This is a genomic window from Lentzea sp. CC55, assembly GCF_021056325.1.
In the GTDB taxonomy this organism is placed as follows: domain Bacteria; phylum Actinomycetota; class Actinomycetes; order Mycobacteriales; family Pseudonocardiaceae; genus Lentzea; species Lentzea jiangxiensis.
The window spans coordinates 9,566-124,908 of record NZ_JAJCXE010000045.1; the positions used below are offsets into that span (position 1 = coordinate 9,566).

A 115,343-nucleotide genomic window follows, 5' to 3' on the forward strand; every position below is an offset into this window, starting at 1 on the left:
GGCACACCTCGTCCGGCGAGCCGCTCAGACCCTCCCCGCCAGCACCGAGATCGCCGAAGGCCCGGTCCGGCAACACCCACCCACCAAACGCGCCCCGGCCTCGGCCCACTCCCCCGCCGACGCGGCGAACCCCGTCCCGTCCCCGGTCCACGCCCGCGCGTCCGCGTCCCACTCCTCGCCGCTGTTGGGGTAGACCACGACGGGCAGCCCCGTCACCCTCCGCGCCACGGCCACCGCCTCGGCCACGTCCGCGGGCGCGCAGCAGTTCACGCCGACCGCGATCACCTCGTCCACGCCGGACACCACCGAGAACGCCTCCTCGAGCGACTGCCCCGCGCAGGTCCGGCCGTCTCGCACGCTGTAGGAGAGCCACAGCGGCACGCCGCTGCCGCGCACGACGTCCAGCACGGCGACGGCCTCGTCCACGTCGGGCACGGTCTCGACCGCGAGCACGTCCGGATCGGCGGCGCACAGCTCCTCGATGCGCGGCCGGTGGAACTCGGCCAGCTGCCGCCGGCTCAGGCCGTACCGCCCGCGGTACTCCGACCCGTCCGCCAGGACCGCGCCGTACGGGCCGACCGATGCGGCGACCCACCGCCGGCCGTCCACATCGGAGGCGGCCGAGCGGGCCAGCTCCACACTGGACCGCAGCAGGCGGCCGGTCTCCTGCGAGCCGATGCCCCGGCGGGCGAAACCGGCGAAGCTCGCCTGGTAGCTCGCGGTGATGGCCACCTCGGCACCCGCCCGGAAGAAGGCGAGGTGGGCGGCGCGCACGGCGTCCGGGGTGCTCAGCAGCAGCCGTGCCGACCACAGCTCGTCGGACAGGTCGTGCCCGGCGAGCTCCAGGGCGGTCGACATGCCGCCGTCGAGCACGACCACGCGCTGCGCCAGCGCTGCTGCCAGTTCCACCCGCGGAAGTCTACGGAACGAGTGGTGAGGAGGAGTGCGCGACAGCCGCTCCGCCGAGAACATCGCGCACTCCCCCAGAACGACCGCCGGAGCCGGCGCCGCCCCGTGCGCGCCGCATTTTCGCACGGGGCAACGTCATCCCGGCGGCCGTCCGTCGTCAACCGGTTCCCCGGATCGGGAACCGGTCAGCCGGTGGCGCCGCGGTGGGCGGCGGGATCCGGTGTGCTCGCCCGGCGGGAGAGCCGGGGAGGCAACAGCATCAGCGGGGGCGGCTGCTTGCCGGACAGCTTGGCCACGAGCAGGTCCACGGCGTGCCTGCCGAGCTCTTCTGCGGGCAGCCGGACGGAGGTGAGCAGGGGTGAGGTCTGCTCGGCGACCTCGTCCGGGCAGATGGCCACCACGGCCACGTCGCCGGGGACCTGACGGCCCGCCGCGCGCAGGCACGTCGTGATCCAGCCCAGGGCCGCCTCGTTGTGCACCACCAGCGCCGTCATCGACGGGTGGGCCCGGATCAGGGCCTTGGTCGCCCTGAGCACGGAGTCGTGGTCGCCCTCGACGGACAACGCCGTCGCGGCGACCCCCCTGCGCATGGCGGCGGCGCTGAAGCCGTTCATCGTGCGGTGCGCGAAGCCGGTGCTGCGCCGGTAGACCGCGCTGGGGGCGCCGAGGAAGCCGATCGAGCGGTGGCCGAGGTCCGCGAGGTGGTCGACGCACTTGGCGCCCGCCGCCTCGAAGTCCAGGTCCACGCAGGTGAGGCCGCGCGCGGCGGCCGGGTGTCCGATGAGGACGGACGGTTTGGACAGCTGACGCAGCAGGGGCACGCGCTCGTCGTCCATCTCCACGTCCATCACGAGGAAGCCGTCGACCTGGGCGCTGTTCGCGGCCCGGCGCAGGCCGGCCGCGCCGTCGTCCGCGGTCATCAGCAGCAGGTCCATGTCGTAGCGGCGCGCGGTGGTGACGGCGGCGGTGACGAAGCGCATCACGGCGGGCAGGTGCGTGCCCGCGCGCAGGGGCAGCACGAGGCCGATCACGTTCGTCCTGCCGGCCGAGGCCGCGCGGTCGGTCGCGTGCGGCTGGTAGCCGAGCTGCCTGATGCTCTCCCGGACTCTCGACTTCGTGTCCGCGGAGATCGACCGCTTGCCCGTCAGCACGTAGGAGACCGTGCTCGGAGCGACCCCGGCGTGCCTCGCGACATCGGCGATGGTGACCACACAGCCCCCTTTCCCGCTCGCTGTCAGTGACGGTGTCGACACCATAGGGAGCACCTTCTGATGACATCAAGAGTTATGTGTGCGTTAACATTGCGCTTTTCGGGTGGTCCAGACGAATTCGCCTCTGTCTGGAAACTTGCTGGACGGAAAACCAGTGCGGGGTGGAAGAGCGCACCCACGCGGCGCGACACCGTGATCCGGCGCCGGCCGCATGGGCACGCTCACATCCCGCAGCTCAGAGCGCCGGGTAGGCGTTGCGCATGAGCTCCTGGAACTGCGCGGAGAACCACTTGCCGGACAACGGTGCCTTCGGCAGCGCGCCCGACAGGTTGTTGCCGTTGCGCACGTTGCCGGTGTAGGCCGGGTCGCACATCTTGTCCGCGCCCTTGCCCTCGTTGTTCGGGATCTCCTCGCTCGCGCCGTCGGACTCGCCCGGGGGCTTCATCCACACGTAGGCGTCGATACCGGGCTCCGGAGCCGCCTTCGGGCGCTCACCCAGACCGGCACCCGACTGGTTGCACCAGTTGCCGAGGTGGATGCGCCGGTCGATCCTGCCGCCGTTGACGTAGGCGTCCACACCCGTCGTCGGGCCGGGGCCCGTCGGACGGGCGCTGCCGCCCCAGCCGTTGCGGCTGGTGTCGATCAGCATGCCGACGTTCGCGTCGAAGCCCGCCAGCACGGCGCGCTGCCGGAACGCCTGCGCGTAGGACAGCTCGTCGACGTAGCGGTTCCAGTCCACCCACTTCGACTGGCGGACCGAGGTGCCGCCCACCGAGTCCTCGATCTTGAAGTACAGCTCGCGCAGCGCGCCGTAGTTCGCGGTGTTGGCGATGAAGCCGTGGACGTTCGCCTTCGTGCTGCCGGAGGCGTTCGCGGCCTGGTACAGCAGCTCGGCCGTCGGGCCGAAGTTGTCGTCCCAGCCGATCCAGCCGTGGTGGCCGATGTCCAGGTAGTTGTAGACGTTCGGAACCGCACCCAGCTTCGCGAGCGCGTAGCCGACACCGGTGACGTAGTTGCCGTTCGCCTTCATGACGTCGCACGCCGGCACAGCGGTCGGCCGCGGCGACACGTTGGTGATCAGGTTCGGCAGCGAGTCGATCTCCACCGTCGTGACGATGCGCAGGTTCGCGTACTCGGGCCTGGCGAAGATCGCCGCGATCGGGTCGATGTAGTCGGTCTTGTACTTGTCGATCTCCGTCGGCTTGAGCTCACCGTTCGAGGCGAGGGCCGAGCAGTCACGACCGGGCAGGTTGTAGATGACCACCTGGATGACGAGTGGTGAGCCCGCCGCCTGGCGCACCGCCTCGTCCAGGTGTCCGACCAGGCCGCGCGAGTCGACCGTGCCGTTGATCGCCGCGATGCGGTCCATCCACACACCGGTGGGCTGGTTCGCGATCCGGCTGCCGCCGGGCTCCGCGGCGGCCTTGGCCGACCAGTCCGGGTTGACGTACTGCTTCGCGCCCACGTACGGGTTGTCCACGCGACCGGGGCCAGGACCGTTCGAGGTGGTCGTGGTGGTGGTCGTCGTGGTCGTCGTGGTGGTGGGCACCGTGTCGCCGGTGCACAGCGTGCCGTTCAGCGTGAAAGCCGACGGGTTGGCGTCGTTGGCGCCCGCGTTGGACCCGTTGAAGCCGATGTCGATGGACGCGCCGGTACCGAGGTTCCCGTTCCACGACAGGCTCGTCGCGGTCACGTCGGCGCCGGACTGCGACCAGGTCGCGTTCCACCCCTGGGCCACGCGCTGGCTGCCCGGGAAGGTGAACTTGAGCGTCCAGCCGCCCGACACGGCGTCACCGAGGTTGGTGATCTTCACCGAGGCGCCGAACCCTCCGCCGCCCCAGCTGTTCGCCTTGTAGTCGACGCGGCAGCCGGGTGCGGCGCCCGCGGGTGCGCTCATCGCCACCCCGAAGGTCGCCACGGCGGTGGCGACCACGACACCCGCCGCGGCCCACCGCCTCTGTCCGTTGAGCTTCATTGATCTCCTGACTTCCTAATGGTGTTGGATCTGGACCAGGGAGCACGCGGAGGGCGTGCATTCGAGCCGTTTCAGGCCGAGGTACTCCATCCCGATCGAGCCGGTGAGCGCGAAGCCGTCCCCGAAGGCGAGGTCCGGGTCGCCCCGGACCTCGCCGTTCGCGAGCGCCGTCCGCCAGGCCTGGTCCAAGCCAGGCCGCAGGACCAGCAGCCCGAGCCGCCCGTACGGCTCCTTGGCGCAGGTCCCCCATTCGGCGACGAACGGCGCGTAGACCTTGGACCGCACCGGTCCGGCGAAGTCCGTGAAGTCGTCACCCCGCCGGACGGTGGCGCACTCGTCGGTCAGCTCGTTCAGCCAGGCGGCGATGCCGTCGACGCCCCTGCTCAGGTCGGGGGTGGGTTCGGCGCGTCCTACGAGGAGGGCGAACGTCACCGAACCCACCACCAGAAGGGCGATCAACGCCCTCGTCACCGGATGGCGCACGGAGAACCGCTGAGCGTGAACGACGTCGGATCAGCCGGCGTGGACGCCGTCGTGGCGTTGAAGCCGAACGACGCCGTGCCACCGGGCGCGAGGTTCGCGTTGTACGACACGCCCTTCGCTGTGGCCCGTCCGTTCGCGACGGTCACGGTCGACGACCACGCCTGCGAGAGCTGCTGTCCCGCGGGGAAGTCCCACACGAGCTCCCAGGCGTTGAGCGCACTGGTGCCGGTGTTCGTCACCGTCACGTTGGCCGTGAACCCGCCGCTCCACGTGCTCGGCCGCGAGTAGGCGACCGTGCAGGAACCGGTGGGACCGCCGCCACCCGCCGACGTCCTGACCGTGACGCCCGACGAGGCCGCCGAGGCGTTGCCGGCCGAGTCCGTCGCGACCACGGTGAACGAGTACGACGTGTCCGCGCTGAGCCCGGTGACCGTCACCGAGTTCGTGGCGGAGGTCGCGACCACCTGGCCACCGCTGTAGACGCGGTACCCGGTCACCCCGACGTCGTCCGTCGACGCCAGCCAGTCGAGCTTCACCGAGCTGCCGGTGACGCCGGAGGCGACGGGAGTGCCCGGTGCCGACGGCGCGGTGGTGTCCGGCGTGCCGGTGCCCCCGCCGAAGACGACGTCCGAGCAGCTGTAGAACGCCTCCGGGCTGTCCGAGCGCTGCCACAGCGAGTAGATGATGTGGCGGCCGGTCTTGTTGGGCAGCCTGGCCTGCCAGGCGTACTCACCGTTCGCCAGCGGCGGGTTCGTCACCTTGTCGAACGGCACGGACTCGAGGTCCGACCACTTGAGCGGCTTCGTGACGTCGAAGCCGTCCTTGGTGACGTACTGCTCCCACGTGCCGGGGTGCGGTGCCCAGGCGTTGTACCGGAAGGTGACGGTGCTGTTCGCCGTGACCTGCGTGGCGGGCCAGTCGGCCCGCGGCAGGTTGTAGGCGGCGAACTTCGTGGTGGGACCGCACAGGCTGCCGTCGGGAACGATCTCCCGGTGGCGTCCGGCGGCGTTGCTGATCAGGTTGCCGAACCAGTCCCACAGCGGCTGCTTCCCGCCCTGGGCCACCGCCGCGACGCACGCCGGGTTGGTGGGCTGCAGGTCGCCGCCGCCCGTGCGGCCGTCCTCGTAGCAGAGGTAGGTGCGGCTGCCGGGCCAGACCATCGAGCCGTGCGCGACGGCCGTGCCACCGGTGTGCACCAGGACGGCGCCGACCGCGGCCGCCACGGCCAGGAGTGCTATGCGTTTTCTCATCTGCGGACTCCTCACCCGTAGATCTCGGCGTGCAGGGAGAAGGCGGTCGCGATCTCCGCCTGGGCCCAGAACCGGTGGTAGGTGAACGTCGGTGCCGGTCCGCCGTCCAGGTAGGCCTGGACCTTGGGCCACTGCGGGTCGTTGCGGAACATCGACCGCATCGACAGGAACGACGAGCCCTGCCCGATCTGGTCGCCGTTGGGCATCCGGCCGGTCCAGCCGCTCGGCACGTACGGGCCTTCCGCGGTGGAGGTGTTGTAGACGTCGTCGAACCGGTTGTAGTCCGCGCGCGTCTCCGGCGTCGCGATGCCGAGGCTGTCCTGGTGCGCGAGCAGCCCGGTCAGCAGCGCCTCACCCGTGGTCTTGGCCGAGGCGTTGCCCGACCGCGCCGCGTAGTTCAGCAGCACCTTCGCGTACGACGCGGCGATGCCGACGTCCTGGTTGTGGTTCACCACGCGCACCCGCAGGTTCGCGTTCGAACCGGGGTTGGTCGCGTTCCACGTGTCCGGCGCTCCCGACCACTCCAGGTCCGCGGGGATCTGGAAGTTCGTGCCGGTCGTGGTGTTCGCGATCGCCCACGGCACCCACTTGTCGAGGATCTTCTTGGCGCGCGCGTCACCGGTCAGCCGGTACAGCGCGGCCGTGCGCTCGATCCCCCACACCTGGAAGCCGAACCACCGGTTGCTCGGGGGGTCGCGCCACACCGGGTGGGCGTCGTAGTGCATGCCGTAGAACGTCGGCGTGCCGGCGGGAGGCGAGGCGTACTGGCCCTCCCAGCTGTTCGTCACGCCACCGGCGAGACCGCCGTCGGCCGACTGCAGCCACTGCAGCATCTCGAGCTGCCGGTTCAGCGACGTCGCCCAGTCCTGCTGCCCGGTGGCGGACAACGGCTTGAGCGCGGGCACGTTCGCGAGAGCGTGCGCTGCCAGCGGGTTCTGGTAGCCCTGGTGCGAGGCACCGTCACCGATGCGCCACGCCCAGCCGGCGGACGTGTCGGTCGCGCCACCCCACGCGTAGTACCAGGACATCAGGTAGTGCGCGCTGTTCTTGCCGGTCGCGCCGGGGCACGACGCCGGGCTGTTGCAGTTGCCGATGCGCTTGAAGTACTTGTCGAACATGGCGTACCGCAGGTAGTCGCCCATCTTCGCGGACTTGCCGATCTCCGCCGAGATGTCGCCGGCCTTGCCCTGCGCCGTCGCCCACTGCTGGGCGAGCAGTGCCACCTGCACCACGCGGGCGTCCGCGTCCGGCGCGTTGGTGTACTTCCACTGCTTGGCGTAGGACGAGTCCTTGGTGAAGAGGTCCAGGAACCCGTTGGGGCCACCGTGCTTGAACGTGTCGCACGAGGGCTGCGGGATGGTCTCCCACACCGACTCCGACGAGCCGCGCTGGTAGGTGTTGATGTACGCGGGCGCCGTCGTGCCGTCACCGCACCGGCCGAAGCCGTAGGTGTTGTCGACGTCGATGAGCCAGTGCATGCCGTAGACGTCCGAGTTGCCGTACGCGGTCTTCAGCTCCGCCGCGATCGGGTCCTGGCCGACCGGGACGGTGCCGTCCAGCGTCGACGGGTACTGGTCCATCCTCGGGTGTTCGGGCGCGTAGGTCGCCGGCTTCGACGGGTCGTACTTGTCGTTGGTCGGCTGGTCCGCCTTCGCCGGGATGATGAACTTCTCCATCGACGCGAAGGCCGACTTGAACGGCGCCCAGTCGCCCGTGACGCGGCCGTAGCTCGCTTCCAGCCACAGGTAGTAGCTGAAGGCCTCGGACGTCGTCTGGTGACCGTGGTCCGGTGCCTCCACCATCAGCGTCTCGACCGAGTGGTACGGCACGAGCAGGTCGCCGAACTTGCGGAAGTAGCCGCTCGCCGGGTCCTTGATCTTGTTGTACTGGTCGAGGAACGCCTTGTTGAAGTCCGAGGTGGACGGGTCGAGCTCCTTGACCGTGACGCTCGCCGGGCTGTAGCCGGTGGCCGACGCCGTGAAGGTCGCCGTGCCGAGCTCACCGCCGTTGTTCGCCGACGTCACCGTCACCGTCTGCTTCGCGGTGCCGGTGAACGTGAGCGTCGCCGGGGTCGCCGTCAGGTCCGTGCTGCCGCTGCGGGCGATCGTGACCGTGACGGGCTGGCTCGGTGCCGTGGCCAGCGAGACGTCGAACGTGGCCGTCTGGCCCTGCTTGACCGAGATCGCGCTCGGTGACGCGAGGACCGCCGGTCCCGACAGCACCTTGACCGCCGCCGGTGCGGAGGTCGTCACGGCGCCGCGGTTGTCCGTGGCCCGCGCGGTGATGCTGTGGTCACCGGCCGGCGCCGACGTCCACGTGCCGCTGAACGGCGCGCTGGTGTCGGTCGCGACCAGGGTGTCGCCGGCGTAGAAGTCGACCTTGGCCACCGTGCCGTCGGTGTCCGTCGCGGTCGCCGCCAGCGGGATCTCCGCGGGGAGGGTGTAGCTGCTGCCGCTCGTGGGCGCCGTCAGCGCCACGGAGGGCGCCTTGTTCGGTCCCGTGCAGGACACGCCGTTCACGGCGAAGTCCGTCGGTGGCCGGTTGGTCGAGCCCTTGCTGCCGTTGAAGCCCACCTGCGCGGTGCCGCCCGCGGCCAGCGTCGGGGACCAGGGCGGGTTGGTCACGCTCACGGCAGCGCCGTTCTGCGTGAAGGTGCCGCTCCAGCCCTGCGTGACGCGTTGCCCGTCGGGGAACGTCCACGTGAGGTTCCAGCCGTTCAGCGCCTCCCCGTCGTTCCGGATCGACACGGCCGCGCCGAATCCGGTGTTCCACTCGTTGGTGATCTGGTAGGTGACGGTGCAGGCCACCGCGGCTGGTGCCGCGACGGCGGGAACCCCGCCGGCCAGCACCACCGCCGCAACCGTCAACGCCAATGTTCGCCGAGTCATGCCGCCGCCCTCTCGACAACTGGGAGCGCTCCCAGAGTTCACGGCACTGTAACGTGGGCCACATCAGCCAACCGGCCGCCGTTGCAACGGAAGTTGCACCAAAGGGCGCTCGCGAATAGTGCTTGCGGCGCAACGGGGATACGTCCGCCGGTTCCTCTTACTGCTCTCTTCGAGTGGAATCCTGGGAGCGGTCCCAGACGAAGACGGGGACGCCCTCGGCCAGACGGGGCGTCCCCTTCCCTCATCAGCCGCGGCCGGCTCCGGCCCCGGCCGTGACCACGCTCTTCACGCTGCTCGCACTGTCGAGCGGGTACGAGTAGGGCACGCTCTTGACCGAGCCGCCCTGGTCACCCGTTCCCGAGTTGACGAAGTGGTTGTCGCGCGCCACGAGCGAGCCACCGGGCGAGCTGCCCTCACCGCGGTGGAACGGGTCCTTCGTGTTCTCGAAGTAGTTGCCCTCGACGAGGACACCGCCCTCGACGGTCGACGCGACGCCGTAATCGGTCACACCGCCGTAATAGTTGTTGTAGACGTGCACCGGGTTGCCGAACCGCACGCGCGGGTGGCGCTGCTGCGTTCCGTCGAACCAGTTGTGGTGGTAGGTCACCCGGAGCTTGCCGCGGTCCTCGGAGCCGTTGCCGTCGCTGTGGCCCAGCAGCATCGTCTTGTTGTGGCTCGTGAACTTGTTCCACGACACCGTGACGTAGTCCGAGGCCCGCTTGACGTCGACCGCACCGTCGTAGCCGTTGGAGAAGGTGTTGTGGTCGATCCACACGCGGGTGGAGTACTGCACGTTGATCGCGTCGTCACCCCAGCTGCGGAAGTTGAGGTTGCGCACGATCACGTTCGAGGCGTTGGCGATGTTGAGGCCCTGCCCGGTGATCGCCGCGCTGGAGCCGACGCCCTCGATGGTCTTGTTCGAGGCGACCTTGGTCATGCTCGGCAGCGAGATCGTGCCGGAGACCCGGATCACCGCGGCGCTCGACGACTTCGCGGCCTCGACGAACGCCGACGCCGTGGTGACGGTGATCGGCGACGCGCTGCCGCCTCCCGTCGTGCCTCCTCCCTGGGTGGCCCAGCCGACCAGCCCGAAGGGGGCGGCGGTCGCCTGGGGGACGAAGACCGCACCGAGGACCAGCGCGGTGGCGGAAACTAGTGCTGCACGCTTTGGAATCATTCCACGCTCCCAATTCGTGAGCGGCGGTGCAAACCACACAACCAGCCACAAAGGCGACGGTCAACCAATTCGACGATATTCGACTCGAACAATCGAAATCGGTTGACTCGACCGGGGCCCGCTCTAGGATTGAATTACCGCCGCGCATCCCCCTGCAAGCGGAGCGCACATGAAGAAAGTTCTGACAGCGGTTCTGACCACGGCGTTGGCCGCGTTTCTCGCCCCTGTGGCACAGGCGGCGGGCAGCACGTTCCCGACGCCGGCCGGACCGAAGCCCGTCGGCGCGACCATCAAGGTCGGGGCCGGTACGTACGACGGAGGCATGCAGCGGTTCTACGGCACCGGCAACCTCGGTTCCGGCGGCCAGAACGAGGGCCAGGACCCGATCTTCCAGCTGGCCGACGGCGCGACGCTGAAGAACGTCGTGCTCGGCGCGCCGGCCGCGGACGGCGTCCACTGCCTCGGCACGTGCACGCTCACCAACGTGTGGTGGGAGGACGTCGGCGAGGACGCTGCCACGTTCAAGGGCACGTCGTCCTCGCAGACCATGACCATCAGCGGTGGTGGCGCGCGCAAGGCCTCCGACAAGGTGTTCCAGCACAACGGGCCGGGCACGATGATCATCCGCAACTTCCAGGTGGACGACTTCGGCAAGCTCTACCGGTCCTGCGGCAACTGCAAGACCCAGCACAAGCGGCACGTCGTGATGGAGAACGTCACGGCGTTCTCCCCCGGCAAGAACCTCGCCGGCATCAACACCAACTACGGCGACACCGCACGGTTCTCGCGGATCACCGTCGTCGGTGACAGCAGCAGGAAGATCGCTGTCTGCGACAAGTACCAGGGTGTCACGAGCGGCGAGCCGAAGAAAATCGGAACCGGTTCCGACAGCACCCACTGCCTGTTCAAGTCCTCGGACATCACCTATCGGTAGAGGAAAAGCCCCGGCGCTCCGCCGGGGCTTTTCTCACCATTCTTCAAGAGTGTGAACTCCGATGTGTTCGAAATTCCAGTCGTCCCCGATTCCCGGACGAACCGGAAGGGTCACGTTCCCGTTCCCGTCCAGCGGGTCGACGATCGAGCCGCGGTGCGGCGGAACCCGGTCGAAGTCGACGTGCGGGTGCAGCAGTCCCCGTTCGTACCACCGTCCCGCATCGGTCGCGCCGAGCACGGTCAGGCTGGCCGACCCGTTGCCGTGGATCTCGCAGTCGACGTTGAACGCCTCGGCGAGGTGCACGGTCTTGAGCACCGGCGTGATCCCGCCGCTCCCCGCCGGACCCGCGCGCAGGACGTCGCAGGCCCCCGAGCTGATCCACTCGGCGCGCGTGTGGTGCTTGCCCCACGCCACCTCCGGGCCGATCACCGGGATGTCCAGCTGGTCGGCGAGCCACCGGTAGGAGCTGACCGACGCCTCCTCCATCGGTTCCTCGAACCAGTAGTAGTCGAGCTCCTGCAACGCCCTGCCGAGCCGCAGCGCCTCCGTGCGGGAGTACCAGTGGCTCGCGTCGAGCATCAGCGCGACGTCCGGTCCGACCGCCTCCCGCACTGCCCGGCACGCCTCGACGTCCCGCGAGACGCTCGGCGCGCCGGGGACCGGCGGCATCCAGGTGTGCAGCTTGATCGCCCGGTAACCCACCGACACGAGGTGCTTCGCGAAGTCCGCGTAGTCCCCCGGCGTCGCCAGGCCGTCCGTGTCGCCGCACATCGTGCTGGCGTAGGCCGGGATCCGGTCGCGCGCGCCACCGGCGAGCTTCCACGCGGGCAGTCCCGCCTTGCGCGCCACCAGGTCCCACAGCGCCGTGTCGACGAACCCGAGCGCGCGGTCGGTGAAACCGCCGTGCGAGCCGCGCTGACGCCTCGCGAGCAGCCGCCAGAGCCGTTCGCGGTCCCACGGGTCCTGTCCCAGCAGCACCGGCCGCACGTGCTTGTCCAGCACCGCCGGGCGGACCTGGTCGGGCTGCACGGCGCAGTAGCCGGTGGCGCCGTCGGTGTCGGTGATCTCCAGCAGCGCCTCGGTGATCTCGTGTTCGGGTGCCGGGTGCCGGTGGCCCTCCGCGTCGACCGAGGTGCACGCCGTCGTGGTGAACGTGCGCACCGCTACCCGTTCGATCACTTGCGCTTCTCCCAGTCCTGCTGGGCGGTCGTGAGCTTGGCCGCGAGCTGGTCGAGGAAGTCCTGCGCGGACATCTGCCCGAGCAGCACCTTCTGGTACAGCGGCTCGGTGTCGGTCTTGGTGATCGACGAGTACTCGGGCAGGTAGACCGGCGCGGGCACGAGCACGGTCGCCGGGTCCTCCAGCACACCGAGCGCCATCTTCACGGCCGCGTTCTTCTGGATCCACTCCGCGCCGCGCACGTCGGTGTTGGCGGGGATCTGGCCGACCTTCTCGTTCCAGTAGCCGTTGCTCTCGGCAGAGGTCAGGAACTCGACGAACTTCCAGGCCGCGTCCGGGTTCCGGCTGCCCTTGAACACCGCGAAGCCGTCGGTCGGGTTCGGCACGACGGTCCGCTTGCCCGAAGGTCCCTTCGGCAACGGCATGGCGGCGACCCGCTCCGGGCCGAGAGCCTTCATGACGTCGGCGGTGGAACCGAGGTTGTGGTGCATCATCGCCACCGTGCCGCCGGTGAACTGGGCGACCATCTGGGTGTAGTTGTTGTTCACGTCCGCCTCGGGCGTGGCCTTCTTGTACAGCTCGGCCACCTTCCGCACGAGCTCGGCGTTGCGCGGGTCGGCGACGGTGCTCCTGCCGCCCTCGTAGAACTTCTCGACACCCGAGTAGGAGTACGCCTCGGACAGCAGCTGGAAGACCGAGCCGGCGCCACCGCGGATCGTGAAGCCGTACTGGTTGGCCGCCGGGTTGGTCAGCCGCACGGCCGCGTTCGCCAGCTCGTCCCAGGTGGACGGCTCGGCGATCTTGGCTTCCTCGAAGCGGTCGGAGCGGTACCAGATCACGTCCATGTTGCCGGACGCGGGGACGGCGTAGAGCTTGCCGTCCGGCGCGGTCTGCCGCACGGTCTCCAGCAGGCCGTTCAGCAGCTTGCCCTTGAGCGGGCCGTTCTCGATCCGCTCGTCGGCCGGCTCGAGCGCGTCCTGGCCGACCAGGTGCGCGAGGTAGGACGTCGTGACACCGCCGACGTCCGGGGTGGAGCCGCCGGCGATGGCCGTGTCGTACTTCTGCTGCACCGACGAGCTGGGGATGCCGACGTACTCGACCTTGACGTCCGGGTTCGCTGCCTCGAACCTCTTGATCAGCTCCTGGTAGATCGGCGTGCGGCCGGGGCCGCCGTTGTTGTCCCAGAACGTGATCGTCGTGGGTCCGTCCCCTCCCGCGGAGCAGGCGCTCAGCACGAGCGCCAGCGCGAGCAGCAGTCTTCTCATGCTTCTCTCCCTCATCCCTTGACCGCGCCGGCGCTCAGTCCCTGCACCAGGAACCGCTGCACCACGGCGAAAACCAGCACGACGGGCACCGCGGCGACGACGCCGCCGGCCGCGAGCGCCCCGAAGTCGGTGTTGAACTCGCCGAGGGCGTAGCTCAGCCCGACCGGCAACGTGAACTTGTCCTGCTTGCTCGCGAACATCAGCGCGAACAGGAAGTTGTTCCAGGCACCGATGAACGCGAACGACCCGACCGCCACCAGCGCCGGGCGCAGCTGCGGCAGCGTGACCGCGAAGAACGCCCGCAGCCTCGTGCAGCCGTCGACCATCGCCGCTTCTTCCAGCTCCACCGGCACGTTCCGCACGAACCCGCTCATCAGGATCAGCGCGAGCGGCAGCTGGAACGCGGTGTCCGCGATGATGAGCCCCGTCAGGCTGTTGAGCAGCCCGGCGGACTTGAAGATCACGAACAACGGGATCAGCATCATCGCGCCGGGGATGAACTGCGTGCACAGCAACGCGAGCAGGAACACCCGCTGGCCCCGGAACTTGAACCGCGCCAGCGCGTAGCCGCCCATCAGCGCGAACACCGTGACCGTGACGAGGGTGCCGACGCCGATGATCAGGCTGTTCTGGAAGAACAACCCGAAGCCGACGCCGTTCCACACCGTGTCGAAGTGCTCGAACGTGATCGGCCACGGCACGAGTGAGGTCTCCCCCGCCGGCCGCACCGCGAACACCAGCATCCAGTAGAACGGGATGAGCGTGAACAACAGGTAGAGCACCAGTGGCAGGTGCAGCCGGAAGAACCGGCTCGGGTCGCGGTGCTTGCTGCGCCTCGGCGGTGACGGCGGTGGCACGACCGGCGTTTCCGGGCGGATCAGCGTCTGGGTCATGCCCGGCTCCCGAACTTGGACAGCCTCAGGTAGAGGATCGAGAAGAACAGCAGGATCACGAAGCCCGCCATGGTGAGCGCCGAGCCGTAGCCGAAGTCGTGCGAGTCGACGGCCTTGCGCGCCACGTAGAGCGGCAGCGTGGTGGTCTGGTTCGCCGGGCCACCACCGGTGAGTGTGTAGATGAGGTCGACGTTGTTGAACTCCCACACCGCTCTGAGCAACGTGGACAGCACGATCGCGTCGCGCAGGTGCGGCAGCGTGACGCTCACGAACCGGCGCCACCTCCCGGCACCGTCGACGCTCGCGGCCTCGTACAGGTCTTTCGGGATGGTCTGCAGGTCGGCGAGCAGCAGGATCGCGAAGAACGGCACACCGCGCCACAGCTCGGTGACGACGGTCGCGGGGAACACGGTCGCCGGGTCGCCGAGCACCGACGTGCCCGGATCACCGATGCCCCACTGCGCGAGCTGCTGGAAGACGCCCGTCGACGGGTTGTAGAGCAGGATCCAGATGCCGGTCGTGAGCACGCCCGACACCGCCCACGGCGAGAACACCAGCGCTCGCGCCAGCGCCCTGCCCACGAACGTCTCGTTGACGATCAGGGCGAGGACCAGGCCCAGCACCAGCTGCAGGCCGACCTCGACCACGACCCACTTGGCGCTGAACACGAGGCTCTGCCAGAACAGCTGGTCCTCGAACAGCATCCGCCGGAAGTTCTCGAAGCCGATGAAGCCGTTCTTCCACGGCTGCGTGACGGTGTGCTGCCGCAGGCTGAACCAGGCGACGCTCGCGATCGGGTAGACCAGGAAGACCGCCATCAGCACGAGCGTCGGGGCGATCAGGGCGTAGGGCGCCCAGGTGCGGGTCCTCACGCCGGGTTCCACCCGCTCAGGTAGGCCGCCCTGGTGTGCTGCCTCGCCTGCTCATCGGTGAGCTGGGGGCGGTCGGCGTTCGTGCCCGCGCCGGGCCCGGTGTTGCGGTACTCCGCGAACCTGGCGCCCCGCCACGGGAAGCCGGACATGTCCGTCCACGGGCCGGCCTTGATCGCCGCGGGCAGCTCGGTGTCGCGGATGACCACCTGGGCGATCGCGTCCGGGTCACCGCCGGGGTGCCACGGCCTGCCGAGGAAGTACGTCCCGGCCGGGGCGTCGCTGCGGATCTTGGAGTTGACGATCAGGAAGCCGTGCGGGTTGTCCCTGCGGGTGCTCGCCGCGGTCACGTACCCGTTGGGGTCCTGGCCCCGGCTCAGCGCCGTGATGGTCGCCCGTTCGAAGACCGCCGTCGCCCGTCCGAAGAGGAAGTCGACGTCACCGGTGATCGCGCAGTCCCGGTAGTACTGGCGCGACCGGGCCGTCGTGGACGGCGTGTCCGCGTACAGGGTGTCCTGGTGGCCCTCGAAGCGGACCCGGTCGAACAACACCCGGTCACCGGTGGTCTTGACCGCCACGGCCTGGGTGGCCGTGATCTCCGGGTGCTTCGCGCGGTCGAACGAGTTGCGGAAGGTGATGTCCTTCGCGGTGAACCCGTCCGCGGCGATGGTCGCCGTCGCGCTGCCCGTGGTGCCGTACGTCGTGCCGTCGGGCTTCTTCGTCCCGCTGGCGTTGTCGTAGTCGATCACGACGTCGCGGGCGTTGCCGGTGGCACCGCGCAGCGTGAGGTCCCGCTTGCTGCTCGGGATCTTGACGACCTCGCGGTGCACGCCCGCGGGCACCGTGATCACGGCTCCGGCCGGCGCCGCGTCGATCGCGGCCTGGACGGACGGGAAGCCCTTGCCGACGACGAGGTGACGTCCCGCCGGCTGTGCGCCCGCCTTCAGGTGCTTGACGCGGTGCGCGGGTTCGAGGCCGCGGTCCAGCGTCGGCGTCCAGCCCGCGTCCGTGCCGAGCGCCTTGTCGAGGAACGCGGCGTTGTGAGCGCTCACGAAGCTGAACGGCCGGCCGTCGAGGAGGTTGCCGGTGTCGGTGATCGCCGTACCGCCCCAGTTGTAGACGACCTTCTCCGGCGCGATGCCCCTGACGAAGTTGTTCTGCGCGACGATCTGCGACTTGACGCCGACGCCCCAGCTGTAGGTCTGCGCACCCTCGTAGAGGTTGTTGTAGACGTGCACCTGCCCGAACCGCACCCGCGGCGCGCGCTCCAGCACGTTGCGGAAGACGTTGTGGTGCACGGAGACCCTGAGCTTGCCCGGGTCGACCGCGGACGAGTTCGACGACCCGATCAGCATCGTCTTGCCGTGCTCGGCGAAGACGTTGCGCGACACGGTGACCAGGTCGCTGCCGTTGGTGATGTCGAGCTGCCCGTCGTGCACCTGGTAGGGCCGTCCGAAGTGGAGCGGCTGGGTGCTGTCGGCGTTCGGCTCGTCGGTGAACGTGCTGTGGTCCACCCACACGTTCTCGGAGCGCTGGACCGACACCGAGTCGTAGAGCGAGTTCCAGTTGCCGGGAGGCGCCCCGGGGCTGTTGTCCGCGGGATCCCACTGCGGGAAGCAGTCGCGGGTGTCGCGGAAGGTCAGGTTGCGCACGATCACGTTGCGCGCGTTGTGGATCCGCAGGCTCCCGCCGGTGATCCCGGCCCCGCCGCCGACACCGATGATCGTGGTGTCCGACGGCACGTCGAGCGCGATGACGGCTTCCTGCTTCTTCGCAGAAGCCTTCCGCGCCTCCTCCAGCACCCCCTCGGGCTCGCGCTCCCACCCCCACACGGCGGGGTCGTAGGCCGCGAGGTACCCGGCCAGCGTGTACCCGTCCGCCGCGTAGTCCTCACACCGCAAGGGTTTCCCGTCATCGCCGCTGTTCGCGTCGATCACACCCCTGACCTTGACGATGCGCGGCGCCGGAGCCGCGAGCGCCGCGACGAGCTCGGCCCGCGTGCGCACCTCGTGCACGTTCTCCCTGGGCGCCGCCGCACCGCCGGTGGTCCCCGTGCCGGCCGACCCCCACCCGTCGCCCGCGGGCAGCACCTGCCGGGCGGGGTCGTGGCCGGCGTGCGCGGGAACGCTCACCACCCCGGTGCACGCGCAGGCCACGGCCAGCGCGCCAACGAAAAGCCGCATGACGGAATACCCTTCGCAAAGGATTCACATTCTTGAACAGCGTCCACGATCGTGAAACGAGTATTACGAATGCGTCCGGCGTGCGTCAACGAAGTGAATTCATTCGACAATTCGCCACCGCGTTCGACGATTGTTCGAATCGAACGCGGTCGAATGCGCGGTGAGGTGGATCAGCGACTGATCAATTCATGTTCGTGAACTGGTGTCCAGTTCGCTCCAGCGCCACGAAACAAAACCGTCCGTGAGCAACGGGAGGTCCCGTGACTCACGGACGGCAGGAGCGGTGGTGAGGCCGCGCGGTGCTCAGCTCTTGACCGGCCTCAACATCGGCACCAACGCCAGAGCGGGCAGCAACAGCAACGGCACGATGAGCAAAGCCTTCAACACCCCCACGCCGTTCCCGAGCAACCCGACCAACGGAGGCCCGGCCAGGAACGCGGTGTACCCGATCACCGCGACCACGCTGACCCGGGCCGCGGCCCGCTCGGGATCATCCGCCGCCGCACTCATCCCGACGGGGAACCCGAGGGCGGTTCCCAGCCCCCAGACGGCCACCCCGGCGACCGCGAGCCACACGGATCCGGCGAACACCGCCAGAGCCACGCCGGAGGCCGCCAGCAGCATCGACACGACGATCGCCGGCACCCGTCCCCAGCGGTCCAGCGCGATCGTGCCGAAGATCCGGCCGAACGTCATCGTCGTGACGAACACGCCGAACACCACGGCGCCCAGTGCCGGGTCGAGCGCGTAGCCGTCGATGAACGCGACCGCCACCCAGTCGTTCGCGGTGCCCTCGGTGAACGCCAGCACCAGCACGAGGAGCCCGATGAGCAAGGTGCGGGGTTCGCGCCACGCGGCCATGACCCCGCTGCCGCCGCCGTGCTCGGCTTCGACCGCCAGCCGGTAGGTGCGCGACGCCACGAGGGTGCCCGCGGCGACGATGAAGGCCACCACGGCCAAGTGGGCCGTCACGGGAAGGACGGCCCAGGCGGCGAAGGAGGCCAGGCCCGCGGCGACGACGGTGCCGAGGCTCCACATCGCGTGGAAGCGGGGCATGACCGTCTTGCCGAGCGCGCGTTCCACCTCGGCGGCCTCGACGTTCATCGCGACGTCGCACAGGCCCGAGCCGTAGCCGAGCGTGAAGATGCCGATGGCGGTCAGCACGGCGGACGGGTGCGCGCCGATGCCGACGCCTGCCACCGCGAGGCCCACGGCGACGGTCACGGCGGACACCGCCACCGTGCGGCGTGGGCGGAGGCGGTGGGTGACCTCACCCGCGGTGAGCATCGCCAGGCAGGCTCCCACGGACATCGACAGGAGCAGCAGGCCCAGCGCGCCGGGGGTGAGGCCCAGTGCGTCGCGGGCGGCGGGGACGCGGGCGAACCAGGTCGCCACGGCCACGCCGTTCAACCCGAAGGTGACCGCCACGCCCGCCGCGGCTGCTCGGACCTGGCTGCGTGGCACCGTGACCGACATCCCGGTCCCTCCCTTTCTCGATACACGAAGTACTCACCCCACACATGGAAGCGCTTCCACAGCAATACTGCAGGTATGACGGCAGAACGCACCGCGACGCTGGACGACGTGGCACGGGCCGCAGGCGTGTCCCGGGCTACCGCCTCCCGTGTCATCACCGGGCAGGGCCCCGCCTCACCGCGGGCACGGGACAGGGTCACCGCGGCGGTGACGGCGCTGGGGTACGTGCCGGACGCCTCAGCCCGCGCACTGGTCACGCGCACCGGCACGCGGCTCGCGATCGCCGTCATCGGGCACACCGCCGCCGTGCTCGACGACCCGTACGTGGGCCGTGTGCTGACCTCGGCGGCGCACGTCGCCGCCGAGCGCGAGGTCGGCGTGTCCCTGCACTGGCTGCCCCTCGACGACCCCGGGTCACTCGCCCGGCTCGCCGACGGGCGCGGGCTCGGCGGGCTCGTGGTCGTCAACCCGACGCGGCCCGCGCTCGAGACCGTGCCGCGCCGGCTGCGCGGCCGGGTCGCGGCGGTCGGGGTCGGCACCCGCGACGTGCCCTCGTTCGACGTCGACAACCGCGCCGGCACGGACGGCGTCGTGCGGCACCTGGTGCGCACCGGCAGGCAGCGGATCGCGATGGTCACCGGGCCGTCGTGGCTGCCCTGCTGCGACCGCGCCGTCGAGGCGTACCGGCAGGTGCTGCGCGAGACCGGTGGCGAGCCGCGCGTCGTCCAGGGCGACTTCACGGCCGCGCGGGGCGCCGACGCCGCCATCGAGGTCATGGGGCGCTGGCCCGACACCGACGCGGTCTTCGCGCTCAGCGACCTCACCGCGCTCGGAGTCCTCGACGGACTGCACGCGCTCGGCGTGCGGGTGCCGGGCGACGTGGCGGTCGCCGGGTTCGACGACATCGCGTTCGCGGGCCTCAGCCGCCCGGCGCTCACGACCAGCACGCACCCGGTCGAGGAGATCGCCACGGCCGCGGCGACCTCCGTGCTCGACCGCGGGAACGGTGCCAGGGCGACGTTCTACCCGTCCCGGCTCGTCGTCCGGGACAGCGCCTGATCATTCCACCGAACACGGGACGCCGTTCAGGCTGAACGCCTTCGGAACCGCGTTGTCACCCCTGGCCGAGCCGTTGAACCCGATTTCCACCGAACCACCCGGTGCGATCTTCGGGTTGTAGTGGACGTTGACCGCGTTGACCAGTCCGCGGAACTGGCGCGGCGTCGCGTTCCACATTTCGTTCACGACCTGTCCGGTGGCGAACGCCCACTGCACCGTCCACCCGTCGACCGGCGCGGTGCCGGTGTTGCGCACGGTCACAGTCGCCTGGAACCCGCCGGGCCACTGCCCGACGACGCGGTAGACCACGGCGCACGTCCTGGCCGGCGGCCGTGGCGTGGTGGTCGCGGGAGGAGGTGTGGTCGTCGCGCCAGGTGTCGTCACGACGGGAGGCGCGACCGCCTGGCCGTCGCACGGCGGTCCCCACAACCCCCGGTCGGCGGCCGCCGCCTCGGACTCGGCGGTGAGCAGCGCTCCCCCGTCGACGCCCTCGGGCCGCAAGGCGCCTTGGCGCACGGCCAGCAGGGCGTAGTCGGTGCCGTCCTCGAGCGTCAGATCCACGTCTCCCGACAGCACGGGACTGATGCGGACGGAGGCCGTTAGCAACCTCGCCCTGGCGAAGGCGAGCGCTCCCGCGGCCCAGCACCCGGCAGGAGCCGCCAGCTGCGCGATGCGCACCTTCGTGCCGTCCGCCAGCTCGACGGTCCGGCCGTCGACCACGTCCCGCACGACGTGCAGCACCCGCTCCGACCGCACCTGCTCGGTGATGAGCGTGGGCGGCTTGAACGGCGTCCGCGTCCCGGGTGGCGCCGGCGCCGGTGGCTCCGCGGTGCAGGCCCCGGCGAACAGCACCAGGGCCGCCACGAGTCCGCTAACCGCCCGCAACGACGGACCAGCGCTGGTTCGCGCCCGAAGTCGCTTGGTACAGACCAATTCTGGCACCGTCCTCACGCGACTCGCCGATGACGTCGAGCAGACCACCCGTCACCGCGTTCACGAACGTCCACGTGCCGTCCCCGGTCGAGGACAGCACCCACCGCGCGGCAGGGCCGTCCGCGACGCCCAGCACGACGCCGCCCCCTTCGGCTGCGACGCGCTGCCCGGTGGCGGAGTTGGTGATGGAGAACTGGGCGCGGTGGTCGTAACCACCCGAGCGCCGCTCCACCCGCCACACCTGGTCGGCGGCGGCGAGGTCCGTGGTGCGCTGGACGAGCGAGGTGCCCGACGGCGCAAGGGACTTGCCGCTCTGCACGCCGGTGAGCCGGTACTGCCCGCCGAGCGCGGCCGCGCGGTTCACGCCGCCGACCCCGCTCACCTCGAACGTCGTGACCGACCTGGCGGGCACGGAGAGCGTCGCCTTGCGGTCCTGCACGCGCACGGAGGCGCCCTTCACCAACGCGCCGTGCTGATCGGTCACGACCGGCCGGACGGACGCGTTCTGCCGAACGGACGCGAACGCCGACAGGTCCAGCGTCACGGACTGCGCCTGGTCGGTCTTGTTGAGGTGCACCACGGTCTTCAGCTCGGTGTCGCGCACCGCCGCCACGTCGGTCGTGGTGTTCACCTTCACCAGCCGGTCACCCGGCTTCACGAAGTGGGTGAAGTTGCGCAGGGTGTGGAACTTCGTGTTGACGCGCGCCGGGCACGTGGCGAGCGTGGCCTGCGGCCCGCAGTCGAAGGGGATCTGGACGACGCCCCAGTTCATGCCGTCCGGCGACTCGGCGCCGGGCTTCATGTTGTTGTAGTCCTCGACCGCCTGCCAGAGCAGCCACGCGCGCGGTTCCAGCTCGCGCAGGTCGTCGATCACCCGCTCGGCCAGGCCGAGGCCGGGGTCCATGCTCGTGAAGCTCTGCCCGGAGCCCCAGTGCCCGTCGACCTCGCTCATCCACAGCGGTTTGCCCGCGCCCTTGGCGATGTCGCGGGCCGAGGTGCGGCGTCCGGTGCCGTAGGTGTGCACGTTCAACTGGCCGACCTGCGCGCGCACCGCGGCGGGGTAGCCCGCCCAGTCGTCGGCGAAGAGCCCGGGGTTGGTCTCGTCCGGCGCGGAGACCACGGCGCCGAGCCCGTTGGCGCGCAACGCCTCCGCCATCGCGGGCACCACCTTCGCCTGCAGCGCCGGACCCATGTGGGCGCCCTCCTGCCGGCCGCCCGTCGGGTTGCCGTCCGGCCCCAGGGTCGTGCGCCAGTAGGAGGTGTTGGGCTCGTTGAACGGGTCGACCGTCGCGAACCTGATGCCGTGCGCCCGTTCCAGCTCGGCCGTCGCCTGCGCGAGGTAGGCGGCGAAGTCGCCGGTCCTGTCCTCCCGCAGCTGGTCCGCGTTCGGGTCGAAGCCGCCGGACACGTACCCGCTCACGGTCTGGAACCACGGTGGCGAGTTGCTGAACGACTCCCAGCGGGTCACGTCCCGCTTGATCCGGTCGACCCACCACCGCTGGCGCGGATCGGCCGCCGTGTCGAAGAAGCGCGGGTCGCCCGGCTTCCACCAGTCGGTGTCCTCGCGGGTCGTGCCCTCCGGCGCCTTCCACCAGCCGGGGACCGCCGCACCCGCTCTCAGGTAGCCCGGCACGTCCGGCGCGTTGCCGCCGCCGACGTTGTAGCGGGCGATGTTCAGGTTGAGGCCGTCCTCGCCGAACAGCAGCTCCGCGAGGTGGTCGCGGATCTCGTCCGGGTAGCCGCCGGTGGCGTTGGCGAACCACACCAGGCTCGTGCCCCAGCCCTGGAACGGCTCCTGCTGGTAGGTCGGATCCGGTCGCACCGACACCTGCTCGACGGCGGCGACAGCGGGCGCCGCGGTGGAGAGCGTGAGCGCCGAAACGGCGAGCAGAGCTAGAAGTCTGGTCATCGGTTCTCCGTTGAACGCGCGATGTTCACGCTAACATCTATCGAGAACCCACTGGTGCGTCAAGGTCCTGCCGGTGGAGGCGCGGCCACCGGCAGGACCTCTCGGAACGCTCGCTCCCGAGGAGACGGGCCTGCCGCTCGAACCCCGGGGAGAGTTACTCGAGCGAGCAGGTGGCGAAGCGCTCCAGTCCCTGAGGCCGCGCCTCCACGCGGCCGACGGCGATGGCGATCCGGTCCAGCGCGGCGGCGCGCTTGCTCGCCAGCGGGCCCAGGATCGCGTTCTGCACGAAGTTCGGCCCGCCCTGACCCGCGGACGTGCGGAGCCGCTCGTTGGCCTCCACCAGTTGCTTGCCCAGGTTGGCGAGCTCGCGGTCGACCTCGGCCCGCGCCGCCGCGGGAACGTCGCCCACCACGGGCGACGGGCACTCGATGGTCCCGGCGGCGGCCGGTGCGGACGACCCGGTGGAGCCCGCGGGGGACGTCCGCGACGTGGCCGGCGGCGCGGACACGGCCGGTGCCTGGCCGAGGCCGCAGGTCGCGAACCTCTCCAGCCCCTCCGGCTTCGCGGCGACCCGGCCGATGGCGGTCTCGATGCGGTTCAGCGCCGCGACCCGCTTGCTCGCCAGCGGACCGAGGATCGCGTTCTGCACGAAGTCGGGCCCACCTTGGCCGGCCGAGGTGCGGAGCCGCTCGCCGGCCTCGGCGATCTGCTTGTCGAGGTTGGCGAGCTCCCGCTGCACCTCGGCCTGCGCCGCGGCGGGCACCGCCGGGACGACCGGTCGCGGGCACGCGATCGAGCCGGTCGCGGTCTCCCCGCCGGCGAAGGCGACGGCGGCCGTCACCGCGGTCAGGGTCGCCGCGACGGCGACTCCGGCGACGATGACCCGCTTGCTCCGTTGCGGTCGTGCATGCGCTCTCGACATCTTCGAACCTCACGAGTAGGGGACGTTGCTGCCGGCACAACGGGATACGGACCGGGAAGGTAAAGGGTTCAACTACTTGTGAGCGTTCACAGCCGATGGCATGCTCTCGCTTCATTCCGCCGCAGTCCGCACCTGCGAAGAATCCGGGGAACAGCCATGCCGTCGGCAGACAGAGTCGTCCACGAACAGATCCCGCTGCGCGTCCGCGGGGTCAACGTCAAGGTCGCGTCGGTGCGCCGGGGAGGCACCGACGCCCCGGTGGTCTTCCTGCACGGGTTCGGCACGAGCAAGGAGGACTACCTCGACGTCCACCAGCGGCACGACTTCGCCGGACGCCCGTTCCTCGCCTACGACGCACCGGGGTGCGGCGCGACGGAGTGCGCCGACCTCGATGAGGTCGACCTGCCGTTCCTCGCCGACACCGCCCGCACCGTGCTCGACCGCGCGGGCATCGGCCGGTTCCACGTCGTCGGGCACTCGAGCGGCGCGCTGACGGCGTTGCTGCTCGCGCACCAGGAACCGGGCCGAGTGCTGAGCTTCGTGAACATCAAGGGCGTCCTCGCTCCGGAGGACTGCGTGCTCAGCCGGGAGGCGCTGACGCACCGCGATCCCGGCGGCTACCTGTTCCGGCTCGCCGAGAGCTGCCGCGACTCGCCCTGCTACGGCGGCGGCCTGTTCGCGGCGAACCTGCCGAACAAGGTGCGGCGCGGCGCCGTGGCCACGCTGTTCCGCTCGATGGTCGAGCTCGCCGACCACGGCGACCTGTTGACGAAGTTCCTGTCACTGCCGTGCCCGCGGCTGTTCGTCTACGGCGAGCAGTACGCCGGGCTCTCCTACCTGCCGCTGCTCGACGCGAACGGGGTGGAGCTCGCGGAGATCCCGCACAGCGGACATCTCCCGATGTACTCCAACCCCGTCGCGACTTGGCGGCAGATAGCCGAGTTCCACGCCCGTCAGTTGATCCCGGCCGCCAGGCGGTGGTAGGCGGAGTTCCAGCGCAGCCGGTCGGAGAACGACGCGGGGGTCGTCGCGGAGTCGATCAGCACCAGCTCCGTGGCGGCCATCTGCGCGAAGTCGCGCAGCACCTCGGCCCCGACGGCCTGCGTCATCACCGTGTGGTGCGGGCCGCCCGCCGTGAGCCAGCACTCCGCGGACGTCGAGAGCGACGGCTCCGGCTTCCACACGGCCCGCGCGACCGGCAGCTTCGGCAGCGGCTCGTCCGGCGGGACGACCGTGACCTCGTTGGCAACCAGGCGGAACCGGTCGCCCATGTCGGCGAGCCCGACCACGACGGCGGGTCCGGACGCGGCGTCGAACACCAGCCGCACCGGGTCCTCGCGGTCGCCGATGCCGAGCGGGTGAATCTCGCAGGACGGCTGGGAGGCGGCGATCGTCGGGCAGACCTCCAGCATGTGCGCGCCGAGGATCTTCGGCTCGCCGGGCCCGAAGTGGTAGGTGTAGTCCTCCATGAACGACGTGCCGCGGCCCGTGCCGGTGCCCATCGCCTTCACCGCCGCGAGCAGCGCGGAGGTCTTCCAGTCGCCCTCGCCGCCGAAGCCGTAGCCGTCGGCCATCAGCCGTTGCACGGCAAGACCGGGCAACTGCCGCAACCCGCCCAGGTCCTGGAAGTTCGTCGTGAACGCACCGAACCCTCCGTCGTCGAGGAACGACCGCAGGCCGATCTCGATGCGGGCGGCGTAGCGCAGCGACTCGTGCCGCTCTCCCCCGCGCGCCAGCTCCGGGCTGAGGCGGTAGGCCTCGGCGTAGTCGGCGACGAGCAGGTCGATGCCGGCGTCGGGCACCTCGTCGACGACGGCGACGAGGTCGTTGACGCCGTAGGTGTTGACGGAGACGCCGAACCGCAGCTCCGCCTCGACCTTGTCACCCTCGGTCACCGCGACGTCGCGCATGTTGTCGCCGAACCGGGCGAGCCGCAGCCCGCGCAGGTGCGCCATGCCGGCCGCCGCGCGCGCCCAGCCGTCGATCCGCTCGGCCACCACGGGATCGCTCGCGTGGCCCGCGACGGTCTTGCGCGCCACCCCGATCCTGGTCTGCACGTAGGCGAACTCGCGGTCACCGTGCGCGGCCTGGTTGAGGTTCATGAAGTCCATGTCGATCGTGGACCACGGCAGCGCCTCGTTGAGCTGCGTGTGCAGGTGCAGCAACGGCTTGCGCAGCAGGTCCAGACCGGTGATCCACATCTTCGCCGGGGAGAAGGTGTGCATCCACGCGATCACGCCGACGCAGGACGGGTCGTTGTTCGCCTCCTGCATGACCGCCCGGATCGCGCCGGAGTCGGTCAGGACCGGCTTCCACACGATCTCCGCGCTGATCCGGCCGGAGTCCGAGAGCATCCGCTGGATCTGCTGGGACTGGGCCGCGACCTGGTCGAGCGTCTCGGGGCCGTAGAGGTGCTGGCTGCCGGTGAGGAACCAGATCTGGGGCTTGTCCGGCATGTGCTCTCCTTCTGGGCTCACTGGCCGTAAACGTTCTGGTAGCGCTCGTAGAGCCGGTCGACGTCCTGCTGGTCGATCACGTCCGGCTTGCCGAGCTGGAGTGCGAAGTGGACGGTGCGGGCGACGTCCTCGAGCAGCACGGCGGCCTTCACGGCCGCCTTCGCCGTCGCACCGACCGTGAACGGGCCGTGGTTGCGCATCAGCACGGCCTTGGACCGGCTGGTGCGCAACGTCTCCACGATGCCCTTGCCGATCGAGTCGTCGCCGATCAGCGCGAACGGCCCGACCGGGATGTCACCGCCGAACTCGTCGGCGATCATCGTGAGCACGCACGGGATGGGCTCCCCGCGCGCCGCCCACGCTGTCGCGTAAGGGGAATGCGTGTGCACGACGCCGCCGACGTCCGGCATGTGCCGGTACACGTACGCGTGCGCGGCCGTGTCGCTCGACGGCGCCAGCTCCCCTTCGACGAGTTTGCCGTGCAGGTCCGTCACGACCATCGCGTGAGGACCCAGCTCGTCGTAGGAGACACCGGACGGCTTGATCACCATCAGGTCTTGGTCGGGCACGCGGGCCGACACGTTGCCGGCCGTCCAGCTCACCAGCTCGTAGCGGGTCAGCTCTCGGTGCAGCTCGGCGACCGTGCGCCGCAGCTCTGCCGTCGCGGACATCAGCTCTTCCCCTCCAGGGCGTCGCGGCGGTATCCCCGCAGGCGGTGCATGACATCGTTGGCGCCGCGGCCGAAGTAGTCGTGCAGCTCGAGGTAGTCGAGGAACAGCCGTTCGTACGCCTCGACGTTCTTCTGGACGGGCGTGAAGACGTTGCGCCGCACCGATCCCATCGCGGCCGCGGCTTCGCGGATGTCGCTGTACCCACCCGCGGCGACCGCGGCGTGCATCGCCGAGCCGAGCGCCGGTCCCTGCGCCGACCCGATCACCGACAGCGGCAGGTTCACGACGTCGGCGTAGATCTGCATGAGCAACGGGTTCTTGGTGAGCCCGCCCGCGATCACGAGCTCGGTCACCGGCACGCCCGAGTCGGTGAAGGTGTCGATGATGACCCTCGTGCCGAACGCCGTCGCCTCCAGCAGCGCGCGGTAGACGTCCTCGGCCTTCGTGGCGAGCGTCTGGCCGACGACCACGCCGGACAGCTCGTGGTCGACGAGCACGGACCTGTTGCCGCTGTGCCAGTCGAGCGCGACGAGCCCGTGCTCGCCGACTCCCTGCTGTGCGGCCAGTTCCGAGAGCAGCTCGTGCACGGTGATGCCGCGTTCGGCCGCCTGCTCGTGGTACGCGGGCGGCACCTGGTTGCGCAGGAACCACGCGAAGATGTCGCCGACGCCGCTCTGCCCGGCCTCGTAGCCCCACAGCCCCGGGATGATGCCGCCGTCGACGACGCCGCACATGCCGGGCACGTCGCGCAGCACGTCGCCGCTCATCACGTGGCACGTGGAGGTGCCCATGATCGCGACCATCTGCCCCGGCTCCACGGCCTGCGCGGCGGGCGCGGTGACGTGGGCGTCGACGTTGCCGACCGCGACGGCGATGCCTTCCTTCAGACCCGTCCACCGCGCGGCCTGCGCGGTCAGGGACCCGGCCCTGTCGCCCAGCGCGGACAACGGGTGGTCGAGCTTGTCGGCGACGAACCGCGCGAACTCCGGGTTGAGCTCCTTGAGGAACTCCTCGTCCGGGTACCGGCCGTCCTGGAGGATGCCCTTGTACCCGGCGGTGCACGCGTTGCGCGTGTAGGTGCCGGTGAGCTGCCAGATGATCCAGTCCGCGGCCTCGACCCAGTGCTCCATCGCCGCGTAGACCTCAGGCGCCTCCTCCAGCACCTGCAAGCCCTTGGCGAACTCCCACTCGCTCGAGATGAGCCCGCCGTAGCGGGCGAGCCACGGCTCCTTGCGCTGCCGCGCGAGCTCGTTGATGCGGTCGGCCTGCGGCTGGGCGGCGTGGTGGCGCCAGAGCTTGATGTAGGCGTGCGGGTTCTCCGCGAACTCCGGCAGGTCGCACAGCGGGGTCCCGTCGGCGGTGACCGGCACCATCGTGCACGCCGTGAAGTCGGTGCCGATGCCGATCACCTGGTCCGCCGAGATCCCGGCCGCCTCGACGGCCTGCGGGACGGCGGTGCGCAGGACGTCGAGGTAGTCGGATGGGACCTGCAACGCCCACTCCGGTGGCAGCGGCCGGCCGGTGGCGGGCAGAACCTGGTCCACCACGCCGTGGCGGTAGTCGTGCACGGCGGTCCCGAGCTCGGCACCGTCACGGACGCGCACGACCACAGCGCGGCCGGACAGCGTGCCGAAGTCGACACCCACCACACACGCGTCGCGGTCGATCGTCATGTCAGTCACGACCTGAGTGTTATCGCTAACATTCCGCGAGTCAAGATGCGCCCGATACATCGTGATTTCCCTGGGAGCGCCCGAAATGTGTTACGGGTGAGCGCACGACAAACACACCGGTGCCGCCGACACGGCGGACGGGGCTCGCCGATGGGGGCCGGCGCGTGGGGAGCCGGCAGGTGCGCACTGGTCGCGTGACCTGCTGAGGAGGTCCTGTGGTGAGCGGGGCCGACCACCGGGGAGGACGGTCGGCGGCGCCACGAACCAGTCGCGGAAAGGCACGACGGTGGTGGGGGTCGCGGACCCGGTGGAGGCCCCGCCGTAGCCGTCGCGGTCGCGCGGGTTGGGCAGCGGGCATCACCCGGCCCTGCCGCGTCGGCGCCTGGCGGAGGTGGACCAAGTCGGCGGTGCCGCCTCCCTCAGAAGCCGACAGCCGGTCCTGCGTCGCCCTGCCGCACGAGCACCTGATGCTAGAGGCGGATCGGACCGGCAACGCCACCTCCCGCAACGCCGACGCCCAGTCCCGCGCCCAGGCCCTGCCACGCGAGCACCTCGTGGAGGAGGTGGACCAAGCCGACGGTGTCGCCTCCGCAGAAGCGGACGGCCAGTCGCGCCCAGCCCGGCCGCGCAAGCACCTCGCGGTGGAGGTGAACCAGGCCGGCGATGCCGCAGAACCCAACGGCCAGTTCCGCGCCCAGCCTGGCCGCGCAAGCACCTCGTGGTCGAGGTGGACCAGGCCTGCGGTGTCGCTCCCCGCAGAAGCCGACACCAAGTCACACGCCCAGCCCTGCCGCGCGAGCACGTCGTGGAGGAGGTGAACCAGGCCGGCGATGCCGCTTCCCACGAGGCCGACTCCCAGCCCTGCCGCACCAGCACCCGGTGACAGAGACGGACCAGACCGGTGATGCCACCTCCCGCGGAAGCCGACAGCCGATCCCGCGCCCGCCCCGCGAAGTCAGCGAGGCCGAGGTGCACGGCCTTCACCGCTGCCGGCACGCCGTCGCCTCACCGGCACCTCCGGCGCAGCATCCGCACGGTCGCGGGGTTCCACCACACCGCCGCCCCACCGACGTCCGGCGGGAGCGGCGGCTCCACCCCTACGGCCTGCCCGCGGCTACTTGGGCGGCGGCGCCACGCTCTCCCGCGACACCAGCATCGGCGCGATCGTCCGCTGCGGCCGCGTCGTCTCCCCGTCGCTCACCTGCTCCAGCAACAGCCCGAGCGTCTCCCGCGCCACCGCGGCGAAGTCCGGGCGGACGGTGGTGAGCGGCGGGATGAAGTACGCCGCCTCGGGCACGTCGTCGAAGCCCACGACGCTCACCTCGCGCGGGACGCTCCTGCCCCGTTCGCTCATCGCGCGCAGCACGCCGAGGGCGAGGTGGTCGTTCGAGCAGAAGACGGCGGTGACCTCGGGCATGCGGGCCAGCATCTGGCCGGCGCGGTAGCCCGAGGCGGCGCTCCAGTCCGCCGCCACCACCGGGGGGACCTCGGCGCTCGCCGTGTCGAGGGCCTGGCGCCAGCCCTCGACCCTGCCCGCCGCGTCGAACCAGTCGGCGGGGCCGGAGACGTGCCAGACCGTCTCGTGGCCCGCCTTGAGCAGGTGCATGGTCGCCTCGAAGGCTCCCCTGGCCTGGTCGACGGTGACCAGCGGCGTCGGGCGGTCCGGGTCGCCGTCGACGGTCACGAGCGGGACGCCCGCCGGGACGTCGGCCAGGGCGTCGGCGGCCGAGGAGTTCGGGGCGATCACGACGATGCCGGCCACGCGCTGGTCGCGGTGGCGTTCGACGGCCGCGGCGATCGAGTCGCGGTCGAGCACCTTCACCCTGCCGACGCTGACGGCGAAGCCGGCCTGGCCCGCCGCCTCCTCGAAGGCGGACAGCAGCGAGGCCGGTCCGTACAACGTCGAGTTCTGCGCCACCACGCCGATGAGCTGCGTTTTGCCGGTGACGAGGGCGCGGGCGGCGCGGTTGGGCCGGTAGTCCAGCTCCTTGATGGCCGCCTGCACCCTCAGCCGGGTCTGCTCGCGCACGTTGGGGTGGTTGTTGAGCACACGCGAGACCGTCTGGTGCGACACCCCGGCGAGTCGTGCGACATCGGTCATCGCGGGGTCACGCGAGGTCTTCTCCACTGGCGGTCTCCGATCCTTGATCTGCGCCGGTGATGTTAGCGATAACACCAGGTCGGCTTCGATGCAGTGCTCATTGTCCACTCATTCGAGCCGGAATGTGGCACGTCGGCGCGCGTCGCGGTCGGCGCCTGGTCTGGACAACACCAGGCGGCCGTTGTCGTGGGCCAGGTACGTGTCCGTGCCGGCACGCAGCGACACCGCGCTCCTGTCCGAAAGGCCGGGCAGGCGGACGAAACTCGCCGCGCGGCCGTACGCGTCGGTGTCCTCGAACGGGTCGATCGTGATCGTGTCCGAGCCCACCCGCACGTACCGGTCCGGGAAGTTCACCGACTGCAGCGCGACCGAACCGGCGCCGAGGAACCCCGGTACGAACCGGAACTGGCTGTCGGCGACGTCGCGGACGTTGCCGTCGACCCGCAACCGGTACTCGTGGTGCCGCACCACCAGTGCGGGTGCGTCCACAGGTGACAACCGCACGATCGGGCCACCGCGGCCGACCGGGACGCCGAACGACGGCGTGCCGTCGGCGTTCCAGTGCAGCCGCTGCACGCGGGTGTGCCGGTTCGGGTCGAACAGCGGGTCACCGGTGATGTCGCGGTAGTCGCGCGCGTGGTAGACGAGCACATCGGTCGACCCCACCGTGGTGAACGAGTTGTGTCCCGGCCCGTACTGCGAGGTCGCCGTGTTCGTCGTGAACACCGGGTTCGGCGACTTCGTCCACGAGCGCGCGTCGAGCAGGTTCGCGTTCTCGTCGGCGGTCAGCAGACCCATGCAGTAGCGGGCGTCGGTGGCGCTCGCGGAGAACGTCACGAACACGCGGCCGTTGCGGATCAGCACCGCGGGTCCCTCGTTCACCTTGAAGCCCTGCACCTCCCACGGCAGCGTGGGCGTCGCGATCCGCACCGGCGCCGTCTTCAGGGCCAGCGGCGAGGCCATCTCGGCGATGTAGAGGTTCGAGTTGGTGGCGATGCCGGGTTCGCTCTGCGCCCACAGGAAGTAGCGCCTGCCGCGGTGGGCGAACGTGGTCGCGTCGAGTGTGAACGTGTCCCACGCCATCACCATCTGCCCGCGCAGCACCCAGCCGCTCTCGCGCGGGTCGGCGTTCGCGGACTCCAGCACGTAGGTGCGGATGCGGAACGGCTCGTCCTTGTCCCCGGCGGCGAAGTAGACGTACCACTTGCCGTCGATGCGGTGCAGCTCCGGCGCCCAGATGTAGCCGCCCATCGTCCCGGACGCCGGTCGGCGCCAGATCGTGCGTTCCCGGGCGGACGACAGACCGTCCAGAGTGGACGCACCACGGATGACGACCCGGTCGTACTCGGGCACGGACCCGGTCAGGTAGTACATGCCGTCGGTCGGCGGCGTGATGAACGGGTCGGCGCGCTGCTCGACGAGCGGGTTGCGGGTGGTCAGTTCCACCTCGGGTTCGGCGGCGGCGGAGGTGGCCGGCGCGGCCGAGGCGAGCGCTCCGGTCGCGGCGAGGACGCCGCCCGTGCGCAGCAGGGATCGTCGGTTGATCACGAGCGGCTCCTGATCCGGAGGAACGTGACGGAGTTCGGCGGGAAGGTGTGCGTGAAGCTGCTCGCGACCCTGACCTGCTCGTGGCGGGCCCGGATCGGCTGGGCGAACTCGGTGTTCACGTCGTCGGGGCGGCCCTGCAGCACCGTCGCCCGCGCGGTGGAGGACACCGGCACGCCGAGGTCGACGCGGGTGCGGGCCGCGTTGTCCTGGGCGTTGACGACCTTGACGATCAGCTCGCCGGTGGCGAGGTCGCGGGTCACGACCTGGCGGAACGGCTCGGCCACCTTGTCGTCGGTGAACTCGCCCCACTTCTGGCCGTCGAGGTACAGCGCGACGTGCCGCCCGCGCACCTCGACGCGCACGTCGTACGTGCGCCCGGTGTCGATGCGGGTGCCGTTGGAGACCAGCACGCTCTTCCCGCCGCCGACTGCCTTCTCCACCGCGGACTGGGTGTTGTTCCAGCCGCCGAGGTTCCACCAGTAGTAGTTGCCGGTGTCCTTCACGCCGAATGCCACGAGGAAGCCCTCACGGCCGGACTGCTTGGTGGCCTTCACGTTCAGCGTGTAGTCCCGCCACGTCCTGTCCCCCGCCGTGACGAGCGTGTCCTCGGCGGCGGCGTCGGACTGGACGTAGGCGCCGTTCACGACGTTCCACGCGCCCCGGCCGGACTTGGTCCACCGGGCGTCGCCCGCGGAGAAGTCGTCGCTGAACAACGACTTCCCGGCGGCGTCGGTGACGTTCACGTCGTCGTAGGTCGCGGCCGTCGCCCACGTCGACAGCCCGATGGCGCCCGTGATCGGCTCCCGGGTGGACGGCGTGGCCGACGCGGTGCTCGGCACGACGTGGTCACCGACGTTGGTCATGAACAGCTTCTGCATCTCGTAGCTCGCCGAGCCCCACGACGCGTGGTTGTTGAACCAGATCATGTCCGGCCGCCACTGCACGTAGTCCTCATTGGCCAGCAACGGCGCGTAGGAGGCGAGCTTCACGACGTCGGCGTTGCGCTCGAGCCCGGTCATGAACGACGCCTCACTCAGCGCGTTGAAGAACGTGTTGTCCAGAGAGGCGTACTCACCGAGGAACACCTTGGGACCGTTGCGGTCATAGGAGTCGTAGCGGTTGTTGTTCTCCAGGAACCAGCTCGGGCTGTTGTAGTAGTGCTCGTCGACCATCTTCACGCCGGCCTGCCTGTTGAGCTGCCACAGGCGGTCGAACGTGCCGCCGGTGTCGTCCGGGCCGGAGTTGCTGACGACGGTGATGTCCGGGTACCTCGCGTTGATCGCCTTGCGGAACTCGGTGAACCGCGCGAAGAACTCGTCGGGCAGGTTCTCCTCGTTGCCCACGCCGAGGTGGGTGAGCTTGAACGGCTTCGGGTGCCCCATCTCGGCGCGCTTGCGCCCCCACGTCGAGTCGGCCGGACCGTTCGCGAACTCGATGAGGTCGAGCGTGTCCTGGACGTGCCGTTGCAGCAGCGCGGGGTCGTCGGTGGCGCGGTTCTGCCCGCAGCCGGTGACCAGGGCGGGGACGACGGGCAGCGGCATGGCGCCGATGTCCTCGGCGAACTGGAAGTACTCGTAGTAGCCGAGGCCGTAGGACTGGTTGTAGCCCCAGAAGTTCCAGTTGGTCGCGCGCTGCTCCACCGGGCCGATCGTGTCCTTCCACTGGAAGGAACGGCGGCGCTCGTAGTTCGGCGCCTCGTAGGCGTGGTGGCTGCCGGTGTTGACGATGCAGCCACCGGGGAACCGGACGAAGCCGGGCTTCAGCGCGGCGATCTTCTCGGCGAGGTCGCGGCGCAGGCCGTGGCCCTGGAAGGTGTCCTGCGGCATCAGCGAGACCATGTCGAGGCGCAGGGTGCCGGTGCCGCCACCGGTCACCAGCAACCGGCCGGTCGTCGAGGAGGTCTTCGCGCGGACGGTGCCGGTGTAGCGGGTCCAGCCGTCGCCGCGGACCTCGATCTCCACGGGGTCGCCGAGCGGTGTGCCGGCGGGGTCGGTGATCGCGGCGGTGAGCGGGGTGCTCGCCTGGTCGGTGCGGGCCCAGACCGAGAAGTCGTAGCGCTGGCCGCTCCGCATGGCGATCCCGCTGTTGTAGCCGGAGTTGATGACGCCCCCGGGCAGGCGGAGCTCCAGGTAGCGCCGGTTGCGCTCGTTCAGCCGGCCGCTGTCGTCGACGACGTCGAGCGTGCCGCTGTGCGGGGCCCACGAGGTGAGTCCGGTGTAGCCCGCGTTGTCCGCCGGGTCGTACTCGAACGAGCGGTTCTGCACCAGCTCGGCGTACAGGCCACCGTCCGCGGCGCGGTTGATGTCCTCGAAGAAAACGCCGTACATCGTGTCGTCGATCGGCGCGCCCTTCTTCGTGGCGTCGACCTTCAGCGTGTAATCGGTGTCGGCGGCTGTTCCCGAGCCGGGAACGGCGACCAGGAGACTGGCTGCGAGAGCGGCGCTCAGCAGGAGGTGCTTGCGGGGCACGGGATTTCCTCCCTCAGTCGGAAGTGAGCGTTAACATAGGGCTGCGAACTCGTTACGGGCAAGGCCTTGACGCAGAAGTTGTGAACGTTCACTCTTGTCCACCTGACAACCGCGGACACGCGGTGGAGCTCCGCGACACCGTCGTCACACCGGAGGAATCCCAGTGCTGAAGAAGATCACGACCGTCGCCAGCGTGGTCCTGCTGAGCGCGCTCACCGCGTGCGGCTCGGGAGGTGGTGGGGGTACCGCTCCGTCCAGCGGCGGCGGCACCATCACGATGGGCTTCGCCCAGGTGGGCGCCGAGAGTGGATGGCGCACCGCCAACACCAAGTCGATCCAGGACGAGGCCAAGGCCGCGGGCATCGACCTCAAGTTCTCCGACGCGCAGCAGAAGCAGGAGAACCAGATCAAGGCGATCCGGTCCTACATCCAGCAGAAGGTGTCCGTGATCGCCTTCAGCCCGGTCGTCGAGACCGGCTGGGACACGGTGCTGCTGGAAGCCAAGCGCGCCAACATCCCGGTGATCCTCACCGACCGCTCGATCGATTCGGACGACACGTCGCTCTACAAGACGTTCCTCGGTTCGGACTTCGTGGAGGAGGGCCGCAGGGCGGGCGACTGGCTCGTCGCCAACACGTCCGGCCCCACGACCGTGGTGGAGCTGCAGGGCACGACCGGCGCCGCGCCGGCCAACGACCGCAAGAAGGGCTTCGAGGAGAAGATCGCCGCCAAGCCCGACATCAAGGTCGTGGCCTCGCAGACCGGTGACTTCACGCGCTCCGGTGGCAAGCAGGTCATGGAGGCGTTCCTGAAGTCCCAGCCGAAGATCGACGTGGTGTACGCGCACAACGACGACATGGGCCTGGGCGCGATCGAGGCCATCAAGGCCGCGGGCAAGGTGCCCGGCAAGGACATCAAGATCATCACCGTGGACGCGGTGAAGGACGGCATGACGGCGCTCGCCAACGGCGAGATCAACTTCATCGTCGAGTGCAACCCGTTGCTGGGCAAGCAGCTGATGGACCTCGCGAAGAAGGTCGTCGCCGGTGAGGACGTGCCGGCGCGGGTCGTGACCGAGGAGGGCACGTTCACCCAGGAGCAGGCGAAGACCGCCCTGCCCCAGCGCCAGTACTGAGTTCACCCCGCAGCCCCGCGGAGCCCGTCACCCGGCGCATCCGGTGGCGGGCCCCGCGGCCCACCGACGAAGGCCAGAGCCCATGACCGAGTCACCGCCACCTGTCGTGCGGATGCGGGGCATCAGTCTCGCGTTTCCCGGCGTGAAGGCGTTGCAGGACGTCGACTTCCGGCTGTTCCCCGGCGAAGTGCACGCTCTCATGGGCGAGAACGGCGCCGGGAAGTCCACCCTCATCAAGACCCTGACCGGCGTGCACCGCCCGGACAGCGGGCAGGTCTCGCTCGCGGGTGCCGACGTGGCGTTCTCCTCCCCCGGCGAAGCGCAGCAGGCCGGGATCAGCACGGTGTACCAGGAGGTCAACCTCTGCGCGAACCTCACGGTCGCGGAGAACATCCTCCTGGGTCGTGAGCCCCGGCGGTTCGGCGGCGTCGACTTCCGCGCCATGCGCAAGCGCGCCGCGGAGGTGCTGGCGCGCATCGGCGTGCACATCGACCCGGCGTCGAGCCTCGGCGAGCACCCGATCGCCGTGCAGCAGCTGGTCGCGATCGCCCGCGCCATCGCGGTCGACTGCCGCGTGCTCGTGCTCGACGAACCGACGTCCAGCCTGGACGCCGGTGAGGTCGCCGAGCTGTTCCGGATCATGCGCGTGCTGCGCGACGAGGGCGTCGCGATCCTGTTCGTGTCGCACTTCCTCGACCAGGTCTACGAGATCTCCGACCGGATGACGGTGCTGCGCAACGGAACCCTCGTCGGCGAGCACCTCACCGCGGAGGTCGACCGGCGGACGCTCATCGCGCAGATGATCGGCCGCGACCTGGGCGCGCTGGAGGCGATCGAGGACGCGGCGGAGAAGCGCAAGACCCGTGGTCCCGTGCTGGTGCAGGCAGCCGGTCTCGGCAGGAAGGGCGCGATCGAGCCGTTCGACCTCGACATCCGCGCGGGCGAGGTCGTCGGCCTGGCCGGTCTGCTCGGCTCCGGCCGCACCGAACTGGCCCGGCTGCTCTTCGGCGCCGACCGCGCCGACTCGGGCAGGTTGCTCGTGGACGGCGCGCCGCTGCGCCTGCGCGGACCGCGGTCGGCGATCGCGGCCGGCATCGCGTTCAGCTCCGAGGACCGCAAGGGCGAGGGACTGGTCGCGGACCTGTCGATCCGCGACAACCTGGTGCTCGCGATGCAGGCGGCGAGGGGCTGGACCCGGCCGCTGTCGCGCAGGACGAAGGACCAGCTGGTCGAGAAGTACCTGAAGGCGCTGGACATCCGTCCCGCGAACCCGGACGCGCTGGTGCGCACCCTGTCGGGCGGCAACCAGCAGAAGGTCCTGCTGGCGCGCTGGCTCGTCACCGAACCGCGGCTGCTGATCCTCGACGAACCGACGCGCGGCATCGACATCGGCGCCAAGGCGCAGATCCAGCAGCTCGTCACGACTCTGGCCGCCGAGGGCACCGCGGTGCTGTTCATCTCGGCGGAGCTGGAGGAGGTCGTGCGCATCGCGGACCGGATCGTGGTGCTGCGGGACCGGCGCAAGATCGCGGAGCTGGACGGGTCGGTGACCGGCGTGGACGAGGTGGTCGAGCTGATCGCGGGCGGAGCCGCGCCGGAACCCGAGAAGGTGGTGTCGTGAGCACGCCGAGCGAGGCCACCGGGCAGCACGCCGGAGAGACCGCCGCCCACGAGAACCGAGGCGCCTTCCACCGCGCCGTCACCCGCCCTCACGCCCACCGCGGCGAACCCGTTCCCGAGAAGGTGGTGTCGTGAAGAACCGGCTCATTTGGCCGCTGGTCGCACTCGCGGCCCTGCTCCTGCTCAACCTCGTCGTGACGCCGTCGTTCTTCGCGTTGCGCATCCAGGACGGCGCCCTCTACGGCGGTCTGGTCGACGTGCTGAAGAACGGCGCGCCGACCCTGCTGATCGCGCTCGGCATGACGCTGGTGATCGCGACGCGGGGCATCGACCTGTCCGTCGGCGCGGTCGCGGCCATCGCGGGCGCGGTCACGTGTGTCCACATCGGAACGTCCGACAGCGCCGGCACGGCGTTCGCGGGCATGGCGATGGCGCTGGTGCTCTGCGCCCTGCTGGGGCTGTGGAACGGGTTCCTGGTGGCGGGGATGGGCATCCAGCCGATCATCGCGACCCTGGTGCTGATGACGGCGGGTCGCGGCATCGCGATGCTCGTGACCGAGGGGCAGATCGTCACGGTCAACAACTCCGCCTTCAAGCAGGTCGGCGCCGGGTTCGTGGTGCTGCCGGTCGCGATCCTGATCAGCCTGCTCGTGCTCGGCCTCGTGGCGTTCGTGACCCGCCGGACCGCGCTGGGCATGCTGATCGAGTCGGTCGGCGTGAACCCCGAGGCGTCGCGGCTGGCCGGGGTGCGGTCCCGCACGATCATCTGGACCGTCTACGTCTTCGCCGCGGTGTGCGCGGGCATCGCCGGGCTGATGATCAGCTCGAACGTCAGCGCGGCCGACGCCAACAACGCCGGGTTGTGGATCGAGATGGACGCGATCCTCGCGGTCGTCATCGGCGGCACCTCGCTCGCGGGCGGCCGGTACTCGCTCACCGGGACGCTGCTCGGCGCGCTGATCATCCAGACCCTCACCACGACCGTCTACACGATCGGCGTCGCCCCCGAGGTGACGCTGGTGTTCAAGGCGATCGTCGTCATCGCCGTGTGCCTGGTCCAGGCGCCGAAGGCCCGTGCCGCACTGAGCTTCCGGAAGGTGGCCGTCCCATCATGACCGCTCTCGCGCAACGGGTGCCGTCGCGGTTCCTGCCGGTGCTCGCGACCGTCGTCCTCTTCGTGCTCGCGTTCGGCGTCGGGTCGGCGCGCTACGACGGGTTCGCGTCGGGCCAGGTCGTCGCGAACCTGTTCATCGACAACGCCTTCCTGATCGTGCTCGCGGCCGGCATGACGTTCGTGATCCTCAGCGGCGGCATCGACCTGTCCGTCGGGTCGGTCGTCGCGCTGTCCACGATGGTCACGGCGTCGGGTCTGCAGGCGGGGTGGCCGGTGCCGCTCGTCATCGTCGCCGTGCTGCTGATCGGCTCGACGCTGGGCCTGCTGATGGGGCTGGTGATCCACAAGTTCGACATCCAGCCGTTCATCGTCACGCTCGCCGGCATGTTCCTCGCCCGCGGGTTGTGCTTCCTGATCAGCGTCGAGTCGGTGTCCATCAAGGACAAGACCTTCCGCACCGTCGCCACGGCCGCGATCGAGCTCCCCGGCGGCGTCACGATCACCTACAACGTCGTGATCGCGCTGCTGGTCGTCGCCGCCGCGATGTACGTGCTGCACCGCACGCGGTTCGGCCGCACGGTCTACGCGGTCGGCGGCAACGAGTCGTCCGCGCTGCTGATGGGACTGCCGACCACCCGCGTCAAGGTGGGCGTCTACGTCATCAGCGGTCTCTGCTCGTCGCTGGCGGGTCTGCTGTTCAGCCTCTACATGCTCTCCGGCTACGGCCTGCACGCGGTCGGCATGGAACTCGACGCCATCGCGGCCGTCGTCATCGGCGGTACGCTGCTGGCGGGCGGGGTGGGCTACGTGCTCGGCGGACTGGCCGGGGTGCTGGTGCTCGGCACGATCCAGACGCTGATCTCGTTCCAGGGCACGCTCAGCTCGTGGTGGACGAAGATCGTGATCGGCGTGCTGCTGCTGGTGTTCATCGCGGTGCAACGGACTATGGTCCGGCGGTGAGACGTACTCGCCCACTGCTGTTCGTCCTGGCCGCGGTACTGGTGGCGGTCGTCGGCGTGGTGGTGCTGCGAGATCCGGAAGGCGTCGTGGGCACGCCGGTGGCCGGTCCGGCCGCCGCCGTGCCCACGACCACCCCACCACCCCCGAGCACCACGACAGCGGCACCGGCGACGACGACCACCACCAGCCGGGCGACGACGACACCGGCCGGGAAGATCAAAGCGGGCGAGCCGCGCCAGGGCGTGGCGACGTTCTACGACTCCGACGGCGGCGGGGCGTGCTCCTACGACCCCGGCCCCGACCCGCTGACCGCCGCGATGAACGTGGCGGACTACGAGAACTCCGCCGCGTGCGGTGCGCACCTCCTCGTGCAGGCGGCCGGAGGCAAGAGCATCACCGTGCGGGTCACCAACCTCTGCCCGGCGCCGTGCCGCCCGGGTCAGCTGGACCTGAGCGCCGAGGCGTTCGCGGTGCTCGCCCCGCCGGTGCGGGGCGAGATCCCGGTGACCTGGACCCTCGTCAGCCCGGAGACGTCCAAGACCATCTCCCTGCGCTACAAGTCCGGGTCGAGCCAGTACTGGTGCGGCATCCAGGTCCTCGACCACCGCAACCCGGTGGCACGGCTCGAGGTGCAGGCCGGCGGTCAGTGGCGGCCACTGCCCCGCGCCGAGTACAACTACTTCCTCTCCGAGAACGGCGCCGGCTGCGGCGGGCCGGTCGCGATCACCGACCTGCACGGCGAACGCCTGGTCGTGGACGCGCTGCCGGTCCGGCCCGGTGCTGTGCAGGCCACGAAGGCGCAATTCCGCCGCGCCGGGGAATGAGACCGGCACCATCGAGGGTGTCTCGGCCCTCGGCAGGCCGATCGGTCGGATAGTTGCAACCGCGCTGTCCGGCCACGACTGCGAGGCCGTTGTCTACACCTTGCTCGCCACCACCATGTAGTTCTCGGCCTCAGGGTTGAACGTGTTCATATCCGTCCGGAGTCCGACCCGGTGCAACTCGACTTCGAGTTCTTCGTACCGGTAGGGCCAGCTCGACAGCAGCTCCGAGCGGGCAAGAACCGACCCAGCCGGATCCACTTGCGCGACCGCGATCTCGATGTGGTGCTCGTCCTCCCAGTTCGGCGCGATGTCCCAGCGGTAGACCACGACGGCATCACGACCGTTCCGATGGACGAGCCGGTCGCTGATGTCCAGCCGGGAACCTCTGGCCCTGACGAGTTCCCACGTGCGGGAGGTGAGTACCAAGCGCCCGCCACGGCGCAGAAGCCGTGACATCGACTCCAGAGCAGCAGCCCTGCCCCGCGCGCCCTCGGCATGGTGCAGCGAGTTGCCAACGCAGAACACCATGTCGAAGGTGCCGTCATCGAAATGGTCGGGCAACTCCTGCCAGTCCGCCCGCACCGTCCGGACGGACGCCCCGAACTCCTCGGACAACTCCGCAGTCCGGCGAACCATCGCTTCGCTGGCGTCAGTTGCGACAACGTGCATGCCACGACCGGCGAGGCCGACCGCCAACTGTCCGGTCCCGCACGAACAATCGAGGACGTGAGCGTTCGACGGCAGGAGGCTGAGGACGTCGTCGAACGACGCAGCGAACTCGGCCGGAGTCAGCTTCGCATCCGAGATGAGCCACTCGTACACCTCGGCAAGCGCGTTATAGCCACTCACACCTACTACCTCCGTCACGCGGCAGACTCACGGTGGCCATCAGTAGATCAGCGGGGCAAGTCGGTCACCATTGGTTTTCGCAGGGCAACGCGTCCGCGCATGAGCAGGGCTTTCTCCCAACGTCTCGGGCGTGGGCGTACTGGCCGGTTCGCTTGAGATGCGTACCCAACTGGTCGAGGGCTCTGGCGCGACCGCAGGTATCGCCGTGCGCCAGATGCAGCGCGATGGATCTTTCGAACGCCGCCTCAGCCGAGTCGGACAGTCCCAGGTCGGACAAGGTCCGGCCGAGCTCGGCACAGGTCCACGCCTCGGAGGGCCGGTCGCGATCACCGACCTGCACGGCGAACGCCTGGTCGTGGACGCGCTGCCGGTCCGGCCCGGCGCCGTGCAGGCCACGAAGGCGCAGTTCCGCCGCGCTGGGGAATGAGACCGGCGCGGATTTCGTTGATCGCCGACATGGCAGACGTGGCACTCAGCCCGACCGAGTGGGTGCAGGACCAGACCAAGCAGATCCTCGAGACCGGCACCACCGAGGGCGTCCTGGTCTTCGGCAGGCCGATCGTGCTCCTGACCGTGCGCGGGGCGAAGAGCGGCAAGCTCCGCTACACGCCGGTCATGCGCGTGGAGCACGACGGCAGCTACGCGGTCGTGGCGTCCAAGGGCGGCGCTCCCGAGCACCCGACCTGGTACCACAACATCAAGGCCCACCCGGAGATCGTCCTGCAGGACGGCACCGAGGTGAAGGAGTACACCGCCCGCGAGGTCGACGGTGCCGAGCGCGCCGAGTGGTGGGAACGGGCCGTGGCGGCCTTCTCCAACTACGCGGAGTACCAGGAGAAGACCGACCGGACGATCCCGCTGTTCGTGCTCGACCCGAAGTAGCCGTCACCAGCGCAGGGGAAGCGCGGCGAGGTACTCGCCGAGCTTCCCCGCGATCAACCGGTGGTCGCGCGTCGAGAAGTGCCAGTCGCAGCCCAGCCGGTCGAGCGCCGGGTCGGCGTAGTTCCAGAGCCGCACGCGCTGGTCACCGCTCTCCTGCACGACCTCCCGGGCGGCGTCGGCGAACGTGCCGGTGGCCTCGGGAACGCTCACCACGATCGTGGTCGCGGTGCCGTACCTGGTCCGCAGCTTGGCGAGGAAGCCCTGGTAGGCCGCTTTCCAGTCGGTCACCAGGGTGTCCGGCGTCCACGGCTCGCCTGGGTTGAGCGGGGTGGAGAAGTCGTTGGTGCCGAGGCCCACGACGACCACCTGCGGTCTCCACGACGCGGGCTTGCGCCACACGTCGCCTTCGACGTTCAGCAACGCCCGGTCGTAGTAGGTGCGGTAGCTGGTCCCGGCGGAGTGGCCGTTGTAGTTGCGCACCACGCCGAGGCCCGAGAAGGCGTTGACCTGGTAGTCGGCGTTCAGCGCGCGGGCGGTGAGCGCGCCGAAGCTCAGGTCGGTGTTGGTGTTGCGGGTGACGCCGCCGTTCGTTGAGCAGTCGCGGGTGGTCGAGAGGTTGCCGTAGCCCGCGGTCAGGGAGTCGCCGACGAACTCGATCTGCCGGGTGCGCGGAGCCGGTTTCGCGAGCACCGCCCCGTCCGCCACGAACCCGCCGAACCACCCCGCGGCCCAGGGGCTCTCGGTGCGCTTGACCAAGCGGACGCGGTGCACGCCGTCGGGCAGACCGCGGACCCAGTGCGTGGTGCGGCCCGGTGTCACGAGCGACGCCACGGTCCTCCCGTCGACCTGCACGTCGTAGTCGTTCACCGAGTCGTCGAGGACGACCCCGACGCTCGTGCCGCGGAACCTCCCCTCGAAGTAGACGCCGGGCCACGTGTACTGGCCCGCCGCGGTGACGCGGCCCGCGGTGTGCGCCTGCGGGAGAACCCATGCGGTCGCCGGCGCTGCCGGCACCACCAGGGCCGCCACCGCGACGAGAACTGCCACTGTCCTGCGTGATCCGTTCATGAACCCTCGCAATCAGTTGAGCGGCCGGTAGTCGAACCAGTCGAAGCGGACGGTGCCCTCGGCCGCGTACAGGCCGATGACGCGTCCGGTGAAACCACCCGCGACCTCGGTCGACAGGTACTTGCCGTCGAGCGCGGCCAGGACGGTGAGGTCCGGGTCCTCAATGCCGAACGACAACGTGTCGGGACCGGACCGCGCGTCCCGCGGTGTGCGGTTCTCGTCCACCCGCACCACCAGCACGACCGGACCACCGGGCGCGGGCCGGGACGCGACGACGGTGCTCAGCGGGCCGATCCGGGCGAGCACCCTGATCTCGCCGGACGCGACCTCGATCTCGTAGTGGTGCTCCTCGTCGAGCCGGACCGCGAGGCCACCGCGGCCGTCCGCGGGGTCCACCAGCGTGCGGACGAGGCAGGACAGGTGCTGCTGGCGCCGTCCGGCGAACACGACCGCGGGATCGTCCATTCCGGACCCGCGGGCGCGCAGCGTGAGCCAGCCGGGGCGTTCCCGCGCCGTGCACCACCGCTCGTCGCGGTCGCGCAGGGAGATCCACGACGGCCGCAGCGCGCCGGAGTCGAAGTCGTCCCGGTCGGGTTCCGCCGAGGCGGGGCCGGGCACGAGCTCCCCGACGACGGGCCAGCCGCCGGTGAAGGTGACGGGCGCCAGGAAGGTCTCCCGGCCGAGGACGTGCCAGCCGGGGGTGCCGCCACCGGGTCGCACGCCGAGCAGCACCATCCACCACGACCCGTCCGGCGCCTGCACGAGGTCCGCGTGGCCGGTGTTCTGCACGGGGTCGTCGACGCCGCGGCGGGACAGGACCGGGTTGGCGGGACAGGGTTCGAACGGGCCGGTGGGCGACTGCGCGCGGGCGACGGAGACGGCGTGGCCGCGTTCGGTGCCGCCCTCGGCGATCAGCAGGTACCAGTGGTCGCCGATCCGGTACAGGTGCGGCGCTTCCGGGGCCTTGGCGCCGGGCGTGCCGGACCACAGCCGCCGGCGCCCGCCGAACGTCTCACCGGTGGCGGGGTCGATCCGGTACTGCCCCACGCCCGCGACCGTGCACCAGCAGTTCCCGTCGTCGTCCCAGGCGAGGTCCGGGTCGATGCCCTCCACGCCGGGCAGCCGGACCGGGTCCGACCACGGCCCCGCCGGGTCGGTGGCGGTGAAGACCACGTTGCCGCCGCCGTCGCTCACGTTCGTGACGATCAGCCAGAACCGGCCGTCGTGGTGGCGCAGCGTCGGCGCGTAGATCCCCGCCGACGACGAGGCGGAGGTGAGGACCAGCTGGCTCGGGCGCTCCAGCGCGTTGCCGATCTGCTCCCAGTGCCGCAGGTCCGTGCTGTGGAAGACCGGGATGCCGGGGAAGTACTCGAAGCTGGAGCACGCCAGGTAGTAGTCGTCCCCGGCGCGGCACACGCTCGGGTCGGGGTGCATCCCCGGGACCACCGGCTTCACGGCTGCCGTCCTTCCCGCACCACGACACATCCCCCGGCCGGCAGTGCGTCCACCCTCCTCCTGGTGAGCAGGTCGAGGGCGGGCCTGGGCAGCGACACGGGCTCGGCGCGGTGGTTGAGCAGGAAGTGCCAGCGGTGCCGTTCCCCGGTGCGGGTGACGGCCTCGACGCCGGGAGGCAGTCCCGGCAGCACCGGGCGGACTCCGGCGACGTCCAGCAGCTCGCCGACCAGCGCCGCGTAGTCCACGGCGTCGAGGCGGGTGGACAGGTACCAGGCGGTGCGCTTCCTGGTCAGTGCGGGAGATCCGTCGAGCACGCCGTGCGTGTACGAGGCGACCGCCACGGCGCCCTCCAGCCGGATCGACTCGCTCCAGGCGGTGCCGTGCGAGCCGTCGGACAACGTGATCCGCTCGTCGCGGCCCAACGGCCGGTGCTCCTCGACCCGGATGCCGAGCGCCTCCCGCAGGGGTGCGGCCGGGTAGCCGCCGAGCCGGGCGTGCAGGCGGCTGTCGACGACCCCGCCGAAGTGCTGCACCAGCACCGTCCCGCCCTTCGCGGCGAACCGGCGCAGGTTCTCCGCTCCTTCGTCGGACAGCAGGTACAGCGCCGGGGCCAGCACCAGCCGGTAGCGGCTCAGGTCGGCCTCCGGGTGCGCGAAGTCGGCCACCACGCCCGCGTCCCACAGCGCCCGGTGAGCGCGGCGCAGTGCCGGGTGGTAGTCCAGTTCGGACGAGGGCAGGCCGTCGGAGTTCAACGCCCACCAGGCGTCCGAGTCGTGCAGCACGGCCGCCGACGCCGTCACGACCGACCCCGCCACCTCGGCCAGCCGGGCGAGGGCCGCACCGGTCTGTTTGACCTCGCGGAAGATCCGGCTGTCCGGTCCGGCGTGCGGGACCATCGCCGAGTGCCACTGCTCGGCGCCGGCCCGCGACTGGCGCCACTGGAAGAACAGCGCCCCCTCCGAGCCGCGCGCGACGTGCCCGAGCGAGTGCCGCAGCACCTCCCCCGGTTCCTTGGCCAGCACCCGGTCACCGGCGTGGACCGTGCTGGTCCCCTGTTCCATCAGCAGCCACGGCCTGCCCCCGGCGAACGACCGCGCGCGGTCCGCGGCGAACGCGACGTCGGCCGCGGCGTCGACACCGGGCGCGTCCGGGTAGTGGTCGACGGCCACCACGTCGACCTCGCGGCCGAGCGCCCACAGGTCGACGTTCTGGTAGCCCGGCAGCATCAGGTTCGTCGTCACCGGCCGGTCGCTGGCCGCGCGGATCGCGTCCCGCTGCTCCCGGTACGCGGCGATCACCTCGTCGGAGAAGAACCGGCTGAAGTCCAGCGACTGACCGGGGTTGCGGTGCCACTGGGTCGCGCGCGGTGGCAGGACCTGCTCCCAGTCGGTGTAGCGCTGGCTCCAGAACGCCGTTCCCCACGCCTCGTTCAACGCGTCGAGCGAGCCGTGCCGCGCCCGCAGCCACACCCGGAACGCGGCGGCGGTGTGCGAGCACCAGCACAACGTCGCGTACTCGTTGTGCACGTGCCACAACGCCACCGCCGGGTGGTCGCCGTAGCGTTCCGCGAGCGCCGAGGCGACGGCGCGGGCGGCAGCGCGGTAGGCGGGCGCGGTGAGGCAGTAGGTGTCGCGGCTGCCGTGCACGAGCCGGACGCCGTCCGGAGTGGTCGGCAGGGCGTCGGGGTGCGCGAGGGTGAACCACGGCGGCGGCGAGGCGGTCGGGGTGGCGAGGTCGACCGCGACACCGTTGGCGTGCAGCCGGTCGAGGTGCGCGTCGAGCCAGGCGAAGTCGTAACGCCCCTCCTCGGGTTCGAGCAACGCCCACGAGAAGACACCGACCGTGGCCAGGTTGACCCCGGCCTCGCGCATCAGCGCGTCGTCCTCCTTCCACACCTCCTCGTCCCACTGCTCCGGGTTGTAGTCGCCCCCGAACGCCAGGCCTCCCAGCCGTCGCGTGATCACGACTCGTCCCGCACGGGCAGCCTGGCGTCGTCGCGCAGGAACAACGGGATCCGCTCGATCGGTGCCGCGGCCACCACCGCCTGCCCGCCGGCGTGCTCCTCACCGGTCCACGCGTCGGTCCACCGCGCACCGGCGGGCAGCCACACCTCCCGGTGTGCGGCGCCCGCCTCGGTCACCGGGGCGACGAGCAGGTCGGGACCGAGCAGGAAGGCGTCCTCGACCCGCCACGCCTCCAAGTCGCCGGGGAACTCGAGGAACACCGGGCGCATCGGCGGGAGACCGGTCCGCGAGGTCACCCGCATCTGCTCCATCACGTAGGGGCGCAAGCGTTCGCGCAGGCGCAGGTGCGCGGCGAGGATCTCGTAGGCCTCCTCGCCGTAGGACCAGACCTCGTTGGGCAGACCGCTCATGCCGGGCTCCAGCACCTGTTCGGCGCCGCGGAACCCGTGCAGCCGGAACAGCGGGCAGAACGTGCCGTACTGGAACCACCGCACCAGCACCTCGCGGTAGGCGGGATCGCCGGGGTCGCCGCCGTGGAACCCGCCGATGTCCGTGGTCCACCACGGGATGCCGGACAGCATCACGTTGAGCCCGGCCTTGATCTGCGTGCGCAGCGTGGCGAAGTCCGTGCCGATGTCACCGGACCACAGTGCCGCGCCGTACCGCTGCGCGCCCGCCCACGACGAGCGGTTGAGCGAGATGACCTCGGTCTCCCCCGCCGCCCGGAGTCCGTCGTGGACGGTGCGGGCGTTCTCGCGCGGGTAGAGGTTGCCGACCTCCAGGCCGGGACCGGCGTGGTAGCGCAGGTTGTACTGGTTGCCGGGCTTGATCTCGGGTTCGCCCGCGTCCAGCCAGAACACCTTCACGCCGAGGTCGTGGTAGCCGCGCCGGAGGCGTTCCCAGACGTAGTCGCGCGCCTCGGGGTTCGTGGCGTCGTAGAACGCGACCTGGGCGGAGTAGGCGCCGAGTCCCTTGTCCGGCCAGTCGGCGTGCGCCATCGGGCCGAACTCGGTGCCGATCAGCAGGCCCTGGTTGAGCATCGGGTGGTAGTTCTCGCTGGCGGGGCTCACCGACGGCCAGACCGACACCATCAGCTTGACGCCCATCTCGTCCAGCTCGCGGACCATCGCGGCGGGATCGGGCCACTCGGCGGGGTCGAACCGCCAGTCGCCGAGGTGCGTCCAGTGGAAGAAGTCGCAGACGATCACGGACAGAGGCAGGCCGCGCCGCCGGTACTCGCGGGCGACCTCCAGCAGCTCGTCCTGGGTGCGGTAGCGCAGCTTGCACTGCCAGAAACCGGAGGCCCATCCGGGAAGCTCCGGCGAGTGCCCCGTGACGGCGGCATAGCGGCGCAGCACGTCGGCCGGTGCGCCGGCGGTGATCCAGTAGTCGATCTGACGGGCGCTGTCGGCCACCCAGCGCGTGCCGGTCTCGGCCAGTTCCACGCGGCCGATCGCGGGCGAGTTCCACAGCAGCCCGTAGCCGCGGTCGGAGATCAGCAACGGGATGGAGACCTCGGCGTTGCGCTGCACGAGGTCGATGACCGCGCCCTTCTGGTCCAGCAAGCCGTGGGTGTGCTGACCGAGGCCGAAGAGCTTCTCGCCCCGGTAGGCGCGGAAGCGCTGTTCGAGCCGGTGGTGGCCGTTGCCGGTGGCGGTGGCCAGCCGCGGTCCCGGCCACCAGAAGTGCGCGGGTTCCTCGGCCAGCAGCTCGGTGCCGTCCTCGGTCCTGCCGAACGTCAGCCGTCCCGCCGACGGCCACAGCTCGGGCGTGAGCGCGCCTTCGGTCCCCGCGTCGATCCGCACGGTCAGCGCGCCGCTCACGAGCGTCGCGTGGTGCTCGGACACCTTGACGCGCACCTCGCCGGGCGGCGGGGTGGCGAGCAACGCGCCGGGGAGGTCGTCGAGCAACGGCCCGGCGGGGCTCACCCGGACGCGGACGGCGTCGGGACCCCAGGCCTCGACGCGGAGGGTCTCGCCCTTGGCACGCCACTCGAGCGCCGTGCCGAGGTCTCGGAAGTACGGGGACATGCGGAACTCCTCGCGTGGCGTGGGTGAGCTCAGGGCAGGCGCGGCGCGGGTCCCGTGCTGTCGCGCACGGTCAGGACGGGGGTGAGCAGGACGCGGTCGTCGACGGGCCGGCCCCCGTCGTTCGCCGCGGCGAGCCGGCGCATGATCTGCTCGACGGCGACCCGGCCGAGGTCCTGCGCCGACCCGGTCACGGCCGTGAGCCGCGGCGCGAACTGCTCGGCGAGCTGGTCCTGGCAGAGCGCGACCACGGAGGCGTCCTCGGGAACGGTGCGCCCGCTGGTGCGCAGCAGGCTGAGCAGCGGCCCGATCGCGCCCTCGTTCTGCACCACGAACCCCGTGGTGCGGGGACGGTCGGCGAGGACGCGGGCGAGCGTGCCCGCCGTGCTCTCGTAGGTGCCTTCGCAGGTCCGGTGCAGGAACCGCAGGCCGCGTTCCTCGGCCTGCGAGCGGAATCCCGCGATCGTGCGCTCGGCGTAGCCCGCGTGCCGGTGGTAGACCCCGGAGCCGTAGCCGATGAAGGCGACGTCGCGGTGCCCGAGGTCGGCGAGGTGGTTCGCGCACAACGCCCCGGCGGCGGCGAAGTCGTGGTCCACGCAGGACAGCCCGCGGGCGTCGTCCGCGAGGCCGATGAGCGCGGCCTGGGTGCCCTGCGCCCGCAGCACCGGGATGCGTTCGTCGTCCAGCTCGACGTCCATCAGGACCAGGCCGTCGGCGAGGCCGCTGGCGCCGATCCTGCGGACCCCGTCCGGGCCCTCGTCGTTGGTGATCAGCAGGACGTCGTAGCCGTGCCGGCGGGCGGCCGTGGTCACCGCGATGGCGATCTCCATCATCACCGGCACGTAGACGTCCGTGCGCAGCGGCACCATCAGCGCGATGATGTGCGACCGCCTCGCGGCCAGCGCCCTCGCGCCCGCGTTGGGGTGGTAGCCGAGCTCGCGCACCGAGCTCTGCACCCGCGACCGGGTCTCCTCGGAGATGGCGCGCTTGCCGCTCAGCACGTAGCTGACGGTGCTGGACGACACGCCCGCGTGCCGGGCCACGTCGGCGATGGTCACCATGGTTCAGCCCTTGATCGCGCCGGTCAGGACGCCCGTGCGGAAGTGCTTCTGCACGAACGGGTAGACGATGAGCAGGGGCACGAGCGTCAGCACGACCACGGCCATCTGCAACGACAGCGGCGCGGTCTGCGAGAGCGCGTCGCCGAAGCCCTGGTTGACCGAGCCCGGCATGCCGTTGCCCCGGCTCACGTAGGTGTAGAGCACGTACTGCAACGGCCACTTCTCGCTGTCCGTCGGCAGGTAGAGCATCACGTTGAAGAACGAGTTCCAGTAGCCGACGCCGTAGAAGAGGGCGATGACGGCCGTGACGGCCCGCGAGGTCGGCAGGACGATCGACCACAGGATCCGCCAGTCCCCCGCGCCGTCGATCCGCGCCGCCTCGACCAGGTCGGCCGAGGTGCTCGAGTAGAAGGCACGCAGGATCAGGATGTTGAACACCGACACGGCGCTCGGCAGGACCAGGGACCACCACTGCCCGTACCCGCCGAGGCCCGTCACGACGAGGAACGTCGGGATCAGTCCGCCGTTGACGAACATCGTGACGATCAGCAGCGTCAGCAGGAAGCGGTGGGCGAACGACCGCGACCGCGAAAGGCCGTAGGCGCACAGGACCGAGACCACCATCGACACCAGCGTGCCGACGGCGGTGATGCCGAGGCTCACCAGCAGCGCGGTGCGCACGGTCCCGTCCTCGAGCATCACGCGGTAGGCGGCGGAGGTCAGCTCGTCCGGCCAGATCACCAGCCCGCCGGCGCGGTTCACCGAGCCCTGCGTGGACAGGCTGGTGACGACGACGATCCACAGCGGCACCAGCACCACCAGGAGCACCCCGCCGAGGGTCACGCCCTTGGCGGCCTCGCCGGCGGCGGTCGGGGGTTCCTCCCACGGTCGGCGCGCGTCGCGCCTGCGGCGCCGCGGTGGTCGCGGCGCGGTGGTGTGCTCTTCCGTCCGGGCGATCGTCAGCGTGTCGGTCATGCGCGGTACAACCCGTCTTCACCGAAGGCGTGCGCCAGCTTGTTCGCACCCCAGATGAGCAGCAGTGAGATGATGCTCTTGAACAGGCCCGCCGCCGCGCCGTAGCTGTAGTCGTTGGTGGCGATGCCGAAGTAGAACGCGAACGTGTCGAGCACGTCCGCCGTCTCGTGGCCGACCGCGTACCGCTGGATCAGGAACTGCTCGAAGCCGACGGTCAGCGCGTTCCCGAGGCGCAGCACCAGCATCAGCACGATCACGCCGCGCAGGCCGGGCAGGGTGATGTGCCACAACCGCCGCCAGCGCCCGGCGCCGTCGGCCGCGGCCGCCTCGTAGAGGTCGGTGTTGATGGCGGCGAGCGCGGCGAGGAACACGATGATCCCCCAGCCCGCCTCCTTCCAGATCACCTGCGAGGTCACCAGGAGCGCGAACGTGTCCGGGTTCGTCATGATGTCCCACGTGCCGATGTCGTGGGAGCGCAGGAACTGGTTGAGCACGCCCGCGCCGCCGAGCATCTGCTGGAAGATCGTGATCGCCAGCACCCACGAGAAGAAGTGCGGCAGGTACACCACGGACTGGATGAAGTTGCGGATCCGTTCGCTCAGCACGGAGTTGAGCAGCAGCGCCAGCGCGACCGGCACGGGGAAGAACAACACGAGCTGCACGAAGCTCAGGTACAGGGTGTTGCGCACCGCGCTCCAGAACAGCGGGTCGCCGAACAGCCGCTCGAACTGGTGGAGGCCCACCCACGCGCTGCCGGAGACGCCGGACAGCGGGTCGTACTCCTGGAACGCGGTGACGAGCCCGAACAGCGGCACGTAGTTGAACACCAGCAGCAGCACGACCGCCGGCAACGCCATCAGCACCAGCGAGCGGTCGCGGCGCAGCCTCACCCGCCAGTTCCGCCGCGCCGGCCGCAGGGCGGTCACTGCCCCGTGCCGTGCTTCTGGAGCACGTTCTCGTCCATCCACGCGATCAGCCGGTCACCACCACCGCTGCCCTTCCACGTGGCGACGGCGTCCTTGACGTCCTGCACCTTCTTCTTGCCGTGGTAGCAGTCCTTGACGGTGTCCATCACGGCCTGCGCGGCCTCGGCGGTGGCCTGCGCCTGCGGCATGCTGACGTTCATCCCCCAGAACACCGGCTTGGCGAGCGCCTTCACGTTGGCGGCCTGCCAGGCCGCGACGTCCTTCGTGACGTTGGGCGCGGTCTGGTTGCTGATCACCTGCGCCGGCGAGGCGAGGAACGGGTAGGTCTGCGCCTGCACCTCCTTGCGCCCGGCCTCGGTGGGCGTCGGCACGCCGCCCTCGGTGGTGAAGTGCGTTCCCTCGACGCCGAAGTTCACCATCGTGTACTCGGCGGACCCGAACGGTGCGGCGAGGTAGTTCGCGACGGCCAGGAGCTCCTCGACCTGCTCCGGTTTCAGGTTCGCGTTGAGGTAGCTGACGATGCTGGTGGCCGGGCCCATGTCGACGCGCGGGGCGCCCTTGCCGTCGGCGGTGAAGAAGTCGAACGCGCCGCGCCGGTAGGCAGGGTTCGCGGCGACGCCGTTCTGGTGGTCGGCGAGGTTCCACGCGCCCGTGCCGCCACCGGCGATCAGCACCTTGCCCGCGTAGAACCGGGTCGTGCCGGCCTGGTCGCCCGCCAGCGCGTCGGGGTGCACGTACCCCGCGGTGGCGAGCCGGTGCAGCCAGTCGAGCGCCTCGAACCACTCGTCGGTCTGGAAGAGGTGCACGAGCTTGCCGTTGTCCACCTTCCACTTCAGCGGCGCGCCGAAGGAGGTGTAGAGGTAGGTGTAGAGGTCGTCGAACGCCCAGACGCCCGCCTTCGCGTCGGTCAGCTCCTTGCCGAGGTTCATCAGGTCGTCGGCGGACTTCACCTGGTCCGCGGTGATTCCCCTGGCCTCCAGCACGTCGCGCCGGTAGAAGGTGGTGCCGGTGATCGCGAAGCCGGAGGAGAAGCTCGGGATGCCGTAGATCTTGTCGCCCCACGCCCCCGCCCGCCACGCGGCGGTGGGGATCGCGGCGAGGTTCGGGTACTTCTTGACGTTGTCGCCGGAGAGGTGCGGCGTGAGATCGGCGAGCTGGCTGCCGGCCAGGCCGCCGGTGTTGAAGTTCGGGTTCCACCAGGACGGCAGGGAGATCCAGTCGGGCAGCCGCTTCGCCGCGGTCATCGTCGAGACGATCGTGTTGTAGGTGTTGCCGTCGGCGGGCTTCATCTCCAGCCGGACACCCAGCGCCTTGTCCATGGCCTGGTAGAAGGCGTTGTCGGCGGGCGGGATGGTGCCCCACAGCGGAACGACGGCGGAGTACCTGCCGCCCTTGCCGGGCACGCCGGGCACGGTGGCGACGCGGTTCGCCGGGTAGGTGAGGAATCCGGGATCGGTCAGCGCGTCCGGGCCACCCGCGATCGACGCGATGTCCGGCTTGATCGAGCTGAGCGGCACGTGGGCGGGCAGGGCCGCGCGCAGGCCCGTCTCGGAGTTCACCCCTGCCCGCTGCGCCCCGCCGCCACCGCAGGCCGACAGCAGCGGTCCCGCCGCGGCGAGGGCGGCGGCTGTGGCGGCGGCGTTGAGGAAGCTTCTGCGGTTCAACTCGATGCCCATGGCGGAACCGATCCTTCGTCGTCGAAGTGTCGAAGCGCTTAAACAGATGTCGGCGAGGCTAGTGACGCACGTCTCGGGAAACAAGACCGTTGACAGCGGAAACGCGGTCATGCCAACGTCGAAACGCTTCGCTTACAGCACCGACCCAAGGGGTTGTCACGTGGGTTTCGAGCACGATCCCGGCGCCGATCGGCCGCCGTTTCGCGACCCGGCGCTGCCGACGCGCAAGCGCATCGACGACCTGCTCGGGCGACTTGCGCTCGACGAGCGGATCGCGATGCTGCACCAGTACTCGCCTGCCGTGCCGCGGCTCGGCGTCGCCGCGTTCCGCACCGGGACGGAGGCGTTGCACGGCGTCGCGTGGCTGGGCCCCGCCACCGTCTTCCCGCAGGCCGTCGGTCTCGGTGCCACGTGGGACCCCGAACTGGTGCGCCGCGTCGCCGAGGCCGTCTCCGTCGAGCTGCGGGCGTTCCACTACCACCGCTTCCCCGCCGTCGGAACGGGCCGCAACAGCCTGCAGGCGTGGGCACCGGTGCTGAACCTGCTGCGCGACCCCCGCTGGGGGCGCAACGAGGAGGGCTACTCCGAGGACCCGCTGCACACCGCGGAGCTCGGCACGGCGTTCTGCCGGGGGCTCGCGGGCGAGGACGACCGGTTCCTGCGCGCGGCCCCGGTGCTCAAGCACTTCCTGGCCTACAACAACGAGAACGACCGGTGCGTCACGTCGTCGGGCCTGCGCCCGCGCGTGCTGCACGAGTACGACCTCGCCGCGTTCCGCCCGGTGGTCGCCTCCGGCGCGGCGACCGGCGTGATGGCCGCCTACAACCTGGTCAACGGACGCCCGTGCCACGTCACCCCGTTGCTCGCGGACGAGCTGCGGCGCTGGACCGACCGGGAGCTCTTCGTGGTCAGCGACGCCGAGGCGCCGTCCAACCTGGTCTCGGAGGAGCACTACTTCGACGACCACGCCGAGTCGCACGCCGCCGCGCTCAAGGCGGGCATCGACAGCTTCACCGACCACGGCGAGGACAGCGCGACCCCGCTGGGCCGGCTGCGGGAAGCCCTGGAGCGCGGCCTGATCGACGAGTCCGATGTGGACCGCGCGGTGCGGCGGCAGCTGGAGGTCCGCTTCCGGCTCGGCGAGTTCGACCCGGACCTCGACCCGTACGCGGCCATCGGACCCGAGGTCATCGACTGCCAGGAGCACCGCGCCCTCGCCCTGCGCGCGGCGACCGAGTCGGTGGTGTTGTTGCGCAACAACGGTTTGCTTCCCCTTTCCGCGCCGAAGATCGCGGTGATCGGGCCGCTCGCCGACACGGTGTGCGAGGACTGGTACAGCGGCACGCTGCCGTACCAGGTCTCCGTCGCGAGTGGACTGAGGGCGGTGCACGACGGAGAGGTGACCGTCTCGGACGGTGCGGACCGGATCGCGCTGCGGTCGCGCACGAGCGGCGCGCTGCTGGGCAAGACGGCGTTCGACGTCGTCGACTGGGGCGACGGGGTGCTGACGCTGCGGTCGGCGGAGACCGGCCGGTACCTGAGCCTGCACGACACCGCGCTGGTGGCCGACCAGGAGCTGATCAAGAGCTGGGACGTCCGCGAGACGTTCCGCCTCGTGCCCGTCGAAGATTCCGTGCTGCTGCAGAACGTCCTGACAGGCCGGTACGCCGCCGTGGACCCGGTGGACGGGCGGGTGAGCGTCACGGCCGAGTCCGCGGACGCCGCCGAGCGCTGGGAACGCGAGGTGCTGCGCGACGGCACGGCGGAGGCGCTGGCCGCGGCGCTGGCGGCCGACGTCGCGGTGGTCGTCCTCGGCAACCACCCGCTGATCCACGGCCGGGAGACCGAGGACCGCGCCGGCATCGCGCTGCCCTTCCCGCAGGACGCGTTGCTGCGCGCGGTCGCCGCCGTGCGCCCGGACACCGTGCTGGTCGTGATGAGCAGCTACCCGTACGCCCTCGACTGGGCGGACGCGAACCTGCCCGCCGTGGTGTGGACCTCGCACGGGGGTCAGGAGACGGGCCGGGCGGTGGCCGCCGTCCTGCTCGGCGAGGCCGACCCCGCCGGACGGCTGCCGCAGACCTGGTACCGCGGTGACGACCCGTTGCCGCACCCGCTCGACTACGACGTCATCAAGGCGGGCTGGACCTACCAGTACCACCGCGCCGATCCCCTGTACCCGTTCGGCCACGGGCTCTCCTACGCGGAGTTCGAGCTCCACGACCTCGCCCTGTCGTCCGCCTCCCTGCCCCGGGACGGCGCGGTGGACGTGTCGGTCGCGGTGACCAACACCGGCGGGCGCGCGGGCAGCGAGGTCGTCCAGGTCTACGTCCGCGCGCTCGGCGCCCGGTACGAGGCGCCGCTGCTGCGGCTCGCCGGTTTCGGCAAGGTGTCGCTCGCTCCCGGCGGGAGCGAGGTGGTGACCGTCCGCCTGTCCGGGCAGCTCTCCCACTGGGACGTCGCGACCGGTGCGTTCACCGTCGATCCGGGCGACTACGAGGTGCTCGTCGCCCGTTCCGCCCGAGACGTCGTGCTGACCGCCCCTCTCACGGTCACCGGTCCCGCACCCGGACCGCGCCCCGGCGTCGGCCACCGCCTGCTCGCGGCCGACTTCGACGACCACGACCGCGCGACCCTCGTCGACGCCACCCGAACGGCCGGAGACGCCGTCACGCCGGCGGATCCGTCGACGCCCGCGACGCTGCTCTTCCGCTCCACCCACCTCGCGGGCGCGCACGCCGTCGAGGTCGAGGTGGCCGGCGAGGACGACGGCCGGCTGGAGTTCCGGTCCGGTTCCGCGCCGCTGGCGGCGATCGACGTCGCCGCCACGGGCGACCGCTACGCGTGGACCACGACGTCGCTCGCCCTGCCGGCACCGCTGGAAGGCGTCCACGACCTCCACGTCGTCCTGCACGGCGGCGTCCGGCTCGCCGCCTTCCGGTTCACGACCGGCTGAGTCACTCGGCGACCCTCAGCACCGGAGCGCTCCGCTGGGCGCTCCGGCACGCGAGCTTGGGCGGCAGCAACGTCAGCGCCGGTGGCTGGCGTCCGTTCAGCTTCGCCATCAGCAGGTCGACGGCCCGCCTGCCGAGCGCCTCCACCGGCAGCTGGACCGAGGTGAGCCGCAGCCGTTCGGCGAGCTCGTCGGGGCAGATCGCCACGACCGCGACGTCCTCGGGCACCCGCTTCCCGCTCGCCCGCAGGCAGTCCACCACCTGGCCCAGCACCGCCTCGTTCTGCACGACCAGCGCGGACATCCGCGGCAGCTCGCGCAGCAACGTGCTGACCACGGACAGCACGGAGTCGTGCCGCTGTTCGGCGGGCAGGGCGGTCGAGGCGACCCCCCGGCGCATGGCGGCGGCACCGAACCCCGCGAGAGTCCGTTGCGCGAAGCCGGTGTTGCGTTCGTAGACGATGCTCGGCGCGCCGAGGAAACCGATGCTGCGGTGTCCCAGGTCGGCGAGGTGGTCGACGCAGCGCGCGCCGGCGGCCTCGAAGTCCAGGTCGACGCAGGTGAGCCCCTTCAACGCCGTGGGGTGGCCGAGGAGCACGGACGGACGGCCGAGTTCGCGCAGCGCCGGGACCCGTTCGTCGTCGAGCTCCACGTCCATCACCAGGAACCCGTCGACCCTGCCGCCCCCCGCCAGCGCGCGCAGGCCCGCCGCGCCCTGGTCGGCGGTCACGAGCAGCACGTTCATGTCGTGGGCGCGGGCGGCGGTGACGACCGACGTCACGAACCGCATGACGACGGGCAGGTGCACGCCTTCGCGCAACGGCAGGACGAGAGCGAGGACGTCGGTCCTCCTGTGCATCGGCGCCAACGCATTCCCGTGCGGGCGATAACCGAGCAGCTGAATGCTTTCCCGCACTCGCACGCGGGTGTCCGCGGAAACCGCGCGTTTGCCCGTCAGCACGTAGGAAACCGTGCTCGGGGCAACACCCGCATGTTTCGCCACGTCCACAATGGTGACCACGCCGACACCTCCGGACCGCAACGAATCGAAGCGCTTCGACCGGTTCCAGAATGTGACACAGCCGAAACTGGGCAGTCAAGGAATTGCCCCGCGTTCGACGATTTCGACGACCGCGCCGTCGAAGGTCATCGGCGCGCTGGAGCGCCGGGGACGCCGGTGGCGGCACTACGATGATCGCCACCATCCGACGACAGGGGGCGGGCATGATCACGATCAAGGAGGTGGCCCGTCACGCTGGCGTGTCGATCAGCACCGTGTCCTACGTGCTCAGCGGGAAGCGCAGCATCTCGGAGGAGACGAAGCGCCGCGTCGAGCAGAGCATCGCGGCACTCGGCTACCACCCGAACGCCGGTGCCCGCGCGCTCGCCTCGAGCCGCTCCCACGTGATCGGTCTCGTCGTGCCGCTGCACTCGGACCAGAACCTGCCGGTCGTCATGCAGTTCGTGTCGGCGATCGTGGCGAGGGCGCGCGACCACGACTACGACGTGCTGCTGCTGACCAAGGAGGCCGGCCCCGGCGAGGCCCACCGCGTCACGGCCCGGTCGATGGCGGACGCGATCATCGTGATGGACGTCGAGAGCGCCGACCCGCGCGTCCCCGAGCTGCGCACCGTCGACGCGCCGGTGGTCCTGCTGGGAGTGCCGGACGACCACGAGGGCCTGAGCTGCGTCGACCTCGACTTCGCCGCCGCGGGCCGGCGGATGGTGGCGCACCTGGCGGACCTCGGCCACCGGTCGATCGCGCTGATCGGGTCGCCTCCCGCCGTGTACGAACGCGGCACCAGCTACGCCACCCGCCTGCTGGCCGGGTTCCAGCGGGAGACCACGAGGAGGAACCTGCCGGCGTCGGTGCACTCGTGCGCCCCCGGCTACGACTCGGTCACCGCGTGCCTCGACACCGTGCTGGACCCCGGCCGCGGGATCACCGGGCTGGTCGTGCACAACGAGGCGGTCCTCGCTCAGCTGGTGCTCGAGCTGCGGCGCCGTTCGCTCGACGTCCCGGCCGACCTGTCGGTGGTGACGCTGTGCCCGGACGACGTCGCCGTGAGCCTGCCGGTGCCGCTGACCTCGATCTCCGTGCCCGCGCAGGAGCTGGGCGCGATCGCCGTCGACATGGTCCTCTCCCGGCTCGCCAGGGACCAGGCACCGGAGGTACGCCTGCTCCAGCCGAGGCTCACCGACCGGGGCACCACGGCGGCCCGCTGACGGGAACGACCGCATTCGAACGGCGAGGTGGCCACCGGTCGTGCGAGGGCGTGACCGGCGGAGGCGACCCCGCGCCCGGGACCGCCTCCGCCCGCGGTCACCCCTCCCGACCGCGGTAGGTGAAGCTGCCGAAGTCCGCCCACGACGTGCTCGGCGCTCCGCCGCCGGTCGCGTAGAGTCCGATGTGGACTCCCGTGAACCCTCCGGCAGCCTGGGTGCTCAGCACCCGCCCGTCGAACGGCTCCCCCACCGGCGTCCACTCCCCGTCACCGGCGGCGACCAGTGCCCGGTGCTCCTGGCCGGTGGCCTCGAACCCCAGCCGCACGGGGCCTTCCGGAACGCGCACACCGGCCAGCTGTTCGTCGTGCCCATCGACGCGGAGCACGAGGGTGACCTCGCGTCCGGCACCGAGCATCAGCCGCACGTGGTGGTCGTTGTTCTGCAGCAGCACGAGACCCGCCGCCTCCGACGGTCCCGCCGGGGTGAAGTCGAGCTCGCAGGACGCGTGGAAGTCCTGGTGCTGCTGCCGCCGCAGGACGATGCTGGGCGTGACCGGATCGGTGACCTGCGCCGGGCGCACCGCGAGGCGGAGGTGGCCGGGGCGGTCGGTCAGCGACCAGAACACCTCGTCCGGCGTGCGCAGGAACATCCAGGCGGGGTCGAGCACCGGCGCGTCGAAGTCGTCGGTCGCCGCGGCCGCCGGCCACGGGTGGGCGGGCAGGTCCGGGACGTCGTAGCGCTCCTCGACCCGGCCGGTTCCCGGGCTGAACACCGGACCGCCCGCCTCCCACGACACCGGCACGAGGAACGTCTCGCGCCCCAGGTTGTCGCAGTAGCCGCCGTACGGCCGGGTCGCGAGCAGCACGGCGAACCACTGGCCGGTCTGCGTGCGGACGAGGTCCGCGTGCCCGGTCGCCGCGATCGGGTGGTCGCGGCCGAGGTGGCGGTGCGTGAGCAGCGGGTTGAGCCGGGAACCGGTGTACGGCCCGGTGACCTCGTCCGCCGTCGCCACGACCACCGAGTGCTCGAAGTCCGTGCCGCCCTCCGCGCACAGCAGCACGTACTTGCCGTCCACCCGGTACAGGTGGGGTGCTTCGAGCCAGACGGAGTCGCGCATCGCGCCGGTCCACAGCACGTGCTCGTCGCCCACCAGGTCGAGCCCCAGCGGGTCGAACTCGCGCAGCCACACCTCGGTCTGCCCCGGCCGGCCGCCGGGCACCTCGCGGGTCGCGGTCCACCACGCGCCGCCGTCGTCGTCGAAGAACAGCGACGGGTCGAACCCGTCCGCCTCCGGCAGCCACCGCGGCTCCGACCACTCCCCCGCCGGATCCGTCGCCGTCACGACGAAGTTGCCGCTCTTGGCCGTGCCGTCGACCAGCGTGCACACCACGTAGAACACGCCTTCGTGGTGGCGGATCGTCGGCGCGTACAGGCCGCCGGACGCGCGCACGCCCTGCAACGGCAGCTGCGACGGCCTGTCCAGCACGTGCCCGAGCAACCGCCAGTGCACCAGGTCCCTGCTGTGGTAGATCGGCAGGCCGGGGAAGTACTCGAAGGTCGACGTGACGAGGTAGAAGTCCGATCCCACCCGGCACACCGACGGATCGGGGTGCGAGCCAGGCAGGATCGGGTTCGTGAACTGTGCCAACTCAGACGCTCCCGCTACGGGTTGAGGCGCGCGTAGGCGGGCTTCGGAGCCAGGTTCTCGTCGAACAGGCATGCCGCGCCCTCACCGGGGAACACGTCCGGCACCCACGAGTGGCGGTCGGTGAAGCCCCACGTGGTGAACTCGACGCACCGGCGCACCGCGTGGCAGGCGTCCCACACCTGCTCGAAGTAGTCCGCCTGGTCCTCGAGCTTCTCCGGCGTCACCGGCAGAGGGATGCGCACATCCGCCTCGGTGATCGCGACGTCCAAGCCGAGCGCGGCGAACCGGGCGATGTTCTCCTTCATGCCGGACGGGAAGCCGTACATCAGCGACAGGTGCGCCTGGATCCCGACCCCGTGGATCGGCACGCCCTGGCGCTTCAACGACTTCACCAGCTCGTACATCGCGTCGCTCTTGGGGTTGAGCCCCTCGACGTTGTAGTCGTTGATGTAGAGCTTCGCCTTCGGGTCGGCGGCGTGCGCCCAGCGGAACGCGTCGGCGATGTAGCGGTCGCCGAGCTTCTCCTGGAACACCGTCGGCCTGCGGGTGCCGTCCTCGTTGAACGCCTCGTTCACGACGTCCCAGGCGCGGATCTTGCCGCGGTAGCGGCCCGCCTCGGTCCGGATGTGGTCCTTGACGACCTCGCGCAGCTCGGTCGCCTCCAGGCCGCCCACCCAGTCGGGGAGCTGGCTGTGCCAGATGAGCGTGTGCCCGCGGATCGACTTGCCGGTCCTGCGGGCGTAGTCGACGATCGCGTCCGCGCCGGACCAGTCGTACTGGCCGCGCACCGCCTCGACGGTGCCCCACTTCATCTCGTTCTCGGGCGTGACGCTGTCGAACTCGCGCGTCAGCACCTTCCGGTAGTCGGCTTCGGCGGCCAGGTGCTGGGCAGCCACCGCGCTGCCCACGTACCTGTTCGTGGTGTGCTTCAACGGTCCCGCGGCCGAGGCGGGCGCTGCCTGCGCCACCACCACGAGCACGGCCAGACCAACAGCCAATCGGGTTTTCACGATCATCCCTTCACTGAGCCGGTCAGTCCGCCGACCATCCGGCGTTCGGCGAGCACGAAGAACGTGAGCGCGGGGATCATGGACAGCGCGGTGAAGGCGAGCACCTTCGCGGTGTCCTGGGTGTGCTCGGACTGGAACATGGCCACGCCGAGCGGGAGCGTGAAGTTCGTGGAGTCGTTGAACACGAGCAAGGGCAACAGGTAGAAGTTCCAGCTGGTGACGAACGCGAGCACGGACACCGTGATCAGCGCCGGCCGCGAGAGCGGCAGCAGGATCCGCCAGAAGAAGCCGAGCTTGGCGGCACCGTCGAGCAGCGCCGCGTCCTCCAGCTCGCCGGGGATGGCGTGCATGAACGGCCGCAGGATCACGATCGTCACCGGCAGCGAGAACGCCGCCTCCGGGATCGCGACGCCGAGCGGGTTCTCGAGCATCCCCAGCTGGCGCAGCCACAGGTACAACGGCAGCGTCGCCACACCGAGCGGGAACAGCAGGCCGAGCGTGAAGAGCGTGTAGAAGCCCTCACGGCCCCGGAACCGGTAGCGGGACAACGCGAACGCCGCCATCGCACCGAGCACGACCGCGAGCGTCGTCGCGATGACCGCGATCAGCGCGCTGTTGCCGAGCAGCCGCCAGAACACCGGCGACGTGGCCACCTCCGCGTAGTTGTCCCACACGAACGGGCCGGGCAATCCCGCCGGCGACGCGTTGATCTGCGCCGTCGTGCGGAACCCGCCGAGCACCACGAACAGCAGAGGCACCACCGTCATGCCGATGACGGCGAACGCGGCGAGGTAGCCGATTGTGTTGCGACGTGTCATCTCAGCGCACCCCCGTCAAAGCGCCCTCGGTGTCCCGGCGCAGGGCGAACCGCTGGTAGAACAGCGCGAACACGAAGCAGATGATGAACAGGATCACGGCGACCGCACTGCCGAAGCCGAACTCGTAGCGCTTGAAACCGTGGTCGACGAGGTAGGTCGCCATCGTCGTGGACGCGTTGGCGGGGCCGCCGAGCGTCATGATCCAGACGAGGTCGAACAGCTGCAGCGACCCGATCACCGACAGGAAGATCCACACGCGGATCGTCGGTCCCAGCAACGGGAGCACGACGTGCCGCGTGATCTGCCAGGAGCTCGCGCCGTCGAGCGCGGCCGCCTCCCGCAGCTCGGCCGGCACGCCCTGCAGACCCGCGAGCAGCAGGATCACGCCGAACCCGATGTACTTCCAGGTGATCACGGCGAACAGCGTGTAGAGCACGATCGACTGGTCGGCGAGCCACAGCTGCACCAGCCCGCCCAGGCCCACGCCCCGCAGGACCTCGTCGACGAACCCGCCGGGCTGCAGCATCAGCAGCCAGATCACCGCGGTCACGGCCTCCGACAGCACGTACGGCGCGAACACCACCATGCGCAGGAAGGCCCGGCCGCGCAGCTTCCGGTTGAGCAGCATCGCGAGGCTGATGCTGAGCGGCAGCTGCACGACGATGGACAGCACCGCGATGATGAGGTTGTGCCCGATGGCGCCCTGGAAGACGTCACCGGAGAGGGCGTCGGCGTAGTTGTCCAGCCCCACGAAGTCCGTGAGCGGGCCGAAGCCGTTCCACGAGTAGAGGCTGTAGTACGCGGCGACGCCGATGGGGATCAGGACGAACCCGGTGAACAGCACCAGTGCCGGCGTCAGCAGCAGGGCGAGTTCGAGGCGGGTGCGGAGTCGGGACCGCCGCCGGGTGCCCCCGGCCGCTGGCGCGTGCGGCACGGGGGCGGTCGGCGGCCGCGTGGTGATCGCGGCACTCATCACTTGTTCCCGGCTGCTGCTTCACTCACCGATTTCACGATGGTGTCGGGTGTGCCCTGCCCCGCGAAGAAGTTCGCGATGGCGTCGTTGAGGGCCTGACCGACCTTGGTCGGGAACGCGGTGTCGAAGTAGAACTGCAGGTACGACGCCTTGGTCATGGCATCGGCGATCGTCTTGTGCGGCTCGCTCTTCAGCGCGGCCACACCGGCCGGGGTCACCGGCAGGCCGGAGTTGGTCTCGGCGAGGATCTTCTGCACGTCGTCGCCGACGAGGTGCCCGAGGAACTCCGCGCACGCCTTGGCCGCGCGGGTGGTGCACGAGAACCCGTCACCGCCGCCGAGCAGCACGCTCGGATCGCCCTGGCCGCCCGGCACGCTCGGGAACGGGAACCAGCCGATCTTCGAGCCGATCTCCTTGTCCTCGGTGAGCGCCTGCATCACGTCCGGGTTCCAGTCGCCCTGCAGCTCCATGGCCGCCTTGCCGTTGGCGACCAGACCCGCCGAGCTGCCCGCCCCCTGCTGAGCGGGCGTCCCGACGAACCCGTCCTGGAACGGTTTCGTGTCCAGGAAGCTCTTGAGGTTCTCCCCCGCCTTGGTGAAGCACGGGTCGGTCAGCTCGGTCTTCTCGACCGCCTTCTTCAGCGTGTCGACCGAGCACTGGCGCACCGCGAAGTACGCCCAGTAGAACGCGTCGGGCCAGCGGTCCTTGCCGCCGAGCGCGATCGGTACGACGCCCGCGGCCTTCAGCTTCGCGACGGCCGCGTTCAGCTCGTCCAAAGTGGTCGGTGTCGAGGTGACACCCGCGCTGGCGAAGACGTCCTTGCGGTACCAGAACCCGACCGCGTGCATCAGGTACGGCGCGCCGAGCTGCTTGCCGTTCACCTTCCAGCCGTCGGCGTTCTTGCCCAGCGGCCCGATCCAGCCGGACGAGGCCTGCGTGATGTCGGCGATCTTGCCGGACTTCATCTGGTCGGCGAGCGCGCCGCCGCCCCACTGCTGGAACAGGTCAGGTGGGGTGTTGCCCTGCAGTGCGAGCGGGACCTTGGTCTGGAACTGCTCGTTCTGCAGCGGTTCGATCGTGAACGAGGTGTTCGGGTGGGTCTTGTGGAAGTCGTCGGCGATCTGCTGCCACTTCGACTTCATCGGTTCGGTGGTGCGGTTGTGCCACCAGGTGAGCGTGACGGGTCCTTCTGTGGAGGCGTCTGTGCCGCCGCCACCACACCCGGCCAGCACGAACGCCGCGGCGGCGAAGAGGGCAAGGGGCTTTCTCGAACGCATTGGGGGTCCACTCCTGACGACGTCGGCCGGTTGGACTGCCTGTGTTGGGGCCAGAGACTCTCGGATGAACCGGTCCCGTGTCAATCGTTGTCGATAACGTTTTACACGGCTAGCCTGACCCGGTGCCTCCACGCTCTCGCGTCACGATCAAGGACGTCGCCGCCCAGGCCGGCGTCTCGGTAGCCACCGTGTCCAAGGTCCTCAACCAGCGGTACGGCGTCTCGGCGGACACGTTCGCCCGCGTCACCGCGGTCATCAAGGAACTGGGGTACGAGGCCAGCCTCGTCGCGCAGAGCCTGCGCAACCACCGCACCAACGTCATCGGCATCCTGGTCGCCGACATCGAGCCGTTCAGCACCGAACTGCTCAAGGGCGCGGCGGACGCCATCCGCGGCACCGGCTTCGAGCTGGTCGTCTACTCGGCGGGCGGCCGGACGGGTGACCCGCAGGGCTGGGAGCACCGGTACCTCACCAGGCTGAGCGGCACGCTCGTCGACGGCGCCGTGCTGGTCACGCCCGCTGTCGACCTCGAAGGCATCCCCGGCACGCCCGTCGTCGCGGTCGACCCCCACACCGGGCGCGCCGCACTGCCGACGGTCGACTCCGACAACCTGCACGGCGGCCGCCTCGCGACGGAGCACCTGCTCGCACTGGGCCACCGCAGGATCGCGATGCTGACCGGCCGCGAGGACCTGAAATCGGCGCAGCAGCGCGAAACCGGCTACCGCGGGGCGCTCGCCAGCGCCGGCGTGCCGGTGGACGAGCACCTGGTCCGGCGCGGTGACTACGACGCGGACGTGGCCGCCGCGTCGGTGCGCGACCTGCTGACCGGGCCCGACCGGCCGACCGCGATCTTCGCGGCCAACGACACCACCGCCATCGCCGCCATCCAGGCGGCCCTCGAGCTCGGCCTGCGCGTGCCGGAGGACATCTCGGTGGTGGGCTTCGACAACATCCCCGAGTCCGCGCTGTGCACACCGCCGCTCACGACGGTGCAGCAGCCGATCCGCGAAATGGGCCACCGCGCGCTCGAGCTGCTCGTGCGGCTCATCAACGGCGACGAGCCCGCCGACACGCACGTCACCCTGGGCACCGATCTGGTCGTCCGGCAGTCGACACGTCCACTCTCACCCTGAGGTTCCTCCTGTGACGACAGAAGCCACCACGCCGGACGAGGTCTGGCGAAACCCGCACGCCCCCGTGGCCGACCGTGTGCGCGACCTCGTCGCGCGGATGACGCCGCAGGAGAAACTCGCGCAGCTGCAAGGCATCTGGGCCGGCATCGACGCCGCCGGCGAGATGGCACCGCACCAGCACGAGTTCGCCGTGGCACCGCGGGACTTCGACGAGCTGACCAAGCACGGCCTCGGCCAGCTCACCCGCGTCTTCGGCACCCGGCCGATCGACCCCGAGGTCGGCGCGCGCACGCTCGCCCGCACCCAGCGGCAGATCATCGAGTCGAGCCGGTTCGGGATCCCGGCGCTCGCGCATGAGGAGTGCCTGACCGGGCTCGCCGCGTGGCAGGCGACGGTGTACCCGTCGCCGCTGTGCTGGGGCGCGAGCTTCGAGCCGGACCTGGTGCGGCGCATGGCGGCCAAGTTCGGCGACTCGATGCGCCGCCTCGGGATCCACCAGGGCCTCGCCCCGGTTCTCGACGTCACGCGCGACCTGCGCTGGGGCCGGGTCGAGGAGACCATCGGCGAGGACCCGCACCTCGTCGGCGTCGTCGGCGCCGCCTACGTCGAGGGCCTCGAGTCGGCCGGGGTCGTGTCCACGCTCAAGCACTTCGCCGGGTACTCGGCGTCGCGGGCGGGACGCAACCACGCGCCGGTCTCGATCGGGCCCCGCGAGTTCGCCGACGTGATCCTGCCGCCGTTCGAGATGGCGCTGCGGGCCGGTGCCCGGTCGGTGATGAACTCCTACGCCGACAACGACGGCGTGCCCGCGGCGGCGGACTCGACGTTGCTCACCGACCGGCTGCGCGACGAGTACGGCTTCACCGGCACCCTCGTGTCCGACTACTTCTCGGTGGCGTTCCTGCACAAGCTGCACGGGGTCGCCGCCGGACGCGAGGAGGCGGCGGAACTGGCGCTGGCGGCCGGGATCGACGTCGAACTGCCCACGGTGGACTGCTTCGGCGACCCGCTGCTCGAGGGCCTGGAGGCCGGCCGGATCGACATGGCCCTCGTCGACCGGGCGCTCACCCGCGTGCTGGCGCAGAAGTTCGAGCTCGGCCTGCTCGACCCCGGCTACTCCCCCGCGCCCTCCGCGGACCTCGACCTGGACGACGACGAGTCCCGCGCCCTCGCCCGCGAGGTCGCCGAGCGCTCGATCGTGCTGCTGCAGAACGACGGCGTCCTCCCGCTGGCGGGCAAGCGCCTCGCCGTCATCGGCCCGCGCGCGGACGAACCCGGCGCGATGATGGGGTGCTACTCCTTCCCGCTGCACGTCGGCGTCCACCACCCGGACGCCGAGATGGGCATCGACGTCCCGACCGTGCTGGACGCGCTGCGCGCCGAGCACGACGTCGTCTTCGCGCAGGGCTGTCCCGTGCTCGGCGGCACCGCCGAGGAGATCGCCGAGGCCGTCGAGGCGGCCCGGCAGGCCGACGTCTGCGTCGTCGTGCTCGGCGACCAGGCGGGGCTCTTCGGCAAGGGCACCTCCGGCGAGGGCTGCGACGCCGCGGACCTGAAGCTGCCCGGTCGCCAGGAGGAGCTGCTGGAGGCGGTGCTCGGCACCGGGATGCCGGTGGTGCTCGTGCTGTTGTCCGGCCGGCCCTACGACCTGTCCCGGCAGGCCGACCGGCTCGCCGCCGTGGTGTGCGGCTTCTACCCCGGCGAGGAGGGCGCCGCGGCGCTCGCCGGCGTCCTCTCCGGACGGGTCAACCCGTCCGGCAGGCTCCCGGTCAGCTTCCCCGGTGCCGGTTCCAGCCAGCCGTCGACCTACCTGACCGCCCAGCTCGGCGCGCGCACGGAGGTCAGCACGGTCGACCCGACCGCGCTCTACCCCTTCGGGCACGGGCTCTCCTACGCGCCCGCGACCTGGGTTGCGGTGGGGTCCGAGGAGCGGGAGTGGCCGACGGACGGCGTGTGCCGGGTGCACGTGGTCGTGCGCAACGAGTCGGACGTCACCACCTCCGAGGTCGTCCAGATCTACCTGCACGACCCGGTGGCCGAGATCGCCCGGCCGGTGCGGCAGCTGATCGGCGCGGTGAAGGTGGACCTGGAACCCGGCCAGACCCGCACCGTGAGCGCGGCGCTGCACGCCGACCTCACCTCGTACACCGGACGGGCCGGGCAGCGGCAGGTCGATCCCGGTGACGTCGAGCTGCACGTCGGCACGTCGAGCGCGAACATCCACACCAGGCTGCGGTTGTCGATGACGGGCCCGCGGCGCGCGGTCGGCTTCGACCGCGTCCTGACCCCGGTGTTCGACACCCCCTGACGTCCCCGCACCACCTCCGGCGCCCCGGTAACGTCCACTCCGGACGGACCGGGTCGTCGGAGGGGAGCTCTGTGCTGGAGATCAGCGGACTGACGTGGGCGGTCACGATCGGCGTGATCGTGGCGCTGCTGGCGGTCGACCTGGCGCTCGCCGCGTGGCGGCCGCACCGCGTCGGCTTCCGCGAGGCGAGCCTGTGGTCGGTGTTCTACATCCTGGTCGCGGTCGGGTTCGGCGTGTGGTTCGCCACCGCGCACGGCGGCGGGTTCGGCGCCGAGTACTTCGCCGGCTACATCGTCGAGAAGAGCCTGTCGGTCGACAACCTGTTCGTCTTCGTGATCATCATGACGACGTTCCTGGTGCCGGAGGAGCACCAGCACAAGGTGCTGACGTTCGGCATCGTGCTGGCGCTGGTCATGCGCGGCATCTTCATCGCGGTCGGCGCGACGCTGCTGTCGTTGTTCTCGTTCATGTTCCTGCTGTTCGGCCTGTTGCTGATCTTCACGGCCGTGCAGCTGTTCCGGCACCGCGACGAGGACCCGGACGTCGAGAACAACGTCGTGGTGAAGACCGCGCGCAAGCTGCTGCCCGTCACCGACGACTACGTGGGCGGCAAGATCCTCACCCGCGTCGACGGCCGCCGGATGGCCACTCCCCTGTTCGTCGTGCTGGTGGCGATCGGCGGCGTCGACCTGCTGTTCGCGCTCGACTCGATCCCCGCGGTGTTCGGCGTGACCGAGGAGCCGTACATCGTCTTCACCGCCAACGCGTTCGCCCTGCTCGGCTTGCGCGCGTTGTTCTTCCTGGTCAAGGGCCTGCTCGACCGCTTGGTGTACCTCTCGGCCGGTCTCGCGGTCATCCTCGCGTTCATCGGCGTCAAGCTGATCCTGCACTGGGCGCACGTCGACATCTCGCCGAGCGTGCCGGAGGTGCCCACGCCGCTGAGCCTCGGCGTGATCATCGCGATCCTGGTGGTCGTGACGGTCGCCAGCCTGGTCAAGACCCGCAACGACCCGTCCGCCAAGGCGCACCCCGGCTCCCTGCGCGGTCACCGGGAACCCGAGCGGGACTGACGGCTCAGGGGCCCTTCTTGCCCTTGCCCTCGCCGGGCCCCGCCTTGCCGGGCTTCTGCTTGGCCGCCCCGGGTTCGGCCCAGACCTGCTGCTGCGCGGGAGGCGGGGCCTGGACCTCGGCCTCGGTGTGGGCCACGGGCGCGGGTGCGGGCGTCCACTGCACGGTGCGCACCTGGGTCGAGGCCGGTTCGGTGGTGGCGGGCGGCGCCGACTCGGCCGGCACGGCGGGACCGCCCTGCAGCAGGAGCCCGGTGCCGACGGAGGCGGCGAGCACGACCGCCGCCGCGACGAACGCGCCGCGTGACCTGCGCGGCAGCGGTGCGGCGACCGTCACCGGTCCCTGAGCGGTCAACGCCCTCGCGCACTCACGCGCGCTGGGGCGGCGAGCGGGCGTCGTGGAGGTCATCAGGGTCAGCAGCCGCCGCAGGTCGAACGGCAGGTCGGCGGGCACCTCGGGCGACCGGTGCAGGCGCGCGACGGCGGCCTCCACCTCCCCGCCCTGGAACTCGCGGCGGCCGGTCAGGCACTCCAGCAGCACCAGCCCGAGGGCGTAGACGTCCACGGCCGGGGTGATCGCGTCACCGCGCACCTGCTCGGGCGACAGGTAGGCCGCCGTGCCGACGACCTGGTCCGCCCTGGTCAGCCGCGCGCTGTCGGCGAGCCGCGCCAGGCCGAAGTCCGCGAGGCGGGGAGCGTCCTCGTCACCCAGCAGGACGTTGGACGGTTTGACGTCGCGGTGGATGATCCCGCGCTCGTGCACGTGGGCGAGCGCGTCGGCGACCGCGGCACCGAGGCGGCGCACGTCCTCGACGGGCATCGGCCCCTCGGCGATGCGGGCGTGCAGCGTGCGGCCCTCGACCAGCTCCAGCACCATGTACGGCCTCTCGCCACCCGGATCGGCGTCGTAGACCGCCACCAGGCCGGGGTGCGACAGACTCGCGAGCGTGCGGATCTCGTTGTCGATGCGCTGCGCGTCGGCGAGGTCCTCGCCGGGCTGGAACAGCTTGATCGCGACGTCGCGCACCAGCACGGTGTCTCGTCCCCTGCGCACCTCGGCCATGCCGCCGGCGCCGAGCAGGGCGCCGACCTGGTACCGGTTGGCGAGGAGGAGGGTGTCGGGCATGGGTCCGGGATGCCCACCCGGCCGATCTCCCAATCACGGCGGAGCGGACTCCGCCTCACGACGGCGGACAGGTGGATGGATCTTCCTCCGGCGGGCGGTGTGCCGGCGCCCTGCACGTACCGGGAACAGCACTGGTCACGGGCCTGCTGTGCGTCACGGTCACCGGGAGCTCGAGCGCCGTCAACGGGTAAAACTCTCTCGTCCACCCGCGATGGCTCATCACGGCCGCGTGCTGCGTGTTCCGGCGCACGCGGAATGAATTCGCATCACGATCAATGGCCCCTCGCGAGGTTCTTCACCTCGTGGCTAATGTCGGTTCGCGGCCGCATTCAGCCCTTCCACTCGAACGAGGTGAACAATCGTGCGTGCAATTTCGGCGTTCGTGCTGACCGGTGCGGCATTGGTGGCGAGCGCATTGCCGGCATCGGCGGCGCAGGTCGAAGCGTCCCTCGCGCTGCAGGCACAGGCGCGACTGGAGGCACGGGGTGCCGCCGTCACCGTGCCGACCCGCGTGATGTGCGAAAACGGCGCCATGGGGTCGATGTGGCTCCAGGTCACGCAGAACGTGCGCGGTGAGCTCGCGATCGGCGACAAGTACACGCCGAGCGTTCCGTGCACCGGCGGTTTCCACCAGGTCGACGTGACCGTGGTGTCGCGCACGAAAGCATTTCGGCCGGGCGTCGCGTTCTCGACCGCCTCGCTGAACGCCTACCTCCCGCCGGACAATTCGCGCACGGTCGAGGAAGACCGCGTGATTTCCATCGTCAGGTAGTCCGCCGCACCGCGGTGGACGCGCGGACCACGAGCTCCGGCTGGAACTTCACGTGCCGGTGCTCGTGGTCCGCGTCGTTCTCCGACAGCAGCAGCCGGGCGGCGGTGCGGCCGAGCTGCTCGCGCGGCTGGCGCACCGACGTGAGCGGCACGGCGGCGGCCGCGGCGAACTCGATGTCGTCGTAGCCGACCACGGCGAGGTCGTCCGGGACGCGCAGGCCCTGCTGGGTCATCGACTGCAGCAGGCCGAGCGCCAGCAGGTCGTTGGCGCAGAACGCCGCCGTGGGCCGGCGCGAGGCGGGCAGGCCGACGAGCCTCTCCCCCGCACCCCTGCCCTCCGCGACCCGCAGCCCCCTGGTCTCGAGGAACGTCAGCGCGTCCGCGGGCAGCCCGGCGCCGGCGAGCGCCCGCAACGCGCCTTCACGCCGGTCGCGCACCTGCTGGATCGACAGCGGGCCGCCGATCATCGCGATGCGGGTGTGACCGTTCTCGACGAGGTGGGTGACCGCGAGCTCGCCGCCGAGCACGTCGTCCACCGCCACCGAGCACCGCGCCCCGTCCGAGGCCTCGCGGTCGACCAGCACGACCGGCGTGCCGCGTTCGGCGAGCTGCGCGCTCTCGCCGTCGACCGGCGTGATCAGGATGCCCTCGACCCGCTGCTCGTGCAGCAGCTCCAGGTACTCGCGCTCACGACCGCCGTCGGAGGCGCTGTTGCACAGGAACAGCGCGAACCCCGCCTCCCGCGCCGCGTCCTCCACGCCGCGCGCCACGTCGGTGAAGAACGGGTTCGCCGCGTCGAGCACGACGTAGGCGAGCACCCGGCTGCGACCCGCGCGCAGCTGGCGCGCGGACTCGTTGCGCACGAAGCCGAGCTGCTCGATCGCGGCCAGCACCCGCTGCCGCGTCGCCGGAGCGACGACGTCGGGCCGGTTCAGCACGTTCGAGACGGTCGCGTTGGACACGCCGGCGTGCTGCGCGACGTCGCGGATGCCCACTGACGGCTTCACCGGCGGCTCCTGTGTTGAAACGTGACAACGAATCGTACTCCGCAACCCTTGACATGGTGACGCGGCACGCACAGAGTGCTCGTTACTCGGCTTTTAAAACGTTTCAACATCGAGGAGACGGACGTGGACCGAGCTGCCGTGGTGGCACTGGACGAGGTGAGCGAGTCCTTCGGCGCCGCGGCGCTCGCGTCCGGGCGGATCACCGGTGCCGAGGGCGAGAAGTTCACCGCGGGCGACCTCGGTGCGCACACCGTGGGCGCCGGGGGCGAGGTCGTGCTCGGCCCGCCGACGGTGTCCGCCAGGGACGACATCGACCGGTTCGACTTCTGACATGCGCGTCTGCTTCACGTTGCGGGTGCGCCCGGACCGGCTCGAGGAGTACCGGGCGCGCCACCGCGACGTGTGGCCCCGGATGCGGGCAGCCCTCACCGAGGCGGGCTGGCACAACTACTCGCTCTTCCTCGCCGAGGACGGCCTGCTCATCGGCTACCTCGAGTGCGACGACTTCGACGCGGCCCTCGCGCAGATGGCGCGCACCGAGGTCAACGCGCGCTGGCAGACCGAGATGGCGGAGTTCTTCGTCGGTGACGGCAACGCCGACGAACGGATGCGGCCCCTCGACGAGGTCTTCCACCTCGACTGAGTTTGGGGAGAACACACCATGAGCGTGAAGGACGCGCTGCGCGAGCAGCGGATCGAGACCCCTTCCTGGGCCTACGCGAACTCGGGCACCCGGTTCAAGGTGTTCGCGCAGCAGGGGGTCCCGCGCACGCCGTACGAGAAGATCGACGACGCGGCGGTGGTGCACCGGCTCACCGGGGTCGCGCCGACCGTCGCGCTGCACATCCCGTGGGACAGGGTCGACGACTACGGCAAGCTCGCCTCCTACGCGAAGGACCGCGGTGTCGCTCTCGGCGCCGTCAACTCCAACGTGTTCCAGGACGACGACTACAAGCTCGGCAGCGTCTGCCACCCGGACCCGCTGGTACGGCGCAAGGCGGTCGGGCACCTGCTCGAGTGCGTCGACATCATGGACCGGACGGGGTCGCGCGACCTCAAGCTGTGGTTCGCCGACGGGCTCAACTACCCCGGTCAGGACAACCTCCGCGCCCGCCAGGACCGGCTGGCCGAGGCGCTGCGGGAGACGTACGCCCGGCTGGGTGCGGATCAGCGGATGCTGGTGGAGTACAAGCTCTTCGAGCCCGCGTTCTACGTGACCGACGTGCCGGACTGGGGCACCGCGTACGCGCACTGCCTGACGTTGGGCGACAAGGCGCAGGTGGTGATCGACACCGGGCACCACGCCCCCGGCACGAACATCGAGTTCATCGTGTCGTTCCTGCTGCGGGCGGGCAAGCTCGGCGCGTTCGACTTCAACTCGCGCTTCTACGCCGACGACGACCTGATGGCCGGGGCGGCCGACCCCTTCCAGCTCTTCCGGATCATGCACGAGATCGTGCTGGCCGACGCGCTGAGGCCGGCGGCCGGCATCGCGTTCATGCTCGACCAGTGCCACAACCTGGAGCCGAAGATCCCGGCGATCATCCGGTCGGTGCTGAACGTCCAGGAGGCCACGGCGAAGGCGCTGCTCGTCGACCACGGCGCACTGGACGGGGCCCAGCGGGCCGGTGACGTGCTCGGGGCGAACGCCGTGCTGATGGACGCCTACAACACCGACGTGCGGCCGCTGCTGCGGGAGCTGCGCGAGGACATGGGGCTGGACCCCGACCCGATGGCCGCGTACCGGCGGTCCGGGTACGCCGAGCAGATCGTCCGGGAACGAGTCGGCGGCGAGGCCGCCGGGTGGGGTGTGTGATGAGCGAGGTCGATGCCCTGCTGGGCCGCAGCAACCGGCTCGGAGCGGATCCGCGCAACACCAACTACGCGGGCGGCAACACCTCGGCCAAGGGGTCCGGGGTCGACCCGGTGACCGGGCAGCCCGTGGACCTGGTGTGGGTCAAGGGGTCCGGCGGTGACCTGGGCACGCTGACCGAGTCCGGGCTCGCGGTGCTGCGGCTCGACCGGCTGCGGGCGCTGACCGAGGTGTACCCCGGTGCCGAGCGCGAGGACGAGATGGTCGCCGCGTTCGACTTCTGCCTGCACGGCAAGGGAGGCGCGGCGCCGTCCATCGACACGGCCATGCACGGTCTCGTGGACGCGCCGCACGTCGACCACCTGCACCCGGACGCGGGCATCGCGTTCGCCACGGCGGCCGACGGCGAGGCCCTGGTCAAGGCGTGCTTCGGCGATCGCGTGGCGTGGGTGCCGTGGCGGCGGCCGGGTTTCCAGCTGGGCCTGGACATCGCGGCGATCAAGCGCGACCACCCGGAGGCCGTCGGCGTCGTGCTGGGCGGGCACGGCATCACGGCGTGGGGTGCGACGAGCGAGGAGTGCGAAGCGCACTCGCTGGAGATCATCCGGACCGCCCAGCGCTACCTCGACGAGCACGGCCGCGCGGAGCCGTTCGGGCCGGTGGTGCACGCGCCGCTGCCGGAGGCGGACCGCCGTCTCAGGGCCGCCGAGCTCGCGCCGGTCGTCCGCGGCCTGGCCTCCACCGACAGCCCGCAGGTCGGTCACTTCACCGACTCCGACGTGGTGCTCGACTTCCTGGCCCGCGAACGGCACCCGGAGCTCGCGGCCCTCGGCACGTCGTGCCCCGACCACTTCCTGCGCACGAAGGTCCGTCCGCTGGTGGTCGACCTGCCACCCGACGCGCCACTGGAGGACGTGGTGGCACGTCTGAAGGAGCTGCACGAGGCCTACCGCGAGGAGTACCGGGCCTACTACGAGCGGCACGCGGAGCCGGACAGCCCGCCGATGCGCGGCGCCGACCCGGCGATCGTGCTCGTGCCGGGCGTCGGCATGTTCAGCTTCGGCAGGAACAAGCAGACGGCGCGCGTCGCGGGTGAGTTCTACGTCAACGCCATCAACGTCATGCGGGGCGCCGAGTCGGTCTCGCGGTACGCGCCGATCGAGGAGCGCGAGAAGTTCCGCATCGAGTACTGGGCGCTCGAAGAGGCGAAGCTGCGGCGGATGCCGGAGCCCGAGCCGCTCGCCACGCGCGTCGCGCTCGTCACCGGTGGCGGATCGGGCATCGGCAGGGCGGTCGCGCACCGGCTGGCGGCCGAGGGCGCCTGCGTCGTGGTGGCCGACCGCGACGGTGCCGCGGCACGGCAGGTCGCCGGGGAGATCGGGCCGGCGGACGTGGCGGTGCCGGTGACCGTGGACGTCACCGACCCCGCCGGCATCGCCGAGGCGTTCCGCGCCGCGGCGCTCGCGTTCGGCGGCGTGGACCTGGTGGTCAACAACGCCGGTCTGTCGATCTCCAAGCCGCTCGAGGAGACCACCGAGGCCGACTGGGACCTGCAGCACGACGTCATGGCCAAGGGCTCGTTCCTGGTCTCCCAGCAGGCGGCGAAGGTCATGCGCGCTCAGGGCATGGGTGGTGACGTCGTCTACATCTCCAGCAAGAACTCGGTGTTCGCCGGGCCGGACAACGTCGCCTATGGCGCGGCCAAGGCCGACCAGGCGCACCAGGTGCGGTTGCTCGCGGCGGAGCTCGGTGGCGACGGCATCCGGGTCAACGGCATCAACCCGGACGGCGTGGTCCGCGGCTCGGGGATCTTCGCCGGCGGGTGGGGTGCCCAGCGCGCCGCCGTGTACGGCGTGCCGGAGGAGGAACTCGGCGCGTTCTACGCCCGGCGCACGTTGCTCAAGCGCGAGGTGCTGCCCGAGCACGTGGCCGCGGCGGTGTTCGCGCTGACGGCGGGCGACCTCTCGCTGACGACCGGCCTGCACGTGCCGGTCGACGCCGGTGTCGCAGCGGCGTTCCTGCGATGACGGCGGTCGCCGCGGTCGACCTCGGCGCGTCCAGCGGCCGCGTGGTGCGCGGGGTCGTCACCGGCGGCCGGGTCGCGGTCGAGGAGGTGCACCGGTTCCCCAACGGGCCGGTGCACTGCGGCGGCCGGCTGCGCTGGGACCTGCGCGGCCTGTACCGCGAGATCCTCACCGGGCTGCGCCTGGCCGGTGAGGTCGGCAGCATCGGCGTCGACAGCTGGGCGGTCGACTACGGCTTGCTGGACGCCTCCGGTGAGCTGCTCGGCGACCCCGTGCACCACCGCGACCCCCGCACCGGGGACATCAAGCCGGAGGAGGGTCTCTACGAGGTCAACGGCCTGCAGTTCCAGCCGTTCAACACGATGTTCCAGCTGCGCGTGGAACCGCTGCTCCCCCGCGCCTCCCAGCTCCTGCTGATCCCGGACCTGGTGTCCTACTGGCTGACCGGCGAACGCGGCGCCGAGTACACCAACGCCACGACCACCGGCCTGATCGACGTCCGGACAGGACGGTGGTCGCCGTCGCTGACCCGCGACCTCCCACCCGGTCTGCTGCCGGAGCTGCGCCACCCCGGCGACCCGGCGGGCTCCTGGAACGGCGTCCCGGTCACGGCGGTCGGCTCGCACGACACCGCGTCCGCCGTCGTCGCCGTCCCCGCCGGGACCGACCGGTTCGCCTACATCTCGTGCGGCACCTGGTCGTTGGTCGGTGTGGAGCTGACGGCTCCCGTGCTCACCGGGGAGAGCAGGGCGGCGAACTTCACCAACGAGGGCGGTGTCGACGGCACGATCCGCTACCTGCGCAACGTGATGGGCCTCTGGTTGCTGCAGGAGTGCCTGCGGACGTGGGACGCCGAGCTGGACCCGTTGCTGCGCGAGGCGTCGAACGCCACCGGTTCGACGTTCGACCCCAACGACCCGGTGTTCCTCCCGCCCGGCGACATGCCCGCCCGCATCGAGCGGTGGTGCGGGAGGAGCATGACGAGGCCGGAGGTCGTCCGGTCCGTCCTGGACAGTCTCGCTCTGGCTCACCGCGACGCGATCGTGGACGCACAACGGTTGTCCGGCAAGGAGGTCGAGGTCGTGCACGTCGTCGGAGGCGGCTCGCGCAACGCGTTGCTGTGCCAGCTGACCGCCGACGCGTGCGGACTGCCCGTCGTGGCGGGACCGGCCGAGGCCACCGCGATCGGCAACGTCCTCGTGCAGGCCCGTGCCGCGGGGGCCGTCGAAGGCACTCTCGCCGAACTCCGGGAACTGGTAGGAAGGTCGCAGCCGCTCCAGCGTTATCTGCCCCGCTGACGAAAGGACGGCACAGATGCGCAGGCGCTCCTTCCTCGGCCTGGCCGCCACCGGCGTTCTCACCCCCGCCGTGGCGCAGGCCCGGGTCCCCCGCCGGACCCGCTGGCTGACCACCTGGGCGGCCATGCCCCAGCTCACCGAACCGCACAACATGCCGCCGGCGCCCTTCACCGGCGACGGCTTGGTGCTCGCCGACGCCACGCTGCGCCAGACCGTCCGCGTCACCGCCGGTGGCACCCGGCTGCGGCTGCGCTTCAGCAACGCGTTCGGGGGCGCGGTGCTGCCTCTCACCGCCGTCACCGTCGCCCGGCCGCAGGACGGTCGTGCGGGCACCAGCGCGGTCGAGCCCGGTTCGGTGCGCCGGGTGACGTTCGGCGGCCGCACGTCCGCGGCCGTCCCGGTGGGCGCTCTGGTGGTGTCCGATCCGCTGGACTTCGCCGTCGAGCCCGGCACGAACCTGACCGTGACGGCGTACCTCGCGCGCGGCCAGGCCTCCACCGACATCACCTCGCACCCCGGATCCCGCACGACGTCCCACCTGATCGCCGGTGACCACACCGAGTCCGTCGCGCTGCCGGGCGCGACACCGACCGACCACTGGTACTTCCTCAGCGGCGTCGAGGTGCCCTCCGCGGCGGACGCCGTCGTGGTGATCGGCGACTCCCTGACCGACGGCCGGGGCTCCACCACCAACGGCAACAACCGCTGGCCCGACCAGCTCTCCGACCGCCTGCGCGGCCGGGTCGCGGTGGTCAACCAGGCCGCGGGCGGCAACCGCGTGCTGCAGGACGGTCTCGGCCCGAGCGTGCTGGCGCGCCTGGACCGCGACCTGCTGGCCCAGAGCGGGGTCCGGTGGCTGGTCCTGTTCGAGGGCGTCAACGACATCGGCACGGCGGACGCGACCGACGTGGCGCAGAAGGCGGTGGCCGAGGACCTGATCGCCGCCTGCGGTCAGGTCCTCGACCGCGCCCACGCCCACGACATCGAGGTGTACGGCGCGACGCTCCTGCCGTTCGGCGGCCACGGCTACGACGACGCCGGAGGCTTCCGCGAGTCGGCCCGGCAGGCGGTGAACCACTGGATCCGCACCAGCCGGCGGTTCGACGCGGTCCTCGACTTCGACGCCGTCGTCCGGGATCCCGCGAACCCGCGACGGCTGCTGCCCGTCGCGGACGTCGGGGACGGCCTGCACCTCAACCCCACCGGGTACCGGATGCTGGCGGAGTCCGTTCCCCTCGGGCTCTTCCGCTGAACCCCCACCTGCCGTGACGACACCAGGCTGTCCGCAACCGGACAGCCTGGTGGATCGTTCCCCTCTCAGCCCGTCGTGCAGGTGCTCCCGTTCAGCGTGAAGGACGACGGCGCCGGGTTGGAGCCGCTGTACGTGCCGTTGAACCCGATGCCGGTCGACGCGTTCGGCGCGAGCGAGCCGTTCCACGACAGGTTGGTCGCGGTGACGTCGGCACCGGACTGCGCGAACGTCGCACCCCAGCCCGGCAGCGTGACGCGCTGGCCGTTGGCGTAGCCGAAGGCCAGCGTCCAGCCGTTGATCGGGCTGGTGCCCGTGTTCGTGATGGTGACGTTGGCGGTGAAACCGCTGCCGCCACCCCAGTTCTGGGCGGAGTAGGCGACCTTGCAGGTGCCCGTGCCGCCACCCGCGCTCGTGGTCGCCGTGCCGGCGGCCGAGACCGCCGATACGTTGCCGGCCGCGTCCCTGGCGCGCACCTGGTAGCGGTAGGTGGTCGACGGGGTCAGGCCGCTGTCGGCGAACGTCGTCGTCGCCGACGAGCCGACCTGCGCGAACGAACCGCTGCCCGTCGCGCGGAGCACGTCGTAGCCGGTGACTCCGACGTTGTCCGCGGACGCGGCCCAGCTCAGCGTGAGGCCGGTGGACGTGACGCCCGAGGCCGAAGGGGTGCCGGGCGCGGTCGGCGCCTCGGTGTCGGCGGGGCCACCACCGCCGTAGATCGTGGCCTCCTTCGACGTCTGCCGGACTCCGTTGGCGCCGTTGAGGAACCGCTCACCCCAGGGCGTGAGGCTCGCCGGGTTGAACGAGGTGACCATGTCCAGGTAGCCGACATCGCTGCTGTTGCCGCTCCACGACCAGCCGAGGTAGCCGAGGCCGCGCGCCTGGGCCTGCGCCATGATCGTGTCCTCGTCGGGGTCGCCGTCGCTGTGGTCGTGCCCGAACTCCCCCACCACGAGCGGCAGGCCGGCGGTGCGGAACGCGTCGAAGTAGGCGTTGACCTTGTCCGCGGTGTTGTAGACGCCGTACATGTGGATGGAGAACACGGTGTTGCGCTGCGGGTCGGCGTTGAGCACCGAGGCCGCGCCGTCGCGCATGATGTTGCCCCAGTCCTGGCCCCACATCGGCGCGTCGGCCATCAGCAGGTGCTGCAGCCCCGCACCGCGCAGGCGGCTGATCGCGCTGCTCGTCGCGCTCGCCCACGTCGCGCTCACCTGGGCGTTGTTGCCGAACGGCTCGTTGCCGAGGTTGATGACGACGTAGTTCTCCTGCCCCTTGAGCGCGCTCGCCACGCTGATCCAGTACGTGGCGGCCTGGTCCAGGGTCGCGGCCCCGCTCTGCTCGCCGTAACCGGTGGTGTCGTGCACCTCCAGCACGCAGATCAGCTTGTTCTGCTTGCACAGCGAGATGACGCTCGTGACCTCGGACGCGGGCGTCGGGCCCCAGCGCTGGCCGCTGCCGAGCACGACGCGGACCGTGTTGGCGCCGAAGGACTTGATGTCCGCGAACGCCCTCGTCTGCGACTGGTACCAGACGTGCGCGTGGTTCACGCCGCGCATCACGAACGGGGTGCCGTCGGCCTCGACGACCCGCGTGCCGTCGACGCGCAGACCCACCGCCGCCGGGGGTTGCGAGCCGAGCGCCGCCACGACGGCCGGGTACCAGCGGCTCTCGATCTTCTGGATGCCGGTGGAGCTGTTCGGGTGCACGCCGTCGGTGGTGTCGGCCGCGGTGTCGAACCCGGTCCACTGGTCGACCACGGTGATCGGGGACGCCGCGGTGCTGTTCGCCCGCGCCCAGCCGGGGATCGCGGCGTTCAGGTCCGCGACCCGCTGCGCGCACGCCGTGCAGTTCGACGGGTTCATCGGGATGATCTGGGCCACCACCAGCTTGATCGCCGGGTTGCTCGCCCGCATCTGGCCGAGCATCGTGGTGTAGGCGCCCAGGATCGTGTTCGCCGGGATGTTGTTCCAGACGTCGTTGGTGCCGAGGTGCATGAGGACGACGTCGGGACGCGCGGACGACAGCCAGCCGGGCAGCCGGTTGTCGCGCACGATGGTGGTCGCCAGGATGCCGCCGTGGCCCTCGTTGTCACCGTCGTAGGTGAACCCGCAGCCCGGCGCGGGCAGCGAGCCGACGAAGTCGACGCTGTGCCCGGTGTCCTGCAGGTGCTTCGCGAGCAACGCCCGCCAGCACCCCGGCGAGCCGGTGATCGAGTCACCGAGCGCCATCACCCGCGGTGGTGCGGCGTTCGCCGGGGACGCGGCGACGACGACGCAGGCCGCCAGCAGCAGGCCGGTCACCACCGCTCGGAGAAATCGCAAGGTCACGACGACCTCCTGGGAGGAAGAGGGGCTGGTCTGTCCGGTTCTGGGAGCGCTCCCGGAATCGGGACACTAACCAGCCGATGACCCGACGACACCGCCGAGTGGACCACCGCGAACGCCTGTCCGCCGCGGACAACCGGCTGACCTCGACATGTCCTGCCGGACAGGTCCTGCGCCGCCTCGCCGCCATCGACTCGCCGTTCGCGCCGTTCGACGGACCTCGTTCGAACGGCGCCGCGAATTCGACTCGGAAAACGCTTTCCACATTCAACGGCACCAACTCTTGCGCCGCTCGGCGCGAACGGGCCATGGTAGCGCCCGTGGATCTGCGACGAAGCGTTCTGCTCCCGCTGGTGGTCACCGCCCTCTTCACCGCACAGGCTCCTGCCTCCGCGGGGGCTGCCGGGGACGAGAGGCGGGACCTCACCGCGCGGCCCGCTGTCCCCGAGCGGCTCGACCGGGGGCTCGTCGCGGTCCCCGCGGCCGGCGGCGTGCACCTGAGCTGGCGGCTGCTCGGCCACGAGGCCACCGGTGCGACCGCGACCGGTCTCGCCGGTCCGGACTTCGCGGTCTTCCGGGACGGCAGGCGGATCGCGACCGTCACCGGCAGCACCACCCACACCGACCCGGACCCCCGGCCCGGCGCGCGCTACCAGGTGGCTCCCGTCGTGCGCGGGGTGCCGCTCGGGCGCGGCCGGCCGGTGACGGCCTGGGCCGCGCCGCACCACGACCTCCCGCTGCGCAAGCCCGCCGACGGGGTGACGCCGGCCGGCGAGAGCTACACCTACTCCGCCAACGACGTCAGCGTCGGCGACGTGGACGGCGACGGCCGGTACGAGTACGTCGTGAAGTGGGACCCCGGCAACTCCAAGGACGTCTCGCAGGCCGGCTACACCGGGCCGGTGTACCTCGACACGTACCGCTTCGACGGGACGCTGCTGCACCGGATCGACCTCGGCGTGAACATCAGGGCGGGCGCGCACTACACGCAGTTCCTGGTCTACGACTTCGACGGCGACGGCCGGTCCGAGCTGATGACGAAGACCGCGCCCGGCACCAGGACCGTGGGCGGGGACGGGCGGTCGCGGTACATCACCCTGCCGCGCGAGGACGTCCGCGCGGGCTACGCGCACACCGACGACTACCGCCTGAGCGCCGACGGGTACCGCACCCACCTCATCGGCGTCTTCCGCGGCTGGCACGCGCACCCCGAGGTCGTCGCCGGGCGGTGGCCCTCGACGCTGGAGCAGGCGCTGGGCCTCGACCCGCGTTACGCCTACCCGTTGTCGGAGACCGACGCCGCCGCGCTCGCCGACCACTTCCTCGACGTCTACGCGCCCTCCCGCAGCGCCAACAACCGGTTGCGCCAGTTCGCCGGCTTCGTCGTCGACGGCCCGGAGTACCTGACGGTGTTCGACGGCGCGACGGGCCGGGAGTTGCAGACCGTGCGCTACGAACCGGGCCGCGGCGACGACGGGCTGATGTGGGGCGACTACGCCATGAGCCGCATCGAGCCGGGCAACCGCGTGGACCGGTTCCTGTCCGGGGTGGCCTACCTGGACGGCAAGAGCCCGTCCGCGATCTTCGCCCGCGGCTACTACACCCGCTCCGCGGTCGCCGCGTACGACTGGAACGGCCGCAGGCTCACGAAGAGGTGGCTCGCCGACAGCGGGCACGTGCCGATGACGAACCCGTTCCGCGACGCCCCGCACGGCCGTGACGGCACGAACCCGAGCCACGCGAAGCTCACCACGCAGGGCGCGCACTCGCTGAGCGTCGCCGACGTCGACGGGGACGGCCGCCACGAGATCGTCTACGGCGGCGCGACGCTCGACGACGACGGCTCGCTGGAGTACAGCTCCACGGGCGTGCTGCCGCCGGGCAGCGCCGATCCCGGTGCGGTGGCGCGGATCGGCCACGGCGACGCCCTGCACGTCACCGACGTCGACCCGGACCGCCCTGGTCTGGAGATCCACATGGTGCACGAGGGAGCGCGCTCGGCGCCGTACGGCTACACGCTGCGCGACGCGCGGACCGGGGAAGTGCTCTACGGCGGCTACTCGGGGATGGACACGGGCCGCGGCATGATCGGCGACGTCCGGCCGGACGTGCGCGGCATCGAGACGTGGGCGTCGATGCCGGGCGGCTCGGACTCCTCGGGCCTGTGGAGCGCGGACGGCCGCCGGCTGGACACCCGCTCTCCGGGGACGAACATGAGCATCCGCTGGGCGGGCGACCTGACCACGCAGATCGTGAACGGCGCCCAGGACGTCACGCCGACCGTCGACGACTGGCGGCGCGGCACGCTGCTGACCGCCACCGGCACGCGGACCAACAACGGCACCAAGGGCACCCCGTCGCTGGTGGCCGACGTCCTCGGCGACTGGCGCGAGGAACTCCTCGTGCGCACCCACGACAGCTCGGCGCTGCGCTTCCACCTCAGCACCGAGCCGACGAGCCACAAGATGTACACGCTGATGCACGACCGCCAGTACCGCGTCGAGGTCGCCCGCCAGCAGACCGCCTACAACCAGCCGTCCCACCCGGGCTTCCACCTCGCCTCGGACACCGATTGGTCGCGCGTTCCCCTGCCGCCGCGCCGCTGACCCGTGTGAAGATCGCAGGGACCGCTCGAGTGAGGAGATCTGCGTGCCCGTCGTCGACATGCCCGAGGAAGACCTGCTCCGGCACCGCGTCACCACCCCGGAACCGGACGACCTCGACGAGTGGTGGGCGGCCCGGCTGGCCGAGACGTCGGCCGCCGCGAGCCCGCCCGTGCTGACGCCGCACGAACCGGACCTGTACCGGCCGCTGGTGGTGCACGACGTGGAGTTCTCCGGCGCCCACGGCCACCCCGTCCGCGGCTGGTACCTGCGCCCCGCGGGCGACGACCCGTTGCCGGTGGTCGTGACGTACATCGGCTACGGCGGCGGCCGTGGTGTCCCCGCCCAGCACACGCTGCTGCCGAGCCTCGGTTTCGCGCAGTTCGTGATGGACAGCAGGGCCCAGGGCGGCCGCTGGTCCGTGGGCGCCACCGCTGACGCGGGAGCGGGCACGGGTCCCGAGCACCCCGGCGTGATGACCAGGGGCATCTCCAGCCCGGAGGGCTACTACTACACGCGGCTGTTCCTCGACGCCGCACGGGCCGTGGACGTCGCCGCCGGACTACCGGGCGTGGACCCCGGTCGCATCGCCGTGACCGGGGGCAGCCAGGGTGGCGCGCTCGCGCTGGCCGCCGCCGCGTTGCGCGCGGACCGCGTGAAGGTCTGCCACTCCGACGTGCCGTTCCTGTGCGACCTGCACCGCGCGGTCCGCATCGGCACCACGCCGCCCTACACGGAAATCAGCGACTTCCTGGCGCAGCACGACGCTCTCGTGCCCACCGCCTTGAACACCCTGCGGTACGTCGACTGCGCCCTGCTCGCCCGGCGGATCACCGCGCCGACGTTGTTCAGCGTCGGGCTGATGGACGAGACGTGCCCGCCGTCCACCGTGTACGCGGCGTACCACGAGGTCCGCGCGCCCAAGGAGATCACGGTGTCGCCGTTCGGCAAGCACACCACGCCCACCAGCCACCTGGAGACGCAGCTGCGGCACCTGCGTCAGCACCTGTAGGCCGTTCCCGGGTGGCGCGACCGGCCCGCCGTGCTCGTGCCGCGCCACCACCTCCCCCGCTCTCAGGGCGTGGCGAAGCTCGGGTGCGGCGGCTGGTTGTAGGCGGTGTTCTGGAACGCCACCGCCACGCGGTACTGCCGGTCCTGCATCAGCGACACCCGCCGGATGTCCGTCGGCTCGGTGGTCGAGTAGATCCGCAGCGCCCGGTTGTCCGAGGTGCGCCAGACGACCTCCTCGCGCCAGTCACCGAGGATGTCCGCGGACAGCGCCGGCGTGGACTTGGTGCCGTTGTTCGACGCGACGCCGGACCCGGTGAGCAGCCTCGTGTCGCCGTTGGGACCGTACTTGTCGATCGTGGTGCCGTTCAGCAGCTCGCGCTGGGCGTCGCCGTCCCACCAGATGACGAAGTTCGTGGACCCCGGCTTGCGGGCCGAGACCTGGGCGCCCGTGGTGGCGCTGCGCAGGCCGGCGACCGACGACGACCACGCCTCCGCGCCGGGGTTGCCCGCCCAGATGTCGGCGGCCACCGCCCTGCCGTTGTCGCAGCCGCACGACGGCGCGCTCCAGATGATCTGGCCGGTGCGCGCGTCGCCCATCCAGTGCGTGACGTCGGTGGTCGACTCCGACGGCTTGAAGACCTCGAGGCCCGCGCGGGACGGGATGAAGTCGCCGACGTGCAGCGCGTCGCCGTGGCGGGTGCCGTTCTGCCACAGGCCCCGGCCGTTGTCGTCGATCGCCATCGAGCCGTAGACGATCTCGTCCCGGCCGTCGGCGTCGACGTCGGCCACCGACAGCTGGTGGTTGCCCTTGCCCTCCCAGGCCGCGCGGTTCGGCTGCGCGGCCGAGTCGAACGTCCAGCGCTGCGTGAGCTGGCCACCCCGGAAGTCCCACGCGGAGATCACACTGCGGGTGTAGTAGCCGCGCGCCATGATGATGCTCGGCCGCGATCCGTCCACATAGGCCGTTCCGGCGAGGAACCTGTCGACCCGGTTGCCGTAGTTGTCGCCCCACGACGACACGGTGCCGCGCGGCGGCACGTAGCTCTCGGTGTCGAGCACCGCGCCGTCCGTGCCGCGGAACACCGACAGGTACTCGGGTCCGGCGAGGACGTAGCCGCTGCTGTTGCGGTGGTCCGCGCCCGAGTTGCCGATCACCTGCCCCGTGCCCGACCGCGTGCCGTCGGCGGTCTTCACGGCCACCTCGGCGCGGCCGTCGCCGTCGTAGTCGAACACCTGGAACTGCGTGTAGTGCGCGCCGGCCCGGATGTTGCGGCCGAGGTCGATCCGCCACAACCTGGTGCCGTTCAACCGGTACGCGTCCAGGTACACGTTGCCCGTGTAGCCGGACTGCGAGTTGTCCTTGGCGTTCGTGGGATCCCACTTCAGCACCAGGTCCTGCTCGCCGTCGCCGTCGAGGTCGCCCACCGACACGTCGTTCGCCACGTAGGTGTACGCCTCGCCCGACGGGGTCGTCGCGCCGGGAGGGATCTGCAGGGGGACGTCCCTGCTGGTCGCGAGCGTCCCGACGGACCGCGTGACCGCCGCCGGTTCCACGCCTCCGACCACCGGGCGCACCGAGTAGGACGCGGTCGCGGGCGCACCCGCGTCGAGGTAGCTCGTCGCCGTGGTCACCGGAGCCCGGTTGACCCGCACGCCGTCGCGGTAGACGTTGAACGCCACGTCCGCCGCGTCCGAGCCGAGCAGCCGCCACGACACGAAGTTCCCGTTGCCGTGCACCGACCTGGTGCTGACCAGCCCGCGTTCCTGCACCTCGTCCGCGAGGGCGGGAACGCCGCCCGCGGTCAGCACCACCGCGAGCAGCACGCTGAGTCCCGCTGGATTGAAACGTTTCATACCGGTGACGGTAGCGTCGAACAGGTCGAAAGGACCGCGCCGGATTTTTTCGACTCGAATCGACGAAACCGGTGATCAGTAAGGAGATTCGCCCTCGGACGGGTCGTGGGTGTCGAGCCTGCCGCACATTCCGAGGCGTTGCGGCCCCGGCGCCCGCACCACGTGGACGTCCGCCTCGGCGAGATGCGCGATCTCCCCGTCCCGCAACAGGGCCAGGTGCTCCCCGGTGCGTTCGGCGGAGGCCAGCGCCCCGCCACGCCACCGCTCCTCCCAGTCGTCCAGCACGCCCCGCTTGAGGCGGACGGCGGCGCGGTAGAAGTCGTCGAGCGCCGCGTCCTGCCCGGACTCGACCCGACGCCGCAGCTCCAGGAACCCCTCCAGGGCCAGGTCCCGGCGTCGTCGAGCGGCGTTCTCGTCTCCCGCCCCGGCATGGGCGAGATAGCTCTCCTCGTCGGCGAGCACCTCGGCGGGGAACGGGAACACCGCGTCGCCCGCCTCCGGCAGGCCGCTGTTCTGCATCACGACGATGATCCGCAGGTCGCCGTCGTTGACCAGGCGGTGGACCGTGCCGGGCGTGAACCAGGCGACGACTCCCTCGTGCAGCGCGGTTTCGGCGAACCCGCGCCGGGTCAGCGTCTGGACGCTGCCCCGCCCGCCGATCACGTAGTAGCACTCCGCGCAGGCCAGGTGCACGTGCGGCGACCCGCCGCACACCCCGTCCACGGCGGGCCAGTCGTACACCCGCAGGCCGGAGATGCCGACCCCGCCGGGGAAGGGCGTCACCACGGGTGTGCCTCCACGTAGGACTCCAGCCGTTCCCGATCCCACTCCCCGGTGGCGACGACGAGCCGGTACCGCAGCTCCAGCACCTCACCGGGAGGCAGCTCGACCGTGTCGTGGAAGGCGAACGACGGGTTGACCGCCGCGAACGGTGTGCTGCGCACGAACCAGTGCGTGCTCTTGTTGTCCGGGTGGTCGAGGAACAGCAGGGTCGACGACCGGTCCACCTCGTCGTGCCGCCCGATGAACGCGAGCCACGGCGCGGCCTCGCCCATCATCTCCTGTCCCGCTCCCCCACCGGCGGCGATCACCTCGCCGTCGGTGAAGGAGCGCGGTCCGCGCCAGAAGAAGCCGGTGTAGCCCGCGAGCTCACGGCCGTTCGTCGTCGGGCTGCCGAAGACCAGGGGCTCCGGCCGGAGGTTCGTGAGCGCCGTCGCGAACTCGAGCGTCCACGAGTCGTCCTCGACGTCGCGCACGGCGAACGAGCGCCGCTCACCGACCCAGTGCTCGCCCGCCTCGGTGAACCACGACAGCTGCTCCTCGACGCGCGGCCCGTCGACCGCGAACCCGTCGTGCCGCATGGTGCCGACGTTGGGCAGCACCACGTAACCCTGGTCGCGCACGTAGGTGACGCCGCCCCAGAAGTTCTCCCCCGACACGTCCGTCGCGGTCATCTGCACGCCCTTGTGCCACCGGTGGTCGTGCGGCCGGAACGCCGTCACGACGTCGCCGGCGAGCGTGCGCACGGGGTGCAGGTAGGGCTTCGGGCCCTCGAACGCCGGCGTCGACGGCCGGTGCACGTACCGGAAGACCTCGACGTCACCGGCGGACGCGACGAGCGCCTCGTCGTCGTGCCGCAAAGTCACCGAGCGGTCGCCCACGGGGCACCGATCCCTTCCATCGTCGCGTAGAACGGGCTGCCGGGGCCGATTTCACCGGCCTTCACCACGGTCCCGGTGAACGCGGAGGCGTACAGCGCGGCGATGAACTCCATCGTGATCCGCGTGTCCGCCAGCGCCACCGGTGGCGGTGCGCCCTCGTCCAGGGCGTCGAGGAGCGCCTCGACCTGGCACCGGTGACCGCTGACGATCCCCGACCGCCCCTCGCGCCAGCGCGCGGCGACGTCCTCGTGGCCGGGAGCCGGGGTGATCGTCCAGTGCGCGTCGGTGTAGCCGTACAGGTGCTCGACCTCGACCGTGGCGCGTTCGAAGTCGAACCTCAGCTCGGAGGTCTCCCTCGGCGAGAGCAGGGAGTTCACCACCGAGGCGACCGTGCCGTCGGCGAAGGTCACCAGGGCCATCGAGACGTCCTCGGTCTGCACGTCGCGCGCCTGCCGTGCCGCGACCGCCCGGAGCTCCCGCCACGGTCCCAGCACCGACAGCAGCAGGTCGAACTGGTGGATGCCGTGGCCCATCGTCGGGCCGCCGCCCTCGCTGTCCCACGTCCCGCGCCACGGCACCTCGAAGTAGGCGTCGCCGCGGTACCAGAGGGTGTCGCACTTCGCGACGAACGACCGCCCGAGCACGCCCTCGGCGACCAGGCGCCGCAACCGGAGCGCGGCGGGGCCGAAGCGGTGCTGGAACACCGTCGCGACCCGCCCCGCCGAGCGCCGTTCGGCCGCGATCAGCGCGTCGACCTCGCTCAGCGACATCGCCGGGGGCTTCTCCACCAGCACGTTCACCCCGGCGGCGAGGCAGTCGAGCGCGAGCGGCACGTGGTGGCGCGGTGGCGTGCACACGTGCACGAGGTCGAGGTCCTCCGCGTCGAGGAGCGCGGTGGGAGTGGGGTGCGTCCGCGGCACACCCCACTCCCGGGCGAACGCCGTCGCCCGATCGGCGTCCACGTCCACGACCGCCACGAGCTCGACGCGCTCTCCCGCGGCCCGCAGCGCCTCGGCGTGGGCGGCGGCGATCGAACCCGTGCCGACGACGGCGGCGCGCCTCACCGCGCCGCGTCCACTTCGGACTGCACTTCCCTGATGAACGACGCGGCGGCCTGGTCCGGTGTCGTCCGGCCGAACAGGACGTCCTCGGTGTGCCGCTTGAGGATCGTGTCGAGCGTGCTGGCTCCGTTCGGCGTGATCTGCGGCGGGTCGCTCACGGGCACCGTGTCGAGGTACTCCTTGGCGGCCTTGTCCGTGTCCTTGAGCTGCCCCGAGATCGTCTCGCGGATCTTCTGGTTCGCGGGCACGCCGCGCTCGGTCAGCAGCACCTTGGCGGCCTCCTCGTCGTTGGCGAGGAAGTTCACGAACGCCGCCGCCTCGGCCGGGTACTTCGACCGCGCGGAGACCGACCAGAACATCGACGACTTGTAGTAGGCGCCGGGCGCCTTGCCCTGCGTCTCACCGGGCAGCCGCAGCAGCTTGAGCTTGGCACCGCTGGCGGCGGTCAGCGCCGTCAGCTGCGTGTTCCACCACAGGCCGAACGCCGCCGTGTTCGTCGCCGTCGCCGACTGGTTGAGGCCCGCGGAGGCCTTCTCGATCGTCGCGGACGGCGACATCGCGGCACCCGACTTCGACAGGTCGAGGATGTACTGCCAGTAGTCGCGCGCGATCTCCTGCGGCAGCACGACCTTGGCGTCCGCGTCGAACATCGCGTGGCCCTGCTGCCGCGCCCGGATGCTCAGCCCGGCCGCGTCGTTGATGCCGGGCGACTGGACGCCGTACACCGCGCCGCCACCGGCCTTGGAAACCTGCTCGCCGATGGTCTTGAGGTCGTCCCACGACCACTTGGTGTCGTCCGGCACCGGGATGCCGTACTTCGCGAGCAGGTCGGTGTTGACCATGATCGAGTACATGCCGAGACCGACCGGCAGCCCGTACCGCTTGCCGGCGATCGTGCCCGTGGCGAGCGCCTTCTGGTCGAAGTTCGACGTGTCGAGGTGCTTCTTGGCCTCGTTCAGGTCGAGCAGCGCACCGCGCTCGGCGTAGGAGGCGATGTAGAGCTCGTCCATCTGCATGACGTCCGGGGCGTCGTTGGCCGCCATCGTGGTGGCGAGGCTGTCCCAGTAGCCGTTCCACTCCTTGAACTCACCCTTGACGGTGATGTTCGGGTACTTGCGCTGGAACATGTCGATGACCTGCTGGGTGCGCTTGTGCCGGTCGTCCGCGCCCCACCACGTGAAGCGCAGCGTGACCTTCTCCGTCGTCAGGTCACCACCGGCCTCGGACCCGGATCCGCAGGCCGCGAGCAGGGACGCGGTCACCGACAGCAGGACCGCCCACGCGGTCCCGCGGCGAACACCTCTGAGCATGGCTTTCCCTCCGGCTACTTGCCCCCGGTCGTCGCGATCCCCTTGACGAGGTACCGCTGGCCGATGAGGAACGCGAGGAAGATCGGGACGAGCGACACGACGCTCATCGCGAACTGCGAGCCCCACGACGTCGCGACCGTCGAGTCGACGAACGACCGCAGGGCGACGGGAACCGTGTACATCTCCGGGTCCGTCAGGTAGATCAACTGGCTGAAGAAGTCGTTCCACGTCCAGATGAACGTGAAGATCGTGGTGGTGGCGAGCGCCGGCGTCATCAGCGGCAGCACGATCCGCAGGAAGATCCGCGGGTGCCCGCACCCGTCGATCCGCGCCGCCTCGTCGAGCTCGCGCGGCAGGCCGCGGATGAACTGCACCATCAGGAACACGAAGAACGCGTCGGTGGCGAGGATCTTCGGCACGATGATCGGCAGGAACGTGTTGACCCACCCGATCTGCGAGAACAGCACGTACTGCGGCACGATGATCACGTGGATCGGCAGCATGATCGTGCCGAGCATGATCCCGAACCACCACCGCTTCCCGGTGAACTGCAACCGCGCGAACGCGTACGCCGCCATCGAGCACGACACCAGGTTCCCGACGATGCACCCGAGCACCAGGACCGCCGAGTTCAGCAGGTACGTCCCGAACGACGGCGTGAGCGCGTTCCAGCCTTCGGTGTAGTTCTCGGTCTGGAAGCTGTCGAGGATCAGCCCGGGGCTGCGGAAGATCTCGTCACCGGGCCGCAACGAGCTCACGACCATCCACAGCACCGGGTACAGCATCACGAACCCGATCAGCACGAGCCCGACGTGCTTGAGCGGCACCGAGATCCTTCTGCGGACGTCAGTCGTCATAGAACACCCAGTACTTCGCCGCCCAGAAGTTGACCGCGGTGAAGGCCGCGATGATCAGGAGCAGGAACCACGCCAGCGCCGACGCGTAGCCCATGTCGAACCGGCTGAACCCCTGCTGGTAGAGGTAGAGCGTGTAGAACATCGTCGAGTCGGACGGCCCTCCCGTCCCACCGGACACCACGAACGCCTGTGTGAACGACTGGAACGCGTGGATGATCTGCAACACGAGGTTGAAGAACAGGATCGGCGACAGCAGGGGCATCGTGATCCGCCGGAAGCGCGACCACCACCCGGCCCCGTCGATGGCGGCGGCCTCGTAGTACACCACCGGGATCTGCCGCAGCCCGGCCAGAAAGATGATCATCGGCGACCCGAACGTCCACACGTTCAACACGATGAGCGTCGACAACGCCGTGTCGGGGTCCGAGATCCACCCCTTGCCCTCGACCCCGAAGAACCCGAGCACCCGGTTGACCAACCCGTCGGTGCCGAACACCTGCGTCCACAGCACCGCGATCGCCACGCTCGACCCGAGCAGCGAAGGCAGGTAGAACGCCGACCGGTAGAACGCGAGCCCGCGCAACCCCTTGTCGAGCAACAGCGCGACGCCGAGCGCACACGCCAACTGCAACGGCACGGACACCAGCACGTACGTGAACGTCACCCGCAGCGCGTTGTGCAACCGCTCGTCGCCGAGAACCCGCGCGAAGTTGTCCAGTCCGATGAACCGAGGGGGCTGGATGAGGTTGTACTTCGTGAACCCGAGCGCGAACGAGGCCAGCACGGGCCCGACCGTGATGAAGACCAGCCCGGCGAACCACGGCGCCAAGAACCAGAACGCCGCCTTGGTGTCGCGTTTGCGGACCTGCACACCACCCCGGCGCAGCTGCCGCAGTTCGTCGAGGGCGCTCATGAACTCCTGACCCCGTCGTCGGGAAAACGCTTTCCGGAGTCTGCATCGGTGCACCACCAGCGTCAAGGGAGGTGTCGAACGCCGTCGAACCGTTCGTCGAACGCCGTCGGGGTGTTTCGAATACAGTCCTTTGTGGACAGGAACGGGTCCGCGAAGAGGTAGACATGAGCCGAGGCACAACGCAGCCGGGAAGGCGCCCACCCGACTCGCGGAAAGCCGGCGGCATCCCGGCAGTCCGGTCGCGCCGCGCCGGTCACCCACAGCGAAGTACCGGCCGCGCGACACGACCGCGCGCCCCCTTGGCATGATGGGCGGGTGGCCACCGATGCCCGTTCCGTCGTGCTCCGCCGGTACTGCCAGCACGTCGTCGAGTTCGTCCTGCTGTGCGTCGCCGCCGTCCTGGGCCTCGTCCTCGGCGTGCTGCTGTCGTTGCCCCTGATCAAGCTCGGGCTGCCGGCCGGGCTGTTCCGGGTCCTGCCCATGGCGGTGGTGGTGGCGGTGTCGCTGCTCGGCGTGCTGTGGATGGAGATCTGGTACCCGTTCCGCCACGGCGGGGCGACACCGGCGATGCGGTGGCTCGGTCTGCGGATCACGACGCTGCGCGGCGGTGAGCCGCCGTTGCGGGCGTACTTCGTGCGGTGGCTGCTGATGGCCGTGGACGGGTTGCTGCTGGGCCTGGTCGGCGCCGTGCTGATCGCCGTGACGCCCCGGCACCAGCGGCTCGGCGACATGGTGGCCGGCACGGTCGTGGTGCGCGCTACCTGAGCAGTCCGTTGCGCCACGCCCAGATGGCGATCTCGGTGCGGTTGCGGACACCGAGCTTGCCCTGGACGTTCGTGAGGTGCGACTTCACCGTCGAGAGCGAGACGGTCAGCCGCTGCGCGATCTCGGCGTTGGTGAGGCCGCGGCCCACGGCCAGCACGACGTCGAGCTCCCGGCCGGTCAGCGGCGCGCCCCGCTGCTCGGCGCCGCTGGTGAAGTGCGAGAGCAGCCGCACGGTGACCGCGGGCGAGACCATCGCCTCTCCCCGGTGCGCGGCGTGCACCGCCTCGACCAGCAACCGCGGCCGGGCGTCCTTGAGCAGGAACCCGCAGGCGCCGGCGAGCAGCGCGGCGTAGACGTTCTCGTCGACGTCGTAGGTCGTCACGACCAGCACCTTCAACGGGTCCTCGACGCCGGGGCCCGCCAGCAGCTCCGTCGCGCGCAGGCCGTCGAGCTTCGGCATGCGGATGTCCATCAGCGTCACGTCCGGGCGCAGCCGCCGCGCCATCCGCACCGCCGACTCGCCGTCCGCGGCCTCGCTGATCACCTTGATGCCCGGCTCGGCGTCGAGGACCAGCCGGAAACCGGTGCGGACGAGGGTCTGGTCGTCGGCGATCAGCACCCGGATGGTCATCAGATCCCTCTCGGCCCGGTGTGGTCGTCGCCCAGCGGCAGCCGCGCGGTGACCCTCCAGCCGCCGTCCCGCGGGCCCGCGGTGAGCTCGCCGCCCAGCGCCTGCACCCGTTCGGTCATCCCGATGATGCCGTGCCCGCCTTCCCGTGGTGGCGCGGAAACGCCGTCGTTGTCGACCTCCAGCACGAGGTCGCCGTCGTCGGAACGGGCCTCGACCCTGGTCCCGGTGGCCCGCCCGTGCCGGCGGGCGTTCGTCAACGCCTCCAGCAACACCCGGTGCAGCGCTGCGGAAACCTGCGGTGGCAACGAGGTGGCCTCGACGTCGTGCGCGATGTGGACGGAAGCCCCCTCGCCCACGGCGGCGCGCACCACGTCGCCCAGCACGAGGCTCGGTGACGGCAGCGGCTCGTCGCTGCGCAGCACACCGACCAGCCCGCGCGTCGCGGTCAGCGCCTCGGCCGCCGCGTGCTCGATCTGGTCGTAGAACTCGGCGGGGTCCTGGACCGGTGCCGCCGGGTTCGCGGCCAGCGCCTGCGCCGCGCGGGTCCGGACCACGATGCCGGTCACGTGGTGCGCCACCAGGTCGTGCAGGTCCCGTGCCACCTGGAGCCGGTCCTCGGTGCGGATGCGCTCGAGCTCGCTGCGGTGCCGGGCGTCCGCGTCGCGCAGGATCAGTCCCAGCGCCGCCGCGGCCCCCCATGCGAGCGCCGCGGCCACCGGGGCCGCGTGGCCGAGGCCGTAGCGCACGAGCGGGGCGAGCACGACGGTGACGCAGGCGGCGATGGCGAGCACCGCCGCCCGCGCCGGAGGGAGCCGGCGGCATCCGGCGGCGGCCAGCACCAGCACCGCCAGCACCTCCGTCACCGGCGGCTGGGCCGGTACCCGGTCCACGAGTCCGGCCGCGGCCGTGCCCAGCAGGGACAGTGCGACGACCGCACCGGCCAGCAGCTCCAGTCGGCGGGGGAACCGGCGCCGCAGCACCGCGAGGACCGCCGCGGCCTCACCGGCGTACGGCACGACCATCGTGAGCAGCGGCCCGAGGACGCCCGTGGGAGCGTCGCCACCGGCGGCCAGCACCCCGTCGACCACCACGGCCACGACCAGCGCGACGACCTCGGCCACGAACACGCCGCGCCGCGGCGCCGGCACTCCCCCTGCGGTCATGCCGGCATTCTCCGCTACGCCCGCTTGTCGAAGTACGCGTTGGACGCCGGCAGGTAACTCGCCACCACCGCCAGCGCGGCCACGAGCGCGCCCCCGTACGCGGGCAGCGTCGCCGCTCCCTGCCCGATGAACAGGCTGCCGATCTGGAACACCGTGAACACCGTCAGCAGGATCCGCGCCCAGTTGCGCCCCGACCGGAGCTTGAACGCGAGCCACAGCTGGACCAGTGCGATCACGACGGCGATGCTCGCCACCAGGACCTGGGTGAAGGTGGCCGCGCTCTGCAGCTGCTCCTCGGTCATCGACGTGCCCGACGACCTCAGCGCCTCGACGAGGTCGTCGTGGGTGCCCACCAGGACACCGGCCGAGGTCACGGCGAAGACGCAGGACACGAGGAACCCCACGAACGCGGCGATGACGGTGCTCGGCGGCGTGGTCCTACCCGTTCCAGTAGTCATGATCACGACCGTAGGACGCACCTGGAGCCGTTGCACCACAACGAGTTGCCCTCTAGTACTTTCGGACGAGAGCCCGGTTGCGGGACCGGGCTCCCCGTGTCCTCAGCGGGTGAGCGCCACGCGGGTGAAGTCGACCGGGACGTCGAGAGCCACGTTGACGTAGTTGGTGAACACGTTCAGCGCGACGTGCGCCACCGTCTCGACGATCTCCTCCTGGCTCAGCCCGGCGTCACGCGCGGCCTGCACGTCGGCGTCGGAGATCTGGCCGCGGTGCTCGATCAGCGCGGTGGCCAGCGCCAGCACGGCGGCCGTGCGCGGGTCGTCGGACCTGCCGCCCTGCGCGTTGCTCATCTCCTCGGCGGTGGCGCCGGCCTTCTTGCCGAGCATGGTGTGCGCGGAAAGGCAGTAGTCGCACCGGTTCTGGTCGGCGACGGCCACGGCGATCATCTCGCCGACCTTGGCGCCGAGCGTGCCCTTGCCGAGAGCGCCGAACTGCGCCCACATGCTCTGCAGGGCGGCGGGCGAGTTCGCGACGGCCTTGAACATGTTCGGCACGATGCCGAAGGCGCCCTTGATCTGGGCGAGGGTCTCGGCGCGCTCGTCGGTGATCTGGTCGGGGTTGGTGAGTTCGACGCGGGACATGGTGGTTCTCCTCGGTGTGTTGGGTGGAGCGGGTAGGTGGGATGGCGGCGCACTTGCGCGCCGCATGGACTTCGGGTCAGGTGCAGGTGCCGTCGAGGGCGCACGCCCCCGGCGCCGCCTCCTCGTCGACCGGGCGCGGCGCCGCCCCGTCGAGCAGGCGGGTCACCGCCGAGGCGAGCGCCATGTCGTCGACCTGGCCGAACTCGTGCGCCCTCAGCACGCCGTCACGGTCGATGAGCACCGTCGTCGGCGTGCCCTGCATGCGGTAGCGGCTGAAGGTGACCGGTGCCGGGTGGGCGCTGCGGAACGCGTCGACGCCGACCGGGAACGGGATGCGGTACTCGTGCAGGAACGCCTCGAGGCTCGTCGGGGTCATGGCCCGGTGGTGCTCGAAGACGGTGTGCAGGCCGATGACGGCGAGGTCGTCGCCGAACGTCCTGGACAGGCGCACGGCCTGCGGGAGGGCGTGGCTCACGCAGCCCGGGCAGAGCATCTGGAACGCCTCCAGCACCACCACGCGGCCGCGCAGCTGGGCGAGGTCCAACGGCTCGCTGTTGAACCATTGCGTCGTCTCCCAGGGCGGGGCGGGCGCGAGGAGGCCGCTCGACGGCGACATCGACGGGCTCATGCCGTCACCACGCCCGGCCGGCGTAGGGCTGCGACCACAGCGCGACCTGGAGCGTGACCGCCTTGAACCACGCCTGGTGCATGGCCTCGACCTGCTCCTCGGAGTGCCCACCGGCGGCCAGGAACGGTCGGATCGTCGCGGTGATCGGGTAGATGAACGCGATGATGTAGCGCAAGGGGATGTGCGGCACCGAGTCGGCGTCGTCGGTCTCGTTCTTCTTCGGCGCGGTGTGCCGCAGCGCGATCTCCTGCTGGTAGGCGAGCCAGCGCTCGTCGTACGAGCGAGTGCAGGTGTCGACGATCCAGCGGGCGAACCGGGCGCGCACCCGTGCCAGGTAGTCGCCGATCGGCGCGCCGTCCGGGGTGGAGAAGTACGCCACCAGGTGCGGGTGCGAGCCGACGAAGCCGTACCAGACGTCGAGGATCGCCTCGATCTGTCCACTGAGGACCTCGCCGACGGTGTGCAGCGCCTCCTGGTCCGCCGGTCCGAACAGGACGCTCGACAGCAGCAGGTCGAGCTCGGCGCGCGTGACCGGGGACGGCGCGAGGTCCGGGTCGTCGTGGGTGTAGCCCGGGACGGGTTCGGATGACGTCATCGTCGCTTCCTTCGTGGTGGTCGAAGCGGGGGTTCCTCGGCGGTGCGATCGCCAGTCTGCCACAAACTAGGTAGGACTCCTACCAACTTTTCATCGCGGTGATCCAAGTCTCAAGCGGGAATGCACGTACGATCGGCGTGGAAAGTCCCACTGGCGAGGCGGAACGCATGACTGACACCGACGGCACGGCCGGGCTCGACCGGCGGCTGGCCGACGCGCTCGAGCGGCTCGGGCACGGCATGCGGGCGCTGGCGCAGCGCACGGCGCGGGAGTACGCGCTGACGCCGCTGCAGCAGCAGGCGGTGCTGGCACTGGCCCAGCACCCGCAGACCCGTCACGAGGTGGCGGCGCTCGCCGCGGAGTTCGACGTGTCCACGCCGACGATGTCCGACGCGGTGGCTGCCCTGGAGCGCAAGGGACTCGTGACGCGCTCCCCCGGCACGGACGGGCGCCGCCGGCTGCTGTCGCTGACCGCCGACGGCGCCGAGGTCGCGGGTGGACTGTCCTCCTGGGACGATCCGCTGACGGGCGCGCTCGCCGGGATCCCGGAGGCCGACCGCGCGACCACGCTGCACACGCTCCTGCGGGTGATCGCCGGCCTGCACCGCACGGGCGTGGTGAACGTGACGCACACGTGCACCACGTGCCGGTTCTTCGGGCGCGACGAGCACCTGGACCCCGCCGTCCCGCACCACTGCCACCTGCTGCGGATGCCGTTGCCGCTGGCGGGCCTGCGCACGGACTGCCCGGAGCACGAACCGGCCGACGCCCCGGCGGGCCGGCGCAAGCGCACCGCCGGCGGGTGATCCTCAGCCGCGCAGGCGCGCGGCCTGGCCCTCCACCGAACTGCCGGGCCGGCAACCCCACCCACGACCCGGGCAGCACACCGTCGTGCCGCAGCAGGCGTCGGGCAGCCTCGGCGTCGTCCCGGCGGGTGATCCTCAGCCGTACAAGCGCGCGGCCTGGTCCTCCACCACACCACCGAACCGCCGGGCCAGCAACCCCACCCACGCCCCAGGCAGCACGCCGTCGTGCCGCAGCAAGTGCCGGGCAGCCTCGGCGTCGTCCCGGCCGGTGATCCTCAGCCGTACAAGCGCACGGCCTGGTCCTCCACCACGCCCTCGAACCGCCGAGCCAGCAACCCCACCCACGACCCGGGCAACACGCCGCCATGCCGCAGCAGGCGTCGGGCGGCCTCGGCATCGTCCCGGTCGACGTTGACGACGCGGTGCACCTCGGCGGCGGTGATCCCGTGCGCGGGCTCGCTGACGAGGACGATCCCGTCGCCCGCGGCGAGGTGTCCCGGCCGCAGCACGCGGCAGTAGACCCCGGTGCGGCCGGAGCGCTGCGTCCGCACGGCCATGTCCACGACGCCGTGGCGCGCCGCGAGCTTGAAGCACGGCCTGCGCGGCTGGCTCACCTGCAGCAGCACCGTTCCCACGGCGTAGACCGCGCCGATCACGAGGTCGCCCTCCCGCAGCCCGGACGTGGTCAGGTTCTCCCCGAACGCGGGGGTTGCGAGCACGCCGACCTCGTCCGCCCAGGCCGCGTAGTGCTCGTCCGGGTAGAGCAGGACCGCCTTGTCCCGGCCGCCGTGGTGGACCCGGTCGCCCTGCTCGTCGCCGGCGAGACCGAGGACACCGACCTCCACCCGCCCCTCCACGGGCGTTTTGGCGATCGCCGTGGGCACGGCGCTTCCTCGCCACGGGAGCTGCCGCACCGCACCGGTCGACACGACGACCACACGAGCCTCGCTCATCGGCCCCCCTCCACCGCGGCGGCGGCGCAGGCCGCCCACCGCCGCAGCACCTGCACTCCCACGGCCTGCACCTCGTCGACCTCGGCGAGGGTGATCTCGCTGTCCGCCGGCAGGTGCGGCGTGATCTCCCACAGCTCCTGCGGGCCGATCTCGACGTGGAACTGCAGGCCGTACGCCGTCCCGACCCGGAACGCCTGGTGCGCGCAGAGGTCCGAGCTCGCCAGCAGCTCGGCTCCCGGCGGCAGGTCGAAGGTGTCCTCGTGCCAGTGCACGACCGGGATCCGCGGCCCGGCGGGCGAGAACACCGGGTCGTCCGCGCTCACCAGTTCCACCGTGCCGGCACCGATCTCCGCCACCGGCCCGCGCCGCACACGGGCTCCCAGAGCGGCGGCGAGCAGCTGTGCGCCGAGGCAGACGCCGAGAACCGGCTTGCCGAGCCGGACGCACTCCGCGATGAGCTCGCGTTCCCGCGCCAGGTGCGGGTGCTCGTGGTCGTCGAGCGCCCCCATCGGCCCGCCCAGGACGACGAGCACGTCGAGCTGGCCGGCGGCGGGCAGCTCGTCGCCGAGATCGGCGCGGACCACGGTGACCTTGCTCCCCACAGCGAACAACGCCGGTGCGATGAGCCCCGGTCCTTCGAACGGAACGTGCTGGATCACGACTGAGCGCACGGAAGACCTCGTTTTCTTGAACCGGTCCGGACTACTTGCCCCGAGCGGGCTCAGCATGCCACAGTCTAGCTAGGAGTCCTAACTACTTGAGGAGTCGAGTTGCTCCCAGACGACCCGGTCACCGCCCTGCGCGGTGCCTCGTTGCGGGTCACCAAGCAGCGGATCGCCGTGCTGACGGCCCTGGCACACCACCCGCACGCCGACGTCGACCTGCTGGGCCGGGTCGTCCGCGAGGACCTCGGGTCCGTGTCCACGCAGGCGCTCTACGACGTGCTGACGGCGCTGACGGACGCACGCCTGGTCCGACGGCTCGACACCGGGCACCCCGCGCGCTTCGAACTGCGCGGTCACGACCACGACCACGTGGTGTGCCGGGGCTGCGGCGTGCTGGCCGATGTCGAACGGGACAACTCCGCACTCCCGCACCTCCCGCAGGTCCACGGGTTCCGCGTCGACGAGACAGAGGTCCTGCACCGGGGGCTGTGCCCCCGGTGCAGGACCCGCGTTCACCACCCCTGATCGGAGAAGTCCACCAGATGTCGTTCCAGGACAACACCAACCCGCTGACCACGGCCGCCGGCGCCCCGGTCGCCGACAACCAGAACAGCCTCACCGCCGGTGCGCGCGGCCCCGTGCTGCTGCAGGACCTGTGGTTGCTGGAGAAGCTCGCCCACTTCGGCCGCGAGGTCATCCCGGAGCGGCGGATGCACGCCAAGGGCTCCGGTGCGTTCGGCCGGTTCACCGTCACCGGCGACCTCACCGCCTTCACCAGCGCCGCGTTGTTCAGCGCGGTCGGCAACGAGTGCGAGACGTTCGTGCGCTTCTCGACGGTGGCGGGCGAGCGCGGTGCCGCGGACGCCGAACGCGACATCCGCGGCTTCTCGACCCGCTTCTACACCACCGAGGGCAACTGGGACCTGGTCGGCAACAACACGCCGGTCTTCTTCTTCCGCGACCCGCTGAAGTTCCCCGACCTCGCGCACGCCGTGAAACGCGACCCCCGCACCAACCTCCGCGACCCGGAGAACACCTGGGGCTTCTGGACGAACCTGCCCGAGGCGCTGCACCAGGTCACGATCGTGATGAGCGACCGGGGAATCCCGCGCTCGTACCGGCACATGCACGGTTTCGGCTCGCACACCTTCAGCATGGTCAACGCCGCCGGTGTGCGGCACTGGGTCAAGTTCCACCTGCGCACCGAGCAGGGCGTCGAGAACCTGACCGACGACCAGGCGGGCGGGCTGATCAGCGGTGACCGCGAGTCGCACCAGCGCGACCTCTACGAGGCGATCGAGCGGGGCGAGTTCCCGTCCTGGAAGCTCTTCGTCCAGGTCATGCCCGAGGCCGACGCCGCGGGCTACCGGTTCCACCCCTTCGACCTCACCAAGGTGTGGAGCAAGGCGGACTACCCGCTGGTCGAGGCGGGCGTGCTCACGCTCGACCGCAACCCGGAGAACTACTTCGCCGACGTCGAGCAGGCCGCCTTCACGCCGGCCAACGTCGTGCCCGGCATCTCGTTCAGCCCGGACAGGATGCTGCAGGGACGCCTCTTCTCCTACGGCGACGCCGCCCGCTACCGCCTGGGCGTCAACCACCACCAGATCCCGGTCAACCACCCCCACGGCGCGCGGCTGGTCAACAGCTACCACCGCGACGGCGCCATGCGGGTCGACGGCAACCAGGGCGGGGTGCCCGGTGTGCAGCCGAACAACTCCGGCCGCTGGGCCGAGCAACCCGCCTACGCCGAGCCCGCGCAGGCCGTCGGCGCCACCGCCGACCGGTTCGACTTCCGCGAGGACGACAGCAACTACCACGAGCAGCCGGGGAACCTCTTCCGGCTGATGACCGGCGACCAGCAGCAGGCGTTGTTCGACAACACCGCACGAGCGATCAAGGGTGCTCGCAGGGAGACCGTCGAGCGGCACGTCAGCAACTGCGCCAAGGTTGATCCGGCGTACGGCGAAGGCGTGCGCAAGGCCTGCGAGGCGATCGGCGCGCTCTGACGAACGGCTGTGACGGCCGGCGCGCCGGCCGTCACAGCTCCGTGTTGATGATCGCCTCGACCAGCACCTCGCCGCCCTCGGTCAGCGCCACTCCCCCCGCGTCGACCACGAGAAGTCCGCGTTCGACCAGCGACGCGAACTTCTCCCGCCACGGCGAGTCGTGCAGCGATCGGCCGAAGGCGGCGCGGTGCAGGTCCTCCCGCACCGGTTGCAGCGTCGACAGGGCCATCTTCACCGCCCTGGCCTCCCGGGCGTCGGCGTCGAACCCGGTCGCCGACCCCAGCGGCACGCGGCCCTCCTCCACGGCCGCCGCGTAGTTCTTCCAGTTCACGTCGGTGATCGCCTCGGAGACCCGGCAGCTCGAACTGCCGCCGAGGCCGATCGCGACCTCGGCCTCCTGCTTGTCCTGGTCCACCATGATGGACTTCCACTTCTCCGGGCCGAGGCCGTCGCGCGCGAAGTACATCGTGGGGTGCTCGGTGTAGCCGGCGGCGCGCAGGCCGTCGGTCAGCACCTCGCGCATCAGGTACTGGTCCCGCAGCTCCGGCCAGAAGTGCCCGTCGCGCACGAGCTTGTCGCGGTACTGCGGCAGCTGCCACGGCGCCGGCTGCTCCCCCGCCACACCGGTCCTGGTCTCGGCGTAGGACTTGAGGTGCAGCTTGGTGCACACCACGGCGGTGACCTCGTTCTCCAGCACCACGTCGAGGTCGCGCCGGACGCTGTCGACGGTCTGGTCCAGCAGCCCGTACATCAGGTCGATGCTGATCCAGTCGAACCCGGCGGCCTGGGCGTTGCGCACGAAGTCGACGCACATCCGCGAGGAGTGCTCGCGGCCGCACTCGCGCAGCACGTGGTCGTCGAACGACTGCACACCGCTGGACAGCTTGGTGCAGCCCAGTTCCCGCAGCACCTCGAGCTTCGCCGGGGTGAACGTGCTGGGGTCGCCCTCGAAGCGGATCGTCGTGTCCGCGGTGAACCCGAAGTTCTCCCGGTAGAAGCCGAGCAGCCGCCGGATGTCCTTCTCCGGCAGCAACGACGGCGTGCCGCCGAAGACGTTGAACTCCCCCACCGGGGCGTTCGCCAGCTCCGGGACCCGCCGCAGCCACAGCTCGGCCTCCCGGATGTTCCAGTCCACCCACTGCGACAGCTTCTCCTCGTTGCGGCCGCCCTTGACGAGCACGACCGGGTACTGGCAGAAGCGGCACTTGTAGGCGCACGTCGGGATGTACGACCACAGGTGGATCGGGTTGGTGCGGGTGAGCTGGTCGCTCAGGTCGTCCAGGAAGTCCTCGACGCCGTAGCCGGGAACGTTGCCGGGGAAGACGTGCGCGCCGAACGGGTCCTCGGTGACGTAGTCCAGCAGGTGCCTGTTGGCGGGGTCCTGCAGCGCGGCCCAGACCTTGGGCTCCATCAGAACACCCCGCCGTTGCCGAAGTAGTTGTGCGCCTCCCCGGACTCGCGGTCCTCGCAGTAGTACTTCACGAACTCCGCGAACCGCTCCGGCGGCACGTCGTCGAAGCACTCCGGCAGCGGCGGCGGGTACCCGACGTCCTCACCGACGGCGGCGCGCAGGCACGCGAAGATCTCGTCCCGGAACTCCAGGTAGAGCCGGTACGAAGGCGTCTTGTAGGAGTGGATCGGGAGGAAGTCCACGACGCTCATCTCGGCCTTGACCTCCGCGACGCGCCGGCCCAGCCGGTCCGCCAGGTCCTCGCCGAGGAACGCCACCACGGCGTCGGAGTCCAGGAAGGACGGCGTGAGCAGGATCGGCAGGACGACGTTCTTCGGCGTGAAGTCCTTGATGGAGAACTCCCACGCCTGCAGCGCTTCCTCCTCGGTGAGGTCGACGGCCCGTTCCGGTGCCTCGGGCCTGATGTCGCGCATGACGATGATGCCGTCGGTGCCGTACGCGCGCCCGGTGATCACCTCGTCGATGGCGTGGTTGACGCGCCGGGGGTTGATCTCGACCCGCGACCGCGGCGCGTAGGTGATGTCGTGGCCGGCGCCGCGGACCTTGATGCCGAAGTCCCAGTCGTCGGACAGGTGGTTGACGAACCGCCCGTTCCGCAGCTGGTAGAAGATCTCGATGCCGCCGACGCTCTCGTAGGCCTCGCGTTCCACCGCGAAACCCTTGCCGTCCGGGAAACCGCCGAACAGCGAGAACGTCACCGCACGGCAGCGCAACGTGCGCTGGATCGCGTCCCAGAGCCGCGGCCTGCCCACGAAGTGGTCGGCGTTGTAGTAGTAGTCGCACACGCCGATCGCGGCCTTGCCCTCCTCCATCGCCGCGAAGAGCTCGACGAGCCACCGGCGGTCCACCCGGCAGTCCGCGTCGGCGGAGACGAGGTAGAAGCGCTCGCCGGGATCCTTGCGATCACGGCTGCGCCGCACGGCGAACTCCATGCCCGTCCTGCGGGCCGGGGCGACGCCCTGCTCGCGTTCGCTGATCACGTGCAGCGCGACCGCGGAGCTCTCGGCGAACCGGCGTGCGATCGCGACCGTGTCATCGGTGGAGTTGTTGTCCACCAGCACGATCTCGTACGCCACGGGGCCCATGTCGTCCTGGTCGAGCAGGGACGTCAGCACGTCGTGGATGTTCGCGGCCTCGTTGTAGACCGGCAGCACGACGCTGAGCCGCACGTTCTCGCCCATCGCGGGCGGGAACAGGTCCTCCACCAGCGCGGTCGCGGCCTCGCGGTTGTGCGTGCCCAGCTTCCGGTTGTGCTCCACCACTTCCGCCCGCCTCTCCGCGTTCGTCATGAGCTCCGAGACCTGGCGCGCGAACTCCGGCGTCGGCAGGTCGTGCTCGGAGATGTCCAGCAGCGGCGCCTCGAAGCCCGCGTACACCGTGTCGTACAGGGCGTAGCGGCTCGCGATGTACGGCACACCGGCCGCGATCGCCTCGCCGATCGGGTTCCCGTAACTCTCGTAGTCGTAGGACGTCAGGAACGACACGACGTCGGCATGCGCCAGGAGGTCGCGCACAGAGAAACCGTCGCCCGTGGACTCGCACGGTTCGAGCACCCCGCCGAACACGACCCGGACCCGCAGCTCTTCGGCGAGCAGGCGGAGCCTCCTGGTCTCGTCGGGGTTCTCCTCGGTGTCGCCGGCGACGAACAGGCACGTTCCCGGGAGCTGAGCTGCCAGGTGCAGGTCCCGGTCGACGCGCTTCTGCGGGATGATCCTCGTGAACCGGGCGATGATCTTCTCGTGCGGCCCGATGCCGTGGTGGGAGCGGAAGTCCGGTCGTCCCGGGCGGCTGGGCGGGAGGAAGGTGTTCGGCAGCACGTCGAGGTTGCGCAGGTGCGGCATCCACTCGAGCGTGCGCCGCTTCGCCTCCTCGTGCAGCGCGAAGTAGTGGATGTGCGGCGACTCGACCATCGGAGGCGTTGCCGGGTAGGGGAAACTGCCGTACTTGTCCGGTTCGCTCTGCCACATCAGGTCGTGGTCGCGCCACAGGACGTACCTGCCCAGGTCGTGTCTGGCTCCGTAGACGGCGATCGCCCGGTAGAGCGCCTTCGTGTACGCGACGTTCTCCGGCAGCGTGCCGTTCTCCACCATCACGAGCGTGACGCCGCGGTCCTCCCAGGTCCGCACGATCGCGTCGGCGAGCAGGGCCGTGACGCCGCCGGTGTCCGGAACCCGGTCGCGGCGCACGGCTTCCAGCGTCCGCGCGACGAACTCCTCGTCATAGCCGGGGATCTCCGCGACACCGTCCACCCGGTCCAGCGCGATCCAGTCCGGTACCCGTTCTTCCGCGTAGGGCTGGAAGAACCGGCCCTTGTCGGCCTTGATGTCGTACCCGAGGTCGAGGTGGACCCGGTACCCCCGGTCCGCGAACGTTCTGGCGATCTTGATGAACTCGACGACCACACCGGACATTGCCGTGGCGTCGAACGAGACACCCCACAGGACGGTCACAGGCCGCTCCACTCCGAGTGGTCCACTCCTCACCGAACGTAGCACTGAAAGCGCTCTCTCGATGCTTGCGTCTCAATCGGTGCCAACGGCCGGAAGACCGGTTGACGCGCTTGGCTAATATCATTAGCCTTCAGCTAACACCATTAGCCAACGTGGAGGTCGTCATGCCGGAACTGCTGACCGTCGAGGGCGGCACACTCGCCTACGAACTGACCGGGGACGCCGGACCGCTCGTCGTGCTCGCCCACGGCATCGGGGACAGCCGGGAGGCGTACCGGTTCATGGCGCCGCTGCTGGCCGGGGCCGGGTACCGGGTCGCCGCGGTCGACCTGCGCGGGTGCGGTGAGTCGAGCGTCGACTGGAGTTCCTTCTCCCGCACGGACATCGCGGGCGACCTGGTCGCCCTGGTCAAGCACCTCGGCGGCCCGGCGGTGCTCGTCGGCCACTCGATCTCGGGCGGCGCCGCGACCATCGCGGCGGCCGACGCCCCCGAACTCGTCACCGCCGTCGTCGAACTGGCGCCGTTCACCCGCGCCCAGAGCATCGGCGACCTGCGCGTCACCCGGTACCGCCGCGGCACGCTGCGGCTGCTCGGCACCGCCCTGTTCGGCAGCACCCGGCTCTGGAAGGAGTACCTGGACCTCGCCTACCCCGGACCGAAGCCAGCCGACTGGGAGGAGCGCCTCGCGCGGATCGAGGCCAGCCTGCGCCAACCGGGGCGGATGAAGGCGCTGCGGAAGATGGGGCTGACGAGTCCCGCGGACGCCGGTGCGCGCCTGGGCGACGTGCGGTGCCCGGTGCTGGTCGTCGAGGGCGCGCTCGACCCCGACTGGGTCTCGCCGCAGGCCGAGGGCGAAGCCGTCGTCGCGGCGCTGCCCGCCGGTCTCGGGCGCCTCGAGGTGATCCCCGGCGCGGGCCACTACCCGCACGTCCAGTTCCCGGAGCAGGTGGTCGCGCTGACCCTCGCGTTCCTGGGCGAGGTCAGTGCCTAGGCCGGGTCTGAACCGCGCCGCGATCATCTCCGCCGGCGCCGCGCTCGCCGACGAGATCGGCTTCCCGAACGTGACCATGGGCCTGCTGGCCGAGCGGGTCGGGGTGCGAACTCCGTCGCTCTACAAGCACGTCGACTCCTTGGAGGCCCTGCGGCACGGCATCTCCGTCCAGGCGATGCGCGAGTTGCGGGACGCGGTCGCCGGAGCGGTGTCCGGGCGGTCCGGACCGGACGCGGTCCGCGCGATCGCCGGTGCCCACCGCCAGTGGGCGCTCGACCACCCGGGACGGCACGCCGCCACCGTGCGCGCACCGGCCACCGACGACGAGGAAGGCCGGCGCGTGGTCGGCGAAGCCATGCAGGTCTTCTTGAACGCTCTCAACGGTTTCGGGCTGCACGGCGCGCAGGCGGTCGACGCCGCACGGGTGCTGCGCTCGGCGTTGCACGGGTTCGTCTCATTGGAATGCGCGGGCGGCTTCGGGTTGCCCCGCGAGGTCGCCCGCAGCTACCGCTTCCTGGTGGATACCCTCGTCGAGGGTTTGCGAGCGGCGTGATCGTGGTGCGCGCCCCGGGGCACGCACCACGATCGGAGCGGACGCCTAGCCGAAGTTCACGTCACTGCACCACATGTAGGTCTGGTCGAGGTGCGAGGCCTGCCAGATGGTGAAGACGATGTGGTGACCGCGGTAGGAACCGTTGGTCTGGACGTTGAACCGGATGTCCTTGGCAGGCGCGAACCTGCCGGTTTGCGTGACGAGGTCCAGGTTGCCCCAGCCGAGGCGCTGCGTGGTCGGGTCGAAGCCGTTCTTGCTGACGTAGACCCGGAAGTAGTCAGCGCCGTGGCTGGCCTGGTCGTACAGGTGCATCGTGAAGCTGCTGCCGAGGTTGGTGGTCTTCCACCGGCCCGGCGTGTTCAGCGCGTTGTTGCGGGCCAGGGCGTTGCTGCAGAGCTGTCCGTCCGGAGTGGACCCCTGGAAGTTCCCGCCCAGCCCGTCGCGCAGCGCGCTCATCCAGTTCCACATGGTGTCGGCGTTGGCCTGGAAGGCCTGCCAGCACATGGGGTCCTGCTGCTGCATCGCCGGGTTGGTGTGCTGGCTACCCCAGGTCTGCCAGCACTGGTAGGCGCGGGTGGCAGGGCTGGCGATCGTGCCGTGCGCCGAAGCCGGTGGTGCCCAGACGAACGTGCACAGCAGCACGCCGATGATCAGCGTGACGAGGCCACGCCTTCTGGTGAGTGATCCAAAGGTGCCGCGCGTACGCATGAACGAGCCCTCCATTCTGGGATGATCGAACGGCGGCGGCGGATTGGGAACGCTCCCAGACCATTAACCGTACCGATAACTCTCAGAGATCACAAGGACACGACGAGTGACAGCAGGTCATCGCATGGATTTGGCCAGGTTCGTCGACCCGAAGCTCGCCGGGTTCGCCGAGGAGTCGCGGGCGGTGAACGCGGCGCGGGGAACCAGACGCGGACCGAGGACCCTCGACGAGGTGCGGGCGATCAGGCCCCGGACGCCTCCGGGAGCGGCGGTGGTCGAGGCAGGCGGGCGGCGGGTGCCGATCAGGGTCTTCTCCCCCACCGGCACCGCACCCCGCGGCGTGCACCTGAACATCCACGGCGGCGGCTTCTACCTGGGCCCGACGGCGCAGGACGGCGAACGGAACCAACGGCTCGCGGACTCCCTCGGGGTCGTCGTGGTGGATGTCGACCACCGGCTCGCCCCGGAGAACCCGTGGCCCGCCGCACCCGACGACTGCGAGACCGCGGCGTTGTGGCTGCTGGAGGAGAACCGCTTCGGCACTGACCGGTTCGTCATCGGCGGCTTCTCGGCGGGCGCCACCCTCGCCGTGACGACGTTGCTGCGCCTGAGGGACCGCGGCCTGGGCGACCGCTTCTCCGGGGCCGCGCTGCAGTTCGGCACGTACGACCTGAGCGGCCTGACCCCGGCGGGCCGGCGGATCGCCGACGAGTTCTTCCTCGAGGCCTACGCGGGACACGCGCCCGACCGCACGCTGCCGGACATCTCCCCGGTCTACGGCGACCTGCGCGGCCTTCCCCCGCTGCTGGTGGTCGTGGGCGAGCTCGACGTGCTGCTGGAGGACAACCTGGCCATGGCCGCCCGCGTGTGGGCGGCGGGCGGCGAGGCCGACCTGCGGGTCTACCCGGAGTCGTCGCACGGCTTCACCAACCGCGAGACGGGCATGGCACGCGCGGCACGCCACGACATCCGGCAGTGGCTCACGCACCGGCTCAGGACCCGGGAGTGATCGACGGGCGCCGAGCCGACCCCTGAGCGGGCACGCCGGCGGCGTCGTGACCCGGACCGTCGGCTCCACCTCGTGGGGCGGGCGGTCCGGCTGCACCCGCACGGTCATCCGGCAGGCCGCCGGTGGCTGCGCACCCGCCAGGCCCGATCACCGTCTCGACGGCCACCTGCCCCCGGCGCGGCCCGCACCGGCGACCCTCCGCACGAGCGGCCGAGTCGGTTAGGTAAGGGTGCCCTGGGTCGACCGACCGGCGGGAGCTAACGTAGCCCGTCGTGAGCATGGTCGTGGAGCGACGCGGACCGCAGTCCGCACCACCGGGGCGCAGCCCGCAGCGCAGGCGGCTCCTCGGGCTGGCACTCCTGGTCGCGGGGCTCGCCGTCATGGCGGTGCTGTCGCTCGTGATCGGCGCCCGGTCGCTCACGCCGGCCGAGGTGTGGCAGGGGCTGTTCGGCGACCCCGGCACCGACCAGCAGCTCACCGAGATCACGCTGATCGTGCACACGCTGCGCATCCCGCGGACGGTGCTCGCGATCGTGGCCGGGCTCGCGCTCGGCATGGCCGGTGCGCTGATCCAGGGCCACACCCGCAACCCGATCGCGGACACCGGGCTCCTCGGCGTCAACTCCGGCGCGTCGTTCGCGGTGGTGCTCTCGATCTCCCTGTTCGGCCTGCAGAGCCCTGTCCAGTACCTGTGGTTCGCCTTGCTCGGCGCGGCGGCGGCCGGGGTGGTCGTGTTCGGGTTGTCGAGCCTCGGCCGGGGTGCGGGAAACCCGCTGACGCTCGTGCTCGCGGGTCAGGGCGTCACGATCTTCCTCGCCGCCATGACCACCGCGGTCGCGCTCGGCAACACGCAGTCGCTCGACGTGCTGCGGTTCTGGAACGCGGGGTCGGTGCAGGGCGTCGGGTACGACGTGATCGGGACGGCCTCGGCGTTCATCGCCGTCGGGATCGTGCTGGCGCTGGCCAACCTCCCCGTGCTCAACCTGCTCAACCTCGGTGACGACGTCGCGCGCGGTCTCGGCGTGAACGTCCTGGCGGGGCGGACCGTCGGCGTCGTCGCCGTCACGCTGCTCGCCGGGGCGGCGACGGCGGCGTGCGGGCCGATCGCGTTCCTCGGGCTGATGGTCGCGCACGTCGCCCGGTGGATCACCGGGCCGGACTACCGCTGGATGGTGCCGTACGCCGGCCTGCTCGGCTCGGTCGTGCTGCTGCTGGGAGACGTCGTCGGACGGCTCGTCGTGCGTCCCGCCGAACTCCAGGCGGGCATCGTCATCGCCCTGATCGGCGCTCCGTTCTTCGCGGCGCTGGTCTGGCTCGGGAAGTTCAGGCAGGCATGAGCGCTCAGATGCACCCCGGTGTCCGCGTCGGCGGCTGGTCCTGGGTCTGGCGGCCGTGGGCCGTGCTCGTCACGGTCGTCCTCGCCGCGGCGACGTTCCTCGTGTTCTGCGTGTCGATCGCGGTCGGCGACTTCACGATCGAGCTGCCCGCCGTGTTCAGGACGCTGATCGGGCAGGGTGAGCGGGTCGACGAGTTCGTGATCATGGACCTGCGGATGCCGCGGGCGCTCGTCGGCCTGGTCGTGGGTCTCGCGCTCGGGATCTCCGGCGCGCTCACGCAGTCGATCGCGCGCAACGCACTGGCGAGTCCCGACGTCCTCGGGATCACCTTCGGCGCCAGCGCCACGGCGGTCTTCGTCGTGACGGCGAGCGGCGGCGCGGCGGTGTCCAGCGCGATCGGCCTGCCCGCGGCGGCGCTCACCGGCGGACTGCTGACCGGGTTGCTCGTCTACTTCCTCGCGTGGAAGAAGGGCATCGACGGGTTCCGGCTGATCCTCATCGGCGTCTCGGTCAGCGCGGCGATGCAGGCGGTCACGACGTGGCTGCTGGCGCTCGCGGACATCCGCGACGTCGCCCGCGCGCAGGCGTGGCTCGTCGGCTCGCTCGACTCGCGGTCGTGGAACGAGGTCTGGACGACGCTGTGGGTCACCGCGGCGCTGGTCCTGGTGGTCGTGGTGGTGTCGTTCCAGTTGCAGCCCATGCACTTCGGCGACGACGTCGCCGCCGGCCTCGGGGTCCGCTACGGCGCCGTGCGCGCGGTCCTCCTGCTGTGCGCGGTGCTGCTGGCCGGCGTCGCGGTGTCGGCGGCGGGCCCGGTGCCGTTCGTGGCACTGGTGGCGCCGCAGATCGCCATGCGGCTGGTGCGCTCCCCCGTGCCGCCGCTCCTCGCGTCCGGGGTGTTCGGCGCGCTGCTGCTGATCGGCTCGGACCTGATCGCCAGGGTCGTGCTGCCCAACGACCTGCCCGTCGGCATCGTCACCGCGATCATCGGCGGCCCGTTCCTCGTCTACCTCCTGGTGCGCGCGAACGTGAAGCGCGCCGCCTGAGGCAAGCCTGCATTAAGTAAGGTTGCCCTATGACCGCGCTGCGCAACGATGCCGCCCGCTTGGGCGCCGAGGGCGTCACGGTCGGGTACGCCGACCGGGTCGTGCTCGACAACCTCGACGTCACCATCCCGACCGGGGTGATCACGACGGTCATCGGGCCCAACGGCTGCGGCAAGTCGACGCTGCTGCGGACGCTGTCGAGGTTGCTCAAACCGCGCCAGGGCACGGTGCTGCTCGACGGCCACGACATCGCGCGGCTCAAGACCAAGGACGTCGCGAAGCGGATGGGCCTGCTCCCGCAGACGCCGATCGCGCCGGAGGGGCTCACGGTCGCCGACCTGGTCGCGCGCGGCCGGCACCCGCACCAGAGCTGGGTGCGGCAGTGGTCGAGCGACGACGCGGACGTGGTCGCCGAGGCGCTGCGGATGACCGGGGTGGCCGACCTGGCGCACCGGCCCGTCGACTCGCTCTCGGGCGGGCAGCGGCAGCGGGTGTGGATCTCCATGACGCTCGCCCAGGGCACCGATCTGCTGCTGCTGGACGAACCCACGACCTACCTCGACCTCGCGCACGCGATCGACGTGATCGACCTGGTCGACGATCTGCACGAGGGCGGCTGCACGGTGGTGATGGTGCTGCACGACCTGAACCTGGCCGTTCGCTACAGCGACAACCTGATCGTGATGAAGTCGGGGTCGATCGTCGCACAGGGGCATCCGAGCGAAGTGATCACGAGCGAACTGCTGCTGGACACGTTCGGGCTGCAGGCGAGGGTGATCGACGACCCCGTCAGCGAGCGGCCGCTGATCGTGCCGATCGGCCGGACCCACGTGGTACCGAAGAGTGACCAAGACCTTGGTTAGCCTGCCCTAACCGGGTGATAAGGTTCGGCTGTCCTAATTTCCCCCGCCGCGTGGGCAGCGAAGAACGAGGTGCCGAATGGGCCAGAGAACGACCATGACCTGGAAGCGACTGACCGCAGTGGCCGCGGCCGCGGTGGTCGGTGCCAGCGTCCTCGCCGGGTGCGGTTCTTCCACGCCTGAGACGACGAACGGCACGGGCAACGCCTCCGGTGGCACGTTCCCGACCAAGGTCGAGCACTTCTTCGGCACGACGGAGATCAAGGAAGCGCCCAAGCGCGTCGTCTCCCTCGGCTACACCGACGACCAGACGCTGCTCGCGCTCGGCGTGGTCCCGGTCGGCATGGTCGACCAGTACCCCAACCCCGAGGGCAAGAAGCCCGACATCAACACGCAGTGGCCCTGGGTGAAGGACAAGTGGGGTTCGACCACGCCCGAGGTCATCATGAAGAACGGTGACACCGAGCCGAACTACGAGAAGATCGCGCAGCTGCGCCCCGACCTGATCGTCGCGGTCTACTCCGAGGCCGACCAGGCCTGGTACGACAAGCTCAGCAAGATCGCGCCGACCGTCGGCCGCACCAAGGCGGAGAAGGAGCCCTTCTCCGCCAAGTGGCAGGACAACGCGCTGCAGGTCGCCAAGGCGGTCGGCAAGGGCGACGAGGGCGCCAAGGCCATCAAGGCGATCGACGACAAGATCGCCGAGGCCAAGAAGGCCAACCCGGCGTGGGCGAACGAGACCGCGGTCGTGACCTCCTGGTACAAGGACGCCGTCGCGCCGTTCGCGACGACCGACGTGCGCGGCCAGGTCGTCACCGGCATCGGCTTCAAGGGCAACACGAAGATCGACGAACTCGCCGCCGGCAAGTTCTACGTCCAGCTGTCGCCCGAGCGCATCGACGTGATGAACGTCGACCGCATCTTCGTGATCGCCGACGAGGCGGACCAGAAGTCGCTCAAGGGTTTCGAGCTGTTCAACAACCTGCCCGCGGTCAAGGCCGGCAAGGTCCACTGGATCCTCGACAGCGAGGGCCCCGCCGTCGGTGCCGCGATCTCGCAGGCGACCCTCGCCTCCATGCCGTACGCGGTGGACGAGCTGGTCAAGGCCGCCAAGTCCGCCGGCTGACCCACCCCGGCACCACGAGAGGAACCCCGTGAGCACAACCCTGTCCGCGGCGCCGTCGAAGATCCTGCGCACGGCGTCCGGGCGGGAGGCCTCCCGGTGGATCCTCGACCACTGCCGCTCCGCCCCCGCCCTGCCGATCGCCACCGTGGTGGCGACGGTGGTGGGGGCGGTGCTGCAGATCGTCCCCGTCTTCCTGCTGGGCACCGTGGTGGACGGTGTCGTCGGCGGGCGTGACGCGTCGATCCTCTGGACGATCGGCGTCGCGACGGTCGTGTCGGCGCTGGCCGGCGCGGTCATGACCGCCGCCTCGACCTACCTCGTCGGCCGCGTCGGCGCGGAGATGCTGGCGCGCCTGAGGGAAGGCGCCGTCCGCGCCGTGCTCGGGATGCCGAGCGCGCGGATCGAGGAGGTCGGCCGCGGCGACGTGCTCTCGCGCGTCGGTGACGACGTCGCCGTCATCTCCAAGGGCTTCCGCACGGCGATCCCGACGATCTTCTCCGCGGCCGTGCTGGTCGTCATCGCCACGGCCGGCATGTTCGGCCTCGACTGGCGGCTCGGGCTCGCGGGTGCCTGCGCGCTGCCCGCCTACTGGCTGGCGCTGCGCTGGTACCTGCCCCGCTCGCAACCGCTCTACCGCGCCCGTTCCGAAGCCCAGGCCGACCGCGCCCAGGCGTTGATCAGCGGTCTCGACGGAATCGCGACCGTGCGGGCCTATCGCCTGGAAAACGCGTTCCGGGACAAGGTGACCGCCGAATCCTGGCGGGTGCGCAACATCGGCATCGAGGTCTTCCGGTTCTTCGGGCGGTTCATCGGCCGGGAGAACCGCGCGGAGTTCATCGGGCTCAGCCTGATCATCGTCGTCGGCTACCTCCTGGTGACGAACGGGCAGTCCTCACTCGGCCAGGTGTCCGTCGCGGCTCTGCTGTTCCACAAGCTCTTCGTGCCGCTCGGCCTGATCATGGCGTTCTTCGACGAGGCGCAGAAGTCCGGCGCCGGTCTGACGCGCCTGGTCGGCGTCCTCTCCGAATCCGACGGCGACGACCTCGTGCGCAGCGCCGTGGCCGTCGACGCGGACGCCCGGCCCCTGCCGGTGTCGGTGCGCGGGCTTTCCTTCCGCTACCCCGAATCCGAGCACGACGTGCTGCGGGACGTCGACCTCGAGATCCCGGCCGGGACGTCGCTCGCGCTCGTCGGCGCCACGGGAGCCGGCAAGACGACGCTGGCCGCGCTCGTCGCGGGCACCGGCACGCCGTTGACCGGATCCGTGCACATCGGCGACTCGAACCTCGCCGACCTCGACGAGGCGGGCGCCCGCGCGCTGGTCAGCATCCTGACCCAGGAGGCCCACGTCTTCGCCGGCCCGCTCGCCGAGGACCTGCGGCTGGCCGCTCCCGACGCGACCGACGACGAACTGGTGGACGCGCTGCGGACCGTCGGCGCGGACACGTGGGTCTCAGCGCTGCCGCAGGGGCTGCGGACCGATGTCGGCGAGGGCGGCGAACGCCTCGACGCGACCAAGGTCGCCCAGATCGCGCTGGCCCGCCTCGTGCTCGGCCGCTCCCCCGTCGTCGTGCTGGACGAGTCGACGGCCGAGGCGGGCAGCCAGGGTGCCGCCGCGCTGGAACGGGCGGCGCTCGCGGCCTGCCGCGGCCGCACCACGCTCCTGGTCGCGCACCGCCTGACCCAGGCGGTCGCCGCCGACCGCGTCGCCGTCCTCGACGCGGGACGCGTTCTGGAGTACGGCACGCACGAAGAACTTGTGGCGCGTGACGGGCGTTACGCGGCACTTTGGGCCGCTTGGCGATTCGGAACCTCAACTACTTAGGTTAGGCTACCTTCACCGATCGTGAAGGGATGGCTGAGTCGTCGATGGAACAGATGGCCGAGCGTGACGTACTTCTTCCGACCGCCCGGATCGCCTCCGTTCAGCGCCGGGCGGGTGAGTACCCGCAGCGGACCATCGCCATCGCGAGCGCCGTCGCGCTGCACCACTGGGCCGACCCGGCGTACGGGGTCGACGGCTTCGAGCTCACGCCCGCCACGCCGTTCGGCGACCTGCTCGTGTGGGCCGACAAGGGACAGCGGTCCGACGTCGCGGAGACCCCGGACGGCTGGACGATCCCGCTCCCGGACGGCGTGGACGCCGCCGAGGCGCAACGGGTGCTCGACGACCTCGCGGAGTTCCCCCACCGCCCCATCGGCACGCTGACGTCGCAGACCGCGCAGGAGCGGCTCGCGGACCTGGCCCGCTGGAACGACAACGAGTTCCCGCGCGACCGGCCGTCCATCGTCGAGCTGTTCCGCGACCAGGCCCGGCAGCGCCCCGACGCCGTCGCGATCAACGACGGCGACCGCGAGGTGACCTACGGCGAGGCGCTGGCCCGGTCCAGCCAGCTCGCCCGCCACCTGCTCGAGCGCGGCCTGGCCACCGAGCAGGTGGTCGGCATCTCGCTCGACCGCTCGGCCGAGATGGTGATCAGCCTGCTGGCCGTGCTGCAGGCCGGGGGCGCTTTCGTGCCGCTCGACCCGCAGTGGCCGGCGTCGCGCCGCGAGTCCGTGATCACCGATGCCCAGGTCGTGCTGCTCCTCGGCACCGGCCAGGAGGGTGAACCTCCCGCGATCGCGGTCGACCTCGCCCGGTGGGACTTCTCCGGCTACTCCGGTGAGCCCGCGGACATCGCGGTCAAGGGCGCACAGCTCGCGTACGTCATGTTCACCTCCGGCTCGACCGGCCGCCCCAAGGGCGCGATGATCCGGCACGAGGCCATCAGCGAACGCCTGCTGTGGCAGGTGGACCAGATCCTCCACTTCGGACACTCCGACGCCTCGCTGTTCAAGGCTCCGCTGTCGTTCGACATCTCGATCAACGAGATCTTCCTGCCGCTGGTGTGCGGCGGGCGGACCGTCGTCGTGCGGTCCGGCGGCGAACGCGACCCGCACCACCTGCTGCACACGATCGCCCGCCACCGCGTGACGTTCGTGTACCTGGTGTCGTCGATGCTGGACGTGCTGCTGAACATCGCGGGCGACGGGGAGCTCTCCAGCCTGCGGCACGTGTGGTGCGGCGGCGAGGTGCTCACACCCGAGCTGTACGACCGGTTCCGCACCCAGCTCGACATCCCGATGTACCACGGCTACGGCCCCGCGGAGGCCACGATCGGCGTCTCGCACGTGATCTACCGCGGCGAGGCGGAGCGGCTGTCGACCTCC

At 70.8% G+C, this 115,343-nt stretch carries 97 protein-coding genes (1 of these 97 cut by a window edge); 39 read left to right on the plus strand and 58 right to left on the minus strand.

Annotation, left to right across the window (positions count from 1 at the left end):
* Positions 1-24: 24 nt before the first annotated feature.
* From mmuM to L6E10_RS28340, 7 genes are all read right to left on the minus strand, one after another.
* The gene (gene mmuM / locus L6E10_RS28310) at positions 25-909 is read right to left on the minus strand and encodes a homocysteine S-methyltransferase (RefSeq protein WP_308102896.1); all 885 of its coding nucleotides are present in this window, start codon (positions 907-909) and stop codon (positions 25-27) included.
* Positions 910-1,094: 185 nt separating this feature from the next.
* Positions 1,095-2,120, minus strand: a complete 1,026-nt coding sequence (locus tag L6E10_RS28315; RefSeq protein WP_236223055.1) for a LacI family DNA-binding transcriptional regulator — start codon at positions 2,118-2,120, stop codon at positions 1,095-1,097.
* Between the two features lie 235 nt (positions 2,121-2,355).
* Positions 2,356-4,095 (minus strand): glycoside hydrolase family 6 protein, encoded by a 1,740-nt coding sequence (locus L6E10_RS28320; RefSeq protein WP_275677168.1) that lies wholly within the window; start codon positions 4,093-4,095, stop codon positions 2,356-2,358.
* Between the two features lie 15 nt (positions 4,096-4,110).
* On the minus strand, positions 4,111-4,527 hold the full coding sequence (locus L6E10_RS28325; RefSeq protein WP_143022565.1) for a hypothetical protein: 417 nt from the start codon (positions 4,525-4,527) through the stop codon (positions 4,111-4,113).
* Between the two features lie 35 nt (positions 4,528-4,562).
* Positions 4,563-5,828 carry a lytic polysaccharide monooxygenase gene (locus L6E10_RS28330; protein ID WP_236223056.1) on the minus strand — a complete coding sequence of 422 codons (1,266 nt, stop codon included), beginning with the start codon at positions 5,826-5,828 and terminating at the stop codon, positions 4,563-4,565.
* Positions 5,829-5,839: 11 nt separating this feature from the next.
* Positions 5,840-8,716, minus strand: a complete 2,877-nt coding sequence (locus tag L6E10_RS28335; RefSeq protein ID WP_236223058.1) for a glycoside hydrolase family 48 protein — start codon at positions 8,714-8,716, stop codon at positions 5,840-5,842.
* A gap of 244 nt (positions 8,717-8,960) precedes the next feature.
* On the minus strand, positions 8,961-9,893 hold the full coding sequence (locus tag L6E10_RS28340; RefSeq protein ID WP_090096263.1) for a polysaccharide lyase family 1 protein: 933 nt from the start codon (positions 9,891-9,893) through the stop codon (positions 8,961-8,963).
* A gap of 169 nt (positions 9,894-10,062) precedes the next feature.
* On the opposite strand from L6E10_RS28340, the gene L6E10_RS28345 reads away from it, so the two are divergent.
* Positions 10,063-10,827, plus strand: a complete 765-nt coding sequence (locus tag L6E10_RS28345) for a pectate lyase (protein WP_236223060.1) — start codon at positions 10,063-10,065, stop codon at positions 10,825-10,827.
* Positions 10,828-10,860: 33 nt separating this feature from the next.
* Here the strand turns inward: L6E10_RS28345 and L6E10_RS28350 are convergent, their stop codons facing one another.
* The 6 genes from L6E10_RS28350 to L6E10_RS28375 all read right to left on the minus strand — a co-directional run bounded on the left by L6E10_RS28350 (position 10,861) and on the right by L6E10_RS28375 (position 18,692).
* The gene (locus tag L6E10_RS28350) at positions 10,861-12,006 is read right to left on the minus strand and encodes an enolase C-terminal domain-like protein (RefSeq protein WP_236223062.1); all 1,146 of its coding nucleotides are present in this window, start codon (positions 12,004-12,006) and stop codon (positions 10,861-10,863) included.
* Complete coding sequence (locus tag L6E10_RS28355; protein ID WP_236223064.1) at positions 12,003-13,271, minus strand: sugar ABC transporter substrate-binding protein; 1,269 nt, start codon at positions 13,269-13,271, stop codon at positions 12,003-12,005. The genes L6E10_RS28350 and L6E10_RS28355 overlap by 4 nt, the downstream gene beginning before the upstream one ends.
* A gap of 11 nt (positions 13,272-13,282) precedes the next feature.
* On the minus strand, positions 13,283-14,164 hold the full coding sequence (locus L6E10_RS28360) for a carbohydrate ABC transporter permease (RefSeq protein WP_236223066.1): 882 nt from the start codon (positions 14,162-14,164) through the stop codon (positions 13,283-13,285).
* On the minus strand, positions 14,161-15,036 hold the full coding sequence (locus L6E10_RS28365; RefSeq protein ID WP_090096710.1) for a carbohydrate ABC transporter permease: 876 nt from the start codon (positions 15,034-15,036) through the stop codon (positions 14,161-14,163). Before L6E10_RS28365 ends, L6E10_RS28360 begins: the two co-directional genes overlap by 4 nt.
* On the minus strand, positions 15,033-17,216 hold the full coding sequence (locus tag L6E10_RS28370; protein ID WP_236223068.1) for a pectinesterase family protein: 2,184 nt from the start codon (positions 17,214-17,216) through the stop codon (positions 15,033-15,035). Before L6E10_RS28370 ends, L6E10_RS28365 begins: the two co-directional genes overlap by 4 nt.
* Positions 17,217-17,519: 303 nt before the next feature.
* Entirely contained in the window at positions 17,520-18,692 is a 1,173-nt protein-coding gene (locus tag L6E10_RS28375; protein ID WP_236223070.1) for an MFS transporter, read from the minus strand.
* Positions 18,693-18,767: 75 nt separating this feature from the next.
* Here L6E10_RS28375 and L6E10_RS28380 point away from each other — a divergent pair, with 75 nt between their 5' ends.
* Positions 18,768-19,751 carry a LacI family DNA-binding transcriptional regulator gene (locus L6E10_RS28380; RefSeq protein ID WP_236223072.1) on the plus strand — a complete coding sequence of 328 codons (984 nt, stop codon included), beginning with the start codon at positions 18,768-18,770 and terminating at the stop codon, positions 19,749-19,751.
* Here L6E10_RS28380 and L6E10_RS28385 read toward each other — a convergent pair whose 3' ends face one another.
* The 3 genes from L6E10_RS28385 to L6E10_RS28395 all read right to left on the minus strand — a co-directional run bounded on the left by L6E10_RS28385 (position 19,752) and on the right by L6E10_RS28395 (position 23,515).
* Positions 19,752-20,615, minus strand: coding sequence for a cellulose-binding domain-containing protein (locus L6E10_RS28385; protein WP_236223074.1), 864 nt, complete (start codon positions 20,613-20,615; stop codon positions 19,752-19,754).
* Between the two features lie 7 nt (positions 20,616-20,622).
* Complete coding sequence (locus tag L6E10_RS28390; protein WP_236223076.1) at positions 20,623-22,593, minus strand: RICIN domain-containing protein; 1,971 nt, start codon at positions 22,591-22,593, stop codon at positions 20,623-20,625.
* Positions 22,594-22,747: 154 nt separating this feature from the next.
* Positions 22,748-23,515: a hypothetical protein gene (locus L6E10_RS28395; protein WP_236223078.1), complete on the minus strand. Its 768-nt coding sequence runs from the start codon at positions 23,513-23,515 to the stop codon at positions 22,748-22,750.
* A gap of 156 nt (positions 23,516-23,671) precedes the next feature.
* On the opposite strand from L6E10_RS28395, the gene L6E10_RS28400 reads away from it, so the two are divergent.
* Positions 23,672-24,499, plus strand: a complete 828-nt coding sequence (locus L6E10_RS28400; protein ID WP_236223079.1) for an alpha/beta fold hydrolase — start codon at positions 23,672-23,674, stop codon at positions 24,497-24,499.
* Here L6E10_RS28400 and araA read toward each other — a convergent pair.
* Genes araA through araB form a run of 3 tightly spaced genes read right to left on the minus strand, consistent with a single transcriptional unit; the run spans position 24,469 to position 28,315 of the window.
* Positions 24,469-25,971 (minus strand): L-arabinose isomerase, encoded by a 1,503-nt coding sequence (araA, locus tag L6E10_RS28405; RefSeq protein WP_236223081.1) that lies wholly within the window; start codon positions 25,969-25,971, stop codon positions 24,469-24,471. The two genes, L6E10_RS28400 and araA, sit on opposite strands and share 31 nt — an antisense overlap.
* Positions 25,972-25,988: 17 nt before the next feature.
* The gene (locus L6E10_RS28410; RefSeq protein WP_090096252.1) at positions 25,989-26,642 is read right to left on the minus strand and encodes an L-ribulose-5-phosphate 4-epimerase; all 654 of its coding nucleotides are present in this window, start codon (positions 26,640-26,642) and stop codon (positions 25,989-25,991) included.
* Positions 26,642-28,315: a ribulokinase gene (gene araB / locus L6E10_RS28415; RefSeq protein ID WP_236223283.1), complete on the minus strand. Its 1,674-nt coding sequence runs from the start codon at positions 28,313-28,315 to the stop codon at positions 26,642-26,644. Before araB ends, L6E10_RS28410 begins: the two co-directional genes overlap by 1 nt.
* Positions 28,316-28,782: 467 nt before the next feature.
* Between araB and L6E10_RS28420 the strand changes: the two genes are divergently transcribed.
* Positions 28,783-29,133, plus strand: coding sequence for a hypothetical protein (locus L6E10_RS28420; protein WP_236223082.1), 351 nt, complete (start codon positions 28,783-28,785; stop codon positions 29,131-29,133).
* Positions 29,134-29,429: 296 nt separating this feature from the next.
* Here L6E10_RS28420 and L6E10_RS28425 read toward each other — a convergent pair whose 3' ends face one another.
* From L6E10_RS28425 to L6E10_RS28435, 3 genes are all read right to left on the minus strand, one after another.
* Positions 29,430-30,416 carry a LacI family DNA-binding transcriptional regulator gene (locus L6E10_RS28425; RefSeq protein ID WP_240011486.1) on the minus strand — a complete coding sequence of 329 codons (987 nt, stop codon included), beginning with the start codon at positions 30,414-30,416 and terminating at the stop codon, positions 29,430-29,432.
* 108 nt (positions 30,417-30,524) lie between these two features.
* Positions 30,525-31,964 (minus strand): family 43 glycosylhydrolase, encoded by a 1,440-nt coding sequence (locus L6E10_RS28430; protein ID WP_236223085.1) that lies wholly within the window; start codon positions 31,962-31,964, stop codon positions 30,525-30,527.
* A complete protein-coding gene (locus tag L6E10_RS28435) occupies positions 31,961-34,432 on the minus strand; it encodes an alpha-L-arabinofuranosidase C-terminal domain-containing protein (RefSeq protein ID WP_236223087.1) in 2,472 nt (823 codons plus the stop codon). The genes L6E10_RS28430 and L6E10_RS28435 overlap by 4 nt, the downstream gene beginning before the upstream one ends.
* A gap of 157 nt (positions 34,433-34,589) precedes the next feature.
* Between L6E10_RS28435 and L6E10_RS28440 the strand changes: the two genes are divergently transcribed.
* The 6 genes from L6E10_RS28440 to L6E10_RS28465 all read left to right on the plus strand — a co-directional run bounded on the left by L6E10_RS28440 (position 34,590) and on the right by L6E10_RS28465 (position 40,085).
* Positions 34,590-35,567, plus strand: a complete 978-nt coding sequence (locus L6E10_RS28440; RefSeq protein WP_374237571.1) for an ABC transporter substrate-binding protein — start codon at positions 34,590-34,592, stop codon at positions 35,565-35,567.
* 82 nt (positions 35,568-35,649) lie between these two features.
* Positions 35,650-37,188 (plus strand): sugar ABC transporter ATP-binding protein, encoded by a 1,539-nt coding sequence (locus L6E10_RS28445; RefSeq protein ID WP_236223089.1) that lies wholly within the window; start codon positions 35,650-35,652, stop codon positions 37,186-37,188.
* Positions 37,185-37,322, plus strand: a complete 138-nt coding sequence (locus tag L6E10_RS28450; RefSeq protein WP_236223091.1) for a hypothetical protein — start codon at positions 37,185-37,187, stop codon at positions 37,320-37,322. The genes L6E10_RS28445 and L6E10_RS28450 overlap by 4 nt, the downstream gene beginning before the upstream one ends.
* Entirely contained in the window at positions 37,319-38,302 is a 984-nt protein-coding gene (locus L6E10_RS28455; protein WP_236223093.1) for an ABC transporter permease, read from the plus strand. Before L6E10_RS28450 ends, L6E10_RS28455 begins: the two co-directional genes overlap by 4 nt.
* The gene (gene yjfF, locus L6E10_RS28460) at positions 38,299-39,261 is read left to right on the plus strand and encodes a galactofuranose ABC transporter, permease protein YjfF (protein WP_236223095.1); all 963 of its coding nucleotides are present in this window, start codon (positions 38,299-38,301) and stop codon (positions 39,259-39,261) included. The genes L6E10_RS28455 and yjfF overlap by 4 nt, the downstream gene beginning before the upstream one ends.
* Entirely contained in the window at positions 39,258-40,085 is an 828-nt protein-coding gene (locus tag L6E10_RS28465; protein ID WP_236223097.1) for an expansin EXLX1 family cellulose-binding protein, read from the plus strand. The genes yjfF and L6E10_RS28465 overlap by 4 nt, the downstream gene beginning before the upstream one ends.
* Before the next feature lie 93 nt (positions 40,086-40,178).
* Here the strand turns inward: L6E10_RS28465 and L6E10_RS28470 are convergent, their stop codons facing one another.
* On the minus strand, positions 40,179-40,934 hold the full coding sequence (locus L6E10_RS28470; RefSeq protein ID WP_236223098.1) for a class I SAM-dependent methyltransferase: 756 nt from the start codon (positions 40,932-40,934) through the stop codon (positions 40,179-40,181).
* Between the two features lie 130 nt (positions 40,935-41,064).
* On the opposite strand from L6E10_RS28470, the gene L6E10_RS28475 reads away from it, so the two are divergent.
* A complete protein-coding gene (locus tag L6E10_RS28475; RefSeq protein ID WP_236223100.1) occupies positions 41,065-41,361 on the plus strand; it encodes a hypothetical protein in 297 nt (98 codons plus the stop codon).
* 29 nt (positions 41,362-41,390) lie between these two features.
* Positions 41,391-41,816 (plus strand): nitroreductase family deazaflavin-dependent oxidoreductase, encoded by a 426-nt coding sequence (locus L6E10_RS28480; protein ID WP_236223102.1) that lies wholly within the window; start codon positions 41,391-41,393, stop codon positions 41,814-41,816.
* A 3-nt stretch (positions 41,817-41,819) separates the two neighbouring features.
* Here L6E10_RS28480 and L6E10_RS28485 read toward each other — a convergent pair whose 3' ends face one another.
* Genes L6E10_RS28485 through L6E10_RS28520 form a run of 8 tightly spaced genes read right to left on the minus strand, consistent with a single transcriptional unit; the run spans position 41,820 to position 52,968 of the window.
* Positions 41,820-42,863, minus strand: a complete 1,044-nt coding sequence (locus L6E10_RS28485) for an SGNH/GDSL hydrolase family protein (RefSeq protein WP_236223104.1) — start codon at positions 42,861-42,863, stop codon at positions 41,820-41,822.
* A gap of 33 nt (positions 42,864-42,896) precedes the next feature.
* Positions 42,897-44,339, minus strand: coding sequence for a glycoside hydrolase family 43 protein (locus L6E10_RS28490; protein ID WP_236223105.1), 1,443 nt, complete (start codon positions 44,337-44,339; stop codon positions 42,897-42,899).
* A complete protein-coding gene (locus L6E10_RS28495) occupies positions 44,336-46,303 on the minus strand; it encodes a beta-galactosidase (protein ID WP_236223107.1) in 1,968 nt (655 codons plus the stop codon). The genes L6E10_RS28490 and L6E10_RS28495 overlap by 4 nt, the downstream gene beginning before the upstream one ends.
* Complete coding sequence (locus tag L6E10_RS28500) at positions 46,300-48,333, minus strand: TIM-barrel domain-containing protein (RefSeq protein ID WP_236223109.1); 2,034 nt, start codon at positions 48,331-48,333, stop codon at positions 46,300-46,302. The genes L6E10_RS28495 and L6E10_RS28500 overlap by 4 nt, the downstream gene beginning before the upstream one ends.
* Before the next feature lie 29 nt (positions 48,334-48,362).
* The gene (locus L6E10_RS28505) at positions 48,363-49,391 is read right to left on the minus strand and encodes a LacI family DNA-binding transcriptional regulator (RefSeq protein ID WP_236223111.1); all 1,029 of its coding nucleotides are present in this window, start codon (positions 49,389-49,391) and stop codon (positions 48,363-48,365) included.
* A gap of 3 nt (positions 49,392-49,394) precedes the next feature.
* On the minus strand, positions 49,395-50,366 hold the full coding sequence (locus tag L6E10_RS28510) for a carbohydrate ABC transporter permease (protein WP_236223113.1): 972 nt from the start codon (positions 50,364-50,366) through the stop codon (positions 49,395-49,397).
* Entirely contained in the window at positions 50,363-51,292 is a 930-nt protein-coding gene (locus L6E10_RS28515; protein WP_236223114.1) for a sugar ABC transporter permease, read from the minus strand. Before L6E10_RS28515 ends, L6E10_RS28510 begins: the two co-directional genes overlap by 4 nt.
* Positions 51,289-52,968: a hypothetical protein gene (locus L6E10_RS28520; protein WP_236223115.1), complete on the minus strand. Its 1,680-nt coding sequence runs from the start codon at positions 52,966-52,968 to the stop codon at positions 51,289-51,291. The genes L6E10_RS28515 and L6E10_RS28520 overlap by 4 nt, the downstream gene beginning before the upstream one ends.
* 160 nt (positions 52,969-53,128) lie before the next feature.
* Between L6E10_RS28520 and L6E10_RS28525 the strand changes: the two genes are divergently transcribed.
* Positions 53,129-55,924, plus strand: a complete 2,796-nt coding sequence (locus L6E10_RS28525) for a glycoside hydrolase family 3 protein (RefSeq protein ID WP_236223117.1) — start codon at positions 53,129-53,131, stop codon at positions 55,922-55,924.
* 1 nt (position 55,925) lies between these two features.
* Here L6E10_RS28525 and L6E10_RS28530 read toward each other — a convergent pair whose 3' ends face one another.
* On the minus strand, positions 55,926-56,942 hold the full coding sequence (locus L6E10_RS28530; RefSeq protein ID WP_236223119.1) for a LacI family DNA-binding transcriptional regulator: 1,017 nt from the start codon (positions 56,940-56,942) through the stop codon (positions 55,926-55,928).
* Between the two features lie 170 nt (positions 56,943-57,112).
* Here L6E10_RS28530 and L6E10_RS28535 point away from each other — a divergent pair, with 170 nt between their 5' ends.
* A complete protein-coding gene (locus L6E10_RS28535) occupies positions 57,113-58,147 on the plus strand; it encodes a LacI family DNA-binding transcriptional regulator (RefSeq protein WP_374237569.1) in 1,035 nt (344 codons plus the stop codon).
* Between the two features lie 97 nt (positions 58,148-58,244).
* Here L6E10_RS28535 and L6E10_RS28540 read toward each other — a convergent pair whose 3' ends face one another.
* The 5 genes from L6E10_RS28540 to L6E10_RS28560 are packed head-to-tail and all read right to left on the minus strand — an operon-like array spanning position 58,245 to position 63,873.
* The gene (locus L6E10_RS28540; protein ID WP_236223122.1) at positions 58,245-59,795 is read right to left on the minus strand and encodes a glycoside hydrolase family 43 protein; all 1,551 of its coding nucleotides are present in this window, start codon (positions 59,793-59,795) and stop codon (positions 58,245-58,247) included.
* 14 nt (positions 59,796-59,809) lie between these two features.
* Entirely contained in the window at positions 59,810-60,805 is a 996-nt protein-coding gene (locus L6E10_RS28545) for an endo-1,4-beta-xylanase (protein WP_236223124.1), read from the minus strand.
* A gap of 2 nt (positions 60,806-60,807) precedes the next feature.
* Positions 60,808-61,623: a carbohydrate ABC transporter permease gene (locus tag L6E10_RS28550; RefSeq protein WP_236223125.1), complete on the minus strand. Its 816-nt coding sequence runs from the start codon at positions 61,621-61,623 to the stop codon at positions 60,808-60,810.
* Position 61,624: 1 nt separating this feature from the next.
* Complete coding sequence (locus L6E10_RS28555; protein ID WP_236223127.1) at positions 61,625-62,596, minus strand: carbohydrate ABC transporter permease; 972 nt, start codon at positions 62,594-62,596, stop codon at positions 61,625-61,627.
* On the minus strand, positions 62,596-63,873 hold the full coding sequence (locus L6E10_RS28560; protein WP_236223129.1) for an extracellular solute-binding protein: 1,278 nt from the start codon (positions 63,871-63,873) through the stop codon (positions 62,596-62,598). The genes L6E10_RS28555 and L6E10_RS28560 overlap by 1 nt, the downstream gene beginning before the upstream one ends.
* A 122-nt stretch (positions 63,874-63,995) precedes the next feature.
* Here L6E10_RS28560 and L6E10_RS28565 point away from each other — a divergent pair, with 122 nt between their 5' ends.
* From L6E10_RS28565 to L6E10_RS28575, 3 genes are all read left to right on the plus strand, one after another.
* A complete protein-coding gene (locus tag L6E10_RS28565; protein WP_236223131.1) occupies positions 63,996-65,009 on the plus strand; it encodes a LacI family DNA-binding transcriptional regulator in 1,014 nt (337 codons plus the stop codon).
* Between the two features lie 10 nt (positions 65,010-65,019).
* Positions 65,020-67,317 carry a beta-glucosidase gene (locus L6E10_RS28570; protein ID WP_236223132.1) on the plus strand — a complete coding sequence of 766 codons (2,298 nt, stop codon included), beginning with the start codon at positions 65,020-65,022 and terminating at the stop codon, positions 67,315-67,317.
* 71 nt (positions 67,318-67,388) lie between these two features.
* The gene (locus L6E10_RS28575; protein WP_236223134.1) at positions 67,389-68,387 is read left to right on the plus strand and encodes a TerC/Alx family metal homeostasis membrane protein; all 999 of its coding nucleotides are present in this window, start codon (positions 67,389-67,391) and stop codon (positions 68,385-68,387) included.
* 4 nt (positions 68,388-68,391) lie between these two features.
* Here L6E10_RS28575 and L6E10_RS28580 read toward each other — a convergent pair whose 3' ends face one another.
* On the minus strand, positions 68,392-69,510 hold the full coding sequence (locus L6E10_RS28580; RefSeq protein ID WP_236223135.1) for a serine/threonine-protein kinase: 1,119 nt from the start codon (positions 69,508-69,510) through the stop codon (positions 68,392-68,394).
* A gap of 382 nt (positions 69,511-69,892) precedes the next feature.
* Here L6E10_RS28580 and L6E10_RS28585 point away from each other — a divergent pair, with 382 nt between their 5' ends.
* A complete protein-coding gene (locus L6E10_RS28585) occupies positions 69,893-70,282 on the plus strand; it encodes a hypothetical protein (RefSeq protein WP_236223137.1) in 390 nt (129 codons plus the stop codon).
* On the opposite strand, the gene L6E10_RS28590 is transcribed toward L6E10_RS28585, so the two are convergent.
* Entirely contained in the window at positions 70,275-71,288 is a 1,014-nt protein-coding gene (locus tag L6E10_RS28590; protein WP_236223139.1) for a LacI family DNA-binding transcriptional regulator, read from the minus strand. The two genes, L6E10_RS28585 and L6E10_RS28590, sit on opposite strands and share 8 nt — an antisense overlap.
* Positions 71,289-71,411: 123 nt before the next feature.
* Here L6E10_RS28590 and L6E10_RS28595 point away from each other — a divergent pair, with 123 nt between their 5' ends.
* From L6E10_RS28595 to L6E10_RS28620, 6 genes are read left to right on the plus strand one after another with little or no spacing between them, the layout of a single operon-like run.
* Complete coding sequence (locus L6E10_RS28595; RefSeq protein ID WP_275677176.1) at positions 71,412-71,618, plus strand: hypothetical protein; 207 nt, start codon at positions 71,412-71,414, stop codon at positions 71,616-71,618.
* A 1-nt stretch (position 71,619) separates the two neighbouring features.
* Positions 71,620-71,931, plus strand: coding sequence for an L-rhamnose mutarotase (locus L6E10_RS28600; RefSeq protein WP_236223141.1), 312 nt, complete (start codon positions 71,620-71,622; stop codon positions 71,929-71,931).
* Between the two features lie 18 nt (positions 71,932-71,949).
* Positions 71,950-73,104, plus strand: coding sequence for an L-rhamnose isomerase (gene rhaI / locus L6E10_RS28605; protein ID WP_236223143.1), 1,155 nt, complete (start codon positions 71,950-71,952; stop codon positions 73,102-73,104).
* Positions 73,104-75,128 carry a bifunctional aldolase/short-chain dehydrogenase gene (locus L6E10_RS28610; RefSeq protein ID WP_236223145.1) on the plus strand — a complete coding sequence of 675 codons (2,025 nt, stop codon included), beginning with the start codon at positions 73,104-73,106 and terminating at the stop codon, positions 75,126-75,128. The genes rhaI and L6E10_RS28610 overlap by 1 nt, the downstream gene beginning before the upstream one ends.
* Complete coding sequence (locus tag L6E10_RS28615; RefSeq protein ID WP_236223147.1) at positions 75,125-76,423, plus strand: rhamnulokinase family protein; 1,299 nt, start codon at positions 75,125-75,127, stop codon at positions 76,421-76,423. The genes L6E10_RS28610 and L6E10_RS28615 overlap by 4 nt, the downstream gene beginning before the upstream one ends.
* Before the next feature lie 16 nt (positions 76,424-76,439).
* Positions 76,440-77,675 (plus strand): SGNH/GDSL hydrolase family protein, encoded by a 1,236-nt coding sequence (locus tag L6E10_RS28620; RefSeq protein WP_236223149.1) that lies wholly within the window; start codon positions 76,440-76,442, stop codon positions 77,673-77,675.
* A gap of 65 nt (positions 77,676-77,740) precedes the next feature.
* Here L6E10_RS28620 and L6E10_RS28625 read toward each other — a convergent pair whose 3' ends face one another.
* Positions 77,741-79,999, minus strand: a complete 2,259-nt coding sequence (locus L6E10_RS28625; protein WP_236223151.1) for a cellulase family glycosylhydrolase — start codon at positions 79,997-79,999, stop codon at positions 77,741-77,743.
* A 317-nt stretch (positions 80,000-80,316) separates the two neighbouring features.
* Here L6E10_RS28625 and L6E10_RS28630 point away from each other — a divergent pair, with 317 nt between their 5' ends.
* Positions 80,317-82,602 (plus strand): rhamnogalacturonan lyase, encoded by a 2,286-nt coding sequence (locus L6E10_RS28630; protein WP_236223153.1) that lies wholly within the window; start codon positions 80,317-80,319, stop codon positions 82,600-82,602.
* Positions 82,603-82,645: 43 nt separating this feature from the next.
* Positions 82,646-83,611: an acetylxylan esterase gene (locus L6E10_RS28635; protein ID WP_090096219.1), complete on the plus strand. Its 966-nt coding sequence runs from the start codon at positions 82,646-82,648 to the stop codon at positions 83,609-83,611.
* A gap of 62 nt (positions 83,612-83,673) precedes the next feature.
* Here L6E10_RS28635 and L6E10_RS28640 read toward each other — a convergent pair whose 3' ends face one another.
* The 7 genes from L6E10_RS28640 to L6E10_RS28670 all read right to left on the minus strand — a co-directional run bounded on the left by L6E10_RS28640 (position 83,674) and on the right by L6E10_RS28670 (position 91,266).
* The gene (locus L6E10_RS28640) at positions 83,674-85,464 is read right to left on the minus strand and encodes a rhamnogalacturonan lyase (RefSeq protein WP_236223155.1); all 1,791 of its coding nucleotides are present in this window, start codon (positions 85,462-85,464) and stop codon (positions 83,674-83,676) included.
* A 75-nt stretch (positions 85,465-85,539) separates the two neighbouring features.
* Entirely contained in the window at positions 85,540-86,250 is a 711-nt protein-coding gene (locus tag L6E10_RS28645) for a cupin domain-containing protein (RefSeq protein WP_236223157.1), read from the minus strand.
* Positions 86,244-87,125, minus strand: coding sequence for a DUF6807 family protein (locus L6E10_RS28650; RefSeq protein WP_236223159.1), 882 nt, complete (start codon positions 87,123-87,125; stop codon positions 86,244-86,246). Before L6E10_RS28650 ends, L6E10_RS28645 begins: the two co-directional genes overlap by 7 nt.
* Positions 87,107-88,189 carry a Gfo/Idh/MocA family protein gene (locus tag L6E10_RS40950; RefSeq protein ID WP_236223160.1) on the minus strand — a complete coding sequence of 361 codons (1,083 nt, stop codon included), beginning with the start codon at positions 88,187-88,189 and terminating at the stop codon, positions 87,107-87,109. The genes L6E10_RS28650 and L6E10_RS40950 overlap by 19 nt, the downstream gene beginning before the upstream one ends.
* Positions 88,186-89,496 (minus strand): ABC transporter substrate-binding protein, encoded by a 1,311-nt coding sequence (locus L6E10_RS28660; protein WP_236223162.1) that lies wholly within the window; start codon positions 89,494-89,496, stop codon positions 88,186-88,188. Before L6E10_RS28660 ends, L6E10_RS40950 begins: the two co-directional genes overlap by 4 nt.
* A 14-nt stretch (positions 89,497-89,510) precedes the next feature.
* Positions 89,511-90,353 (minus strand): carbohydrate ABC transporter permease, encoded by an 843-nt coding sequence (locus tag L6E10_RS28665; RefSeq protein WP_236223164.1) that lies wholly within the window; start codon positions 90,351-90,353, stop codon positions 89,511-89,513.
* The gene (locus tag L6E10_RS28670) at positions 90,343-91,266 is read right to left on the minus strand and encodes a carbohydrate ABC transporter permease (RefSeq protein ID WP_236223166.1); all 924 of its coding nucleotides are present in this window, start codon (positions 91,264-91,266) and stop codon (positions 90,343-90,345) included. Before L6E10_RS28670 ends, L6E10_RS28665 begins: the two co-directional genes overlap by 11 nt.
* A 315-nt stretch (positions 91,267-91,581) precedes the next feature.
* On the opposite strand from L6E10_RS28670, the gene L6E10_RS28675 reads away from it, so the two are divergent.
* Positions 91,582-92,031: an RDD family protein gene (locus tag L6E10_RS28675; RefSeq protein ID WP_236223168.1), complete on the plus strand. Its 450-nt coding sequence runs from the start codon at positions 91,582-91,584 to the stop codon at positions 92,029-92,031.
* Here L6E10_RS28675 and L6E10_RS28680 read toward each other — a convergent pair.
* From L6E10_RS28680 to L6E10_RS28705, 6 genes are all read right to left on the minus strand, one after another.
* A complete protein-coding gene (locus L6E10_RS28680; RefSeq protein WP_236223170.1) occupies positions 92,024-92,662 on the minus strand; it encodes a response regulator transcription factor in 639 nt (212 codons plus the stop codon). The two genes, L6E10_RS28675 and L6E10_RS28680, sit on opposite strands and share 8 nt — an antisense overlap.
* Entirely contained in the window at positions 92,662-93,825 is a 1,164-nt protein-coding gene (locus tag L6E10_RS28685) for a sensor histidine kinase (protein WP_236223172.1), read from the minus strand. Before L6E10_RS28685 ends, L6E10_RS28680 begins: the two co-directional genes overlap by 1 nt.
* Before the next feature lie 14 nt (positions 93,826-93,839).
* On the minus strand, positions 93,840-94,283 hold the full coding sequence (locus L6E10_RS28690; protein WP_236223174.1) for a hypothetical protein: 444 nt from the start codon (positions 94,281-94,283) through the stop codon (positions 93,840-93,842).
* A gap of 102 nt (positions 94,284-94,385) precedes the next feature.
* The gene (locus L6E10_RS28695; RefSeq protein ID WP_236223176.1) at positions 94,386-94,925 is read right to left on the minus strand and encodes a carboxymuconolactone decarboxylase family protein; all 540 of its coding nucleotides are present in this window, start codon (positions 94,923-94,925) and stop codon (positions 94,386-94,388) included.
* Positions 94,926-95,001: 76 nt separating this feature from the next.
* Positions 95,002-95,553: a redoxin domain-containing protein gene (locus tag L6E10_RS28700; RefSeq protein ID WP_236223178.1), complete on the minus strand. Its 552-nt coding sequence runs from the start codon at positions 95,551-95,553 to the stop codon at positions 95,002-95,004.
* Between the two features lie 4 nt (positions 95,554-95,557).
* The gene (locus tag L6E10_RS28705) at positions 95,558-96,148 is read right to left on the minus strand and encodes a protoglobin domain-containing protein (protein WP_236223179.1); all 591 of its coding nucleotides are present in this window, start codon (positions 96,146-96,148) and stop codon (positions 95,558-95,560) included.
* A 167-nt stretch (positions 96,149-96,315) separates the two neighbouring features.
* On the opposite strand from L6E10_RS28705, the gene L6E10_RS28710 reads away from it, so the two are divergent.
* Positions 96,316-96,954 (plus strand): MarR family winged helix-turn-helix transcriptional regulator, encoded by a 639-nt coding sequence (locus tag L6E10_RS28710; RefSeq protein WP_236223181.1) that lies wholly within the window; start codon positions 96,316-96,318, stop codon positions 96,952-96,954.
* 275 nt (positions 96,955-97,229) lie between these two features.
* Here the strand turns inward: L6E10_RS28710 and L6E10_RS28715 are convergent, their stop codons facing one another.
* Complete coding sequence (locus tag L6E10_RS28715) at positions 97,230-97,907, minus strand: MOSC domain-containing protein (RefSeq protein WP_236223183.1); 678 nt, start codon at positions 97,905-97,907, stop codon at positions 97,230-97,232.
* The gene (locus tag L6E10_RS28720) at positions 97,904-98,578 is read right to left on the minus strand and encodes a gamma-glutamyl-gamma-aminobutyrate hydrolase family protein (RefSeq protein ID WP_236223185.1); all 675 of its coding nucleotides are present in this window, start codon (positions 98,576-98,578) and stop codon (positions 97,904-97,906) included. Before L6E10_RS28720 ends, L6E10_RS28715 begins: the two co-directional genes overlap by 4 nt.
* Before the next feature lie 99 nt (positions 98,579-98,677).
* Here L6E10_RS28720 and L6E10_RS28725 point away from each other — a divergent pair, with 99 nt between their 5' ends.
* Positions 98,678-99,097, plus strand: a complete 420-nt coding sequence (locus tag L6E10_RS28725; protein ID WP_236223186.1) for a Fur family transcriptional regulator — start codon at positions 98,678-98,680, stop codon at positions 99,095-99,097.
* Positions 99,098-99,114: 17 nt separating this feature from the next.
* Complete coding sequence (locus tag L6E10_RS28730; protein ID WP_236223189.1) at positions 99,115-100,581, plus strand: catalase; 1,467 nt, start codon at positions 99,115-99,117, stop codon at positions 100,579-100,581.
* A 31-nt stretch (positions 100,582-100,612) separates the two neighbouring features.
* Here L6E10_RS28730 and L6E10_RS28735 read toward each other — a convergent pair whose 3' ends face one another.
* Positions 100,613-101,992 (minus strand): radical SAM protein, encoded by a 1,380-nt coding sequence (locus tag L6E10_RS28735; RefSeq protein ID WP_236223190.1) that lies wholly within the window; start codon positions 101,990-101,992, stop codon positions 100,613-100,615.
* On the minus strand, positions 101,992-104,502 hold the full coding sequence (locus tag L6E10_RS28740) for a glycosyltransferase (RefSeq protein ID WP_236223192.1): 2,511 nt from the start codon (positions 104,500-104,502) through the stop codon (positions 101,992-101,994). The genes L6E10_RS28735 and L6E10_RS28740 overlap by 1 nt, the downstream gene beginning before the upstream one ends.
* Positions 104,503-104,654: 152 nt before the next feature.
* Between L6E10_RS28740 and L6E10_RS28745 the strand changes: the two genes are divergently transcribed.
* Both L6E10_RS28745 and L6E10_RS28750 read left to right on the plus strand, forming a co-directional pair.
* Positions 104,655-105,494, plus strand: a complete 840-nt coding sequence (locus tag L6E10_RS28745) for an alpha/beta hydrolase (RefSeq protein WP_308102898.1) — start codon at positions 104,655-104,657, stop codon at positions 105,492-105,494.
* Positions 105,487-106,047: a TetR/AcrR family transcriptional regulator gene (locus tag L6E10_RS28750; RefSeq protein WP_236223194.1), complete on the plus strand. Its 561-nt coding sequence runs from the start codon at positions 105,487-105,489 to the stop codon at positions 106,045-106,047. Before L6E10_RS28745 ends, L6E10_RS28750 begins: the two co-directional genes overlap by 8 nt.
* Before the next feature lie 45 nt (positions 106,048-106,092).
* Here L6E10_RS28750 and L6E10_RS28755 read toward each other — a convergent pair whose 3' ends face one another.
* On the minus strand, positions 106,093-106,755 hold the full coding sequence (locus L6E10_RS28755) for a lytic polysaccharide monooxygenase (RefSeq protein WP_236223195.1): 663 nt from the start codon (positions 106,753-106,755) through the stop codon (positions 106,093-106,095).
* A gap of 124 nt (positions 106,756-106,879) precedes the next feature.
* Here L6E10_RS28755 and L6E10_RS28760 point away from each other — a divergent pair, with 124 nt between their 5' ends.
* The 7 genes from L6E10_RS28760 to L6E10_RS28790 all read left to right on the plus strand — a co-directional run.
* Complete coding sequence (locus L6E10_RS28760; RefSeq protein ID WP_236223196.1) at positions 106,880-107,764, plus strand: alpha/beta hydrolase; 885 nt, start codon at positions 106,880-106,882, stop codon at positions 107,762-107,764.
* A 278-nt stretch (positions 107,765-108,042) separates the two neighbouring features.
* The gene (locus L6E10_RS28765; RefSeq protein ID WP_236223287.1) at positions 108,043-109,101 is read left to right on the plus strand and encodes an iron ABC transporter permease; all 1,059 of its coding nucleotides are present in this window, start codon (positions 108,043-108,045) and stop codon (positions 109,099-109,101) included.
* On the plus strand, positions 109,098-110,147 hold the full coding sequence (locus L6E10_RS28770) for an iron chelate uptake ABC transporter family permease subunit (RefSeq protein ID WP_236223198.1): 1,050 nt from the start codon (positions 109,098-109,100) through the stop codon (positions 110,145-110,147). The genes L6E10_RS28765 and L6E10_RS28770 overlap by 4 nt, the downstream gene beginning before the upstream one ends.
* 29 nt (positions 110,148-110,176) lie before the next feature.
* Positions 110,177-111,010: an ABC transporter ATP-binding protein gene (locus L6E10_RS28775; protein ID WP_236223200.1), complete on the plus strand. Its 834-nt coding sequence runs from the start codon at positions 110,177-110,179 to the stop codon at positions 111,008-111,010.
* Positions 111,011-111,104: 94 nt separating this feature from the next.
* A complete protein-coding gene (locus L6E10_RS28780; RefSeq protein WP_236223202.1) occupies positions 111,105-112,133 on the plus strand; it encodes an iron-siderophore ABC transporter substrate-binding protein in 1,029 nt (342 codons plus the stop codon).
* A gap of 28 nt (positions 112,134-112,161) precedes the next feature.
* Complete coding sequence (locus tag L6E10_RS28785) at positions 112,162-113,958, plus strand: ABC transporter ATP-binding protein (RefSeq protein ID WP_236223204.1); 1,797 nt, start codon at positions 112,162-112,164, stop codon at positions 113,956-113,958.
* 29 nt (positions 113,959-113,987) lie between these two features.
* On the plus strand, positions 113,988-115,343 hold the 5' portion of the coding sequence (locus L6E10_RS28790; protein ID WP_236223206.1) for a non-ribosomal peptide synthetase. 9,522 nt of this gene lie beyond the right edge of the window; 1,356 of the gene's 10,878 nt are visible here — the first part of the coding sequence; the start codon lies at positions 113,988-113,990; the stop codon falls past the right edge of the window.

What these genes read in the sequence shown, in the direction of transcription:
- L6E10_RS28320 (WP_275677168.1), bottom strand. Translation starts at nt 4,095, where the DNA reads ATGAAGCTCAACGGACAGAGGCGGTGGGCCGCGGCGGGTGTCGTGGTC.
- L6E10_RS28330 (WP_236223056.1), bottom strand. Translation starts at nt 5,828, where the DNA reads ATGAGAAAACGCATAGCACTCCTGGCCGTGGCGGCCGCGGTCGGCGCC.
- L6E10_RS28335 (WP_236223058.1), bottom strand. Translation starts at nt 8,716, where the DNA reads ATGACTCGGCGAACATTGGCGTTGACGGTTGCGGCGGTGGTGCTGGCC.
- L6E10_RS28340 (WP_090096263.1), bottom strand. Translation starts at nt 9,893, where the DNA reads ATGATTCCAAAGCGTGCAGCACTAGTTTCCGCCACCGCGCTGGTCCTC.
- L6E10_RS28345 (WP_236223060.1), top strand. Translation starts at nt 10,063, where the DNA reads ATGAAGAAAGTTCTGACAGCGGTTCTGACCACGGCGTTGGCCGCGTTT.
- L6E10_RS28355 (WP_236223064.1), bottom strand. Translation starts at nt 13,271, where the DNA reads ATGAGAAGACTGCTGCTCGCGCTGGCGCTCGTGCTGAGCGCCTGCTCC.
- L6E10_RS28360 (WP_236223066.1), bottom strand. Translation starts at nt 14,164, where the DNA reads ATGACCCAGACGCTGATCCGCCCGGAAACGCCGGTCGTGCCACCGCCG.
- L6E10_RS28370 (WP_236223068.1), bottom strand. Translation starts at nt 17,216, where the DNA reads ATGCGGCTTTTCGTTGGCGCGCTGGCCGTGGCCTGCGCGTGCACCGGG.
- L6E10_RS28375 (WP_236223070.1), bottom strand. Translation starts at nt 18,692, where the DNA reads ATGTCGGTCACGGTGCCACGCAGCCAGGTCCGAGCAGCCGCGGCGGGC.
- L6E10_RS28380 (WP_236223072.1), top strand. Translation starts at nt 18,768, where the DNA reads ATGACGGCAGAACGCACCGCGACGCTGGACGACGTGGCACGGGCCGCA.
- L6E10_RS28390 (WP_236223076.1), bottom strand. Translation starts at nt 22,593, where the DNA reads ATGACCAGACTTCTAGCTCTGCTCGCCGTTTCGGCGCTCACGCTCTCC.
- L6E10_RS28395 (WP_236223078.1), bottom strand. Translation starts at nt 23,515, where the DNA reads ATGTCGAGAGCGCATGCACGACCGCAACGGAGCAAGCGGGTCATCGTC.
- L6E10_RS28400 (WP_236223079.1), top strand. Translation starts at nt 23,672, where the DNA reads ATGCCGTCGGCAGACAGAGTCGTCCACGAACAGATCCCGCTGCGCGTC.
- araA (WP_236223081.1), bottom strand. Translation starts at nt 25,971, where the DNA reads ATGCCGGACAAGCCCCAGATCTGGTTCCTCACCGGCAGCCAGCACCTC.
- L6E10_RS28410 (WP_090096252.1), bottom strand. Translation starts at nt 26,642, where the DNA reads ATGTCCGCGACGGCAGAGCTGCGGCGCACGGTCGCCGAGCTGCACCGA.
- araB (WP_236223283.1), bottom strand. Translation starts at nt 28,315, where the DNA reads ATGACGATCGACCGCGACGCGTGTGTGGTGGGTGTCGACTTCGGCACG.
- L6E10_RS28420 (WP_236223082.1), top strand. Translation starts at nt 28,783, where the DNA reads ATGCTAGAGGCGGATCGGACCGGCAACGCCACCTCCCGCAACGCCGAC.
- L6E10_RS28425 (WP_240011486.1), bottom strand. Translation starts at nt 30,416, where the DNA reads ATGACCGATGTCGCACGACTCGCCGGGGTGTCGCACCAGACGGTCTCG.
- L6E10_RS28445 (WP_236223089.1), top strand. Translation starts at nt 35,650, where the DNA reads ATGACCGAGTCACCGCCACCTGTCGTGCGGATGCGGGGCATCAGTCTC.
- yjfF (WP_236223095.1), top strand. Translation starts at nt 38,299, where the DNA reads ATGACCGCTCTCGCGCAACGGGTGCCGTCGCGGTTCCTGCCGGTGCTC.
- L6E10_RS28480 (WP_236223102.1), top strand. Translation starts at nt 41,391, where the DNA reads ATGGCAGACGTGGCACTCAGCCCGACCGAGTGGGTGCAGGACCAGACC.
- L6E10_RS28500 (WP_236223109.1), bottom strand. Translation starts at nt 48,333, where the DNA reads ATGTCCCCGTACTTCCGAGACCTCGGCACGGCGCTCGAGTGGCGTGCC.
- L6E10_RS28505 (WP_236223111.1), bottom strand. Translation starts at nt 49,391, where the DNA reads ATGGTGACCATCGCCGACGTGGCCCGGCACGCGGGCGTGTCGTCCAGC.
- L6E10_RS28510 (WP_236223113.1), bottom strand. Translation starts at nt 50,366, where the DNA reads ATGACCGACACGCTGACGATCGCCCGGACGGAAGAGCACACCACCGCG.
- L6E10_RS28520 (WP_236223115.1), bottom strand. Translation starts at nt 52,968, where the DNA reads ATGGGCATCGAGTTGAACCGCAGAAGCTTCCTCAACGCCGCCGCCACA.
- L6E10_RS28535 (WP_374237569.1), top strand. Translation starts at nt 57,113, where the DNA reads ATGATCGCCACCATCCGACGACAGGGGGCGGGCATGATCACGATCAAG.
- L6E10_RS28550 (WP_236223125.1), bottom strand. Translation starts at nt 61,623, where the DNA reads ATGACACGTCGCAACACAATCGGCTACCTCGCCGCGTTCGCCGTCATC.
- L6E10_RS28555 (WP_236223127.1), bottom strand. Translation starts at nt 62,596, where the DNA reads ATGAGTGCCGCGATCACCACGCGGCCGCCGACCGCCCCCGTGCCGCAC.
- L6E10_RS28560 (WP_236223129.1), bottom strand. Translation starts at nt 63,873, where the DNA reads ATGCGTTCGAGAAAGCCCCTTGCCCTCTTCGCCGCCGCGGCGTTCGTG.
- L6E10_RS28580 (WP_236223135.1), bottom strand. Translation starts at nt 69,510, where the DNA reads ATGCCCGACACCCTCCTCCTCGCCAACCGGTACCAGGTCGGCGCCCTG.
- L6E10_RS28600 (WP_236223141.1), top strand. Translation starts at nt 71,620, where the DNA reads ATGCGCGTCTGCTTCACGTTGCGGGTGCGCCCGGACCGGCTCGAGGAG.
- rhaI (WP_236223143.1), top strand. Translation starts at nt 71,950, where the DNA reads ATGAGCGTGAAGGACGCGCTGCGCGAGCAGCGGATCGAGACCCCTTCC.
- L6E10_RS28610 (WP_236223145.1), top strand. Translation starts at nt 73,104, where the DNA reads ATGAGCGAGGTCGATGCCCTGCTGGGCCGCAGCAACCGGCTCGGAGCG.
- L6E10_RS28615 (WP_236223147.1), top strand. Translation starts at nt 75,125, where the DNA reads ATGACGGCGGTCGCCGCGGTCGACCTCGGCGCGTCCAGCGGCCGCGTG.
- L6E10_RS28620 (WP_236223149.1), top strand. Translation starts at nt 76,440, where the DNA reads ATGCGCAGGCGCTCCTTCCTCGGCCTGGCCGCCACCGGCGTTCTCACC.
- L6E10_RS28640 (WP_236223155.1), bottom strand. Translation starts at nt 85,464, where the DNA reads ATGAAACGTTTCAATCCAGCGGGACTCAGCGTGCTGCTCGCGGTGGTG.
- L6E10_RS28660 (WP_236223162.1), bottom strand. Translation starts at nt 89,496, where the DNA reads ATGCTCAGAGGTGTTCGCCGCGGGACCGCGTGGGCGGTCCTGCTGTCG.
- L6E10_RS28665 (WP_236223164.1), bottom strand. Translation starts at nt 90,353, where the DNA reads ATGACGACTGACGTCCGCAGAAGGATCTCGGTGCCGCTCAAGCACGTC.
- L6E10_RS28670 (WP_236223166.1), bottom strand. Translation starts at nt 91,266, where the DNA reads ATGAGCGCCCTCGACGAACTGCGGCAGCTGCGCCGGGGTGGTGTGCAG.
- L6E10_RS28680 (WP_236223170.1), bottom strand. Translation starts at nt 92,662, where the DNA reads ATGACCATCCGGGTGCTGATCGCCGACGACCAGACCCTCGTCCGCACC.
- L6E10_RS28685 (WP_236223172.1), bottom strand. Translation starts at nt 93,825, where the DNA reads ATGACCGCAGGGGGAGTGCCGGCGCCGCGGCGCGGCGTGTTCGTGGCC.
- L6E10_RS28690 (WP_236223174.1), bottom strand. Translation starts at nt 94,283, where the DNA reads ATGACTACTGGAACGGGTAGGACCACGCCGCCGAGCACCGTCATCGCC.
- L6E10_RS28695 (WP_236223176.1), bottom strand. Translation starts at nt 94,925, where the DNA reads ATGTCCCGCGTCGAACTCACCAACCCCGACCAGATCACCGACGAGCGC.
- L6E10_RS28700 (WP_236223178.1), bottom strand. Translation starts at nt 95,553, where the DNA reads ATGAGCCCGTCGATGTCGCCGTCGAGCGGCCTCCTCGCGCCCGCCCCG.
- L6E10_RS28705 (WP_236223179.1), bottom strand. Translation starts at nt 96,148, where the DNA reads ATGACGTCATCCGAACCCGTCCCGGGCTACACCCACGACGACCCGGAC.
- L6E10_RS28710 (WP_236223181.1), top strand. Translation starts at nt 96,316, where the DNA reads ATGACTGACACCGACGGCACGGCCGGGCTCGACCGGCGGCTGGCCGAC.
- L6E10_RS28715 (WP_236223183.1), bottom strand. Translation starts at nt 97,907, where the DNA reads ATGAGCGAGGCTCGTGTGGTCGTCGTGTCGACCGGTGCGGTGCGGCAG.
- L6E10_RS28730 (WP_236223189.1), top strand. Translation starts at nt 99,115, where the DNA reads ATGTCGTTCCAGGACAACACCAACCCGCTGACCACGGCCGCCGGCGCC.
- L6E10_RS28735 (WP_236223190.1), bottom strand. Translation starts at nt 101,992, where the DNA reads ATGGAGCCCAAGGTCTGGGCCGCGCTGCAGGACCCCGCCAACAGGCAC.
- L6E10_RS28755 (WP_236223195.1), bottom strand. Translation starts at nt 106,755, where the DNA reads ATGCGTACGCGCGGCACCTTTGGATCACTCACCAGAAGGCGTGGCCTC.
- L6E10_RS28760 (WP_236223196.1), top strand. Translation starts at nt 106,880, where the DNA reads ATGGATTTGGCCAGGTTCGTCGACCCGAAGCTCGCCGGGTTCGCCGAG.
- L6E10_RS28765 (WP_236223287.1), top strand. Translation starts at nt 108,043, where the DNA reads ATGGTCGTGGAGCGACGCGGACCGCAGTCCGCACCACCGGGGCGCAGC.
- L6E10_RS28770 (WP_236223198.1), top strand. Translation starts at nt 109,098, where the DNA reads ATGAGCGCTCAGATGCACCCCGGTGTCCGCGTCGGCGGCTGGTCCTGG.
- L6E10_RS28775 (WP_236223200.1), top strand. Translation starts at nt 110,177, where the DNA reads ATGACCGCGCTGCGCAACGATGCCGCCCGCTTGGGCGCCGAGGGCGTC.
- L6E10_RS28780 (WP_236223202.1), top strand. Translation starts at nt 111,105, where the DNA reads ATGACCTGGAAGCGACTGACCGCAGTGGCCGCGGCCGCGGTGGTCGGT.